Here is a 115,343-nt window from a genome sequence, read left to right as displayed (position 1 = left end):
GCAGTTTACAGCGTAAAAGAAATCTATATCTACCCAATAAAAAGTTTAGCAGGCATAAGTCTAAAAAGTGCGAAAGCCGAAGAAATGGGCTTTGAAAATGACCGAAGATGGATGCTGATTAATGCTGAAAATATTCACGTTACGCAAAGAGAATATCCCATCATGAGCCAGTTTTATCCTCAAATTTTAGGAGATAAAATTCAAATAACTTTTGAAGGAGAAACGCATGAATTTTCTACTAACGAACATTTGGAGAACCCAATAAATTCACAAGTTTGGGATGATAAAAGTGAAGTCTTTGAAGTAAATAAAAATTCTTCAAAATGGTTTAGCGATAAATTAGGAGTTGATTGCAGATTGGTAAAAATTATAAAAAATGGAGACCGTAAGCATGAAAGCTCGAGAACAAATGAAACCTATAATGTTAGTCTTGCCGATGGTTATCCGTACTTGTTAATTGGAACTGAAAGTCTTGATTTCTTAAATGAGAAATTAGAGGAAAAAATTACGATTAAAAGATTCCGTCCTAATATTGTGGTAAGCACACAAAGCGCTCATGAAGAAGATGATTTTAAAAATTTTGCAATTGGTGAAGTTCAATTTAAAAACATAAAACCGTGTGGAAGATGTATTATGGTAAACAACGATCCACAGAAAGGAATTGTAAAAAAGGAGCCTTTAAAAACCTTAAGCAAATACAGAAATGTAGATAATTCTGTCTTATTCGGAACTAATATCGTGAGCTTGAATTCAGGAATTATCAGTGTAGGAGATGAGGTTGTTTTTTAGAAATTCAGCTTTGTAAAATTCCAGTTTAGAGTATTAAAAAGTATCAGTTCGTTATTTAAAGTGGGTAATTCAAGAATCAATTTCAAAGTTTCGTGCGCCATCATATTGCCTACAATTCCAGGTAATGTGCCTAAAACGCCATTTAAATTGCAATTTGGAACATCTTTTGGATCGGGCATTTCGGGAAATAAATCGCGAAGATTTTTGCTCCCGTTATGATTAAAAACAGCAATTTGTCCTTCAAACCCTAAAATGCTGCCATAAACCAAAGGCTTTTTCAAGTTAACACAAGTATCATTCACCAAGTAACGAGTCGAAAAATTATCAGAACCATCCACGACAATATCATATTGCTGAATGATTTTAGATGCATTTTCAGCAGTTAATTTTTCATTAATCGCAATAGCTTCAATCAACGGATTTAGTTTTGAAACCACATCTTTAGCCACAATTGCTTTGTGCTGACCAATCTCATTTTCAGTATATAAAATCTGTCTGTGCAGATTATGAATTTCAATCGTATCAAAATCCATAATCCCAATAAAACCAACTCCGGCAGTTGCAATATATTGTAAAATCGGACAGCCTAATCCGCCAGCGCCAATGACTAAAACTCTAGCTTTTTTTAATTTTTCCTGACCTTCATCGCCAATCTCAGGAAGAATAGTTTGTCTGTTGTAACGGAGGAATTCTTTTATGATGCTCATTTTTAAATTTTAGATTTCTGATTTTAGATTTTAGATTGATGTTGGAATTTAGAGTTTACATTTTAGTTTGGAATTTGGAATTTAGAGTTTGGAATTTAAACAAAAGCTTTTGTCCAATCTTTCCAAACAGGCTCATAACCTGCATTTTTTATGATTTTTGAAATTTCTTCTGCAGAGCGTTCATCGCTGATTTCGAATTGTTCCAAAGATTGCGGATCAACCACATAACCGCCTGGATTGGTTTTAGAACCGGCACTCATACTCGTAACTCCAATCGGAATTATGTTGTTTCTGAATTTTTCATTTTCTCGAGTTGAAATTGAAATTTCCAGATCTTCATTCCATAATCGATAAGCACAAATCAATTGGGTCAAATCTTTATCATCCATAATAAAATTCGGTTCGATAATGCCTTCAGCAGGACGAAGACGCGGAAAAGAAACCGAATATTTTGTCTGCCAATATTTCTTCTGCAAATAATCTAAATGAAGCGCATTGAAAAAACTATCTGTTCGCCAATCTTCCAAACCTAATAAAACACCCAAACCAATTTTATGAATTCCAGCAGTTCCAATTCGGTCGGGAGTTTCCAGTCGATAATCGAAATTTGATTTTTTGCCTTTGGTATGGTACTTTTTGTAAACTTCCTGATGATACGTTTCCTGATAAACCAAAACCGAATAGACTCCAGCATCATGTAAACGCTCGTAATCTTCTGTCGAAAGTGGCTGCACTTCAACAGAAATAATTGAAAAGTCTTCTTTGATTAAATGAATCGCATTTAGAAAATAATTGATGTTTACGGTATAATTTGCTTCGCCGGTAACCAACAAAACATGATCGAAACCAGTGTTTTTTAAAGCTTGTACTTCTCGTTTTATTTCAGTGTCAGTCAGCGTTTTTCTTTTTATTTTATTGTCTAAGCTAAATCCGCAATACGTGCAAATATTTTGGCATTCGTTGCTTAAGTAAAGCGGCGCATACATTTGAATGGTTTTTCCAAAACGTTTCTTAGTGATTTCATGGCATTTCTGTGCCATTTGCTCTAAATAATTTTGGGCAATAGGAGAAATCAGAATCAAAAAATCATCGAGATTGTACTTGGTTTTTGCCAAAGTACGTTCGACATCTTTTGATGTGGTATTGTATATTCTAGATTGGATTTCATCCCAATTGTATTGCTCAAAAATAGATTTGAATGTTTTCATGCTAATGTGTTTTTTTACCGCAAAGAGCGCTAAGAATTACGCAAAGTTCGCTAAGCTTTGAGTTCTTAATTATTAATAATAAGCTCGCAAAGCTTAGCGAACTTTGCGAAAAAACCTTGCGGACTTTGCGGTTAAATTACTCGTAAAGAAAAGAAGTCAACGGACTAGAAGCCGAAGCATAATTTTGCTGATTGGCAACTTTTGCTTCAAAAGCCTTTCTTCCTGCAATAACCGCTTCCTTAAAAGCTTCTGCCATTAAACTCGGATTTCCAGCGACGGCAATCGCGGTATTCACCAATACAGCATCTGCGCCAATTTCCATTGCTTTTGCAGCGTCAGAGGGAGCTCCAATTCCAGCATCGACAATAACAGGAACCGTACTTTGTTCGATAATGATTTCTAAGAAATCTATTGTTTTTAAACCTTTGTTGCTTCCAATTGGCGAACCCAAAGGCATTACAGCCGAAGTTCCAGCGCTTTCCAAATGTTTGCATAAAACAGGATCGGCGTGAATGTAAGGAAGTACAATAAAACCCAATTTTGCCAATTCTTCTGTTGCTTTTAAGGTTTCAATGGGATCGGGCATTAAATATTTCGGATCTGGGTGAATTTCCAGTTTCACCCAATTGGTTTCTAATGCTTCACGTGCCAATTGTGCAGCAAAAACTGCTTCTTTAGCGTTTCTTGCTCCCGAAGTATTGGGCAATAAATTGATATTGGGATGTTTTAAATGCGATAAAATAGCATCAGTATCAGTTTCCAAATCAATGCGTTTTAAGGCAACGGTAACCAATTCGCTTTCAGAAGCTAAAATCGCTTGCTCCATTTCCTCATTCGAGCCAAATTTTCCCGTTCCCAAAAACAGGCGGGATTTAAAGCTTTTATCCCCTACATTAAAGAACGATGTTTGCATATAATTTTTCGTTTAATTGTTGAATTAATTTTTCTTTCTCATCACTTTCGGTAATAATTCCAGAAACGGCAATTCCGTGAATTCCTGTTTCCATTAGCGGACTCACATCGCGCAATGTGATGCCACCAATAGCGTAAACCGGAATTTCGATTTTATTTTTTTTCAGTTTTTGAAGAATATCAAAATAGCCTGACAATCCTAATATTGGACTTAATTTTTCTTTTGTAGCAGTAAAGCGAAAAGGACCTAATCCGATATAATTACATCCATTTTTAACATGATTTTCGATGTCTTCAAAAGTATTGGCAGTTCCTCCAATTACTTTTGAAGTGCCTAAAAAAGCTCTTGCTTCGTCAATTTTGGTATCGGTTAAACCTAAATGAATGCCGTCTGCATCAATTTCTTTGGTAAGATGCAAATCGTCGTTTATAATAAAATTAGCGGTGTATTTTTCGCATAAAGGTTTTACCGCTTCCGCTAAGGTGAAAGCGTCTTTTTGTGTTTGGTTTTTAAAACGCATTTGCACCCAATTACAGCCTGCATCTAGTGCCTGATGAATATTGTACAATTGCTTCTCGATGGTTTCGCCTTGCGAGATATATTGAAGTTTGCTATGCATAGTGATATCCAATTAAAGTTGATGTTGAACTCAGGTAGTTTTCTATATAGATTTTAGCGTTTTTACAAGCTTCTTTTAGTGTTTGATTCAAAGCTAAATTGGAAGCAATAGCAGAAGAAAGCACACAGCCCGAACCGTGTTTTTCGAAGCAGTTTTTCTCTGATGGAAGTAATTCTAAAACTTCATCTTTCAGAAATAAACGATCTGTTCCTAAAGCTTTTTCGTTATGTCCGCCTTTCAATAAAATGTTCGTTGAAAATTCCTTTTTTTTCGAAATAAAATCAGGAAACAGAATTTCGGCTTCAAGATAATTTGGCGTTATCAAATCGATTTTTGACAATATTTTAGTTAAGTCAGAACGATTTTCAATATTCATAAATTCAAATTTTGTACTCGATTTCAAAACAGGATCCCAAACCATTTTGGTTGAAGGAGAAAGCAGTTTTATGGTCGAAACAATTCGGTTTAAATCGTGTAAAGAAGATACAATTCCAATTTTTACCGCACTGATTTTATAATTCAAAAACAGTGTTTCAATAGAGCGAATTACAAAACTCAAATCAGTCCACTGAATTTCATAAAATTGATTTTCAGTTTGAATGGTATTCGCCGTCGAAATCGTAAAACCAGTCACTTTATGCTGTTCAAAGGTTTTGATATCGGCCAAAATTCCAGCGCCTCCAGACGGGTCTAAACCTGCGATTGTGAGTACGAAAGGGCGATCTGTTGACATAATTTAAATTGTTTTAATGGATTTTCATTTTTCCAAATACTTCCTAAAAGCGCGACATCATCAAAACCTTTTTCTAAGACTTCATGAATATTTTCTGAATCAATTCCACCCAAACCAGTCATTTTTGTTTGATGATTTGTTCTTGATTTTATTGCTTCAAAAAGATCTTTTTCAGGAAAATAATTCTGTTTAGAAATACTTTTATAAACCGGACTCAGAAAAGCATAATCAAAATTTTCAAGCGAATTAAAGTCTTCAATTGAATGTGTTGATGTTGATTTAGGCCTGCAAGGTTTTGAAAACTTTGCAGGAAGGTCATTAAGACTTTTTCTGTCTTTTTCAGAAAAATGAAACCGTTCAATACCAAAATCTTCTGCTAATTGATGATGATGATGCAAAACCAAATTAGCTCGGAATTCCAATTTTATATGATGAATAAACTGCGCCATTTTCAGTTCAGAAAAATTAGGTTTCCGAATATGAAGCAAAGACAATCCTTCCTCCAATAAAGAATGAAGAATATGTATTTCATCTTCAACAAAAAAAGGATTCGTAATTACTATCATGTCTTTTCTCTTTCTTCTATACTCTATTTTCTAGATATAAATCTCTTTCCCTTGTTCAATAAATTCCTCTGATTTCTCCTGCATTCCTTTTTCTGCGGCAGCAACATCCCTGATTTCCTGAGATATTTTCATAGAGCAGAATTTTGGTCCGCACATCGAGCAGAAATGTGCCACTTTTGCGCCATCGGCAGGAAGTGTTTCATCATGGAATTCTCTTGCGGTATCGGGATCTAAAGCCAAATTAAACTGATCTTCCCAACGGAATTCAAAACGGGCTTTACTCAACGCATTATCACGATATTGCGCGCCCGGATGACCTTTTGCCAAGTCGGCAGCATGAGCCGCAATTTTATACGTGATTACGCCGTCTTTAACGTCTTTTTTATTTGGCAAGCCTAAATGTTCTTTTGGCGTAACATAACATAGCATCGCACAGCCATACCAGCCAATCATAGCAGCGCCAATTGCTGATGTAATATGATCGTAACCCGGCGCAATATCAGTCGTTAAAGGGCCTAAAGTATAAAACGGAGCTTCATGACAATGTTCTAATTGTTTGTCCATGTTTTCTTTAATCATGTGCATCGGAACGTGTCCTGGTCCTTCAATAAAAACTTGAACATCATGTTTCCAAGCAATTTTTGTCAATTCGCCTAAAGTTTCCAATTCGGCAAATTGTGCAGCATCATTTGCATCTGCAATCGAGCCTGGACGCAAACCATCGCCAAGAGAAAATGCCACATCGTATTGCTTCATGATTTCGCAGATTTCCTCAAAATGCGTGTATAAGAAGTTTTCTTTATGATGGAACAAACACCATTTTGCCATAATTGATCCGCCTCGAGAAACGATTCCGGTGACACGATTGGCAGTTAAATGAATGTAACGAAGTAAAACTCCTGCATGAATTGTAAAATACGAAACACCTTGCTCTGCTTGCTCAATCAATGTGTCGCGGAAAATTTCCCAAGTTAAATCTTCAGCAATTCCTTTTACTTTCTCTAATGCTTGATAAATAGGAACAGTCCCAATTGGAACAGGAGAATTTCTGATAATCCATTCTCTGGTTTCGTGAATGTTTTTTCCAGTAGATAAATCCATAATCGTGTCGGCTCCCCAACGACAAGCCCAAACGGCTTTTTCAACTTCTTCTTCAATGCTCGAAGTTACCGCGCTGTTTCCGATATTGGCATTTATTTTTACCAAGAAATTACGCCCCACAATCATTGGTTCGCTTTCTGGATGGTTGATATTGTTTGGAATAATGGCTCTTCCGCAAGCGACTTCAGAACGAACAAATTCTGGAGTAATTTTGTTTTTTGGAGTGTTTGCACCAAAACTATTTCCGCCGTGCTGGCATTGCATGGCTTTGGTTTGTTCATTTAAAAGTTCGATACGCTGGTTTTCACGAATCGCAATATATTCCATCTCTGGAGTAATGATTCCTTGTTTGGCGTAATACAATTGTGTAACGTTCGCGCCTTTTTTAGCACGTTTTGGCTGATGCAAATATTCGAAACGAAGGTGATTTAAGCTTTCATCTTTTAATCGGCTTTGTCCATAATCTGAGGTAATTTCGTTTAGGATTTCAACGTCATTTCGGTCTAAAATCCATTTTTCTCTTAAACGAGGTAGCCCTTTTCTAATGTCAATTTCAATATTCGGATCTGTATAAGCGCCCGAAGTGTCGTAAACGGTTACGGGCGGATTTTTCTCAATGCCGCCATTTGAAAGTTTAGTATCACTCAAAGTAATTTCTCGCATCGCTACTTTTATCGGATGAATTTCTCCGTCGATATATACTTTTTTAGAATTCGGAAAAGGGGTTCTGGATATTTGTTCTTCGTTTGTCATAAGAAAAGAAGTTATGAGTTATAAGTTATGAGTTGTTGTAGAGGAGCACTGAAGTGCGTCTACGCAAAGTGAAATTTTGGAATTTGGATTTTTTATATTGGAATTTTAAATTGAAATTTAACCCCCTTGCGTAGCAGAAATAATCAAAATATCGTCAGTTTCGCGTACGAAGAATTCGTTCCATTTGGTTTTTGGAACAACGGTATTGTTGACAGCAATAGCTATTCCGTTTTGTTTTTGCGGAATTTCGAGATCGAGCAATGATTGAACGCTTAGCGATTCAGCATTGAATTTTTTGGTTTGTTGATTGATTTTTAGTTCCATTCCTTTTCAGTTTAGTGTATAGATACACCTTAGGAATGGCTACAAGAACGCATAAAAATGCGCGCAGAAGTCATCTTACTTTTCCCTACGCTAGTATGAACTAGATCAGGTTCAGAGGGTAAAATCTCAGCCTACAAGTTTGTAGACACCCCTAAAGTGTGAAGCAAATATAGATAATTTTTGTTTAAAGTTTCAAGTTTTAGGTTTCAAGTTGTTTTTTTGAGTGCAGTTATAACGTGAAACCTGAAACTTGAAACCAACTTTTACTTTGTTCTTGTCCAGCAATCTTCCACATGATCATTGACCATTCCGGTGGCTTGCATGTGTGCGTAAATGACGGTTGAACCGACAAATTTGAAACCTCTTTTCTTTAAATCTTTGCTGATTTCATCTGAAAGCGGCGTAGTGGCTGGAGCATCTTTTGAATTTTTCAGATGGTTTACAATTGGTTTTCCATCAGTATATTTCCAAATATAATCGGAGAAAGTTCCAAATTCTTCCTGAACTTTCATAAAAGCCTGAGCATTGGAAACTGTGGCTTTGATTTTTAATTTGTTCCGAATAATACCTGTATTCTGCATTAATTCTTCGATTTTCTCTTCAGAATAATTAGCCATTTTTTTATAATCGAAATGATCAAAAGCGGCTCTAAAATTTTCTCTTTTATTTAAAATAGTAATCCAGCTTAAGCCAGCTTGAAAAGTTTCCAGAATTAAAAATTCGAATAAAGTTGGGTCGTCATAAACTGGAACGCCCCATTCTTCATCATGGTATTTTTTGTATAAATCGCTGGAAGTACACCAGCCGCATCTTATTTTATCCTCCATCATTTTCCAATTTTCCAGTGATAACCTTTTACGCTCGGTATGTAAGCTTTTGTGCCAATTATGATGAGATCGGTATAGATTTTCTTTTTGTATTTGATCCCGATGGCTTTTCCGGAAGTATACATTTTATTGGCTTCGAACTTGAATTTTATTTTGGCATCGGTAAATTTTGCGTCCGAAATTCTTTCAATAAACCAAGTTGATTTCCATTTGATTTCAATTTCGTCTTCGGCAGTTTTAGTAATGCTTTTTATGAGTTTTATTCCGTCAGCCGGAATATTATGGTTTTCAATAAGTTCTTTTTGTGTTATGGTTTCGCCTGTTTTACACTCAGCTATGAATTTTTTAAAATGAGTAATTCCGATAAACTTTTCATTTTCAATTTTTTCTTCTGCGATAGTATCGTTTACGGTTTCGTTATTTTCAGCAGAAACCTCGGTTGTAGTGATTTTGTCTACAATCGAATTTTTATATTCTTTTACGGTTTCGACAGTACTTTCTGAAATACTTTCTATTTTGTTTGAAATCTTATCGGTGACTTCCAATATTTGCTTTTTGGTGTCTTTAGAACAACTTGCAAAGCTTAAAACGATCGCTAAAAGAAATGTTTTGTAAGTTTTCATTCTTGTAAACCTTCCTGTTTTTTGTCGAGATCGTCTTTTTCCAAATATTTTTTAATTAAATGATGTCCTAAATAAATCGCCGGAGTCAATAAAATGGCAATTGATAGTTTAAAAACATATCCAATTAAACCAGATGAGATAAAAGTATCAAAATCAATTTTTCCTGGAAGCCAAAATGCAATTCCAAGCACAATAAACGAATCAAATAATTGGGAAATGACTGTAGAGCCGGTGGTTCTTAACCATATTTTTTTATGTCCAGTACGATTTCTGAAAAACCAAAAAACACTCACATCTATTAATTGCGAAACCATAAAGGCGATTATACTCCCTACAATAATCCACATACTTTGTCCAAAAACGGCTTCAAACTGTTCGTCATTAACAGGACTTATTCCTTTGGCAGCCGGAATTGTAATGGCCATAAAAAGGATTAGAAATGCGTATGCAATAAGACAGGCAGTTATAAAAGAAAGTTTTTTAACGCCTTTCTCCCCGAAATATTCATTGATTAAATCGGTTGTTAAAAAAACAATTGGCCAAGGCAGAATTCCTATACTCATTACAAAAGGACCAATCTGAATTAATTTTCCACCTATAAGTTCGGCAACAACGGCATTGGTTATAAAAATTCCTGCCAAGATTACAAAGACGATTTCTTTTCGGGTTTTAAACATATGTTTTTAAAGGTTTATTTTAAGTCTCGAAATAGTTTTACAAATTTAATATTCCTCATCATAAAAAGATTCTTCTTCGTCTTTTTGTTTCGAAAAACTAGCTCTTAAATGTTCTGCATTCAAAAATTCGCTTACGATAAGATCGTACTTTTTCTCCAAAATTTCCTCGTCATCATTCACTTGTTTAGAGTTGATAATCGTATACGCAAGAGGATCTATTTTTCCATTTTTATTTATAAAACCAATTGTGTAAAGCGGACTTTTCAGCGAACCAGCTTCTGCATTTTTCTTTTTGATTTTACAGAAGAAAAGGGAGATTTGCTGACCATTTTTTTCAATGATTTTTTTGTTTAATAAATTAATTGAATCCTTGCTTACCAAGTTTTGAAAGTTGATTACGGCTGCTTTCGAAATTTCTTCGTCGGAAAAATTTACTAAATCTTTTTTATTGTTGTTCAGTAACAAGTTAATTGTTGCAAACTGAGTTTTAGGATCTTTTAAATAATCATTGATTTCTGAATCTGTTAGATTGTTGTGTGTAATTCCAAGTCTAACCAATTCAGTGTTTACGGCTAGATTGTCCAGCTTTTTTATTTTTTTAAGGAGATCTTTTACAGCACTATCATCCGCATAATTGTACACCAGCGTGGTATAATTAACCAAGTCAGAAAACGATTCTGAATAATTGTTTAGATATACAGATTTTACTTCTTCGCTGTCGGTTTCATCTTCAGCGGGTTTGTTTTTTTGGTTCCAGCTCAAAGCTCTTTTGTATTCGAGTTTTGTATTGGTAACGATTATTTTTTTGAAGGTTTTTAATTTTTTGATTGAAATTAATTTCTTCTCTAATAATAAATTACTGAAACTTATAACTGGATTTTGATATTCTTTGATGCTGTAATACTGAAAAATTTCAGGAAAGAGTTCTTTGCTATTTTCAGCATCGCTTTCAAAGGCAGAAAACAGCATTCGTATATCAAATTGATTGTCTGGAATTGGCAGATCATAATCCAATAACTCATTGATTTTTTTATAAGCCGCTTTTGATTTTTGTTTTGAAAGTGCTCTTAAAATACTAACCTGAACTTCAGTCTTGGTGTTTTCTTTTTTATAATAATTCTCTAAAAACGGAATAACTCTTTCATCTTTTAATTCGCCGATTTTTTCAATTAGAGCGGTTTTAACATAGGTTTCGCTTTCTTTAAAATTGAATGTATTGATGAAGTTAGTAACTTTTTCAAAATCATTTGGCGTAATATCAAGATTGTGTACCGCATGTAAAGCCGAAGATCGAATGGTATCGCTTTTACTTCCAGCGTCTTCCATAAAAAGTGTGATTTTGTCTTCGGACTCTGTTTTGTTGTCTTGGAGTAACACCAAGGAATTGAAGGTCTTTTCTATAAATGGATTTTCGTTTTTGTAGTTTTTATCTACAAGCGCACTTAAAGTGCAGTATGCGTTATTTTTATACAATACTCTATATTTTACGGCTTGCGTACTGCTTTGTTTAGATACTAAAGCATCAATAACATAACATTCGTTTGTCTTGTCGTATTTCGTAGTGTAAGATAAAAAATCGTAATTATTTTTTTTATCGGCCAACAGATTGTTCCAGTTTGATTTTGAGAATCCTATTTTCGAATATACCGCACTATTTAATAAAGAAGTAGGTGTAAAATAGTAGTTGTCGTCAAAATCGTTGTTTACATAATCTTGAGCGGATTGTTTTAGAAAATCCTTTTTGAGATTTTTCTGGATAGAATCGATTGAAAGAGTGTGTTCGTATTTAGGATATTTATAATAAACCAAACCAATTTTATCTCCAGTTTCAGAATTGAACGATTGAAATTTATAAGTTTCTGTAAAAGTGTTTTTCGAATCAGTATCGGTCTTTTTTAAATTCCAAAACAGACTTTCATTTTCTTTTTCGGGAATTTCTACTTTATAGTTTGCAGTCGAATCGGTATAAACTCTTGTTTTTGCTTTATAAGTAAATGGAGCGATGGTAAATGAATTAAAGAAACGATTTGTATTTGTTTCAGATGCATTTACAGTGCCCAGTAAGTAGTATTTACTTCCAGAAATAACACTTTTAAGTTTCATGTTTCGATTTCCAATTTTTGAAGAAGAAACAAGTGTATTTTCGGCTTTATTGTATCGAACGTTTGTCGAATCTTGATCTTGTTGTAAATAGAATTGAAAATGAATTTGTTTCTGTTCGTATTCAGAATCTTCTAAAACATCCGTATTGCTTAATGTTTTTTCTTTCAGAAAATAATATCCTTTTTCCTGATTATCATACGCTTGAATTTCAATGTCATTTCCTTTTTCTGGAATGTTTCCAAAAACAAGATTAAAGGAAGGAATTTCGGTTTCAAAACCGCCTTTTAAAGGTTTTATTTTCTCCCATTCGTTTTTAAAAGATTTTACTTTGATGTTTTCAAAAACGTCATTTTCATACTGGCGAACATAATTTGCAGGACCTGTCATTAAAATCGAAATAATTTCAAGTGGTGTAACGATAAATTTTGAGTGCTGTGCGTTTCCTGTTTTTGTAACGTTTTTTATATCGTATCCAGAATAACTGGCTTGTTCAAAGTATTTCTTTTCGAGAATATCTCCTGCAATTTTTTCAAAAAACAAACTGTCTAACGATTTGGCATTATAAGCCGTCTCATTATTCTTTAAAAAATAATTTAAAGGCATTCTTTTGATGGTGATTGCTGCTCCGTTTGTAAAATCAGGCGATCCTAGATTTTGTTTTTCCTCAATAACAGCTTTGTAAAGCGGTAATTGTATCATTTTGTCTCTAGTAGATGCAGCACTGAAGGTAGGATTTGGAAAATAAGCCTCTATGGTTTTCTTTTTATTTTTTCCAGCTTCGGTAAAAACATCGATAATTGGATTTACCGTGTATCCTTTTTTTCTTAAAAGTTCAATTATTCCTTCGCTTCCAGCAAGATGCGCCGCTCCAACTGCCGAAAATAAACTTCCGGTTTTGGCAATAGAGTCAATACTTCTTGTCATTACTTTATTACGGTTGATAATAAGGGCATCGTGGGCTTTTTTGGAAAATATCAGTTTATAGATTGAATCCAGCATAACGATGTCTTTCTCGCGGTAATATTCTTTTAAGACTTCATCTAAATTTCTGTTTTTCAATATTTTCATCAAAGGAATTTTATTTTCATCCTTTGGCATGGCATCTTTGTCCATGATATTTAAAATAGAAATCATAGATTGTTTGGCATCTTCAAGACCTGCAATTTTTTTCTTGTATTTTTTTCCCGTTTGAAAAATAAACATATCAAGAACAGTGTTTTCTTGAAAATCAGCCTGATTTCCTTCTACACCCGAAAGCATATTTCTGAAGTATTTTTCATTGTCATTTTCGAAAATACTTTTAATGTTTTCTTTGCTCACAGGGAATAAATAAAACTCCGAATACAGTTTATTGTATCGATTATAATTGGTTTCGTTATTTTTTATAATATCATTCAAGTCGCTCCAAGTTTCTGGATTGCTTTCATTTGCCACAATATCAGATGCCAGCAGATTGTTGAAAAAAGAATCCGACAAATGAAAAGAAACCCTCTCATTTACGTGCATAGTGCCATATAAATAGGATTTTTTTGCCAGACCGTTTCCCGATATTTCCCAGAATAAACTTTTATTTTGTGAATATACAAATGAGGTAATGAAGATGGTTATTAAAAGGAACTTTTTCAAGGATGTAAGTTTAATGTTTTTGATAAACAAATATAGAATTTTTAGGTATTTTTGAGTGTAGAACTGATTCAGTTATTTAAAAAAATTAGTACAAATAGAAAGACAATGTTATTTTGGCCATGAATAAAGAAAAATTAGCAGCAGTTGGAGATAGTAATGCTGAAAATCCACTGTTAAAAGAATGGTCTGGGCCTTACGGAGGTGTTCCGGATTTTACAAAATATAAAATTTCTGATTTTAAACCCGCAATTGAATTTGCGATTCAGGAAAAACTGACTGAATTGGATACAATTGCCAATAATCCTGAAGAACCAACATTTGAAAATACAATTACGGCTTTGGAGCTTTCAGGAGAAAAACTGGATCGAATTCATGCGGTTTATGGGATTTATCGTTCTAATTTAAGCACTCCTGAATTCAATGCTGTCGATACAGAAATGTCTCCCAAACTGGCGGAAATAAGCGATAAATTATATCAGAATGAAAAACTTTTTTCTAGAATTGAAACGTTATATAAATCAGATGAAAGTAAAAAACTGACGAAGGAACAACAGCGTCTTCTTTGGGTATATTATTCTGATTTTGTGAGGGAAGGAGCAGAGCTAAATGCAGATGATAAAAAGAAAGTTGCAAGAATTAATCAAGAACTTGCAGGACTTTTTACGCTTTTCAGCCAAAAATTATTAGCAGAAGAAAACGGCCAATTTTTAGAATTAAAAACAGAAGCCGATTTTGATGGTTTGCCCGATGAATTTAAAAATGCTGCAATTGCCGAAGCTAAAGAAAGAAACTTAGATGTTTTAGGTTGTATTGGAAATACAAGATCTTCAATTGAACCCTTTTTGACGTTTTCTGATCAAAGAAATTTAAGAGAAAAAGCATTTGATATTTTTGTAAAAAGAGGTGATAATAAGAACGAAAATGATACAAATGAAACATTGGTGTCTATTTTGAAATTAAGGGCAGAAAAGGCAAAAATTTTAGGCTTTACTAATTTTGCTGAGTGGAGTTTGTCTAATAAAATGGCAAAAGATCCACAGAAAACATTGGATTTGATGCATTCAGTATGGAAACCTGCTGTTGATAAAGTCAAAAATGATGTTTTGGCTATGCAGGAAATGGTAGATGCAGCGGGAGGAAATTTTAAAATTCAGCCCTGGGATTATCGTTATTATGCCGAAAAAGTGCGAAAAGCGAAATACGATTTAGACCAAAACGAAATCAAACAATATCTGCAATTAGAAAATTTAAGAGAAGGAATGTTCTGGACAGCAGGCGAGTTGTTCGATTTAGGATTTAAACAATTATTTGATGTTCCGGTCTATCATCCAGATGTTCGTGTTTGGGAAGTAAATAATAAATTGACTGGAGAACCAATTGGGTTGTGGTATTTTGATCCATATGCGCGTGTTGGAAAGCGTTCTGGAGCTTGGATGAATTCGCATCGCGATCAGCAGAAAATTAAAGGAAAAGTGCTTCCAATTGTATCGAACAACTGCAATTTTATAAAAGGAAACAGCGATGAACCGGTTTTAATTTCATGGGAGGATGCCACAACTTTATTTCATGAATTTGGTCACGCACTTCACGGATTATGTTCAAATGTAACGTATCCTAGTCTTTCAGGAACTTCAGTGGCTAGAGATTATGTAGAGTTTCCTTCGCAATTATTAGAACATTGGCTAGCTACGCCAGAGGTTTTAAATAAGTTTGCACTTCATTATAAAACAAATGAACCATTGTCTCAGTCTTTGGTAGAGAGAATAGCTCTGGCGGCCAATTTTAATGAAGGTTTTGCAACTGTAGAAACGATTTCAAGTTCATTTGTTGATATGAAACTGCATTTAACAACAGAAACTATCGATCCGCATGAATTTGAAAAGAAAGTTTTAAGTGAAATTAATATGCCTTCAGAAATTGTAATGCGCCACAGAATTACTCAGTTTGCACATATATTTTCAAGTGACGGATATGCAGCTGGATATTACAGTTATTTATGGGCAGATGTCATTAATGCAGATGCTTATGAAGCTTTTCTGGAAGCTAGCGGACCATTTGATAAAAATATCTCTGAACGTCTTTATAAAACAGTTTTAAGTGTTGGTAACACGATTGATAACGAAGAAATGTATGAGAATTTTAGAGGACACGCTCCCAATTCTGACGCGTTGATGCGAGCAAGAAATTTTCCAGTGGAAAGTTAATAGAAATAAAAAAAGCCCGAATAACTGAATATTCGGGCTTTTTAATATTGAAAAAATAATATATTAACCTAAAGTAACTCTTTTGAAACCTGTGATTTCAACATTGAATCCTTTTACGTAATCACCAACTTTTTTACTGTCATCTTTGATGAAGTTTTGATCAAGTAAAGCTTTTTCTTGATCTAAAGTAGTGTTATCAGAGATAAAACGTTGAACTTTTCCTGGAAGGATTTTGTCCCAGATTTGCTCTGGTTTTCCTTCAGCTTTTAATTCAGCTTTAGCATCTTCTTCAGCTTGTTTGATAACTTCAGGAGTTAATTGAGAGAAAGAGATGTATTTAGGAACATTTTTTAAAGTTTTTCCTAAACGTTTTGCTTCTTCATTGTCTTTTTCGATTACAGCAATACGAGCAGCAAGTTCAGATTCAACGAAAGCAGGATCAAAATCTTTGTAAGATAATGTATCAGCTCCCATAGAAGCAACTTGCATAGAGATATCTTTTGTTAAAGCTTCAGCATTAGCAACTGGAGCAGAAATTGCAGTTAAAGCAGCAATTTTATTAACGTGAACATAAGATCCAACGTAAGCGCCTTCTAAAATTTCGAAACCACCGATTTCGATTTTCTCACCGATAACTCCAGTTTGCTCGATTAATTTTTCAGCAACTGTAATTCCGTTGAAATCAGAAGCTAATAATTCTTCTTTAGAAGAGAAGTTGATAGCTCTTTCAACTAAATCTTTAGCTAAAGTTACGAAAGCTTCATTTTTACCTACGAAGTCAGTTTCGCAGTTTAAAGTGATGATAGCTCCTTTAGTGTGGTCAGCATTGATAAAAGAAACAGCAGCTCCTTCAGAAGACTCACGGTCAGAACGGTTAGCAGCAACTTTTTGTCCTTTTTCTCTAAGGATTTGGATCGCTTTATCGAAATCTCCTTCAGCTTCAACTAAAGCTTTTTTACAGTCCATCATTCCGGCACCTGTAGATTGTCTTAATTTATTTACGTCTGCAGCAGTAATTGTTGCCATAATATTTTAAGTTTTAATGTGTTTAAAAGTAAAAAATTCCATCTTTTAAATCCCAAACTCCAATTTTAATAAATTATCAACATAACGTTTTTAATTTTGTTTTGGACTTTGGAATTTAAAATTTGGAATTTAAGATTTGATTTATTCTTCAGTTTCAGTTGCAGGAGCAGCTTCAGCTTCAACAGCGGGAGCTTCTTCAGCAGCTTCAACTTCTTTTTCAGCACCTCTGTCAGAAAGACCTTCGATTACTGCAGTAGTCACTAAAGATAAAATTTTGTCAATTGATTTAGAAGCGTCATCATTTGCAGGAATTACGTAATCAACCTCTCTTGGGTCAGAATTCGTATCAACCATTGCGAAAACTGGAATGTTTAATTTTTGAGCTTCTTTTATTGCGATGTGTTCAGCTTTGATATCTACTACGAACAATGCTGCAGGTAGTCTAGACATATCAGCAATTGAACCTAAGTTTTTCTCTAATTTAGCACGTAGACGATCCACTTGTAAACGCTCTTTTTTAGATAAAGTGTTGAAAGTACCATCTTTCTTCATTTTATCAATAGAAGACATTTTTTTAACTGCCTTTCTGATAGTTACGAAGTTAGTCAACATTCCACCTGGCCATCTTTCAGTGATGTAAGGCATGTTTGCAGCTTTTGCTTTATCAGCAACGATGTCTTTTGCTTGTTTTTTGGTAGCTACGAATAAAATTTTTCTACCTGATGCAGCGATTTTTTTCAAAGCTTCGTTAGCTTCTTCAATTTTAGCTGCAGTTTTATATAGATTGATAATGTGAATACCATTACGCTCCATATAAATGTAAGGAGCCATGTTTGGATCCCATTTTCTAGTCATGTGTCCGAAGTGAACACCTGCTTCTAGTAATTCTTTTACTTCTATTTTGTTTGCCATTTTTGTACTAGTTTACGTTCTGTTGATTAGCAATGTATGAATGGCGATTTCTCTGGCTTCATGCATTTAGATGCTAAACTATATCCTACCTCGATAGGAGAGCAACAATAACTGTGTTTTTTAATTTCAATAAATAATTGATAATGTCTTGTCCCATTTGAACAAGACAGGTAATATTAACGTTTAGAGAACTGGAATCTCTTACGAGCTTTCTTCTGACCGAATTTCTTACGTTCAACCATTCTAGGGTCTCTTGTTAATAAACCTTCTGGTTTAAGGATTCCTCTGTTTTCAGCGTTAACTTCACACATTACGCGTGCTAATGCCATTCTTACAGCTTCTGCCTGACCAGTTGTACCACCTCCGTAAACGTTTACTTTTACGTCAAAGTTGTTTACGTTTTCTGTCATAGACAATGGTTGTAAAACTTTGTATTGTAAAGTTGCAGTTGGAAAGTAAGTTGCGAATTCTTTTTTGTTTACAGTGATGTTTCCAGTTCCTTCAGAAACGTAAACACGTGCAACAGCGGTTTTTCTTCTACCGATTTTGTGAATAACTCCCATTACTTAAGATCATTTAGGTTAACAGTTCTAGGTTTTTGAGCTCCGTGTTTGTGCTCAGCTCCTACAACAACATTTAGATTTCTAAAAAGTTCAGCACCTAATTTGTTTTTAGGTAACATACCTTTTACAGCTTTTTCTACTAATGCAGCTGGATTTTTAGCTTGCAATACTTTAGCAGTTAAAGTTCTTTGTCCTCCTGGGTAACCTGTATGACGCATGTAAATTTTGTCATTCAATTTTGTACCTGTAAGGTTAATTTTTTCTGAGTTGATAACAATTACGTTATCTCCACAGTCAACGTGCGGTGTGTAACTTGGCTTGTACTTACCTCTTAAGATCATAGCAACCTTTGAAGCAAGACGTCCTAAGTTATGACCTTCAGCGTCAACAACAATCCACTCTTTAGTTATAGTGGCTTTATTTGCTGAAACTGTTTTGTAGCTTAATGCGTCCATAATATTATTTTAATTAAACATTCCATCCCCAATAAAGGGGATGCAAAAGTACAATTAATTATTTTAAAACCAAATACCTGAAAAGAATATTTTAAATACTGAAAATCAGGCTCTCAGTTTTTTATTTAAAAGCATAAAAAAAGCACCTTTGCATTTTGGTGCAAAGGTGCGCTGCTTTTTTGAATTATTTCGTGTAATTATACTATAAATATATTAGCGATATCTACCACTTGCTGTGTGGTAAGCGGCTCATCGTAAGCTTCTGACCCTGCGGCAGCTCCAAATGCGGCTGCAGTATTGAAACCTGCCTGTATTGTAATTCCTTCTCCGTCGTAGACTGCCTGTGTTGCCGAAGGCATTCCGGCACCTCTTTCGGCATTAGAGATCCATCCTTTTAAGCCGCGCAGACGTCGTACTTCAGAAGCATGACGGGCTTCAACAGAGTGGATTTGTAAAGCCGCTGTAAGTAAATCAGGTGTAGACATTAGGTTTGCTGCCTGACCTTTATAAGCTCTAACGCCTGTATCTTCAAAAGCTTGGGCCAATGCTAAAAAGGTAGGATAGTCATTAAAAGGATCAAATGCACCGCCAACAGTAAAGTCGAAAGTTGGTTTTGGAACAAAGTTTGCACTCATGGTTCCGCCTAAACCGGCTATTAAAAATGAAACGTGATCGGCTTCGTGTGCTGCAATTTGCTGAAAAACTTTTAAATCACGTCCTCCGTTTTCAGATGCTGGAATAACACCTGAATCTAATGCCATTGCGTAAAATTCATTTTCCAAATATTCTAAGGTCAATGCAAATTGAAGTGCTCCAATTGGAGTTGCGGGAGTTGCGGTGATATCTTTTGCTAATGCTTTATTGGCCAAAGCCGAAAGACCAAAAGGGATTGATGCTAGTACTAAATTTTTTCCAATGTTTCCAAATTGTGTAAAACTGTCTCGTCGGGAACCAGTACTTTTCATTAAACTGTCATCCGTAAAAGTCTCTATAAATTTTAAAATGTTCATAATTTCTAAGTTTTAGCAGTTAATATTAAGGAAGATAATTGGCAGTAAATTTTGTTGTAATAAATCCAGCAGCAACTGGTAGGATTTTAGAAGGATCTTTTGCAACATCTAATCCTGTTGAAGCGCTTACGATATCATCTCCTGCAAAATCTTTAGAATTAGGATTGATTAAGCTTCTTATGGCAGAAGCGTGACGCGCTTCTACAGAAACAATTTTTCCGGCAAGTACTAAATAATCTGGCGTTTTAATTAATCTTCCAGCTCCATTATAAGCAGCCACTCCTGTGTCTTCGAGGGCTTTTGCAGTTGCTAAAACTTCTGTTCGGCTATTGAAATTCAAAGAACCGTAAGTAAAGGCTAAAGAAGGAAGCAGTTGTGAACTTGGATCTGGAAGTGCTCCGCTTAATGCCGCCTTAAAGAAATCTCTATGGATTACTTCATGATGGTATAAGTCGGTTAAAACCTGACGTTCAGTATCATTAAATGTGGCATTAAAATTTGAGGCATTTACAACTTTCGTATAAAAGTCTGCTTCTAATTGCTCTAAAGCATAAGCGTAAGTAAGTACGCCAAAATCACCAGAGCCAAGGTCGAAAATACCATTTTTTATTCCGGGTAAGGAGTTGTCCTTCATATCATCATCATTATCATTATCGCTGCAGCCAGCCAGAACCAAACCTGCAGTAACTAATGTTAGTCCACTGAGCTTCAAAAAGCTCCTTCTGCTATCCAGTGAAGGGTTAACTTCATGAATCTTAACTTCGTTTTTCATAATCAAGTTTTTTAGGTTAAATAACATGTATTCAGGTATTAACGAGATTTTAATAAGGACGGTTTTAAAAAATCATAAGTATTTTATTATTTTTTCGAATGACGTAGATATTTTTAAATACTAGTAGGTTGTTTTTGTTTTATTTTAGGTAATTCTACTATATTTGTATTAATTACATAAAATTCAATTGGATGAAAGCTAAAGCAACTCTAAAACAAATTGCGAAGGAACTTGGTGTTTCGGTTTCGACTGTATCTAAAGCATTGAATGACAGTCCGGAAATTAGTGAGCAAACGAAGGTGAAGATTAAGGAGTATGCCAAACTCAAAAATTATAAGCCGAATGTTATTGGTCTGAATTTAAAAAATCGTAAAACCAAAACGATAGGTGTAATTATACCTAATATCTTAAACTCATTTTTTGCTAAAGTTTTTAGCGGAATCGAGAAAGTGGCCGATAAAAAAGGTTATAATGTAATTACTTGTATCTCGAATGAATCTCTGGAAAAAGAAGTTCATACACTGGAAATGCTGAGTAACGGAACCATTGATGGTTTTATTCTTTCTGTTTCTCAGGAAGCACAAAAACTTCAGGATTACAATCATTTTTCGGAAATTATAAATGATGGAACTCCAATTGTAATGTTCGATCGTATTGCTGACGAAGTAGACTGTGATAAGGTAGTGGTTGATGATTTCGATTCAGCTTTAAATTCAACACAGCATTTAATAAATTTAGGATGTAAAAATATTGCGCTGATTTCTTCTGTAGATAATCTAAGCGTTGGAAAATTAAGAGCCGATGGATATTTGAAGGCTTTAAAAGACAATAATATTCCGGTTAACGAAAAAATTATTCTTCGTACGGATTCTGAGGACGATATGAAAGCTAAAATTGACAGTCTTTTTGATCATAAAATCGATGGAATTTTTGCTTTAGATGAAAATGATTCAGTTGCGGCTTTAAGAGTGAGTTTGAAAAAAGGATTCAGAGTTCCTGAGGATATTTCGATTATTGGATTTGCAGATGGTATTTTAGCTTCAAGACGTTTGTCGCCAAGTTTAACAACGGTAAGCCAGCATGGAGTTGAAATTGGAGAAGTCGCAGCAAAAAGATTAATCGAAAGATTAGAAGAGCCAGAAGGAACGATTTCTGAATACGAAACCATCGTAATCAAAACAAAATTAAAAGAAAGAGAATCTACTAGAAAAGTATAAATACTAAAAAACCATCAGCTGAAACTGATGGTTTTTTTTTATTATAAGCTTTCTTGAATGTATTTGATTAGGTAAACAAATATAATTACGGAAATAAGAGTAATTCTAAAAGTCCTTTGTTGTTTCGCTTTTAAGGTATATCCATCCTTTTTTAATTCCCAAGTAAATAATAATTCAAGTATGGTTCTTTTAGGTGTAAATAGGAAATCTGTAATTTGATAGCTTTTGTTTGCTTTTTGTAATCTTTCTTCTTCCTCTTTAAGTTCCGACAATTTTATAGCTTTATCTATTTCTGAAGTATCCACATTTCTATTGGATAATTCATATTTAGCAAGATAAACTGCGTCGCGATTCCATTTTTTAGGAGAGCCTACAATATCTAATAACTCTTGAGTTGTTCTTGTTTTTATGGGAGGTTTAAAATTATCAGTCATCTTTTTTATTTAAGGTTATATAAGAATTTTGGATTTTTGTATTTCGTCAATTTCTCAAAAGGAACTAAAAAAGGTTCTTCGCAAGCTCGATTGTATCTCAGGAAATAAGGTGTAAATGTGATTCCTTTTTCAGTAAAACTCCAAGATACAAAATTCCAAAATTCGACATTTGTGTAATCGCAGTCGTCATCGGTAGCTGGCTTTTTAAAATGTTCTATTGAAGTGATAAGTTCTAATAGTTTTGGGGCAAAAAAATCATTTCTGTATTTTGAGAATGCAGTAAAATTATCCTTTTTGTCTCCGGTTACACTTTTGTCAAATGCCAGAATATCATCAATTTCATATTCTTTCCCGTTATTTAAATCAACAAGAAAACCGCTACTGCCGAAATCAGGATGTGCACCTCCGCAATCCCATGAATCCATAGTTTCAAAGCCAAGTAAATTATTATTTAAGAAATTGATGGTTGCCGTCGTTTCTATTCCTTTGCCTTCACTATATTGAAAACGCGAAGAACAGTTTAATTGGATTAACGTTTTTTGAATGTGAATTTCGTCTAAAACAGGATTCACTACATTTTTATTTTTCTCTGAAAAATTACCTCCCAATCTAAAAAACTCCGAATCGCAATGTTTTTCAGCATACCAAACAAACTCTTTATTATTGTAAGTAGTTGTTTTTGTTTTCTTGAATTCTAAAAATTTAAATTTTACAAAATTGAGTTTGTCTTCTTGAGATTGAAGTTTAAGATTAGATTTGTAATTAGCAAAGTTTATAGGTGTTAAATGAACAGGCAATTGTTTTTCTTTAGCATCATACCAAAAACCGTCAAAGTTGTTGTTAGCCGATTTTTTTAGATAAAATTTTTCTGTGACAACATCATTTGGTTTAAAATACAAAGTAAAGTTGTTGCTGTCTAATTTTCCTTCTAATTGAATGTCTTTTAATGAGTTTTGGTAAAAATAAACAGTGTTTACATTTGTTCGGTCATCATACTTGAATATTTGAATTTTCATAAAAATTTTACTTTTCCCTAAAGTTCCTTCCAAGTAGTACGTTTGATCTTGGCAAAATGCAAATGTTGAATACAGCAGAAATAGAATAATTAAAAACTTATTTTTTGTTGTTTTCATTGTTGATTTTAAGTTTTGGATTTGAATTTAAAGATAAATAAAAATCCTACGGTTTTATTTTCGAAATTGATTAGTATGAAATAAAAAAAATCCATTCAATTTGAATGGATTTTAATTCTTTATAGTTTGTTTTTTTAATGCGCTTCTAACCAATCTTTTCCTAAACCAATTTCAACTTCTAAAGGAACCGACATTTTAAAGGCATTTTCCATTTCGTGTTTAATCATAGGCTGGATTTTTTCGAGTTCGTCTTTGTGAACATCGAACACAAGCTCATCATGAACCTGAAGAAGCATTTTAGATTTCCAGTTTTCGTCACGAAGTTTTTTATGAATGTTAATCATGGCAATTTTAATGACATCGGCAGCACTTCCTTGAATTGGTGCGTTTACAGCATTTCGTTCAGCAGCACTTCTTACAACGGCATTTGCCGAATTAATATCTTTTAAATAACGACGGCGTCCTAAAATAGTTTGTACATACCCTTTTTCTCTTGCAAAATCAACTTGTTCAGAAATAAAAGATTTAAGACGAGGATATGTTTTGTAATAAGCATCAATCAAAGCTGCACTTTCGCTTCTTGAAAGTGAAGTCTGGTTGCTCAATCCAAAAGCAGAAACACCATAGATAATTCCGAAGTTTACCGTTTTGGCGTTGCTTCTTTGTTCGCGGGAAACTTCTTCTAAGGCCACATTAAAAACTTTTGCTGCAGTTGCTCTGTGAATATCTTCTCCATCTTGGAACGCTTTAATCATGTTTTCTTCACCGCTTAAAGCCGCAATAATTCGTAATTCAATTTGCGAGTAATCGGCAGAGATTAAAGTATAATCTTCATCGCGCGCCACAAAAGCTTTACGAATCTGACGACCTCTTTGGGTACGAATTGGAATATTCTGTAAGTTCGGATTATTAGAACTCAAACGTCCTGTTGCAGCAACCGTCTGCATATAATCAGTATGAACGCGTAAAGTCTTTTTGTCTACTTGTTCTGGTAAAGCCAAAATGTAAGTACTTTGAAGTTTTACCATCTGACGCCAGTCTAAAATATCTTTTACAATTGGGTTGTCGTTTGCCAAATAAGTCAAAACTTCCTCGCCAGTTGCATATTGTCCGGTTTTGGTTTTCTTTTGTTTTGCGCCGCCAATTTTAAGTTTATCAAATAAAATATCTCCTAATTGTTTCGGAGAAGCAAGATTGAATCTCTCTCCAGCAATTTCATAGATTTTTTCTTCTAAAGATTTGATTTCAACATCCATTTCAGAAGACATTGCTTTTAAGAACTCAACATCTAGACGAATTCCTTCGGTTTCCATGTCGGCTAAAACGCTTACTAACGGAATTTCGATTTCATCAAATAACTTTTTAGTTTCCGTTTTATCTAATTCAGTTGTAAAGATTTCTTTTAACTGCAAAGTAATATCGGCATCTTCAGCAGCGTATTCTTTAATATCTTCCAAAGGAACATCACGCATATTAAGCTGATTTTTTCCTTTTTTACCAATTAAAGTTTCAATTGATTTTGGCGAATATTTCAAATACGTTTCGGCTAAAATATCCATATTATGACGCATATCTGGATTAATCAGATAATGTGCAATCATCGTATCAAAAAGTTTTCCTTTTACAGTAACGCCGTAATTAGAAAGGATTTTTAAATCGTATTTTAAATTCTGCCCGATTTTTTCAATGTTTTCATTTTCAAAAAACGGAACAAATTTATTAACCAAAGCTTGGGCTTCTTCCTGATTTTCTGGAAACGGAACGTAGAATGCTTTTCCTTTTTCGTAAGCAAAAGACATTCCGACTAATTCTGCATGAAGTGCGTCAATTCCTGTAGTTTCGGTATCGAAACAAACAGCTGTTTGCTTTTCTAAATTCTGCAAAAGCAATTTGATTCCTAAATCACCTTGAACGGTTTGATAAGAATGTTCAGTGTTTTCTAAAGTACTGTAAAATGAATTTCTTGCCGCTTCGGCGCTTTCGTCAAGAGTTGTTCCGCCGCCTCCAAAAAGATCAAATTGGTCTTCGTTTTTCGGCTGTGGTTTTTTGTATAATTTGGCATCAGATGCAGCAGTGTTAGAAGATTCGCTTCCGGCTCCAACTTTAAATAAATTATCAAATTGTTCTGCCATTCTTCTAAACTCTAATTCTTGAAAAATAGCATCGGTTTTTTCGATGTCTGGACGCGAAAGTTCGTAATCTTCTTCGTTAAAAGTAACGTCACAATCACACATAATTGCCGCCAGTTTTTTAGATAAAATACCTTTGTCTTTATTGGCTTCAATATTTTCTTTCATTTTACCTTTCAGCTTATCTGTATTAGCCAAAAGATTTTCCATTGAGCCAAATTCTTTAAGGAATTTTTTCGCAGTAACTTCTCCAACACCTGGTAATCCTGGGATATTATCAACAGCATCACCCATCATTCCCAGAAAATCGATTACCTGCTCGGGTCTTTCAACTTCAAATTTTGCCAAAACTTCAGGAATACCCCAAATTTCGATTCCGTTACCCATACGGGCTGGTTTGTACATAAATATGTTTTCAGAAACCAATTGTGCAAAATCTTTATCGGGCGTAACCATATAGACTTTGTAGTTCTGTTTTTCGGCTTGTTTGGCAATAGTTCCAATTAAATCATCGGCTTCACAACCTGCAAGTTCAATAATTGGTATATGCATGGCTCTTAATAATTCCTGAATATAAGGAATGGCAATTTTAATGGCCTCGGGAGTTTCATCGCGGTTGGCTTTGTAATCAGAATACATTTCTGTTCTGGCATGACTTCCTTCTTTGTCGAAAGCAACAGCCAAATGATCTGGTTTTTCTCTTTTAATAACATCCAAAAGCGAGTTCATAAAACCCATAATTGCAGATGTATCCATCCCTTTTGAGTTGATTCTCGGGTTTTTTATAAAGGCATAATAACCACGAAAAATTAATGCATAAGCATCTAGAAGAAAAAGGCGTTTTTGAGTCGACATATAAAAAATATTAGTCTGTAAAAATAAACAATTGGGTTTTAAAAAACGATTTGCTTTCCGAAAAATAAATTTTTGAACCATATAAGTTATATAAGTTCATTTTAGAAGAAACGCATTTCATTGCGTCTAAACAGGCGCCATTCTATTTCTTCAACTTATATAACTTATATGTTGAAAATGGCGAAATAGTTAATATCAAGTTAAAATTTTTTATTCAGGGATTTCTTCATTTTTTCTTCATGTTACGAGGGTAATTTTGAACTGTAAAATAAAAGGTATTTAATTTAAATCTTAGAAATCATGAGAAATTTATTGATGGTATTAGTGGCGGTTTTAGGAACAGGTGCAATGGTTCATGCATTTCCTGCAAAAGATGGAAAAGCAGCTCCAGCAAAAGAAGTAAAAGCGACAAAGCACCCAAAAAACAAATCTGATAAAAAAGCAAAATCAGTAAAAAATGAAGCTCCAAAAGCAGAAACAACAAAAGAAAAAAAATAAACAAACAAGAAATTTAGAATAAAGATTAATTTAAAAATTTAAAATCATGAAAAATTTATTTATTGTATTAGCAGCAGTTTTAGGAACAAGTGTAATGGTAAGTGCTCAAACAACTCCAGCTCAGACAGCGCCAGCAAAAGAGGTGAAAGCTACTAAACACCATAATCATAAAGGACATAAAAAAGCAAAAGCTGAAGCTCCAAAAGAAGAATCAGCAACAAAAAAATAAGAATTGTTCTCGTTTTGTTTTTGGAGCATTCTAACGAAAACAAAACAGGAATAATGATTATGAGAATGCGATTGAAGAAGGCTGATGAAGAAATTTGTCAGCTTTTTTTATTCGTTAATTTTTTAATAACGCGCAATTGGTTTTTTTAGAATTGCTTAATTTTAGTTGCGTTTAAACACTGTGTTTATGAATGTTTTAATTGTTGAAGATAATAGAGAACTTGCCATAGAAGTGTATGACTTTTTGTGCAATGCAGGTTACATTTGTAAAATTGCCAATAACTGCGCTGATGCTCTCGAAGAATTTGGAAGTAATGATTATGATGCCATGCTTCTGGATTTAGGGCTTCCAGATGGTGATGGTTTTGAAGTTTTGAAAGAAGTCCGAAAAACCAAATCAAAAATGGCCGTAATTGTGCTTACAGCAAGAGGAGAGTTAGACGATCGTATTAACGGACTTCATCTGGGAGCCGATGATTATTTGACCAAACCTTTTGCATTGACGGAACTTGCTGCAAGATTGTTTGCTGTAATCCGCAGGATTCATGGTTTTACTCTTAACAATTTAAGTATTCATGGTTTTTTGCTGCAGCTTCAGGATTATAAAGTCAGTTTTGATGAAACTCCAATCAACTTAACGAAAAAAGAGTTTGATATTTTTCAATATCTAGTTTTGAACAAAAACAGAGTTATTACAAGATTACAGTTAACCGAACATATTTGGGGGGATATTCTGGAAGTGAATTCAGATTCTAATTTTATAGATGTTCATGTTCGAAATCTTCGTAAAAAACTTGACAAACATACTTCCATCGACTGGTTTGAAACTGTCCGAAATGTTGGATATCGTATTAATGAATAAATAGATTTCTGTGAAAATAAAACATCAATTAGCCATTTTTAATGCCCTTACTAGATTACTGGTCATTTTAGTTTTGTGGCTGATGCTTCCTATTTTGGTTGAAAATGTCGTTTACAGGCATATTAATAATGGGTTGATTGAGAAAAAGAAGAAATTCATTGAAAATCTGAATCAGCATGAAATCGATGATTTTATAGAAAATGCTGATGATTCTACCGAAATGTATTCACAGTTTACCACGCTTCACAGTGAATTTCTAGTTCTTTCTAAAAAATCATTTAAACCCAGTCAAAAGCGTACAATTTTTACGAATGAATATCGAATTATTGAAGGTGAAGAAAATGAATACCGAATTCTGTATCATTATTTCAGTTATGGAAATGAAAAATATCTGCTTGAAATAGGAAGCAGTTTAGGGGAAGTAAATGATCTTACGTTTATTATAAGACTGTTTATTATTATCGTTTTGATGATAATTCTTCTGGTTACCTTTTTGGCCGATACGGTTTATATCGAATATCTGCTGAAACCTTTTTACAAAATTATCGATACGAAAATTAGGCGGGTAAATGAACCTGAAGTGTTTGACCATACACCAATAAAAGCAAAATCGAGAGATTTTAGAGAACTTGATTTGGTTTTAAATCAAATGATGGACAGAATTGCGGAGCTGTTTAAAAAAGAAAGACAATTTATTTCTAATGTTTCGCACGAGCTTTTAACTCCGATTGCTTTGTTAAAAAACAAACTCGAAAACTTACTGCAGAACGATTCTTTGGACGATAATGCAGTAGACAAAATCGCCGGCTCCCTGAAAACATTAGACATGCTCAAAAAAATCATCAATAACTTATTATTGATTTCAAGAATTGAAAACAATCAATATGAATTGAATGAATCAGTCAACTTTCATGAACTTGTAACAGATTTGCAAGAAGATTTGCAAGACAGAATTGAGGATAAAGGAATTCAGTTTGTAAATAATATGAAACATGATTTTGTTTTTAAAGGAAATAAAACCTTGATTCATATTTTGATTTACAATCTGGTTACAAATGCGATAAAATATAATAAGCAAAATGGTGAAATTATTATAGAAGATGGCTATCAGGAAAAACGATATTTTATTTCCATCACTGATTCTGGTATTGGTTTAAACGAATCACAATTAGAAAATATATTTAACCGATTCACTAGAATAAGTTCTGATCAAGAAGGGCAGGGGCTTGGACTTGCAATTGCCAAAAGTATTGCGGTTTTTCATCATATTGATATTAAAGTGAAATCAGAACTGGAGCAAAGTACAAGCTTTACATTATGGTTTACGGAAACAGAAAATCATAATTAAAAGTTAATTTTTTTGGTAAGGATTAATCTTCATTTTGTCTTCATTTAGCGATTCTATCTTTGAGGTATAATAAATGAAATAATAATCATAAAACTTATAACCATGAAAAAATTAGTTATGCTAGCAGTAGCTGTTTTAGGAACAGCAGCAATGGTAAATGCACAAACAACTCCAGCAAAAGAAGCGCCAGCAAAAGAAACTAAGGCGGCTAAAAAAGAGAAAAAAACAGATAAAAAAGCTAAAAAAGCAGAGGTTGCTAAGCCAGAAGCTGCTAAAGCTCAAAAATAAGACGATATAAGTTTACTTAAGTAAACTTGTTTTGGGATAAAAGGTTTTAAAAAATTTGGTAGAAGTAGAGCTGATGGAGAGATTCATCAGCTTTATTTTTGAGTTAAATTTTTGATAATAAAAAGCGATAGAATTGTCATTCTTTGTTACTTTGCTTAAAACTATAAATAATGATCTTTCGCTTTGCAATTCTGTGTGCTCTTTTTTTAATTATAGAGTTCTATTCATATCAGGCTTTCCGTACTCTAATCAAATTAAGATGGGTGTTGATTTCCTACCAAGTTATAAGCTTATTGCTTTTAATTTTTATCATTTATTCTTTTACGCAATTTGACCGTTCTGTAGGGCAGACCAAACAGTTTATGTTTACTACAGGTTTAATGCTCTTGGTTTATGTGCCTAAAATTGTCATGACACTGGTTATGTTTGGCGAAGATATTTTTAGAGTTGGAGCCAGCATTGTAAATTATTTTATTTACCAAGCTCCTCGAAAAGAAATGATGCCAGACCGAAGAAAATTCGTGAGTCAGTTGGCATTGGGTTTGGCGGCAGTCCCGTTTTTATCTTTAATTTACGGGATCTTCGAAGGAAAATACAACTTTAAAGTCATTAAACAGACTATTTTTTTTCCAGATCTTCCAGATGAATTTGATGGATTTAAAATCACTCAGATTTCAGATGTTCACAGCGGTAGTTTTGATAATCCTGATAAAATAAACTATGCCATTGATTTAATTAATCAGCAGGAAGCAGATATGATTTTATTTACTGGGGATATTGTGAATACGCATGCCAAAGAAATGCATCCGTGGCTGGAAACTTTTAATAGGATAAAGCAATACAAATACGGAAAATTTGCTGTTTTAGGAAACCATGATTATGGCGAATATGTAACTTGGCCTTCTGAAAAAGAAAAAGAAAAGAACTTCGAAGATATTAAAAAGCTGTATGGACAGATAGGTTTTGATTTAATGCTGAATGAAAACAGATATATTCAGAAGGGAGATAATAAAATAGCGTTAGTAGGCGTTGAAAACTGGGGAGTGAATTTTAAGAAAGCAGGAGATTTAAATAAAGCATCAGAAAATCTTGCTGAAGATGAATTTAAAGTTTTAATGAGTCACGACCCAAGCCATTGGGATGCTGAAATAAAAAAACATCCTAAAAAGTTTCATTTAACTTTATCTGGACATACGCACGGTATGCAGTTTGGAATCGAAATTCCAGGATATTTTAAATGGAGTTTAGCACAATACATTTACAAACAATGGGCAGGATTATATGAAGAAGCTGGAAGATATGTATATGTGAATCGCGGATTTGGTTTTCATGCCTATCCGGGAAGAGTTGGAATTATGCCCGAAATAACAGTCATTGAACTAAAAAAGGGCAATAATGTGGCGTAATTCGTTAAAAATGCTACATTTGTATTAATTATGTCTTTTTAATCGATTAAAAAGAATTAAATTTTTTGGTTTTATGTCAAAATTTGGAGAACTTATAAATGCTCAGGTTCCAGTGTTAATTGACTTCTACACAGACTGGAACGAATCATCTGTATTGATGCATCCGGTAATTAAGGATGTAGCAGCTGCGTTAGGCGATAAAGCGAAGGTTATTAAAATTGATGTGGATAAAAATCAAGAACTAGCAGAAGCACTTCGTATAAAAGGCCTTCCTACTTTAATGATCTATAAAGATGGACAAATGATCTGGAGACAATCTGGTGAACTTGACGCAAATACTCTTATCGGGATTGTTCAGGAACAATTTAATGTATAAAATCCTGAACGATATTATTTAGTGAATAATATCAAACTTATATCCGTTTTCTTTTAAAAAATGTAATGTTTTAGGTAATGCAAATTTTAAATTTGGAGATGCCTTTATACTGTCATGAAATACAATCACGCTTCCTGATTTTACGTTTTTAGTAACGTTTTCAAGACATTTTTCGGGAGTAATACTTTGATCGAAATCAGCGCTTAAAACATCCCACATAATTATTTTGTACCCTAATTTACGTAAAATCTTAGATTGTGCTTTTTTGATTTTTCCGTAAGGCGGACGAAACAATAAACGGGTTGGATTGATTTCTTCTTCCAGAATTTTGGCGCAGTTTTTTACGTTTTCGATATAATCATTGGTGTGGATTTTCCAGCCATTGACATGATTCATAGTGTGATTTCCTATGGAATGTCCTTCTTTGATTAATCTTTCAAATAAAGATAAATTGGCTTTGATATTTTTGCCAATGCAGAAGAAAGTAGCTTTGGCATCAAATTTTTTCAGTTCAGTTAAAACCCAGTCGGTGATTTCTGGGGTTGGGCCATCATCAAAAGTCAAGTATATTTTCTTTTCATTGTTCGGAATATCCCAGCAATATTTAGAAAATACCTTTTTAATAAATGAATTAGTTTTTACCCAATAAAAGCTCATTTTAACTGATTTAGTGATACGTAAAATTAAAAAATGCCGTACTGTTTATCAAGTAGTACGGCATTTTTTTAATCAATATATTTTTCGTATATTATTCTTTCTCACGTCCAAAACGCTCAAAAATATTTACATAAGTATTGAATACTTTTTTATGGTTTTCATAATAAGCATTGTCTTTGTTATTTCGCATTACATGCAATAAACTTCTGTAACGCTCAATATCAGTTATAATGTCGATCGCTAAATCAGTCTGGTCAGCACCACTCAATGTTTTGTAGTAGTTTAGGTTTTCTTTGTATTTGTTAACCAGCTTGTCTAGTAAATCATGAGCTTTAGCAGTTTCGCCAACTTGGTAATATCCATCACCAAAAGATTCTACTAAAGAATAGTATCCAAATTTATCCAAAGGCATTTTGGTCATTGCTAAATTGATCACGTTTTTAGCTTTGTCAATTTTGCCTTCAGCAATCAATTCATACATTAAACGCGATAAGTTAGTACGGTAAGTAATGCTGTTTCTTCTGGTTTCCGGGTCATGATAAATTTTAGGGCTTTCGCTGTTACCCCAATCCCATTTCATTACGATATCATACATTTTATCAGCGTCAATTTGCCCCATATCCATAGGCCCTCCATCTTTAGAAGGCGTATTTTTAATAGGAACTAATTTGTAAACCATTCCGTCTAACTGCAGATAATCTTTTAACCATAAATAATCTTCATCGTCAAAAGCACCTCCGCTGAAGTAAATTGGACGTTTCCAATTGTTATTAGCCAGAATGTCAAGCATCATTAAACGGTTTTTGTAAAGAGCACTTCCTTTAATGTTGATGTCCATATAAGGAACAATCGAATCATTGTATTTAGGATTTACTACTTTATTTTTGATAATCATATCTTTATCAACGTTTACTCTGATTTTATTCGTTGGATAAAAATGAATAGTCTGGCCGTTTTGTAAGCCTACCGTTGATTTTGGATTTTTAATAAAATCAAGGAAATCTTTAATGTTCCAGCGTGTGTCAATTTTTTGAATATAAGCTACATAATCCAAGTTATCTCCCACGTACTGTTCATGCTTGAAAGAAATAGGTAAAGGATCTGATTCGTATGATTTAGCCTTCATTTGATCGATATACCAGTCTGTCATAAAAAGACTCGTGTTTACGATTTTAACGTCGGTTCTAAAATGCTCAATTTCCTGTGCATACCATAATGGGAAAGTGTCGTTGTCTCCAATGGTAAACAAAATCGCATCTTTATCACAAGAACTCAAATATGCTTTTGCCATTGCAACAGCTGTATATCTGCCAGATCTGTCGTGATCATCCCAGTTTTGAGAAGCCATTAAAACAGGAGCGGCCAATAAACTTCCGGCAATAATAATTGGCCCCGCAATTTTTGGTGCAATGTATTTTTGAAAGCTTTCGTATAGAGAATACACGCCAAACCCAATCCAGATGGCAAAGACATAAAACGATCCTACAAGAGCATAATCTCTTTCGCGAGGTTCGAAAGGTCTTTCATTCAAATAAATTTTTAAAGCAATTCCGGTAAACAAGAACAATGCTAATAGTACATAAAAACTCTTAAGGTCTTTATTGGCATGGTACATTATTCCGATTAAACCTAAAATGAAAGGAAGGAAATAATAAACATTTCGCCCTTTGTTGTTTAAAACATCAGAAGGTAAATTGTCTTGAGATCCTAAATGCAAAGAATCAAGAGCTTTGATACCGCTGATCCAGTTTCCGTCAAGATTGTCATATTTTCCTTGAACATCACTTTGGCGTCCAACGAAATTCCACATTAAATATCTCCAGTACATGTACCCAAATTGATATTCAAACATGAAGCTGAAATTATCTCCAGCCGATGGTTTTTCTACGATTAAATAATCGCCGTAACTTTTTAAGAACTTAACATACCCTTCGTTGTCAATTTGTTTTTGAGCATAAGCATTTCTAAATTCAGAAACTGTTTTTTCAACCTCATTACGAAGTTGTGAAATTGCTTTATTGTACTCTTCTTCGGTTAACTGACTAGCGTCAATTCCGTATTTTCCTAAATCTTCTTCATAATCATAATTTGGGTTGATTCTGAATTTAGGAGGATTTGTAAAGCTGATATAATTTTGAATGTGTCCAGTTTCGGTACTCCACATTCTTGGCAGAATTGTTTTCTGATTGTCATCAGTATTTTGTTCTGCGTTTTTATAATTATTAGTAATGATGTATTTACCTGTTTTGTAATCTCTCTCGTAGTTAGGTTTTTTATCTAAGTATGGAGTAGTAGCATCAAGACCAGCGAAAACTTCTGTGTATTGTGGTCCGTAAAACAATGGATTAACACCATATTGTTCACGATTGTAATATGCTAAAACCTCGGCAGCATCAGATGGTTTGTTTTCGTTGATAACTGTATTAGCATTGGCACGAACAGGAAGCATAATCCAAGTAGAAAAACCAATTAATATAAATAAGATACAAAGGATGATGGTATTGTAAAAAATCAGTCCTTTTTGTTTGGTGAATCTAAGTCCGAAATAGAAAAACGCGATTAAAACCAAAACCACAAATATAGTTCCTGAGTTAAAAGGAAGACCTAAACTGTTAACCATGAAAATTTCGGTTTTACCAAAAGATGCCATGGTTAGAGGAAGAAGTAATTTAAAGATGAATAATAAGATTCCAATTACTACTATATTGGCAATGATAAAGTTTTTAATAGTAACTTTTTCGTAATGTTTGAAATAGTATAAAAATCCAATTGACGGAATAGTTAATAACGCCATAAAGTGTACCCCAAACGAAAGTCCAATAACTAAAGAAATAATTAAAAGCCATTTGTTTCCTTTTGGTTTGTCCATGTCTTGTTCCCAGCGTAATCCAAGCCAGAAAAGCAAAGCAATTAATAAAGAAGCCATTGCATAAACTTCGGCTTCAACGGCATTGAACCAGAAACTATCAGAAAAAGTATAAGCTAAGGCACCAACAAAAGAACTTCCTAAAATAACAACAGAATTGTTTTGGTTGATTTCTGAAAAACGAGCTACAATCTTTTTCAAAATCATAGATGAAGACCAAAACATAAATAAAATTGTAAATGCGCTAGAGAAAACAGACATCATGTTAACCATCACAGCTACATGTTGGGCATCGATTGCAAACATGGCAAAAAACGCGCCCATCATTTGGAATAAAGGTGCTCCTGGTGGGTGGCCAACTTCAAGTTTAGCTGCTGTGGCAATATATTCACCACAATCCCAAAAGCTCATTGTAGGTTCAACAGTTAGTGTGTAAGTAATTAAAGCGATTGCAAATGCAAACCAACCAATAATTGTATTCCATTTATTGAAATTGAATTGTGCCATATTTAGGTGTTAAAATTTTGTATGTTTTTCTATCCTACAAAGAAAATGTTTTTTTATGGAAAGAAACGAGCATTAACAAAAAATTCTATAAAACTACGTGTGAATAGTAATATATTGGTTATAAGGATCTTTTGTTGTTTGGGAGAATTGTAAACTGAAAAAAAGCTAAAAAAATGATTTTTTTTGGCGAAAAAGTTTGTAAAAACTAAATAAAGACTTAAATTTGCACTCGCTTAACAGCATTGCTGGTCTATGGTGTAATGGTAACACTACGGTTTTTGGTGCCGTCTTTCTAGGTTCGAGTCCTAGTAGACCAACATAAAGCCTCTCAGAAATGAGAGGCTTTTTTTATGCAGAAAAAAGTTTTAAATAAAATTTGCATAAAACAAATAAAGTTCTAATTTTGCACCCGCTTAACAGCACTGCTGGTCTATGGTGTAATGGTAACACTACGGTTTTTGGTGCCGTCTTTCTAGGTTCGAGTCCTAGTAGACCAACAGAAAAGCCTCTCAGAAATGAGAGGCTTTTTTTATAGGGTTATTTTTGCTTGAGTTATTTGCGATTTAAGGAAGATGGGACAATTCCGAATTTCTTTTTGAATGAAAATGAAAAATGAGATAGATCTTCAAAGCCTACGCCAATATAAACTTCTGACGGCGGATTTCCTTGGCTGATTAAATAATAAGCTTCTTGAAGGCGTTTGTTTAAGAGCCATTTTCCCGGCGCTTGCTGGAATATTTTTTGAAAATCTCTTTTAAAAGTTGCCAGACTTCGTCCTGTTAAATATGCAAATCGATGCATTTGAACATTGAAGTGGAAATTTTTATTCATGAAGGCCTCCAAATCAATTTTGCCAGGTTCTGTAAAATCAAATAAAATGTCTTTTAATTCGGGATTTACTTTTAATAATAAATGGATGGCTTCCTTGATTTTTAAATTAAACAAGGCTTCGTTGTTTTCTTGTTCAACTTCAAGATAGGTGATAAGTGATTCCATGAAAGATTTGTAGAGCGGATGTGGAGCCAATGTAATCATCGCTTCTGAATCGACTTTTTTGTTTGCTTTGTAATTGTATTCTTTGTTTACTTCGCGAAGAATCTCTTGATCTAAAAAAAGTGATATGGTTTTGAATTCACCATTCTCTGGCGGAATTTTAGTGAATTTTGCTAAATGATTTCTTTTGCTGAAGCGAAAATCGCCTGCTTTTGAATGAAAAGTATTTTTGCTGTCCCAAGCTGTCATTTCTCCAGAAATTTGATAGCTGAAAACATGTTCAGGGATAAAATGTTCTCCTTCCCGGCTGCGTGCATAGTAGCAGGAGTATAGTATTTTTGGTTTTGGGTTTGATTTTGTTGTCATAATCGTAAAATTACGAAAGATCTGGAAAATCTTTTTATGAAAATTTTCCAGATCCTACAATGATTATTTAGGCTGAATAAGAGCTTTTGGTTCTAAATAAGCTTCAAGTCCAATTGTTCCAAATTCACGACCAATTCCTGACTGCTTAAATCCGCCAAATGGCGCCATTGGGTCGTGTCCAATTCCGTTAATCTGTACGCGACCAGCGTTAATTTGTGAAGCAACTCGGTGTGCTCTTTTTTTGTCTGAAGAACTAACATAAGCTTGAAGACCGTAAGTGGTATCATTTGCAATTTCAATTGCTTCTTCTTCGGTTTTGTATGTAATGACCGTTAATACCGGGCCGAATATTTCTTCTTTTGCAATACGCATTTGGTTATTTGCATTCACAAAAATAGTCGGTTTGACAAAATTTCCTTTTTCAAGACCTTCAGGTTTTCCTAATCCTCCAGCGAGAATTTCGGCGCCTTCATTAATTCCCGCCTGAATGTAGTCTTGAACACGCTGGTATTGTTTTGTGCTTACCATTGGTCCTACGGCTGTACTGCTGTTTTTGGGATCGCCTACAATTATGTTTTCTAAAACATTTTTAAGGATGAGTTTGGTTTCTTCAAGTTTGTTTTCTGGAACCAAAAGTCGAGTTCCTGCTATACAAGCTTGTCCGCTGTTCATGAATGCAGCGCTTAAAGCTAGCGGAATTGCTATCGAGAAATCGGCATCGTCTAGAATAATGTTTGGCGATTTTCCTCCAAGTTCTAATGTGACTCTTTTCATGGTGTTGACAGCTTCTTTGGCGATAATTTTCCCAACATTAGTTGAGCCTGTAAAAGAAATTTTTGAAATATCAGGATTTCGACTGATTTCTGCGCCAACAATTTCTCCTAATCCGTTCACAATGTTTACTATTCCTTTTGGAAGTTTGGCGTCGTGCAGGCATTCTATTATTAATTGCGTTTGCTGTGCGCTCATCTCGCTGGGTTTTATAACAGTTGTACATCCTGCTGCAATTACTGTTGATAATTTGCTGCATATAAAACCATTGCTTGAATTCCATGGAATTATAATTCCGACAACTCCAATCGGTGTCATTTGAACTTCGGATTCTCCCATTACCTTAGTAAATTCATAGCTTTTTAATAAGCTGATTGCTGAATCGAAGCTTTTTAGCATGTATTCGTAACTTACAGATGCAAATTGAAATGTTCCTCCATATTCTTCGACCATTATATTTATAAAATCGGTTTTTCTTTTTTCAACAGCAGTTTTTATATTTTTCAAATATTGAATTCTCTCTGAAGCCGAAGTTTTAGAGAAAGTCTTAAAAGCATTTTTAGCAGCTTCTATTGCATTTTGAGTGTCTTTGGTGTTTCCTAAAAGAACTTTTCCAAGTATTTCGTTTGTGGTTGGACTTATAAGGTTAAAATATTCAGTTCCTTGAGGTGTTACGAATTCTCCATTAATGTAAATTTTGTCTATTGTTTTCATGTGATATGATTTAATGAATTTTTATTTGACAAATTTCTATATTAAAGAAGTGTTCTGCTTTGTTGTGAAGCTCAAATAAACTTTGTTGTAGGGCTCATTTTTTATTTGAAGGAATGTTTTGTGAATATATGTTTTTGATTTATAGTATTTTGTGTAAATTTGATGTCCTTGAAAAAAATACTAACTGTGTTTTTGGGATTAACTGAATAATAATTTTAAAAGAGTGTTATTATGAATGATCTGGAAAAATTTAATCTTGAAAAATTAAGTCCTTCTGAAATGAAAGAAGTGCATGGAGGCGGATTGCTTGATACGATATTAGATACGGTTAAGAGTGTTGAAGATGTGGTGACTCCTATTATAAGTGCGCTAGCAGGTTCTGGAACAAATCCTTAAAAAAATGAGAAGGCAGGATTGCTGTGCAACTAGAAAATCTAATATTTAGTTAAACGAAAAAAAAAGAGGTTATCTGTGAAAACTAGACAGCCTCTTTGTTGTTTTTATAGATTTGATTTTTTTAAATCTTTAAGGTGATAACAGGTCTAATGGCGTGATTTACTAGTCCTTCGCTTATGCTTCCATTGAAGAAGTGTGCAAATCCAGTTCTGCCGTGTGTGCACATTCCAATTGCATCTGCATTTATGCTGTTTGAGAAATTAAGAATGCCTTTTTCGATGTTAGTATCATTATAAATATGGGTTTCGAAATTGGTAAGGTTAAAATCATCTGTAAACTCTTTCACGGCTTTGTTAATAATATGTGTCGGTTTAAAGCTATTTGGGGTGCAGATGGTAACTAAATGTAATTTTGCATCAAATGATTTTGTGAATTTTAAAAGTTTTTGAAATGGTTTTTTGGTTTCTTCGCTGAAATCAGAAGCGAAAACAATGTTTTTTATCTCAAAATTTGGAATCTCTTTTTTGATTATCAATACTGGAATGTCTGAATTTCTAACAACTTTTTCGGTGTTAGAGCCAATTAGCAATTCATCAATACCTGTAGATCCGTGAGAGCCCATAACAATTAAGTCTACGTCTTGCTCTTTGCTTACTTGAGTGATTCCGTGTATGGGTTTGTCCATTTTTACAATTTCTGTTACTGGAATTCCATCTAAAAAATCACTATTGGAAACTTTGTCCAGCGTTTCGTTTGCTTTTTGCATAAAAAGCATTGTTTCGGGAATGCTGACTCCTCCAAATATGGCATCATTAGATTGATGCGGCAATTCCAGCATATGTAAAATGATGATTTCGGAATTGTTTTTTCTAGCAATTTGAGCGGCTACTTTTAACGCGTGTTCAGCATGTTCTGAAAAATCGGTAGGAACTAAAATTCGTTTCATGATGTTGGGGTTAAATTATTTAAATAATGTTTTTTATTTGGTATTATAAAGATAAGAATTATTTTTAGAGCAATCTAGTTATTTGATTTATAAAAAAATCACTATATTTGCAACGTTATTTAATGAAATCTAAATAATGAGGGGACTAAATGTCCCCTCTTTTTATAAAATTATGACATTTAAAGAAAAAGTAAACGGATTAATTGAAGAGGCTCTTCTTGAAAAACCATCTATCTTTTTGATTGACGTTCATGTGTCAGATTCATACAAGATTAGTGTTGGTTTAGATGGAGATAATGGAGTTGCATTACAGGATTGTATCGATATAAGTCGTGCAATTGAGAATAATCTGGATCGTGAAGAGCAGGATTTTTCGCTTGAAGTTGCATCTGTTGGAGTTGGTTCACCTTTAAAATTGATAAGACAATACAAGAAAAATATTGGTAGAACGCTGATTGTTACTACAAATAATGAAAAAATTGAAGCAGAATTGGTTGAAGCTAATGATGTTTTTATAATTTTGTCTTGGAAGGCAAGAGAACCGAAAAAAGTAGGAAAAGGAAAAGAAACAGTTCAAAAACAACAACAAATACCTTATACGGATATTAAGGAAGCAGTTGTTACAGTAACATTTTAATTAAAGAATTCGCATGGAAAATTTAGCATTGATCGATTCATTCTCAGAGTTTAAAGATAATAAACTTATTGATCGTGTAACGCTTATGGCAATTTTAGAGGACGTGTTTAGAAATGCATTAAAGAAAAAATACGGTTCAGATGATAATTTCGATATCATTATCAACCCTGATAAAGGTGATATGGAAATTTGGAGAAGAAGAGTTATTGTTGCTGATGAAGATTTAGATTTTGAGAACGAGGAAATTACGCTGACTGAAGCAAGAAAAATCGAAGCGGATTTTGAAATTGGAGAAGAGGTTTCTGAAGAGGTTAAATTAATTGATTTAGGTAGAAGAGCAATTTTGGCTTTACGTCAAAACTTAATATCTAAAATCCATGAACATGATAATACCAATCTTTATAAACAATTTAAAGATATTATTGGCGATATTTACACCGCAGAAGTTCATCACGTTCGTCCTAGAGTAGTTATCTTAGTAGATGATGAAGGAAACGAGATTGTGCTTCCAAAGGAAAAACAAATTCCGTCTGACTTTTTCCGTAAAGGAGATAACGTTCGTGGAATTATTGAAAGCGTTGAATTAAAAGGAAATAAACCGCAGATTATTATGTCAAGAACTTCAGAGAAGTTTTTGGAAAAATTATTCGAGCAGGAAATTCCAGAGGTTTTTGACGGTTTAATTACAGTAAAAAATGTAGTTCGTATTCCAGGTGAAAAAGCAAAAGTAGCCGTAGATTCTTACGATGACAGAATTGATCCAGTTGGAGCTTGTGTTGGTATGAAAGGATCGCGTATTCATGGAATTGTTCGTGAATTAGGAAATGAAAATATTGATGTTATCAATTATACAAACAACATTCAGTTGTTTATTACAAGAGCATTAAGTCCTGCTAAAGTTTCTACTATCAAAATTGATGAAGAAAACAAGAGAGCTGAAGTATTCTTAAAATTAGAAGAAGTTTCTAAAGCAATTGGTAGAGGAGGGCATAATATTAAATTGGCTGGTCTATTAACGGGTTATGAATTAGACGTAATCAGAGAAGGTGATACTGAAAGCGGTGAAGATGATGATGATGTTGAATTAACAGAGTTTTCAGATGAAATCGAAGACTGGGTTATCGAAGAATTTGCAAAAATTGGTTTGGATACAGCTAAAAGTATTTTAAAACAAGAAGTAGAAGATTTAGTAAGAAGAACAGATTTAGAAGAGGAAACAATTCTGGATGTTATTAGAATACTAAAAGAAGAGTTTGATAACTAGTTTGTTATCTGCTCTAACAACACAACGAAAAAGGTAATAATAAAAAGGTTATATGTCTGAAGAGAGAGTAATAAGAATAAACAAGGTTTTAAGGGAATTAAATATTTCGTTAGAAAGAGCGGTAGACTATCTAAAAGATAAAGGAATTGCTATTGATGCAAATCCAAATGCCAAAATTTCTGAGGGAGAATTTAATATTCTACAAAGCCAATTTGCGGGCGATAAGGGGAATAAGGAAGCTTCTAAAGAAGTAGGAGAAGAAAAAAGAAAAGAAAAAGAAGCTTTACGTGTTGAGCGTGAGAAAGAATTAGAGGATAAACGCAGACAAGAAGAGGAGCGTCAGAAACAGCAAGAAATCATTAAAGCGAGAGCTGTTGTTACTGGGCCTGTTCAGGTTGGTAAAATTGATTTGAATCCAAAGAAACCTGCTGTTTCTCCTTCAGAAGAAGTTAAAACCGAAGAGCCTAAAACTGTTGCTCCTTCTCAGCCAGAAAAACCTGCTCAAAAAGAAAATGTACAGCCAGAGTCTGTTGCTCCTGTAGTTTCTGAGGAGAAAAAGGTAGAAAAACCTATTATTACTGAGAAAAAAGAAGTAAAACCTGAAGCTAAAACTGCTGAACCTATTGTGTCAACAGATCCTGCAACTTCAGAAGATACTATTACTACGCAATATCAAAAGCTTTCAGGGACAACTCTTACGGGGCAGACAATTGACTTGTCTCAATTTAATAAGCCTAAGAAAAAGAAAGAAGATCCAAAAGCAGCTCAAAATAATAAACCTGGAGTTCCAGGAGCAGGGAATAACGCTAATAAAAATAAGCGTAAAAGAATTGCTCCTAAACCGGGTACACCGGGAGCTCAAAAACCTGCTGTAGGAAATAATAATAATCCTCAAGGGCAAGGAGCTCAACAAGGACAAAATAAAACAGGTTCAAATAACGGAGGTGGTTTTAATGCTAACAGAAGTGCAAGACCAGGTTTTGTAAAAGGAAACCGTCCAGCAATTGTGGCAAAAGTTGAGCCTACTGAAGAAGAAGTAAAAAACCAAATTAGAGAAACTCTTGAAAAGCTTCAAGGAAAAGGCGGTAAATCAAAAGCGGCTAAATACAGAAGAGATAAAAGAGAAACTCACCGTCAAAAATCAGACGACGAGCAAAGAGCACTTGATGAAGGAAGTAAAACTATTAAAGTTACAGAATTCGTTACTGTTGGTGAAATTGCAATTATGATGGACGTGCCGATTACTAAAGTAATTGGAACGTGTATGTCTCTTGGAATCATGGTAACTATGAACCAACGTTTAGATGCTGAGACTTTAACAATCGTTGCTGATGAATTTGGTTATGATGTAGAATTCATCACAGTTGACATTGAAGAAGCAATTGAAGTTGTTGAAGATAAAGAAGAAGATTTAGTAACAAGAGCGCCAATTGTTACGGTAATGGGTCACGTTGACCACGGTAAAACATCTTTACTGGATTATATCCGTAAAGAAAATGTTATCGCTGGTGAGTCTGGAGGTATTACACAGCACATTGGAGCGTATGGAGTTACTTTAGATAACGGACAAAAAATAGCATTCTTGGATACTCCGGGTCACGAGGCGTTTACCGCAATGCGTGCACGTGGAGCTCAAGTTACAGATATCGCAATTATTGTGGTTGCGGCGGATGACGATATCATGCCACAAACAAAAGAGGCAATTTCTCACGCACAAGCTGCGGGAGTGCCAATTATATTTGCAATCAATAAAATTGATAAACCAAATGCAAATGTTGATAAAATTAAAGAACGTTTGGCTGGTATGAATTTACTTGTTGAAGATTGGGGTGGAAAAATTCAGTCACATGATATTTCTGCGAAAGTTGGAACAGGTGTGAAGGAATTATTGGAGAAAGTTTTATTAGAAGCTGAAATCTTAGACTTAAAATCAAATCCAAACAAAGCGGCTCAGGGAACAGTAGTTGAGGCTTATTTAGATAAAGGAAAAGGATATGTGTCTACAATTTTAGTACAGCAAGGTACTTTGAAAATTGGAGATTATATGCTGGCAGGAAAACATCATGGAAAAGTGAAAGCAATGCATGATGAAAGAGGACATACAGTTTTAACGGCTGGTCCTTCAACTCCGGTATCTGTTTTAGGTCTAGATGGAGCTCCAACGGCAGGTGATAAGTTTAACGTGTTTGAAGACGAAAAAGAAGCAAAACAAATTGCATCAAAACGTTCTCAATTGATGCGTGAACAATCAGTACGTACACAAAGACATATTACGCTTGATGAAATTGGACGTCGTATCGCTCTTGGTCAGTTTAAAGAATTAAACGTAATCCTTAAAGGAGACGTAGATGGTTCTGTTGAAGCATTGTCTGACTCATTCTCTAAACTTTCTACAGAAGAAGTTCAAATTAATATTATTCACAAAGGAGTTGGTGCGATTACAGAAACTGACGTTAACTTAGCTTCTGCATCAGATGCGATTATTATCGGATTTAACGTTCGTCCAGCAGGAAATGCAAGACAGCTTGCTGAGAAAGAAGAAATCGATATCCGTTACTACTCTATTATCTATGCAGCTATTGATGACTTGAAAGATGCGATGGAAGGAATGCTTGCTCCTGAAATGAAAGAGGAAATTCTGGGAACAGCAGAAATCCGTGAAATATTCAAGATTTCTAAAGTTGGTTCGATTGCAGGATGTATGGTGACTGATGGTAAGATTCTAAGAGCTTCTAAGATTAGAGTTATTAGAGATGGTGTAGTAGTTCATACTGGTGAACTAGTTGCTTTAAAACGTTTCAAAGACGATGTTAAAGAAGTTACTAAAGGTTATGATTGCGGTATTCAGATAAAAGGATTTAATGATATCGAAATCAATGATGCTATTGAAGCATACCATGAAGTAGCAATTAAAAAGAAATTGAAATAAGATTCAGTTAATATATTTAAAAGCTCCAATGAAAATTGGGGCTTTTTTTATGAACGTGTTGTAAGTTTATTTTGTAATTAAATACGTATTTTTGGTTGTTGTAATTTGCTATTTTTTAATAAAACTATTTAGATATGAAATTAAGAGTATTATTGACGGTTCTGTTTACATGTTCTTCTTGTTTTCTATTTTCTCAAGAAGATGTAGAGAAACCAGCGCCGCCGGCAGGTAATGCAGTCGTTGGAGATTTTTATGGACAAGATGTTTCTGGTGATGCAATCGACAGGGCTGTTTCTGTAAACCAATTAGAAGATGCGTTAAAAAAATCATCAAAAATAGAAAGCGTTGCCGTAAAAGGCGAGGTGACAGATGTATGTGAAAAAAGAGGTTGCTGGATTACAGTAAAATCGGATGATAACTCTTCGTTTTTTGTAAAGATGAAAGATTATGCTTTTTTTGTACCCACTGCATTAAAAGGAAAAAATGTTGTTTTGGAAGGGAAGGCAGAGCGAAAAATAACATCTGTAGAAGAATTAAAGCATTATGCGAAAGATGCTAAAAAAACAAAATCAGAAATAGATGCGATTACCAAACCAAAAGAAGAAATTCGATTTATGGCTACTGGTATTAAAGTAATAAATTAACTTTTTTATTGTGTTGAAAAAGAAAAAAGCTCCATGAAGATGGAGCTTTTTTTTGTAATAGGATGATAATGCAAATTATCTTGAAGTTATAAAAAAGCGAGGGTTTTGTGTTGCTTCTTATATGTGTTTTTAATGTTTATTATTTTCCTGGTTTAAGAAGGAAAACATTTCTGTATTTTTTTCTAATGTCAATTAAATTGCGTTCTGCTTCAATTCTCGATTTGAAATTACCCACAATAACTTTGTAATTTGGAGTATTAAAGATGATAGTTCCGTCGATGTTGGTATATTCTCTTTTGAAGTCACTTAAAGTCTTTTTTGCTTCATCGCTCTTTCCGCTGAAAATTTGAATTCTATAAGAATCGTTTGTACTTATTGCTGTGTTAAATTTACGTTTATCATTCAATAACTGCTCAAATTTAGGGTCTTGATTTAGTGTTAAATTTTGATCTTGAGCATGAATATTATGTGTTAATGCAGTCAATGTTAATGTTAAGAAAACGTTTTTTGTATGGCTTAAAATTCTCATAATGTGATGGTTTTTATGCAAAAATACTATTTAAAGTTTGTGTGCGAAATTTTAATATTATTTAGAATTGATATAAATTGATATTTAAGACTATTTTAAGGTTTTGAGAATAGTTCATAAGTCGTATTTTTGTGCAAGTTTTAAAAGAGGGTGTGTATTTTGTCTGGTTTAATACAGAAAAAATCATACCAAAAATTAGTAGATAATTATTATACTATATGAAAAAGGTGGGTAACCATAATTCGATCTCAAGAAAATTATTACTTAGTTTGTCGCTAACGTTAATTTTCTCCCTAACTTCATTTGCTCAAGATCCTGCTGCAGCTCCTGCGGCACCTGAAGCTGCTGCTCCGGCTGCGACATCTGGTGGTGATCCGGTAAAAGGGAAAGAACTTTTTAATGCAAATTGCGCTGCATGTCACAAATTAGATGCTAAATCAACAGGTCCAGCTTTAAGAGGCGTTGCTTCTAAGCATGATATGGCTTGGATTTACAAGTGGGTGCACAATAGCTCTGATATGATTAAATCAGGCGATCCAGTTGCTGTTAAACTTTTCGAGGAAAATAATAAGGCAGTAATGACTTCTTTTCCTCAATTATCTGAAGGTGATATTGATAATATCATTGCTTATACTTCTGAAGAGAAAAAGGATCCAACGCCAGCTCCTGGTACTGCTGCAACGCCTCCGGGTACTCAAGTTGACGGTGGTGGAATCTCAAATAATGTTATTTTAGGCGCTCTTGCTGTTGTAATGGCTATTTTGGTTGTTATGTTGTTCATGGTGAACAAAGTATTGACTAAAGTTGCTGCAAATAACGGAATTGTAGTTGCTCCAAAAGAAGGTAGAACTCCAATTTGGAAAGCTTTTGCAAGAAATCAGTTCTTAGTATTGGTTACTGCTATATTTTTACTTTTGGCTAGTGGTTATTTTGTCTACGGATATTTAATGCAGGTTGGTGTAGATCAAAACTATGAGCCAATTCAGCCAATTCACTACTCACACAAAATTCACGCTGGAGATAATGAAATCAATTGTAAATATTGTCACTCTGCTGCACGTGTAAGTAAAACTGCTGGTATTCCTTCTTTAAATGTTTGTATGAACTGTCATAAAAATATTTCTGAAGTTGCTGAAACTACTGCTACGGCAGAATACAGTAAAGCATTCTACGATGCTCAAATCCAAAAATTGTATGATGCTGTTGGATGGGATAAAACGAAACAAGCATATACTGGAAAGCAAAAACCTGTAAAATGGGTTCGTATTCATAATCTTCCTGATTTCGTTTATTTCAATCACTCTCAACACGTTTCTGTTGCAGGAGTTGAGTGCCAGACTTGTCACGGTCCTGTTCAAGAGTTTGAAATTATGAAACAATATTCTAAATTAACAATGGGATGGTGTGTGGATTGCCACAGAAAGACTGATGTTAAGATGGAAGGAAATGCATATTACGAGAAGATTCATGCTGAACTTTCTAAAAAATACGGTGTAGAAAAATTAACTGCAGCGCAAATGGGAGGTTTAGAATGCGGTAAATGCCACTATTAATCGAATTATTAAGATTTTAATATTATATACAATGTCATCAAACAAAAAATACTGGAAAAGTGTTGAAGAACTAGAAAATAGTTCTATTGTTGAGGCGCTTAGAAATAACGAATTTGTTGAAGAGATTCCTACAGAAGAATTCTTAGGAAATGCTGAAGCATTAGCTTCATCAGGAACTTCACGTCGTGACTTTTTAAAGTACGTAGGGTTTAGTACTGCAGCTGTTACACTTGCTGCTTGCGAAGGTCCTGTGCACAAGTCTATCCCTTATGTTTTACAACCAGAGCAGATCATTCCTGGTGTTGCGGATTACTATGCAACTACTGTTTTTGATGGTTTTGATTTTGCAAACTTATTGGTGAAAACTCGTGAGGGTCGTCCAATTAAAATTGAGAACAATACTATCCCTGGAGCTAAGTTTTCAGCGAATGCTAGAATTCATGCGTCTATATTAGGATTATACGATAGCATGCGTTTAAAAGAGCCAAAAATAGATCATAAAAAATCTAATTGGTCTGCTGTTGAGTTGAAAATTAAATCTGGTTTAGCTGGAGCGAAAGCAAAAGGTGGACAAGTGGTATTGTTAACTAATACATTAGCAAGTCCTTCTACTGAAAAGTTGATAGGTGAATTTATTGCTAAAAATCCAAATGCAAAACACGTTGTTTATGACGCTGTTTCTTCTTCAGAAGCTTTAGATGCTTTTGAAACAGTATTTGGAGAAAGAGCTTTAGTTGATTACGATTTTTCTAAAGCCTCTTTAATTGTATCTGTTGGTGCTGATTTCTTAGGGGATTGGCAAGGTGGTGGATATGATACAGGATATGTGAAAGGACGTATTCCGCAAAATGGAAAAATGTCTCGTCACTTCCAGTTTGAATCAAATATGACATTATCAGGAGCAGCAGCTGACAAGCGTGTTCCTATGACTACAGCTAATCAAAAACAAGCTTTAGTTCAAATTTATAATATTATTGCAGGATCTTCTGTTCCAGTTTCTTTGGATGAAAAATTCAAAGCTGAAGTTGTGAAAGCGGCTCAACAATTAAAAGCTGCAGGATCAAAAGGAGTATTGGTTTCTGGAATTGAAGATAAAAATGCTCAGCTGCTAGTTTTGGCTATTAACCAAATTTTAGCTAGCGAGGCTTTCAATACTGTGGGAACAAGACAAATTAGAAAAGGTTCTAATGCTGCTGTTGCTCAGTTGATAAAAGATATGAATGCAGGAACTGTTCATACCTTAATTATGAGTGGTGTTAACCCTGTTTATACTTTAGCAGATTCAGCTGCATTCGTTTCTGGATTGAAAAAAGTTGATACATCAGTTGCTTTTTCATTGAAAGAAGATGAAACAGCTTCTATTTCTAAAGTTGCTGCACCAGCCCCTCATTACTTAGAATCTTGGGGAGATTTAGTTCTTACTAAAGGAACTTATAGCTTAACACAGCCAACTATCCGTCCAATATTTGATACGAAACAATTTCAAGATGTTTTATTATCTCTAAACGGAACTCCGGGAACTTTTTATGATTATGTAAAAGCTAATTCTGCCGGATTTATTGCTGGTTCTTCTTGGAATAAAGTGTTACATGATGGTCTTTTAGTTGCTGAAACTGGTGCATTATCTGGAGGTTCTTATGATTTCGCAGGAGCGGCGTCTGCTCTTTCAAAATCAAAAGCTGATTCAGGACTTGAATTAGTATTGTATACTAAAACAGGTATGGGAGATGGACAACATGCAAACAACCCATGGTTACAAGAGTTTCCAGATCCAATTACAAGAGTTTCTTGGGATAACTATGTGACTGTTTCAAACGCTGATGCAAAAAAATACAATTTATCAAATGAAATTGTAGCAAATGGTGGTTTAAACGGAAGTTATGCTACTATTACTACTGCTGATGGTCTTAAATTAGAGAATGTACCAGTAATTGTTCAGCCTGGACAAGCTGTTGGTACAATTGGTTTGGCTGTTGGTTATGGTCGTAAAGAGGGCTTAAAAGAAGAAATGCAAGTAGGTATTAATGCTTACGCTTTATATAAAAATTTCAACAATGTTCAGTCTGTTACCATTGCTCAAGCAAGTGGAGAACACGAGTTTGCTTGTGTTCAAGGACAAAAAACGTTGATGGGTAGAGGAGATATTATTAAAGAAACTACTCTTGAAATTTTCAACACTAAAGATGCTAAACATTGGAATGAACAGCCAATGGTATCTTTAGACCACCAAGAGGTTGAAGCTACAACTGTTGACTTATGGGAATCATTTGATCGTTCTACAGGTCACCATTTCAACTTATCAATTGACTTAAATGCTTGTACAGGATGTGGAGCTTGCGTTATTGCTTGCCACGCTGAAAACAACGTTCCTGTTGTAGGTAAAGCAGAGGTTAGAAGAAGCCGTGATATGCACTGGTTACGTATCGATAGATACTACTCTTCTGAAAGTACTTTTGAAGGTGATAACGAAAGAAAAGAAGGAATTGCTGGTTTATCTAGTTCATTATCTACATTTAATGAAATGGAAAAACCTGGAGATAATCCACAAGTAGCATTCCAGCCAGTAATGTGTCAACACTGTAACCACGCACCTTGTGAAACAGTTTGTCCTGTTGCTGCAACTTCTCACGGTCGTCAAGGTCAAAACCACATGGCATATAACAGATGCGTTGGTACTCGTTACTGCGCTAACAACTGTCCATATAAAGTACGTCGTTTCAACTGGTTCTTATACAACAAAAACAGTGAATTCGATTATCACATGAATGATGATTTAGGTCGTATGGTATTAAACCCAGACGTAAACGTTCGTTCTCGTGGAGTTATGGAAAAATGTTCATTCTGTATCCAAAGTACACAAGCAGTTATTCTTGAGGCGAAACGTCAAGGAAGAGTTGTGGGGAAAGATGAGTTCAACAATGCTTGTGCTTGTTCTGCAGCTTGTTCTTCTGGTGCTATGGTATTCGGAGATGTAAATGATAAAGAAAGCGAAGTTGCTAAATTAGCAGAAAGCGAAAGAATGTATCATTTATTAGAGCATGTTGGTACAAAACCAAATGTTTTCTATCACGTAAAAGTTAGAAACACTTAGTAAAATTATTAATTAAGAAACAATATAAAGGATTATGTCGTCTCATTACGAAGCACCCATTAGAAAACCTTTAGTTATAGGTGATAAATCATATCACGATGTAACTGTAGATGTGGCAGCACCTGTTGAAGGACCTGCAAATAAACAATGGTGGATTGTATTTACAATCGCATTAGTAGCCTTCCTTTGGGGGTTAGGTTGTATAATTTACACCGTATCTACCGGTATCGGAACATGGGGATTAAACAAAACAGTTGGTTGGGCTTGGGATATTACTAACTTCGTTTGGTGGGTTGGTATTGGTCACGCGGGAACTTTGATTTCTGCAGTACTTTTACTTTTCCGTCAGCGTTGGAGAATGGCTATTAACCGTTCTGCGGAAGCAATGACCATTTTCTCAGTAGTTCAGGCAGGTTTATTTCCAATTATTCACATGGGTCGTCCATGGTTAGCATACTGGGTTTTACCTATTCCAAATCAATTTGGATCTTTATGGGTAAACTTTAACTCACCATTGCTTTGGGACGTATTCGCGATTTCAACTTACCTTTCAGTATCATTAGTATTCTGGTGGACTGGTTTATTACCTGATTTCGCTATGCTTCGTGATAGAGCTATTACTCCATTTAACAAAAGAGTTTATTCAATCTTAAGTTTTGGATGGAGCGGAAGAGCTAAAGACTGGCAGCGTTTTGAAGAAGTATCTTTAGTATTAGCTGGTTTAGCTACTCCACTTGTACTTTCTGTACACACAATTGTATCTATGGACTTTGCTACTTCTGTAATTCCTGGATGGCATACAACAATTTTCCCTCCATACTTCGTTGCTGGAGCGGTTTTCTCTGGATTTGCGATGGTAAATACATTGTTGATCGTTATGAGAAAAGTTTCTAACCTTGAAGCATACATTACATTACAGCATATCGAGTTAATGAATATTATTATCATGATTACTGGATCTATTGTAGGTGTAGCTTACATCACTGAGTTATTCGTAGCTTGGTATTCAGGTGTAGAATATGAACAATATGCATTCTTAAACAGAGCTACTGGACCTTACTGGTGGGCATATTGGTCAATGATGACGTGTAACGTGTTCTCTCCTCAGTTCATGTGGTTCAAAAAATTAAGAACAAGTATCATGTTCTCATTCATTATTTCGATTGTGGTAAACATCGGGATGTGGTTTGAAAGATTTGTAATTATTGTTACTTCTTTACATAGAGATTACCTTCCATCTTCTTGGACAATGTTCTCACCAACATTTGTTGATATTGGAATTTTCATTGGAACAATTGGTTTCTTCTTTGTATTGTTTTTATTATACTCTAGAACATTCCCTGTAATTGCTCAGGCAGAGGTAAAAACAATTTTGAAAGGAACAGGAGATAATTACATTAGAGAAAGAGCAAATAAAGATTCACATCATGAGTAATAAAGTTATATACGCCATTTATAATGACGATGACGTTTTGATGGATGCAGTAAAGAAAACCAGAGCTGCTCATCATCATATTGAAGAGGTTTTTACTCCTTTTCCGGTTCACGGATTGGATAAAGCTATGGGACTAGCACCAACAAGATTAGCAATATGTGCTTTTTTATATGGATGTGTTGGTATTTCTGTTGCAACGACTATGATGGGTTACATCATGATTCATGACTGGCCACAAGATATTGGAGGTAAACCAAGTTTTAGTTTCATCCAAAACATGCCTTCTTTTGTGCCAATTATGTTTGAGATGACTGTATTCTTTGCAGCCCACTTAATGGTAATTACTTTTTATATGAGAAGTAGATTATGGCCGTTTAAACAAGCTGAGAATCCTGATGTTAGAACAACAGATGACCACTTCTTAATGGAAGTTGCTGTAAACGATAACGAAGCAGAACTTGTTTCTTTTTTCGAAGGCACTGGAGCTGTTGAAGTTAAAGTAATTGAAAAGAATTAATTGTAGCTATGAAAAGGATATATAAAATAACACTTTTAGTTGGTATAACTATTTTAGTTTCATCATGCCACAATAATTCGGCACCAAACTATCAGTATTTCCCAAATATGTATGAGTCTGTTGCTTACGAGCCGTATACAGAAGCAAAAGTATTTAAAGGAGGAAAAGAAGGACAGCTTCCTGTTGCAGGAACTATCAATAGAGGTTTTGAACCTTATGAATATGAAAATTCAACTGCTGGTTACGAATTAGCAAAAGCTAATTTGAAATCACCTTTGACTGAAGAAGAAAGAAATTCAGGAAAAGGTAAAGAGCTTTTCGAAATTTACTGTATCAGCTGCCATGGTGCTGCTGGTAACGGTAAAGGTAAATTGGTTGAAAGAGAAAAATTTCTTGGAGTACCTAGCTATAAAGACAGAGAAATCACTGAAGGAAGTATCTTTCATGTTGAGACTTATGGTTTAAACGCAATGGGTTCACATGCAAATCAATTAAGTGCTCACGAACGTTGGTTAGTTGCTGACTATGTTCTGAAACTAAAAAGCCAATTATAATTGTTGAACAAACTGATCGTAATAGATATGTATACATTTTCAAGTAAATTAAAAACTTTTTCTATCATCCTAATGGTTCTTGGCTTATTAGGAATTGGGTATGGTTTTTTAAGTGCACCTAAAGATATTCAAGAAGTTGAAAAATTACTAGCTGCAGATGCTCATGGTTCTCATGGTGCTGCACATGGAGAAGCTTCAGAAGCTTCTCACAAAGAAGCTGGACATCATGAAGCCGCAGAAGCTTCACATGAAGAGCACAAAGGAGGCGAGCACGCAAAAGTTAATGCTGCTGATGAACATACTGAACATTTGACTCATGTATTGCACCAATTGCAAAACAAACCATGGTCAGCTGTATATGTGGCTTGTATTTTCTTCTTATTGCTTTCTATGGGAGTTTTAGCATTTTACGCTATTCAACAAGTGGCTCAAGCTGGATGGTCTCCAGTTTTATTCAGAGTTATGCAAGGTATAACAGCTTATTTACCTGCGGGTTCTGTTATTTTCTTTATAATCTTAGTTTTATGTGGACTACACTTTAATCATATTTTTGTTTGGTTGGGTGAAGGAGTAACTGATCCAAAGAGCGCAAACTATGACGCTATTATTGCTGGTAAATCGGGTTATTTGAACTTCCCTTTCTGGATTGTAAGAGCTTTTATCTTTTTATTAGGATGGAACATTTACCGTCACTTTTCAAGAAAAAACTGTTTAGCACAAGATGAAACAAATGATGATCTTTACTACAAAAAGAATTTTAAAGCATCTGCTGGATTCTTAGTATTCTTTATTGTTTCTGAGTCTATTATGGCTTGGGATTGGATTATGTCATTTGATCCACACTGGTTCAGTACTTTATTTGCATGGTATGTATTTGCTTCTTTTTTTGTAAGTGGTATTACAACAATTGCATTGGTAACAATTTACCTAAAATCTAAAGGATATTTAGAGTACGTAAATACAAGCCATATTCATGATTTAGCTAAATTCATGTTTGGTATCAGCGTTTTCTGGACTTACTTATGGTTCTCTCAGTTCATGTTGATTTGGTACGCAAACATTCCTGAAGAGGTAACTTATTTTGTAACAAGAATTCAATTATATAACCTTCCTTTCTTTGGAGCGGTTGTTATGAACTTTGTTTTCCCATTATTAATATTAATCAATACAGATTTCAAACGTCTTAACTGGGTTGTTGTTATGGCTGGTATTGTAATATTATTAGGTCATTATGTTGATTTCTTTAATATGATTATGCCTGGTACAGTTGGAGACAAATGGTTTATCGGAGTTCCTGAAATTGCATCTATTCTTTTCTTCTTAGGTTTATTTATTTTCGTTGTATTTACTGCATTGACTAAATCTCCTCTGCTTGCAAAAAGAAACCCTTTCATTGAAGAAAGTAAACATTTTCATTATTAATATTTAAAGAAGTAAACAGATGACAAGTTTGTTGGTAATTATAGTTTTAGTTTTATTAGCAGTTGCATTATGGCAATTGACGAAGATATTTGATCTTACTCAGGTAGGTGCTTCTTCGGACGATTCTCAAGTTGCATCAGATAATGATAATAACATTCAAGGATATATTTTGTTTGGCTTTTTAGCTTTCATTTATATATTTACGATTTATGGTTTACTAAAATGGGGTAATTTGGCACTTCATACTCCTGCTTCTGAGCACGGTACTTTAGTAGATAGTTTAATGAATATTACTTGGATTTTAATTTTTACAGTTCAAGTTATTACTCAAGGTTTATTATATTGGTTTTCTTTTAAAAATAGAGGGCACAAAGACAGAAAAGCATTGTTTTTTGCTGATAGTAATAAATTAGAGGCAATCTGGAGTATCATTCCGTCTGTAGTTTTGGCTTGTTTAATTCTTTACGGATTATACGCTTGGAACAACATTATGTTTGTTGACAAAGACGAAGATGTAATTGAAATCGAATTATATGCTCAACAGTTTAAATGGACTGCAAGATATGCTGGTGCTGATAATACTTTAGGAAAAGCGAATGTAAGATTAATCGAAGGAGTTAACACTTTAGGTGTTGATATGTCAGATCCTAATTCTCAAGATGATATCGTAGTTTCTGAATTACATATCCCTAAAGGTAAAAAAGTACACTTTAAAATGCGTTCTCAAGACGTTTTGCACTCAGCTTACATGCCTCATTTTAGAGCGCAGATGAACTGTGTTCCTGGAATGGTTACTGAGTTTGCATTTATTCCTACTTATACGACTGCTGAATACAGAGAGTTGGATTTTATGAAAGAAAAAGTTGCTCACATCAACAAACTTAGAGCTGAAAAAAGCGTTGAGCTAGTTGCAAAAGGAGGTACAGCTTTAGATCCTTATACATTTGATTACTTATTGTTATGTAATAAAATTTGTGGAGCTTCTCACTACAACATGCAAATGAAAGTGGTGGTTGATACTCCAGAAGATTATAAAAAATGGTTAAGTGAGAAAACTACTTTAGCTCAAGATATTGCTGCAGCAAAAGCGGCTGAAAAACCAGCTGAAGGAGCTGCTCCAACTACAGATACTACTGCAAAAGTAAAAGATACCGTAAAAGCGGTAGTTGATACTGTTAAAGCAGTTGTAGCTAAAGTTGCGATGAAATAATATTATTAAGAAAATTTAAAGTACACATATATGTCAGCAGAAGCGCACGGTCACGATCACGGACACGATCACGAGCACGAACATCATCATAAAGACACGTTCATTACTAAATATATTTTTAGTATTGATCACAAAATGATTGCTAAACAATACTTAATTACTGGTATTGTTATGGGAGTAATTGGGATTGCAATGTCCTTGCTTTTCAGAATGCAATTAGCCTGGCCAGAAGAATCTTTCAAAATATTCAATGTTTTATTAGGAGATAAATTTGCACCAGATGGTGTTATGGCTAATGATATTTATCTAGCTTTAGTTACAATTCACGGTACCATCATGGTATTCTTTGTACTAACGGCTGGTTTGAGTGGAACTTTTAGTAACTTACTTATTCCGCTTCAAATTGGTGCACGAGATATGGCTTCCGGATTTATGAATATGATTTCATACTGGTTGTTTTTCTTATCAGCTGTAGTAATGTTATGTTCATTATTTGTTGAAGCTGGACCAGCTTCTGCAGGTTGGACAATTTATCCTCCATTAAGTGCATTACCACAGGCTATTCCTGGTTCTGGAACTGGTATGACTTTATGGTTAGTTTCAATGGCTATTTTCATTGCATCTTCTTTGATGGGATCTTTAAATTACATTGTTACTGTAATTAACTTAAGAACAAAAGGGATGTCTATGACTAGACTTCCTCTTACTATCTGGACATTCTTCGTAACAGCTATTATTGGTGTTATTTCGTTCCCGGTATTATTATCTGCAGCATTACTATTGATCTTTGATAGAAGTTTTGGTACTTCATTCTTCTTATCTGATATTTATATTGCAGGTGAAGTTTTACACTACCAAGGTGGATCTCCTGTATTGTTTGAGCACTTATTTTGGTTCTTAGGACACCCTGAAGTTTATATTGTAATCTTGCCTGCAATGGGACTTGTTTCTGAAATTATGGCTACGAATGCTCGTAAACCAATTTTCGGATACAGAGCGATGATTATGTCAGTTCTTGCAATTGCATTCTTATCTACTATTGTTTGGGGTCACCACATGTTTATTTCAGGTATGAATCCTTTCTTAGGATCTGTATTTACTTTTACAACTTTATTGATTGCAATTCCATCAGCTGTTAAAGCTTTCAACTGGATTACAACTTTATGGAAAGGTAATTTACAATTTAACCCTGCAATGTTATTCTCTATTGGAATGGTTTCTACTTTCATCACTGGAGGTTTAACTGGAATCATTTTAGGAGATAGTACTCTGGATATTAACGTTCATGATACTTACTTCGTAATTGCTCACTTTCACTTAGTAATGGGTATCTCTGCACTTTACGGAATGTTCGCTGGTATTTACCACTGGTTCCCTAAAATGTATGGAAGAATGTTAAACAAAAACTTAGGTTATATCCACTTCTGGGTTACAGCTGTTTGTGCTTATGGAGTATTCTTCCCAATGCACTTTATTGGATTAGCTGGTCTTCCAAGACGTTATTATACAAACACAAACTTCCCATTATTTGATGATTTACAAAATGTGAATGTTTTAATTACAACATTTGCTCTTGTAGGAGGTGCGTTCCAATTAGTATTCTTATACAATTTCTTTAGTAGTATTTTCTACGGTAAGAAAGCGGTTCAGAATCCATGGAAATCTACAACTTTAGAGTGGACAACTCCAGTAGAACATATTCACGGAAACTGGCCGGGAGAAATTCCTCACGTATACCGTTGGCCGTATGACTATAGTAACCCTAATCACGATGTAGATTTTGTTCCTCAAAATGTACCAATGAAAGAAGGTGAAGAAGTTTTACACCACTAAAAATAAATTAAAAGGCTGTCAGAAATGACAGCCTTTTTGTTTAGTTAAAGTTTTAAACGTTCAGTTTTACTATTTTACAAACTGATTACTTTCTATATCTTTGCAGGATGAATGAAAATCTAGATCCTACTACTAAAGGATATAACTCAGAAGAATTAGATCTTGAAAAAAGATTACGTCCGCTCTCATTTGATGACTTCGCTGGGCAAGATCAGGTTTTGGAAAATTTGAAAGTCTTTGTTGCCGCTGCTAACCAGCGTGGTGAAGCACTTGATCATGCTCTTTTTCATGGTCCTCCGGGGTTGGGTAAAACTACTTTAGCCAATATATTGGCTAATGAACTTCAGGTTGGGATTAAGATCACTTCAGGACCTGTATTGGATAAGCCAGGAGACTTAGCAGGTCTATTGACTAATTTAGATGAGAGAGATGTTCTATTTATAGATGAGATTCACCGATTAAGTCCCGTTGTGGAAGAATATTTATATTCGGCAATGGAAGACTTCAAAATCGATATTATGATTGAATCAGGACCTAATGCAAGAACAGTTCAGATTAATTTGAATCCGTTTACACTTATTGGGGCTACTACACGTTCAGGATTGTTAACTGCTCCGATGAGAGCACGTTTTGGAATTTCTTCACGTTTACAATATTATACCACAGAACTTTTAACTACAATTGTAGAAAGAAGTGCTTCGATATTAAAAATGCCTATTGATTTAGAAGCAGCTATTGAAATTGCAGGAAGAAGCCGAGGTACGCCTCGTATTGCAAATGCATTATTGCGACGTGTTCGTGATTTTGCCCAAATAAAAGGAAATGGAAGAATCGATCTGGAAATCTCAAAATATGCTTTAAAAGCATTAAATGTGGATGCACACGGATTAGATGAAATGGACAACAAAATTCTGTTGACAATTATTAATAAATTTAAAGGCGGACCTGTAGGTCTTTCTACTTTGGCAACCGCAGTTTCAGAAAGCAGTGAAACCATTGAAGAAGTTTATGAACCTTTTTTGATTCAGGAAGGATTTATTATGCGTACACCACGTGGTCGTGAAGTAACAGAAAAAGCATACAAACATCTAGGAAAAGTTAATACAAATATTCAAGGAGGATTATTCTAAAAAATATTTTATGAAACGTTACTTTTTATTTTTATGGCTTGTTTGTTATAGTTCGTTTAGTCAGACAAATTATTTTCCTCATCTTGTCTATAGTAAATCATCTCAACAAATTTTGGATCTGTATGTTCCAAAAGGGAGTTCGAAAGATGTACCTGTGGTGATTCTTATTCATGGAGGATCTTGGTCAATGGGAGGACTTGAATATACTCAAAAGCATGCTCAGGATATTGCGAATAAGGGATTTGTTGTTGCAAATGTTGATTACCGTTATATAAATGATACGATTTCTGCTAAAGATTTATTAGCAGATATTGATGCCGCTATTACTTATGTTTCTAAAAATTCTAGTAAATATGGATATGTTAAAAAAGGATATCATATCGTTGGAATTAGTGCAGGTGCTCATTTATCATTACTATATGGTTACACTTACAAGAATATAAAATCTATAACGGCTTTGTGTGCACCGTCAAGGTTAGATTCTCCTGAAGTCTTAGAGTTTATGAAAAAAATTGGCCGTCTTGATATTATTGAAAAATTAGCTGGAACTAGAATAGATTCAAGTGGAGACAATAGTGCATTAACTACGATAAGTCCGTTTAGTAATATTTCAAATATACCAACATTGTTAATTCATGGTGATGCAGATAATATAGTTAACGTTAGTCAATCTCAAAATCTTTATAATGAATTAAAAAGAAAAGGTGTAGAAACAAAATTAATTATTAGAGAGGGTAAAGGACATGATGTTGGAATGAATACACCTGACACAGAAATTCAGAATATAAAAGATATTACAGAATGGATTACGCAGTACAATAAGTAAATTGATTAATAAGCAAAACAAACGCTGTTGTTTATAGTCTTGTTTTAATTCTATACAAAATGTCTGAAAATACAAATTATAGTTATCCCACAAGACTTTCAATACTAAGATTCTTTAAAGATGCTGAAGGCGTTCGAAGGAATCCAATTCCTTTTCATAAAAGATATTTTGAGAAATTTGGGGATTCTTTTTCTATTAGAATCGGTTTAACCCGATATATAATTTTATCAAGAGACAATGAGATAGCCCAATACATTTTAGTTAAAAATCAAAGAAATTACAACAAGTCCAAATTTCAATCCGTATATCTTTCAAAATATCTGGGAAAAGGACTTTTAACGAGTGATGGTGATTTTTGGTTAAAGCAAAGACGTCTTATTCAGCCTGCTTTTCATAAACAAAAGATGAATCAGCTGGTTGATAATATGAATAAAACAATTACCGCTGAAATTGATAATTTAGAGGAAGATAAATTTTTCGATGTTTTCCCTGCAATGAGCCAGCTTGCGTTTAATGTCGTAGCGAAGTCATTATTTGAATTTTCAATTTCGGAAGAAAAACTACATAGAATAAAATTCATAATAGAAGAAGTTCAGAAATTTTTAGTTAAAGAAATCAGACTTCCGCATAAGGCATTTTGGTTTTCATTAAGCGGACAGGTGAGAAAATATTTAAATTTAGCAGCAGAAAACAATAAGATTATTCAAGAAATAATTGAAAGTAGAAATGCTTCAAATGAAGAATTTAATGACCTTCTTAATATGCTTATGGAAACCCGTTATGAAGATACGGGAGAGGGAATGTCGATGCAGCAATTAATTGACGAAATAAAGGTTTTATTTATTGCAGGTCATGAAACAACTGCCAATGCTCTGACTTTTACACTTCATTTTCTAGGAAGATATCCAGAAATCCAACAAAAGATTTTTGATGAAATCACAGAGATACAATCTCACACGGATAATGTTATTGAACAGCTTCAGAAAATGACCTATACAAATGCTGTTTTAAATGAATCGATGCGTATGTATCCTCCAGCTTGGATTACAGACAGAGAAAATGTTGAAGATGATTCTTTGGCAGCATTTAAAATCAAAAAGAATACATTAATTGGAATATCTTTTTATGAATTACACCGCAATCCAAAATATTGGGATAATCCAGATCAATTCATTCCAGAAAGATTTTTAGGCGAACAAAAGAAAAAGTCAATGCAATACTTTTATCCTTTTGGTGCTGGTCCAAGAATGTGTATTGGGACAGGTTTTGCTATTTATGAAATGTGTTTGGCAATCTCGCAGATTGTAAAAAAATATGAGATTAAGACTAAAAACGAAACAGTCAAATTTAATCCTTTAGTGACTTTAAAACCAGTTAATATTGAAGTTTCATTTTCAAAAAGATGAGTATTAATTCGAAAGAGACATATTCAAAGTTTATAAAAGAAGAGGCCAAAAGACTAGGTTTTATTTCTTGTGGAATATCTAAAGCTGGTTTTTTGGAAGAAGAAGCACCTCGTTTGGAAAAATGGCTGAATAATAACCATAATGGCCAAATGGCATATATGGAAAACCATTTTGATAAACGTTTGGATCCGACTTTGTTGGTCGATGATGCCAAGAGTGTAGTTTCTTTGTTATTAAATTATTTTCCATCTGAAACTCAAAATAGCGAAAGTTTTAAGATATCGAAGTATGCCTACGGACAGGATTATCATTTTGTCATTAAAGAAAAATTAAAAGAATTACTTCATTCCATTGAGGAAAATATAGGAGAAGTTTCAGGTCGTGCTTTTGTAGATTCGGCGCCTGTTTTAGACAAAGCCTGGGCGGCTAAAAGTGGTTTAGGATGGATTGGAAAAAATAGTAATTTGATAACACAAAAAGTGGGGTCGTTTTATTTTATTGCCGAATTAATTCTAGATTTAGATTTAGAATATGATCATTCTGTAACCGATCATTGCGGTTCGTGTACAGCCTGTATAGATGCTTGTCCTACTCAGGCTATACTAGCCCCTTACATTGTTGATGGAAGCAAATGCATTTCCTATTATACTATAGAACTCAAAGAAAATATTCCAGTTGAAATGAAGGGTAAATTCGATGAATGGATGTTTGGCTGCGATACTTGTCAGGACGTATGTCCATGGAATAGATTTTCTAAGCCGCATTCAGAACCTTTATTTGATCCAAATCCTGATTTACTTTCTTTTTCTAAGAAGGATTGGACAGAAATTACGGAGGAAACTTTTCGAAAAGTTTTTAAAAATTCTCCTATTAAAAGAACAAAATTTGAGGGACTTACCCGCAATATTTCTTTTCTAAAGTGATTCTCTTTTTCTTACTTTTTTGGCATTTGATATATTTTTATTAATATGTTGATTATCAGATATTTTATGATTTTATCATTGTTTTTATTGTAGGATAATATTGCTATTTTGTTTGATTTTTTTAAATAAAATGAATTTTTTCTAAAAAATTAAGAAAATTCTACTGTTTTGTTGTCAAATCTGCACTATTCATTGCTTTTCAAAGTTATTTTATTGTTATGAAAAGTGTATTTCAACGTTTTTCCGAGTAGTTTATCGAAGAAAGTGGTTAGTATTGAGGTGTTTGTATATTTTCGCCGCTCCTAAAAGCTACGAATCTAACCTAAGACAAAAATAAGTGTCTTTGAACCTACATAAACACTATGGTCCAAACTATACATTTCTTTTTTTATGATTTTGAAAAAACTTTTTTCAATTATCTAAAACCCAATCTTTTAATTATTTCGTATCTCACCAATATGCTGAAAACTTTTGTATGTTTTTTAGCAAATAAAATTTCTGTTCCACAAACTCAAGTTGTCTATGCGTAACTTTACTTTTAGTTGGTTTAAATCGTCTAAACCTAATTTTCTTGTTTTATTTTTCTTGCTATTAGGCTTTACCGCCTCAGCGCAATTTTATACTAAGCATTATATTGCTCCAGCACCGTGGCAATATTTTAGTAAAGCAAATGAAATTGTAATAGCAACTAATTCAACTTCAACAGTAAACATTGTTCTGGCTAAAAGTGATGGAACAGTAGTTGCAAATTTAACGGCAGTAAAAGGTACTCCTGCTGTTTACAGATTTACCGGACTTCCAAGTGCAGCGAAACCATTTGCACTAAACACCGTTTTAAATGCGGCTGGTTTAATTGTAACGGGAACTGCTCCAGTATCTATAAACTTAAGAAACGTTGCATCTGATGCCTTGGGCGGAGACGGTAGTGATCAAGATATTAAAGGTAATGCAGCCTTAACAAGTTTTGGTGATGCAGGACTTGGGATACGATTTAGAGTAGGATATTATAGAGATGGTTCGCTTGGAAATTTTGGTGGTCTTGGTGATCAAAGACCTATTTACAGCATTATGGCTACTGTTAATAATACAGTAGTTAAGATAAATAATGTGGTTACAGCTACCTTAAATGCGGGACAAAGTTATTTGTTTAAAGCCGCAATTGGAACATTGGTCGAATCATCAAATCCAGCCGTAATGAATACATCGGCAGCGATTGATACTCCTGGTGGTTGTGGAGATAGTGCTTATAATCAGCTTCCTCCAGAAGCAGTTTTAGGAACAGAATATTTTTTAGAAAGAGGAACTGGAAATAATACAGCGGAGCAGACTACAGTCGTAGCTACAAAAGATAATACAACTGTAACGATAGAAAGTTACACTACAACTGGAACTTTATCGTCTACAAACACGATTACTCTTGCGCAAGCAGGAAATTTTTACACTTTCGTGAATGGTGTTTCTAATACCAATTTTACAGCATCTCATATCATTGCTGATAAAAGAGTAGCGGTATACTCAGGAACGGCACAAAATTGTGAAGTTGATATATCAACAATTGCACCCGTTTCTGAATGTGGAGGATCTAATTTTATTGAAACAGCAAAATTTAGAGATTACAATTCAGGAACATTAGATTATTTTGGATACATACTCTTAAGAAGTGCTACAGATGTTGTTACTGTAAATGGAACGAACATTGCTACTATATCTGGCGTTGGAGCTCGTTATCAAGTAGGTTCAACAGGTTGGTATTTAATAAATTTTAATAGTGTACAAATCGGAAGTCCAAATGTACTTTCAATTGCAAGTAATTCTAAGCTTACTGTTTCGATAGTACAGCAGTCTGGGGGATTCTCAATGGCGGGTTTTTTCTCAAATTTTGCCGTACAGCCTGAAGATCCAACCGTAACTTATATTTCTGGCGGAGGATGTACTAATAGTTCAGCAACTTTAACTACTCCTTCTGGATTTGCTCCATATCAATGGTATTATAACGGAACAGCCATCACTGGTGCTAATTCCGATACTTATACAGCTACTAAAACAGGATCTTATTCAGTATCTTCGACATTAGCATGTGGATCATTGACACAGTCTAAACCAGTTTCGGTAACATTATGTACTGACTTAGGTGTGACTAATACAGTAGATAATGCTACGCCATGTGTAAATTCTAACGTTGAATTTACTGTTAAAGTCAGTAATTTAGGTTTGAATAATGCTACTGGGGTTTCTTTAAATGATCTACTGCCTTCAGGTTATACTTATTCAAGTTCAACAGTTTCAGTAGGAGCCTATAATTCGACTACAGGAGTATGGAGTATTGGGGATTTAGATCCTTCTGCTGTTGCTACATTAAAAATTATTGCGACAGTAAATGCAACGGGATCGTATAATACTACTGCTTCTTTACCAGCTTCTACTCCAGATAGTAATACAGCAAATAACTCAGCAAGTGTATCTACAACTCCTAAAGCGATAACAGTTGCTCTTGTCTTGACAGGAAGTACCATTTGTGTATCACCAGGAGGTAACGGAACAATTACATCATCAACTTCTGCTAGTGGTGTAAATTATCAATTATATAATTCAAGTAATACAGCTGTACAAACTGCAAAAGCAGGAACTGGATCAGCTTTAACGTGGTCAGGTCTTGCAGCAGGAACAGGTTACTATGTTATTGGAACTAACACTTCAACTAGCTGTTCTTCTACAAGTAATACAGTAAATGTTGCTACAACTGCAAATCCAACTGCATTGGTATTAACAGGAAGTACTATTTGTGTTTCTCCTGGAGGAGATGGAACAATTACCTCTTCAACTTCTGTTAGTGGTGTAAATTACCAATTATTTAATGCATCAAATACAGCAGTTCAAGCGTCTAAACCTGGTACTGGAGCAGCACTAACATGGTCTGGTCTTACAGCTGCAAATGGTTATTATGTAATTGCAACTAATGCTGCAAATTGTACAGCTACTAGTAATACTGTTAATGTTAGCACTAAAGCAAATCCAGTTACTCCAACATTAAGTTCAGTAACCCAGCCTACCTGCTCGACAGCAACAGGAAGTTTTACTATTACCAACTACGACTCAAATAATACTTATGCGGTTACTCCGTCAGCAGGAGTGACGCGCACAGGAAATACAGTTACAGCACCTGCAGGAAGCTACACACTTACAGCATCAGCAAACGGCTGTACTTCGTCATCTTCTTCAGCAGCTGTAGTTAATGCACAGCCTGCTACACCGGCAGTGCCGACGCTGAGTTCAGTTACACAGCCTACCTGTTCGACAGCAACAGGAAGTTTTACTATTACAAACTACGATTCAAATAATACTTACACGGTTACTCCGTCAGCAGGCGTAACACGCACAGGAAATACAGTTACAGCACCTGCAGGAAGCTATACACTTACAGCATCGGCAAACGGCTGTACTTCGTCATCTTCTTCAGCAGCTGTAGTTAATGCACAGCCTGCTACACCAGCTGTTCCGACGCTGAGTTCAGTTACACAGCCTACCTGTTCGACAGCAACAGGAAGTTTTACTATTACCAACTACGATTCAAACAATACTTATGCGGTTACTCCGTCAGCAGGAGTGACGCGCACCGGAAATACAGTTACAGCACCTGCAGGAAGCTATACACTTACAGCATCAGCAAACGGCTGTACTTCGTCATCTTCTTCGGCAGCTGTAGTTAATGCACAGCCTGCTACACCGGCAGTGCCGACGCTGAGTTCAGTTACACAGCCTACCTGCTCGACAGCAACAGGAAGTTTTACTATTACGAATTACGATTCAAATAATACTTATGCGGTTACTCCGTCAGCAGGCGTAACGCGCACTGGAAATACAGTTACAGCACCGGCAGGAAGCTACACACTTACAGCATCAGCAAACGGCTGTACTTCGTCATCTTCTTCGGCAGCTGTAGTTAATGCACAGCCTGCTACACCTGCAGTGCCGACGCTGAGTTCAGTAACCCAGCCTACCTGCTCGACAGCAACAGGAAGTTTTACTATTACGAACTACGATTCAAATAATACTTATGCGGTTACTCCGTCAGCAGGCGTGACGCGCACCGGAAATACAGTTACAGCACCGGCAGGAAGCTATACACTTACAGCGTCAGCAAACGGCTGTACTTCGTCATCTTCTTCGGCAGCTGTAGTTAATGCACAGCCTGCTACACCGGCAGTGCCGACGCTGAGTTCAGTTACACAGCCTACCTGCTCAACAGCAACAGGAAGTTTTACTATTACGAACTACGATTCAAATAATACTTATGCGGTTACTCCGTCAGCAGGAGTGACGCGCACCGGAAATACAGTTACAGCACCGGCAGGAAGTTATACAATTACAGCATCAGCAAACGGCTGTACTTCGTCATCTTCTTCGGCAGCTGTAGTTAATGCACAGCCTGCTACACCTGCAGTGCCGACGCTGAGTTCAGTTACACAGCCTACCTGCTCAACAGCAACAGGAAGTTTTACTATTACGAATTACGATTCAAATAATACTTATACAGTTACTCCGTCAGCAGGCGTAACACGCACTGGGAATACAGTTACAGCACCAGCAGGAAGCTACACACTTACAGCATCAGCAAACGGCTGTACTTCGTCATCTTCTTCGGCAGCTGTAGTTAATGCACAGCCTGCTACACCGGCAGTGCCGACGCTGAGTTCAGTTACACAGCCTACCTGCTCGACAGCAACGGGAAGTTTTACTATTACCAACTATGATTCAAATAATACTTATGCGGTTACTCCGTCAGCAGGAGTGACGCGCACCGGAAATACATTAACAGCACCTGCAGGAAGCTATACACTTACAGCATCAGCAAACGGCTGTACTTCTGGAAGTACTACTATTGTTGTTAACTCTATTTTATGTGCTAATACAGATAACAGTTACGCACAACAAGCATCTGGTTCAACAATTATTACTGTTGGAAATGTAACAACAAATGATACTTTAAATGGCGCAGCAGTTACTTCTACGAATACTGATGTAACACCAAAAATAACTGGTCCATTAAGTGTTGATGCAGATGGAGTATTGACTCTTGCGGCAAATACTGTATCTAGCACCTATACAATTACGTATGAAATTTGCGAAACAGGAGCAAATCCTGCAAATTGCAAAACAGCTGATGCTACAGTTGAAGTAAAAAATAATTTAATTGCAAATATTGATACAGTAAGTTCAATTTTGGCATCAAACACATCTCAAACATTAGCCATTAATGTATTTACAAATGATACAAAAAATGGAACTGCTTTAAATCCGTCAGATGTAAATCTAACTACATCTGTTGCAGATCCAAAAGGATATTTAACATTAAATGCAGACGGAACAGTAACTCTTGGAGCAAATGCACCAGCAGATACTTACGAACTTACTTATACGATTTGTGAAAAATTCGCAACATCAAACTGCAGTTCAAATGTTGTGAGAGTGACTGTGGATACACCAGTGATTGATGCGGTAACTGAAACTACAGCATCAGTAAACGGAAATACAGGAGGAACTACAGCTCCGCTTACAGCAAATGACACCTTAAACGGAAACCCTGCTGTGATTGGAACAGCAGCCGGGAATGTAAAATTAACCGGAATTTCAGTTCCATCAGGATTAACACTAAACGCAGACGGAACGGTAACAGTTGCAGCGAACACGCCTGCGGGAACATACGACGTGGAATACAGCATCTGTGAAATTACGAATCCTTCAAACTGTGATGCCGTGGTCTCAAAAGTGGTTGTGGACGCAGCAGTGATTGATGCGGTAACCGAAACTACAGCAGCGGTAAACGGAAATGCAGGAGGCACGACAGCTTCATTAACAGCAAATGACACCTTAAACGGAAATCCTGTTGTAATCGGAACAGCAGCCGGAAATGTTAAATTAACCGGAATTTCAATTCCATCAGGATTAACACTAAACGCAGACGGAACGGTAACAGTGGCACCAAACACGCCTGCGGGAATATACGATGTGGAATACCAGATCTGCGAAATTACGAATCCTTCAAACTGTGATGCCGTGGTCTCAAAAGTGGTTGTGGATGCCGCAGTTATTGATGCGGTAACCGAAACTACAGCAGCGGTAAACGGAAATACAGGAGGAACGACAGCTTCATTAACAGCAAATGACACCTTAAACGGAAATCCTGTTGTAATCGGAACAGCAGCCGGAAATGTTAAATTAACCGGAATTTCAATTCCATCAGGATTAACACTAAACGCAGACGGAACGGTAACAGTGGCACCAAACACGCCTGCGGGAACATACGACGTGGAATACAGCATCTGTGAAATTACGAATCCTTCAAACTGTGATGCCGTAATCTCAAAAGTGGTTGTGGACGCAGCAGTGATTGATGCAGTAACTGAAACTACAGCAGCGGTAAACGGAAATACAGGAGGAACGACAGCTTCATTAACAGTAAATGACACCTTAAACGGAAATCCTGTTGTAATCGGAACAGCAGCCGGGAATGTAAAATTAACAGCGGTAAATGTACCTTCAGGATTAACTCTAAACGCAGACGGAACGGTAACAGTGGCACCAAACACGCCTGCGGGAACATATGATGTGGAATACAGCATCTGTGAAATTACGAATCCTTCAAACTGTGATGCCGTGATTTCAACAGTACCGGTTTCGGCAGGAACATTGATTGCGAATGCCGATATTATTCCATCAGTTACAGGATCAAATACACCGCAGACATTAGGAACAAATGTATTTACAAATGATACTAAAAACGGAACGGCTTTAAATCCGTCAGATGTAACTCTGGCAGTTTCAACTCCGGATCCAAAAGGATACTTAACATTGAACCCGGACGGAACATTAACTCTTGGAGCTAACCCGCCGGCAGGCACATATGAACTGGCGTATACCATCTGCGAGAAGTTAAACCCTTCAAACTGCAGTTCAAATACTGTAACAGTAACCGTTGGTGCGCCTGTAATTGATGCCGTGGCTGAAACACTTACACCGTCAATCAACGGAAGTATAGGAGGAACTACGACAACATCAGTGATTTCCGGGGACACTCTAAACGGAGTTCAGGCAGTTATTGGAACAAACAACGGACAGGTGAAATTAACAGGAATAAATATTCCGGCAGGTTTCACATTAAATGCAGACGGAACGGTAACAGTTGCAGCGAATACGCCTGCGGGAACATACGATGTGGAATACAGCATCTGCGAAATTACGAATCCTTCAAACTGTGATGCCGTAATCTCAAAAGTGGTTGTGGACGCCGCATTGATCGATGCAGTTACCGAAACTACAGCAGCGGTAAACGGAAATACAGGAGGCACAACAGCTTCATTAACAGCAAATGACACTTTAAACGGAAACCCTGTTGTAATCGGAACAGCAGCCGGGAATGTAAAATTAACAGCGGTAAATGTACCTTCAGGATTAACCTTAAATGCAGACGGAACGGTAACAGTTGCAGCGAATACGCCTGCGGGAACATACGATGTGGAATACAGCATCTGCGAAATTACGAATCCTTCAAACTGTGATGCCGTAATCTCAAAAGTGGTTGTGGACGCAGCAGTGATCGATGCAGTAACCGAAACTACAGCATCAGTAAACGGAAATACAGGAGGAACGACAGCTTCATTAACAGCAAATGACACCTTAAACGGAAATCCTGTTGTAATCGGAACAGCAGCCGGAAATGTAAAATTAACTGCGGTAAATGTACCTTCAGGATTAACACTAAACGCAGACGGAACAGTAACAGTTGCAGCGAATACGCCTGCGGGAACATACGATGTGGAATACCAGATCTGCGAAATTACGAATCCTTCAAACTGTGATGCCGTAATCTCAAAAGTGGTTGTGGACGCAGCAGTGATCGATGCAGTAACCGAAACTACAGCATCAGTAAACGGAAATACAGGAGGAACGACAGCTTCATTAACAGCAAATGACACCTTAAACGGAAATCCTGTTGTAATCGGAACAGCAGCCGGAAATGTAAAATTAACCGGAATTTCAGTTCCATCAGGATTAACACTAAACGCAGACGGAACGGTAACAGTTGCAGCGAACACGCCTGCGGGAACATACGATGTTGAATACCAGATCTGTGAAATTACGAATCCTTCAAACTGTGATGCCGTGGTCTCAAAAGTGGTTGTGGACGCAGCAGTTATTGATGCAGTAACCGAAACTACGGCATCAGTAAACGGAAACACTGGAGGTACAACGGCTTCATTAACAGCAAATGACACCTTAAACGGAAACCCTGTTGTGATCGGGACAGCAGCCGGGAATGTAAAATTAACAGCGGTAAATGTACCTTCAGGATTAACTCTAAACGCAGACGGAACGGTAACAGTTGCAGCGAATACGCCTGCGGGAACATACGATGTGGAATATCAGATCTGCGAAATTACGAATCCTTCAAACTGTGATGCCGTGGTCTCAAAAGTGGTTGTGGACGCAGCAGTGATTGATGCGGTAACCGAAACTACAGCAGCAGTAAACGGAAACACTGGAGGCACGACAGCTTCATTAACATCAAATGACACCTTAAACGGAAATCCTGTTGTAATCGGAACAGCAGCCGGGAATGTTAAATTAACCGGAATTTCAGTTCCATCAGGATTAACACTAAACGCAGACGGAACGGTAACAGTGGCACCAAACACGCCTGCGGGAACATACGATGTGGAATACAGCATCTGCGAAATTACGAATCCTTCAAACTGTGATGCCGTGGTCTCAAAAGTGGTTGTGGACGCAGCAGTGATTGATGCGGTAACCGAAACTACAGCAGCGGTAAACGGAAACACAGGAGGCACGACAGCTCCGCTTACAGCAAATGACACTTTAAACGGAAATCCTGTTGTGATCGGAACAGCAGCCGGGAATGTAAAATTAACTGTGGTAAATGTACCTTCAGGATTAACACTAAACGCAGACGGAACGGTAACAGTAGCACCAAACACGCCGGCAGGAAATTACAGTGTGGAATACAGCATCTGCGAAATTACAAATCCTTCAAACTGTGATGCCGTGATTTCGACAGTACCGGTTTCGGCAGGAACATTGATTGCGAATGCAGATATTATTCCATCAGTTACAGGATCAAATACACCGCAGACATTAGGAACAAATGTATTTACGAATGATACTAAAAATGGAACGGCTTTAAATCCGTCAGATGTAACGCTGGCAGTTTCAACTCCGGATCCAAAAGGATATTTAACATTGAACCCAGACGGAACACTGACTATTGGAGCAAATCCTCCGGCTGGAACTTATGAATTAACATACACGATCTGTGAAAAACTGAACCAAGGAAACTGCAGTTCAAATACTGTAACAGTAACCGTTGGTGCGCCTGTAATTGATGCAGTAACCGAAACGACAGCATCAGTAAACGGAAATACAGGAGGAACGACAGCTTCATTAACAGCAAATGACACCTTAAACGAAAATCCTGCTGTGATCGGAACAGCAGCCGGGAATGTAAAATTAACTGGAATTTCAGTTCCTTCAGGATTAACTCTAAACGCAGACGGAACGGTAACAGTGGCACCAAACACGCCGGCAGGAAATTACAGTATTGAATACAGCATCTGCGAAATTACAAATCCTTCAAACTGTGATGCCGTGATTTCGACAGTACCGGTTTTGGCAGGAACATTGATTGCGAATGCCGATATTATTCCATCGGTTACAGGATCAAATACACCGCAGACATTAGGAACAAATGTATTTACAAATGATACTAAAAACGGAACGGCTTTAAATCCGTCAGATATAACGCTGGCAGTTTCAACTCCGGATCCAAAAGGATATTTAACATTGAACCCTGACGGAACATTAACTCTTGGAGCAAATCCTCCGGCTGGAACTTATGAATTAACATACACGATCTGTGAAAAACTGAACCCAGGAAACTGCAGTTCAAATACTGTAACGGTAACTGTTGGTGCGCCTGTAATTGATGCAGTAACCGAAACTACGGCATCAGTAAACGGAAACACTGGAGGTACAACGGCTTCATTAACAGCAAATGACACCTTAAACGGAAATCCTGTTGTAATCGGAACAGCAGCCGGGAATGTAAAATTAACTGTGGTAAATGTACCTTCAGGATTAACACTAAACGCAGACGGAACGGTAACAGTGGCACCAAACACGCCTGCAGGAAATTACAGTGTTGAATACAGCATCTGTGAAATTACAAATCCTTCAAACTGTGATGCCGTGATTTCTACAGTACCGGTTTCGGCAGGAACATTGATTGCGAATGCAGATATTATTCCATCAGTTACAGGATCAAATACACCGCAGACATTAGGAACAAATGTATTTACGAATGATACTAAAAATGGAACGGCTTTAAATCCGTCAGATGTAACGCTGGCAGTTTCAACTCCGGATCCAAAAGGATACTTAACATTGAACCCAGACGGAACACTGAGTATTGGAGCAAATCCTCCGGCTGGAACTTATGAATTAACATACACGATCTGTGAAAAACTGAACCCAGGAAATTGCAGTTCAAATACTGTAACGGTAAGTGTTGGTGCGCCTGTAATTGATGCAGTAACCGAAACTACGGCATCAGTAAACGGAAATACAGGAGGAACGACAGCTTCATTAACAGCAAATGACACTTTAAACGGAAACCCTGTTGTAATCGGAACAGCAGCTGGAAATGTGAAATTAACTGGAATTTCAGTTCCTTCAGGATTAACTCTAAATGCAGACGGAACTGTAACAGTGGCACCAAACACGCCGGCAGGAAATTACAGTGTTGAATACAGCATCTGTGAAATTACAAATCCTTCAAACTGTGATGCCGTGATTTCAACAGTGCCGGTTTCGGCAGGAACATTGATTGCGAATGCCGATATTATTCCATCGGTTACAGGATCAAATACACCGCAGACATTAGGAACAAATGTATTTACGAATGATACTAAAAACGGAACGGCTTTAAATCCTTCAGATGTAACGCTGGCAGTTTCAACTCCGGATCCAAAAGGATATTTAACATTGAACCCCGACGGAACATTAACTCTTGGAGCTAATGCACCAGCAGGAACTTACGAACTTACATATACAATCTGTGAAAAACTGAACCCAGGAAATTGCAGTTCAAACACAGTAACGGTAACAGTTGCACCGCCGGTAATTGACGCTGTAGCCGAAACACTTGCGCCATCAATTAGTGGAAGTACAGGAGGTACAACAACAAGTTCTGTAATTGCAGGCGATACCTTAAACGGAGTTCAGGCAGTTATTGGAACAAACAACGGACAGGTGAAATTAACAGGAATAAATATTCCGGCAGGTTTCACATTAAACGCAGACGGAACTGTAACAGTAGGACCAAACACACCAGCTGGAATTTATGATATTCAATACAGCATTTGTGAAATTACAAATCCAACAAATTGCGATACTGCGATTTCAAAAGTTGTAGTAAATGCTCCAGCAGGAGGAACTTTACAAGCAGTTCCAGATGTAGTAGCATCAGTTGTTGGAATCAATCAGCCGCAGACTGTTATCAACATTTTTAATAACGACTTAAATAATGGATTACCATTAGTACCAGCTGATGTGAATCTTACTATAGTAACACCAGATCCAACGGGCTATTTAACATTAAACCCTGATGGAACAGTTACATTAGCGCCAAACACGCCAAGAGGAACGTACGAATTGGTATATCAGATTTGTGAAAAAGCAAATCCATCAAATTGTAGTTCAGCTTCAGTAAAAGTAACAGTTGAAGAACCAACTATGACAATAACAGCAAATAGTTATTGTTCAAACAACGTTCCTTATGTTAATTACAGTGTTGTGCCGGATAACTTTACAGCAGCAAATCTATTAACCATTAAATGGATTGATAGTGCAAATAATGTAGTAGCAACTCAGGTAAACCAACCGTTAAGTGGTACTATTTTATGGCCGGGAGCAACAGTAGATGCAAACGGAAATGGAACAGACTGGCCAGGATGGGTATTAACAAACGGTCAATGGGCAGAAGGTGCAGATGGATTCGAAAATACAAGACCAGCAGTTAGAATGGAGTTTTCATTAAACCCAACAGAAACTGTTTCTGTAACCTATCCATTACCATCGGGACAATGTAATGCGAAACCAACTTTTACCATTCAGGCTAATAATGATTCTGCAGCAGCAGTAGACGCTACAAAAGGACTAAGCACAGGAATAAATGTATTTAATAATGATACCTTAAACGGAGTTAAAGTTAACCCAGCAGACGTCATTTTAAGTACAGTCCTTCCAAATGCAAATCTGATCTTAAATGCAGATGGTACTGTAGATGTAAAAGCAGGAACACCTTCTGGACCGTATCAGTTAACATACCAAATTTGCGAAGTTGCTAATACATCAAACTGTAGTCAGGCAACTGTAAATGTGGTAGTGCAAAACTCAGGCACTCCGGTTAACCCGACATTGCCACTTGTCTTAACAGATGACGTTCTGGTATCAGTAGATGGTATAAACGGATCACTTGAATTTGTAAATGTTCTGGATAATGACTTATTAAACGGACAACCGATTAATCCAATCGATGTAATTATCACAAACCTATCAGGCGATTCAAATTTCGAGTTTAATGCAGATGGAACAGTAAATGTTAAACCAAATACACCAGGCAAAACATACGATCTAGTGTATCAAGTTTGCGAAAAAGCAAATCCAACGAACTGTAGTACAGCAGTTGTGCATGTATTTGTAGAAGTTCCAGCAATTGCAATCATTAAGACGGCAGTATTTAATGACGAGAACAATAATAATAATGCAGATCCAGGAGAAACGATTACTTACAAATTTGAAGTAACCAATACAGGAAATGTACCATTAAAAGGAGTAACAATCAGCGATCCTCTTCCAGGAGTAAAAGTTTCTGGAGATGCAATTGATTTAGCAGTAGGAGAATCAAACAATACAAACTTTAGTGCAGTTTATAAAATAACACAAACGGATATTAACAATGAAAAAGTTACTAACCAAGCTAGTGTTAAAGGAAACAGTGCAAGAGGAGTTGTTGTAGAAGATATCTCAGATGATGAAGGTTTAAATGGAGACAAACCAACAGTAACTTCATTGAAAGGATGTGAGATTAGAGTTCTAAATGCTTTCTCTCCAAATGGTGATCAGAAAAACGAACGATTCTACATTCAGGGAATTGGATGTTACCCTGATAACACGGTAGAAATTTACAACCGTTGGGGAGTTCTGGTTTTCGAAAAAGACGGTTATAACAATGAAGATAGAGTATTTAAAGGATATTCTGAAGGACGTACCACTATGAAACAATCGGAAGGATTGCCGGTAGGAACTTATTTCTATATCCTAAAATATAAAGACAGCGGTTCTAACGCTCACGAAAAATCAGGTTATTTATATATCAATAAATAAAAAAAATACAAACGGCTTAGTAAAAAGCTAGGCCGTTTTTAAAACTCTTATAAATGAAAAAATTAGGTTTAATTTTCATGTTTTTTACAGTAGTGTGTTCAGCGCAGCAAGATGCCCAATTCACACAATACATGTATAACACAATCGAAATCAATCCCGCTTACGCAGGTTCACGCGGGGTATTAAGTGCTTTCGGATTGTATCGTACCCAATGGATTGGACTTGACGGAGCTCCAAAAACAAGCACCTTTTCGATAAATACTCCTTTAAACAACAGTAATTTAGGATTAGGAGTTTCGCTGGTAAACGATAAAATCGGACCAACAAATGAAAACACTTTGTCGGCAGATTTATCGTATAGCGTTCCAACTTCAGAATCATTTAAACTTTCGTTTGGTATTAAGGCAACGGCAAACATGTTTAACCTTGATGCTAATAAATTAAGTTATGAAGATCAAGACGATCCGCAGTTTCAAGATTTAAAAAACAAGTTTACACCAAATATTGGTGCCGGTATTTACTGGCATTCAGACCGTGCGTATCTAGGATTATCAGTTCCTAATTTTATCGAAACAAGCCGTTACGATGATAATGATACAGCTATTTTCAAAGAAAAAATAAACTACTATTTCATGGCAGGTTATGTGTTCAATTTAGATCATTTAGAATACATAAAATTCAAACCAGCTTTATTAACCAAAATGGTAGAAGGAGCGCCGCTTCAAGTAGACGTTTCAGGAAACTTCATGTTCAACGACAAATTTGTTGTAGGTGTGGCCTATCGTTGGAGTGCATCGGTTAGTGCAATGGCAGGATTTCAAGTTTCAAGAGGAATGTATATAGGATATGGTTATGATCACGAAACGACACAGTTAAGAAGATACAATTCAGGATCGCATGAAGTTTTCCTGCGTTTTGATTTCTTCAATAACTATAACAAACTTACTTCACCAAGATTCTTTTAATCGATTAAAATATGAAGATGAAAAAATTACTTTATTTCTTTTTGTTCTTTTGCTTTTTCTTCAATGCAAATGCCCAAACAGCAAGTATAGAAAGTGCAGACAAAAAATACGATAGTTACGCTTACGCAGATGCTATAAACGCATATGAAAAGCTAGTAAAAAAAGGAGTTAAGGAAGAAAGAATATTTCAAAGACTTGGAAATTCTTACTACTTCATTGGCGAATTAAAACAAGCTCTTGTATACTATAAAGAGTTATTCAATATAAATGAAAACCAAGAAGCCGAGTATTTATACAAATATGCACAGTGTTTAAAAGCAGACGGAAATTACACTAGAGCAGACGAAGCTTTAGATAAATTCAGCCAAAAAGCACCGCAGGATTCAAGAGCCATTTTATTCTTAAAAAACAAAAGCTACCTCGAAGATATCAAAGGAAACTCAGGTCGTTTTGATATTGCAGATGCCGGAGTTAACTCAGCCGATTCTGATTACGGAAGCACTATTTTAGACAATAAATTAGTTTTTACATCAGCCAGAGATACAGGTTCGATTGTTAAGAAAAATTTCAAATGGACTAATAAAGCCATTTCGACTTTGTATACCGTTAAGCTTAATAACGACGGAAGTATTGATGAACCCGTATTTTTTCATAAAAGAAACCTAGAAGTAAACCTTAACCAGTCGACTCCAGTTTTTACAAAAGATGGAAAAACAATGTACTTTACCCGAAACAATTCTGTAAACGGTAAAAGAAGACAAAATGAAAATAAAATTACATTTTTAAAACTCTACAAAGCGACATTTATTGATGGTGAATGGAAAGATATTCAAGAACTTCCTTTCAATAGCGACGAATATAGTGTAGCACATCCAGCATTAAGTACAGATGAAAAAATATTGTACTTCGCATCAGATATGCCGGGAACGTTAGGACTTTCAGATTTATTTAAAGTAAATATTCTAGCCGACGGAACGTACAGCACACCAGAAAATTTAGGATCGGAAATTAATACAGAAGGAAGAGAAACTTTCCCATTTATTTCAGAAGAAAACGAACTGTATTTCGCAACCGACGGAAGACCTGGACTTGGCGGACTTGATATTTACGTTTCGAAAATTTCTAAGGAAGGAACTTTTGAAGAAGTACAAAATGTTGGAGAACCAATAAACAGCAAACAAGATGATTTTGCTTTTATGATTAACAGCAAAAACAGAAATGGATTTTTCTCTTCAAACAGAGACGGCGGACACGGATTAGACGATGTTTACCGTTTTACAGAAAACAGAAGATTAATCTGCGAGCAGCAAGTTTCAGGAACCGTTACAGATCAAGAAACGGGTGAAACACTTGCAAATGTAACTTTGGTTTTATTTGATGAAGCAGGAAAAGTAACTCCAGTAGAAGCAAAAACAGATGCAAACGGAAATTATATTTTCTTGAATGTAAAATGTGGTAAAAAATATTTCATCAGAAGTTCGAAAGATGAATATCTGCCAAAAGAAGTTTCATTTGCCGTTAAAAAATCTACCGGTTCAGTGGTAATGCCAATTGCTTTAGAAAAGAAACCAAAACCAATCGTAAAAGCAATGCCGGTAGTAATAAAAGCAAATTCAATCAAACCAGTTAAAGTAAATATCACAATTGGAACCGATTTAGCAAAACTGTTAAACATACCAATGAACTTTTTCGATTTAGGAAAAGCAACAATCAGAAAAGATTCAGAACCTAAATTGCAAAAAATGGTAGATATGCTAAAACAATATCCAACCATAAAAGTAGACATTCGTTCACATACCGACAGCCGTTCATCAACTGAAAGCAATCAGATTTTATCAGATAAAAGAGCACAATCTACAAAAGACTGGCTGATAAGCAAAGGAATCGATGCAGGACGTTTAACAGCAAAAGGATACGGAGAAACACAATTGGTAAATAAATGTGCCGATGGTGTAAAATGTACCGAAAAAGAACATCAGCAAAACAGACGAAGCGAATTCATAATCGTTAGTATGTAATAATAAAGGACTGTATTTCGATACAGTCCTTTTTGTTTAAGATATATTTGGTTTATACACATTTCGCTCCGCTGGAGCTTTTTGGTTTTTGTCACTATTATTTTTCTATAGATATTTTGCTCCGCTGGAGCTTTCAAATAATTGATAAATTATCCCAGAGGGATAAAATATTTATAGAAAAATTAATCTATTAGAAAAAATGAGCTCCATTGGGGTGAAATATGTATAGAAATAGATTAATAAGTAAAACAAAAGCCCCATCGGGGCGACATATTTATTCAATACCATTAGAATCCGAAATGTACATTTCACTTATTTCGCTCAAAAACTCAAATTCATCTAACGGAAACATTTCTAAAACCGTTTCTAAAATTAAAGACACATTAATAGATTGTTTTTTAGCAGGTTCATGATCCAATGCCAAAATGCACATTTTTAGCAAATTGGTTATAACACAACCCAATTCATAATAATTGACAAATTTAATTTCAGCAATATTATTTCCTGATTGGTCATGAGATGATTTTAGTTTACGAAAATAGATGTTAATCAATTTTTTAAGGTCTTCTAAATTTTGAATTTCATTGGTTTTCATGATATTTTTTTGGCAAATGTATGATTATATTTTAAACACGACATATATGTCGTGCTGTTTTTTTTCGCTGTTTAATAGATTTGATTTGTGGAAAATAACAAATACGAGTTAGAGATTATCAGATTAGGTTTATTGATAAAACAACTCAGAGGAAAAGAAAATATTACGCAAGAACAATTGTCAACATTATGCAATGTTGATGTAAGAACTATTCAACGAATTGAAAAAGGAGAACAAAATATTACCATTAGTTTACTTTTTTCAATAGCTGATTCATTGAAAATAGAAGCTGGTACTTTAATAGGTCAAATATTTTCAGAAAATCAATAATTTATTTTCAGATTAAAAAAATAAAATCCAAATATCTATATAATCCCTACGGGATATTTTAAATGGGGGAATATTATTTTTTCTACCAATATTAAACTCCTACCGGAGTGTATCTGCCAATATCAAATTTACATTGAAATATCTTTTAGAAATTTATATTTATGTAATTCTATCAGTATTAAATTCCTATCGAAATATCTCGAAGAGATTATATATCGGTAGAAAAAAAATGAATCCCCTCGCATTTGTCCCATAGGGACTACACAAATGCCAAATTATTTTACAAACAGAATTCAAAAGTTAAAAAATCTAATTTTTCATAAAAAAACCTTGTAAATGTTTTCTTCTTTTAGAAGATGTTTTTTGAAATTTTAAATATTTGTTATAATGTTTAAAATGAATTGTTTATGTTTTAAAAAATCGATTTCGTTGCGAATCGTATTTCTTTTTGTTTTAACTTTATGAAAATAAAATTTTTCAGATATGACTGTAGATCAAATACTAAAAGCAAAAGGGAAAAATGTTTATTCGGTACGTACAACTACAACCGTTTATGAAGCTTTAAAAGTAATGGGCGAAAAAAACATTGGAGCCATTCTCATTATCGACGGAACCGATTTAAAAGGGATTTTGTCTGAAAGAGATTATGCGCGAAAAATTGTTTTAAAAGACAAATCTTCAAAAGAAACTTATGTAAGCGAAATCATGGAAAGCAATGTTTTTTCTGTAGGATTGTCAAATAATATTGATGACTGCATGGAACTCATGAGTTCTAAACGAATCCGACATTTACCTGTTTTAGAAGATGGAATTGTAGTAGGTATAATTTCGATTAGCGACGTTGTTAAGGCAATCATTGAAATTCAAAAAGATACCATCCAACATTTAAATTCTTACATTTCTCAATAGAGATATTGAATACTAACATTAAAAATGGTCCCGTATTTAGCGGGACTATTTTTTTTGAATAGACTTCTATAATATATTTTAACAAAAGAAAGCATCAATAAAAAGTCCCTTTTTAAAGTAAGACTTATATCTTTGTAAGCTAGAATAAAAGCTAAAATAATGAACAAAGAGAGTAAAAAAAGAGAGGCATTACTGTATCATGCAGAGCCAACTCCAGGAAAAATTCAGGTAGTTCCAACAAAAAAATACGCAACCCAGAGAGACTTATCGTTGGCTTATTCGCCGGGAGTTGCAGAGCCTTGTTTAGCAATTGCAGAAAACATTGAAGATGTTTACAAATATACAGCAAAAGGAAATTTAGTTGCCGTAATTTCAAATGGTACCGCTGTTTTAGGTCTGGGAGACATAGGTCCTGAAGCAGGAAAACCTGTAATGGAGGGAAAAGGTTTATTGTTTAAAATATTCTCTGACATTGACGTTTTTGATATCGAAATCGATACTAAAAATGTCGAAGAATTCATTCAGACTGTAAAAAATATTGCTCCAACTTTTGGAGGAATCAACTTAGAAGATATCAAAGCACCAGAATCTTTCGAAATTGAAAGAAGACTTATTGAAGAATTAAACATTCCGGTAATGCACGACGATCAGCACGGAACTGCAATTATTTCTTCTGCAGCTTTAATCAATGCTTTAGAATTAGCAGGAAAAAAAGCCGAAGATGTAAAAATGGTAGTTTCAGGGGCAGGATCTGCAGCGATCGCTTGTACTGATTTATACGTTTCATTAGGTGTAAAAGTAGAAAACATCTTAATGTACAACAGTAAAGGACTTTTAACAAAAGACAATCCTTCACTTTCTGATTTACAATTAAAATACGCTGTTGAAGGCGGACAAATTGCTCTAGCAGACGCTGTAAAAGGATCAGATGTTTTCATCGGATTATCTTCAGGAAATATTTTATCTCCAGAAATGTTACTAACGATGAACGATAATCCTATCGTTTTCGCAATGGCAAATCCAAATCCTGAAATCGATTATAATCTGGCTGTAGAAACTCGTAAAGACGTTATTATGGCTACGGGACGTTCAGATTTTCCTAATCAGGTAAACAACGTTCTTGGTTTCCCATATATTTTTAGAGGAGCTTTAGACGTTCGTGCCAGCAAAATTAACGAAGAAATGAAAATGGCTGCTGTAAAAGCTTTGGCCATTTTAGCAAAAGAACCAGTGCCAGAACAAGTTAACGTAGCTTATGGAGCCACAAAACTTGGTTTCGGACAAGAATATATCATCCCAAAACCATTCGACCCTAGATTGATTACCGTTGTAGCGCCTGCAGTTGCAAAAGCAGCAATGGAATCTGGCGTGGCCAAAAATCCTATTACAGACTGGGCCGCTTACGAAGATACGCTTCGCGAGCGCATGGGTAACGACAACAAAATGGTGCGTTTAATTACGAACCGTGCTAAGTTAGATCCTAAACGAGTTGTTTTTGCTGAAGCAGATCAGTTAAATGTATTAAAAGCAGCCCAAATCGTTTACGAAGACGGAATTGGTTTCCCTATTTTATTAGGAAACAGAGATACCATTTTAGAATTAAAAGCTGAATTAGGTTTTGATGCTGAACTGGAAATCATCGATCCAAAAACAGATAGCGAAGAAGAAAGACGTAATAGATTTGCACAATCATTCTGGGAATCAAGAGGACGCAGAGGTGTTTCTAAACTTGACGCAGAGAAATTTATGCGCGAAAGAAACTATTACGCAGCTATGATGGTAAACGAAGGAGAGGCTGATGCTGTAGTTACAGGTTATTCAAGAAGTTATCCAAGTGTGGTAAAACCAATGCTTCAGTTAATTGAAAAAGCACACGGAGCTTCACTTGTAGCAACTGCCAATATGATGCTTACAACTCGTGGGCCAATGTTCTTGTCAGACACTGCAATCAACATCAATCCTTCATCTGAAGATTTGGTAAACATTGCGCTTATGACCGCTAAAACAGCAAAAATGTTCGGAATTGAGCCTGTAATTGCAATGGTTTCGTACTCAAACTTTGGATCATCTACCCATCAGAATGCAGCAAAAGTGAGAGATGCAGTTGCTTATTTACACAAAAATCACCCAGAGATGGTCGTAGATGGTGAAATTCAAGCAGACTTTGCATTAAATTCTGAAATGCTTCAAGAAAAATTCCCATTCTCTAAGTTAGCAGGTAAAAAAGTAAATACACTGATATTCCCTAATTTAGAGTCGGCTAACATCACCTATAAGTTGATGAAAGAATTGAACAAATCAGCTTCTATTGGGCCAATTATGATGGGAATGGGTAAACCAGTCCACATTTTCCAATTAGGAGCAAGCGTTGAAGAAATGGTAAACATGGCAGCTATTGCTGTTATTGACGCTCAGGAAAAAGAGAATAAAAAGAACAAATTAGCGCAATAGTACAAATAAAATAAGGATCAATTAATATTGTCTTAATTTTATTGCATTTTTATTATATTTGATCTTTATAATTTATACTATGATAGCACATTTGCAGGGGAAATTAGTTGAAAAAAATCCCACAGAAGTTGTAATTGATTGCGGCGGGGTGGGATACCACGTAAATATTTCTTTACACACTTTTTCATTAATTCCGAATGCTGATTATATAAAACTGTATACGCATCTTCAAATAAAAGAAGATGCGCATACTTTATATGGTTTTGTAGAAAAGTCTGAACGAGAGATATTTAGAATGCTTATTTCAGTTTCAGGAATCGGAGCAGGTATTGCACGAACAATGCTTTCTTCAATAGAACCCAAACAAATAATTAATGCAATCGCATCAGGCGATGTTGGTATAATCCAGTCTATAAAAGGAATTGGAAACAAAACCGCACAAAGAGTAATACTTGATCTGAAAGAAAAAGTGTTAAAATTGTATGATTTAGACGAAGTTTCTATAGTTCAAAACAATACAAATCGAGATGAAGCGTTATCTGCTTTGGAAGTTTTAGGATTTGTTAGAAAAACTTCTGAAAAAGTAGTAGAGAGAATCGTAAAAGAAGATCCGGAAGCTACTGTCGAAACGATCATTAAAAAGGCTTTGAAAAGCTTATAAACTCACTTTTGATAACCAATTGTATGCGTAAAATTTGTATTTTTTTACTGGTTTTATTTTGTGGTAATGTTATACGATCACAAGTAAATCCAGCGGTTCAAGATACAACCAAGACTCAGTTTTCTGTTGGGAAATTGGAATTGGAAAATCCTCCAAGCGTACTTTCAGGTTATAAATATGATCCCGCTACAGATCGATACATTTACACAAAATCAGTTGATGGCTTTTCAATTGATTATCCGCTTGTATTAACAAGACAGGAATATGAAAATTTAGTTCTGAAAGAAGCAAGAAGAGATTATTTCAGAAAAAAATCTGATGCAATCGACGGAAAGAAAAACAATACCGCAGCAGCCAAAAAAGACTTATTACCAAGATATTATATCAACTCAAGTCTTTTTGAAAGCATCTTCGGAAGCAATACAATCGATGTAAAACCTACTGGTTCCGTAGAAATGGACTTAGGTTTGCGTTATACCAAACAAGATAATCCCGCATTCTCACCACGTAACCGTTCAAGTCTTACTTTCGACTTTGATCAGCGTATCAGTATGAGTTTAATGGGGAAAATTGGTACACGTTTAGAAGTGAATGCCAATTACGATACCCAATCAACATTTGCCTTCCAAAACCTATTCAAACTGGCTTATACACCTTCAGAAGACGATATTATTCAAAAAGTTGAGGTTGGTAACGTAAGCATGCCGCTTAACAGTACCTTAATTCGTGGAGCGCAGAGTTTATTTGGGGTAAAAACACAATTGCAATTTGGAAGAACAACCATTACAGGGGTTTTCTCAGAACAAAAATCACAAACTAAAAGTGTTGTGGCAGAAAATGGAGGTACAGTTCAGAACTTTGACCTCTATGCCTTAGACTATGACAACGACCGACACTTTTTCCTTTCGCAGTATTTTAGAAACAAATACGACAACTCATTAAGAAACTATCCGTTTATTGATAGCCGTGTACAGATAACGAGACTTGAAGTCTGGGTAACCAATAAACAAAACCGTGTAACTACAACAAGCAACAACTTACGAAACATTATAGCACTTCAGGATTTAGGAGAAGCCCAGATTACAGGAATTCCAGATAATGAAGTCGTTGTTATTGGTACAACAGCGGGATTTTTCAATAACCCAATTGATTCGCCAACGAATAATAACAACAACAAATACGATCCCACAACAATTGGTCAGTCAGGATCGTATTTAAATTCAAATATTAGAGAAATTGCAACAGCAAAATCTGGTTTTAATATTGCCAATATCAGCGAAGCAACCGATTACTCTATTTTAGAAAATGCCCGTAAATTAACCACAAACGAATATACTTTTAATGCACAGTTAGGATATATCTCTTTGCAGCAACGTTTGGCAAATGATGAAATTCTAGCAGTTGCCTTTGAATATACAGTTGGAGGAAAAGTATACCAAGTTGGAGAATTTGCCAGCAATGGTGCCGATGCAACGGTGGTAACAGGAAACGGTAACGGAAATCAGGCGGTTATTTCTCAAAGTTTAGTATTAAAAATGCTGAAAAGTAACTTGACAAACGTAACCAATCCGGTTTGGAACCTGATGATGAAAAACGTTTACCAAATTCCGCAGGCATATCAATTAAAACAAGACGATTTCAGGCTGAACATTTTATATACAGATCCTTCGCCTATAAATTATATTACGCCGGTTCAGGGATCTACTTTTCCAACAAATCCTGCACCAGACATGAAATTGACAGATACCCCTTTGTTGAATGTCTTTAATCTGGATCGCTTAAATTACAATAATGATCCACAGACGGGCGGAGACGGTTTCTTCGATTATGTTCCGGGAATTACAGTCGATGTACAAAACGGACGTATTATCTTTACCACAAAAGAGCCTTTTGGAGAGCTTATCTTTAATAAATTACAAGATGGTGCAGGACAATCCTATAACGATCCAGGTACCTACAATGCAAACCAGAGAAAATATGTGTTTAGAAACATGTATCGTAACACCCAGTCGGGAGCTTTACAGGACAGTGATAAAAACAAGTACTTACTGAGAGGAAAATACAAATCATCAGGAAGTAACGGTATTCCAATTGGAGCATTCAATGTACCGCAGGGATCTGTTGTTGTAACAGCGGCAGGAAGAGTGCTGGTAGAAGGAATTGATTATAGTGTCGATTATCAATTAGGAAGAGTTCAGATTTTGGATCCTTCTTTACAAGCATCAAATACACCAATTGAAGTTTCGTTGGAAAACAATTCAATTTTTGGACAACAAACCCGAAGATTTATGGGATTCAATGTTGAGCACAAAATTTCGGATAAATTTGTAGTTGGTGGGACTTATTTAAAAATGACCGAAAGACCGTTTACTCAAAAATCGACTTACGGTCAGGAATCAGTAAACAATACAATTTTTGGATTTAACGGAAATTATTCAACAGAAGTTCCTTTCTTAACCAGATTAGCAAATAAACTTCCAAATATAGATACCGATGTTCCTTCTAACCTTTCAATTAGAGGAGAAGTTGCTTTTTTAAAACCAGATGCTCCAAAGGCAAGTGACTTTCAAGGAGAAGCTACTATTTATGTAGATGATTTTGAAGGATCACAGTCTACTATCGATATGCGTTCGGCGTATGCTTGGAGTTTGTCATCTACGCCATTAGTAGGTAATATAAATGATAATACCTTTAATGGAAATTTCAGCACTTTAGATTATGGTTTTAAGAGAGCGAAACTATCATGGTATACCATTGACCCTGTTTTTTATTCTTCAAAACCTTCTGGAATTTCAAACGATGATTTGTCTCTAAATACTACAAGACGAATTTATAGTCGTGAGTTATATCCAAATACCGATATTGCACAAGGGCAAATTCAAGTGGTCAATACACTTGATTTAACGTATTATCCATCTGAAAGAGGACCATATAATAATAATCCAAGTTTTGGATCGAGTGATCCTTCAACTAATTTTGGAGGTATTATGCGTGCTTTAAATTCAACCAATTTTGAGCAGGGAAATGTGGAGTATATCCAGTTTTGGGTACTTGATCCATATGTGGGAAATTCGCAGGCGGCGGGTAATAATACAGGTAAAATATACTTCAACTTAGGTGAAATCTCTGAAGATATTTTGAAAGATGGAAGAAAACAATACGAAAATGGATTAGGACCTGATCAGGTAATGGTAAATCCACAGCCTATTTGGGGAGATGTTCCAGCATCTCAATCTTTAATTTATGCATTTGATACCAATGCTGATAATAGAAAAAATCAGGACGTTGGTTTAGATGGACTTCCAAGCTCAAGAGAAGGTTCTGTATATACAAACTATGCAGGAGAATCTGATCCAGCGGCAGATGATTATACGTATTATTTAAATACTGATGGCGGGGTTTTAGAACGTTATAAAAACTATAATGGGACAGAAGGAAACTCAGCCGTAAGTATAAGTGATCCTAATCGTGGTTCGACTACACTTCCAGATGTTGAGGACATCAACCGTGATAATACGATGAGTACTATTAATGCATATTATGAATACAGTATTGATGTAAAACCGGGAATGCAGGTTGGGGAAAACTATATTACAGATATTCGTGAAGTAAGTAATGTTGAACTTCCTAACGGAGGAACTACAAATGCAAGATGGATTCAGTTTAAAATACCAGTTTCGCAGCCTAAAAATACAGTTGGAAATATTACCGATTTTAGATCTATTCGTTTCATGCGTATGTTCATGACTGGATTTAACGGGCAAATGACAATGCGTTTTGGAGCTTTAGATTTAGTAAGAGGAGAATGGAGAAAATATACAGGAGTATTAGATGCTAATTATCAAAATCCAACTACTGATGGAGTTGAGTTTGATGTTGCAGCTGTAAATATTCAGGAAAACGGAACCAAATGTCCGGTTAATTATGTAATGCCTCCGGGAGTTCGAAGAGAACAATTGTATAATAACAATACCGTTATCAATCAGAATGAACAGGCGTTGGCAGTTAGAGTAGGAGGTAGTGGTTTACAGTATCAAAATGCAAAAGGGGTTTTCAAAAATGTAAGTGTGGATATGCGTCAGTATAAAAAACTGAAAATGTTCCTTCACGCAGAATCCTTACCAAACGAAAATACATTATTAGATGACGAGATGGTGGGATTCATTCGTATTGGAAATGACTTTACGCAAAACTTCTATCAAATTGAGATTCCATTAAAAGTTACCACAACAGGAGGTTCATGTACAATAAGTGCAGATCAGGTTTGGAGAGAAGATAATGATATTGATTTAGCTCTTGAATTGCTTACTAAAATGAAAATCAAAGCCATGAGCATCGATATCAATTCTAGTAAAAGAGATGCGAATGGTATTTACTATCCAGATAATGATCCAGATGTAAGCGGTGGTGATGGTGATAGTAAATTAACTTTAGGTATTAAGGGTAATCCAAACTTTGGTTTAGTTCGAAACTTAATGGTGGGTGTAAAAAGCCGTGCAGATCATAAAGATATTAAAGGAGAAGTTTGGTTCAACGAACTTCGTTTAGCCGATCTTGAGAACAAAGGCGGTATGGCGGCAATATTAAATGTCGATACCAATATGGCAGATTTTGCTACCGTTTCGGCAACAGGAAGAAAAAGTACTATAGGTTTCGGATCTTTAGAGCAAGGAGCTAACGAACGCGATCGAGAAGATGTTCAGCAATATAATATTGTTACTAATTTGAATTTAGGAAAATTACTGCCTAAAAAATGGGGAATCAACCTGCCATTTAATTATGCAATTGGTGAAGAAGTAATTACTCCAGAATACGACCCTTTCAATCAGGATATTAAATTAGATCAGTTGATAAGAGAAACAACAGATCAGGCAGAGAAAGACAACATTAGAACTCGTGCTGTAGATTATACAAAACGCAGAAGTATCAACTTTATTGGAGTTAGAAAAGACCGCGCGCCGGAGCAAAAACCGCATGTATACGATGTAGAGAATTTTACATTTTCACAATCGTACAATCAAGTAGAAAGACATGATTATGAAGTTGAAAATTACAATGACGAACAGTCTAATACTGCTGTCAATTATGCATATACTTTTCAGCCAAAAGAAATAACTCCTTTGAAGAATACGAAATTTATGAAGAAAAGTGATTACTGGAAATTGCTAAGCGATTTCAACTTTAATTACCTGCCTTCAAATATTTCTTTCAATACAAATATTTTAAGACAAAGCAATCGTCAGCAATACAGGCAAGTTGATGTAGAAGGAATCGGACTTGATCCGCTTTACAGACGTAACTTTGCATTCAACTATCAATATGGTTTTGGTTTTAATTTAACCAAATCATTAAAGTTGAATTATACAGCAGCTTCAAACAATATTGTTAGAAACTTCTTAAACAACGATAATACGCCAAAAGAAGATTTTAATATTTGGGATGATTATTGGGATATTGGAACACCAAACCAGCACGTACAACAATTAGTGCTGAACTATGAAATTCCAATTAACAAAATTCCAATTTTTAGTTTCGTAAAAGCAAGTTATTCGTATACGGCAGATTACAGCTGGCAGCGTTCTTCAACAGCATTTTCAGAATATGTTGATGATAGCGGTAATGTGTATGATTTAGGAAATACAATTCAAAATGCAAATTCTAATACACTTACCACAACGTTAAATATGGGTACGCTGTATAAGTATTTAGGATTAACGCCGGGAGCAAAAGCACAGGCCAAACCAAAACAAGCAGCACCGCCAAAACCGGGAGAAAAAATTGTAAATACAGCAAAACCAGTTACAGCCAACAGTCCGTTCTACGATGGATTGATGGGTGTATTAACAAGTATTAAAAATGTTCAAATTAACTATACTAAAAACAGCGGAACCGTTTTGCCAGGTTATACGCCGGGTGTTGGTTTCTTTGGAACTTCAAAACCAAGTTTAGGATTTGTATTCGGAAGTCAGGATGATGTTCGTTACGAAGCCGCTAAGAATGGATGGCTGACTACGTATCAGGATTTCAACCAGAATTTTACACAGGTGACCAATAAACTTTTAAAAGTTACAGCAAATGTTGATTTGTTCCCTGATTTAAAAATCGATTTGACAATGGATCGTTCGTATTCTGAAAATACTTCAGAACAATATAGCGTTGATCCCACAACACGTGAGTATCTGCCATTGTCTCCGTATACCTACGGAATGTTCTCAATTTCGACTGTGTTGATTAAAACAGCATTTTCAACTAGTAACGAAAATGAATCTGCAGCATTTGATGAATTCAGAAATAATCGTTTAATAATTGCAAACCGTCTGGCAGAACAACATTACGGATCTGGAGTTGTGATTCCAAGATATGGAGATGCAAATAACCCCATTCCAGCTGAAACAGATCCTAATTACAACATCTACGTTTCCAATCAAGGATATCCTATTGGTTACAGCAAAAGCAATCAGGCAGTATTATTGCCTGCTTTCGTAGCAGCCTATACAGGTGCAGATGCGTCAAATTCGTCAACAGGTGTGTTTAGAAGTTTCCCAATACCAAACTGGAGTATTAAATACAACGGATTAATGCGTTATAAATATTTCAAAGATAAATTTAAACGTTTCTCATTACAGCATAATTACAGAGCCTCTTATACTATAAATCAGTTTAGATCGAATTTCGATTACAACGACTCGCCAAAAGTACAAGACGTAAATACCAATTTCTATAATTCGATCATCATGTCGAATGTCAATTTAGTAGAACAATTCAGTCCATTAATTAGAATGGATTTTGAATTGAAAAGTTCTCTTCGTGTTCTTTCGGAAATTAAAAAAGATAGAGCATTGTCGATGAGTTTTGATAATAACTTATTGACAGAAGTAAAAGGAATGGAATACATAGTTGGATTAGGATATCGTTTCAAAGATGTAATTTTTTCATCAAGACTGGCAGACAATCCAACAGGAATTATTAAAAGTGATATTAATATAAAAGCCGATTTCTCATTTAGAAATAATCAAACTCTAGTGCGTTATTTAGATTATGACAATAATCAGCTGGCAGCAGGTCAGAATATTTGGGCGTTAAAATTAACTGCTGATTATTCATTCAGTAAAAACCTAACGGCTATTTTCTATTACGATCATTCGTTCTCAAAAGCAGTTATTTCGACATCGTTCCCAATAACAAACATTAGATCGGGCTTTACGCTTCGTTATAATTTCGGAAATTAAATTTAGGTTTTCAAACGAAATTTTATTAGAGATTGTTACATTTGTCACTAAATTATCAAAATATCAATTTTTCAAACACACAATTATGAGCATACCAGCAAATTTAAAGTACACAAAAGATCACGAATGGGTTAGCATTGAAGGAGATGTTGCAACAGTAGGAATCACTCATTTTGCACAAAAAGAGTTAGGAGATATCGTGTATGTTGAAGTAGAAACTTTAGATCAGACACTTGATAAAGATGAGGTTTTTGGAACAGTTGAAGCAGTAAAAACAGTTTCAGATTTGTTCTTGCCTTTAACTGGAGAAATTATTGCTTTTAATGAAGATTTAGAAAGTGCTCCTGAAACGGTAAACTCTGATCCTTATGGAGAGGGATGGATGATTAAAGTTAAAATCTCAAATCCAGAAGAAATCGATACTTTATTGTCTGACGAAGCTTACAAAGAACTTATCGGTGCCTAAACAACTATTGTTAATCTGGGCAGTAATCTGTTCTGGAATTATCGCTTACCTTTGTTTGACGGATTCAAGTAATATTCCAAAAGTTAATTTTCCGAGCGTAGACAAAATAGTACATTTTTGTTTTCATTTCGGGTTTACAATTTCTTGGATATTATTCTTTAAAAAAGAACTTAAAGGAGTAGAATCTGAAGATTATAAAGCGTATTTGGTTTCGTTTATTTTTTCTGTTTTTTTCGGAATAACAATCGAAATTCTACAGGGAGTTTTAACCGTTACTAGAGCATCAGATGTAAGTGATGTTTTGGCAAATGCATTAGGAGCAGTTGCAGCAGTTTTTCTGGCGATAGCCTTTAAAAAGCAGATTAATAAAATATAAGAATACAATAACCCACTTCGGTGGGTTTTTTATTGCCTAAAAATCAGGAAATACAATAGGTTTTTTTCTGAATTTAAACGTATTTTTGCCCCATTCGATTCAATTTCAAAATCATGAATATCAAGCAATACTTAGATTCCACTTATTTAAAAACGGCTTCTCAGGCTGGAATTTCTGAAGAAGAAAATACCGTTGTGGTTAAAAATGCAATTGCTGAAGCGATCAAAGAACAATTTAAACTTATCATGATTCGCCCAGAATATGTGGCTTTAGCCAAAGAAATGATTTTGAAAGCAGATTCAACTGTGCTGGTTGGTACCGTTATCGATTTTCCGCAGGGGACTTCAAGTTTGGAAACTAAAATAAAAGAAGCCAACGAAGCTATTGAAAACGGAGCAGACGATCTTGATTTCGTATGTAATTATGAAGCTTTTAAAAACGGAGATATTTCGTTGGTAAAAGAAGAAGTTTTAATAGGAACCCAGATTGGACTGGCAAAAAATAAAACCGTTAAATGGATAATCGAAGTTGCCGCTTTGACCGATAAAGAAATTATTCAACTGTCGGCTTTGATTAAAAATGTGATTATTTCTCATTTTAAAGAAGATGATTATGCTTCTGTTTTTGTGAAATCTTCTACCGGTTTCTACAAAACAGAAAACAATCTGCCAAACGGAGCCACCATTCCATCTATAATTATGATGTTAGAAAATGCTTCGCCGCTGCCTGTAAAAGCAGCCGGAGGAGTTCGTTCATATGAAGACGCCATAGAAATGATTCGTTTAGGCGTCAAAAGAATTGGAACATCTGCAGCAAAAACCATTGCAGACGGAAAGAATACCTCAAATCAATATTAAATAAAAGCCCAAAATTACGTGAATAAGTTTTTTTTATCATTTGTTATCATTTTTTTACCATTACTTGTTTTTAGCCAGGAAACAAGTGTAAAACCTGGTTTTATTTCAGAACAATTTCCGGTTTTTCCAAAATGCGAAAATCTTCAGGCAAAAGAATTGGAAAAATGTTTCTACAGAGAAGTTCAGGATTTTGTGTATAATAATTTTGAAGTTCCAGCAAATGTTAAACAAAACAATTACAAAGGAGAGGTAAGAGTGCTTTTTGAAGTTGATGCCAATGGTGAATTCAAAGTGATTTATGTAAATGCAGTAAATGATGAATTGGTAGAAGAAGCAAAACGTACTTTTGGCAAATTCCCAAAAATAAAACCATCGACTTATAACGGAAGGCCAACGTATTCAAAATATACTATTACAATTGATATACCTTTAAAAACTGCCGATCAAATTGAAGCAGAAGCTTTGGCTGCAGCCGAAATTTTAAAACCGATAGAAAAACCAATGACAGAATTAGACAGTATTGTGTATAAAAAATACAATATGCCGGAATTTGATAGTCATTTAAATATTCCATTTTCACACAGTTACTACGCACAGTTTGATGGAGCTATGAACCAGATTGGAAGTAATAACCATACGGCTTCTAAGCCTTATACATATGCTGAGGTTTCAAAATATTACAATTTAAAAGCCGTAAACCAATCGTTGCAGAAAAATGTTTCGAGCTGGTTGGGAAGAAAATGGTGGAATGAAAATATGGTGCAGATTCAAGGTGAAGATTATTGGCTGGCATTAAACCCAATTGTCGATCTTCAGTTAGGAAAAGCTTCTGATCTTGATGCATCTTATTCCTATGTAAATACACGTGCCCTTAATTTTAGAGGAGGATTAGGAAAACAAATCAACTTTACAACGACTGTTTTTGAAAGTCAGGGACGATTTGCGGGATATTATAATACATATGCAGAAACCTTAAAGCCTTCAGGAGGGAATCCAGCGATTATTCCAGGAATGGGAATTGCAAAACGATTTAATACTGATGCGTACGATTTCCCTTTAGCAGAAGCTAATATCACATTTGCTCCAAGTAAAATATTTGATTTTCAGTTAGGATACGGCAGAAATTTTATTGGTGATGGATATCGTTCGTTATTAGAAAGCGACGGGGCAAGTCCATATCCTTACTTTAAAATCAATACGAATTTTTGGAAAATAAAGTATACCAATACTTATATGTGGCTGAAAGATGTCCGTCCTGATGTAACAGTTGACAGAACGTACGCTACTAAATTTATGGCGAATCACTATTTAAGTTGGAACGTATCGAACCGATTGAATTTAGGATTTTTTGAATCTGTAGTTTGGACGGATAGCAATAATAGAGGATTTGATATCAACTTTGTAAACCCGATTATATTTTACCGTTCTGTAGAGTTTTCATCATCTTCAAGAAGTGGAAACGCACTTTTGGGAGCTACAGCAAAATACAAATGGAATAACAGTATTAATATCTATGGACAGTTTTTATTGGATGAATTTTCAGTAAGCGACATGGGCGCAGGAGAGAAAAGCTGGAGAAATAAATTTGGATATCAGTTAGGAGCGAAATACTATAATGCATTTGAAGTTAAGGATCTTCTTTTGCAGTTAGAGTACAATCGAGTTCGTCCTTATGTGTATTCTCACAGCGCTGTAATTACTAATTATGGGCACAATAACCAAAGTATTGGGCATCAGTGGGGAGGAAACTTTAATGAATTAATTCTTATTGGCCGTTACCATAAAGGGCGTCTTTTTGCCGATGCTAAATTTACTGCAGGAACACGCGGTCTTGATTTTGATACTGCAGAAGACAGTTATAATTATGGCGGGAATATTTATAAAAGCTACGACGATAATCGTCCGTATGATAAAGGCGTAAAAGTAGGGCAGGGAAATAAAACAAGTGTTTTTATTGCGGATATTCAAGGAGGATATTTGATAAATCCAATTACAAATTTGAAGCTTTTTGGAAGCTTTATCTATAGAAATTTTGATCCAACTCAGGAAACAGCCACTACTTTTAAACAAAGTACAACATGGTTTACTATCGGATTGCGTTCTGATATCTTCAATTGGTATTTTGATTACTAGGATTTTTAATAAGATTTTTCAAAATAATAGTGTTAAAGATTGGCAAGTTCTTATTCTATAAAGGGTTTATTGAAAAAAATCTAATTTTATAGGCTTAAATTCTACAATCTAATTTGTACATTTGCAGCACTCAAAAAAAATCACAAAGACTACGGTATTGAACGCTGCTAAAAATACATTTTCAATAAAATCAATATTTCTGGATTTCAAAGAGATTACTAAGGCTGGTTTAGCTATTAGTGTTTTGTTCTCTTCAATAGCTGGATATTTATTAGGTGTTAATGACGAAAATCCATTTAAATGGAATGTTCTGATTGTTTTAGCAATTGGCGGTTACTGTATGGTTGGTGCTTCAAATGCCTTTAATCAGGTAATTGAAAAAGATATCGATTCTTTAATGGATCGCACTAAAAATCGTCCTGTTGCTTCTGGACGTATGTCTAAAATAACAGCACTTATTGTTGCCAGTCTTCTTACTGTAATAGGTATAGTATTGCTGTATACAATCAATGCAAAGTCAGCAATGTTTGCTGCAATTTCGATTTTTCTTTACACCAGTATCTATACACCGCTAAAAACAGTTACTTCCTTATCTGTTTTTGTGGGAGCTTTTCCAGGTGCAATCCCATTTATGTTAGGATGGGTTGCGGCTACAGGAGAATTTGGTATCGAAGCTGGAACCTTATTTTTAATTCAGTTTTTCTGGCAGTTTCCTCATTTCTGGTCAATTGGCTGGTTTTTATATGAAGATTATGAGAAAGCAGGAATCTTTATGCTGCCAACAGGTAAAAAAGATAACGGAACCGCATTACAGGTAATTTTGTACACCATCTGGCTGATTATAGCATCATTGCTTCCGGTTTTAGGGTATACAGGACAATTGTTTATATCGCCAATCGCTGCAGTTTTGGTATTTTTGTTAGGATTATGGATGTTGTTTTACGCCGTTCGTTTGTATCAATTGCGAACTGCAAAAGCAGCTAGAACATTAATGTTAGTTAGTGTTTCGTATATTTCTTTACTGCAGATTGTATTTATAGTAGATAAATTTTTAAGATAGTTATGGAAATGACAATAACAACAAGCGAAGAGCAAGTAAGAAAATCAAAGTCGGCCAAGCTGATTCTGTTATTCGCAATGGTAAGTATGACCATGATGTTTGCTGGACTTACCAGCGCATTTGTAGTAAGTAAATCAAGAGCTGACTGGTTGAAGGATTTTCAAATACCAAGTGCTTTTTTCTTTAGTACGGCGGTAATTATTGGTTGCAGTGTTACTTTTTATCTTGCTAAAAAAGCAATTTCAAACGGAAACAGAAGCGCTACAACATCTTTTCTTTTAGCAACATTAGTGTTAGGTGTTCTGTTTGTGTTTTTACAATTCAGAGGATTTGGTCAAATCATCGAAAGCGGTTATTACATGACAGGACAAGGTAGTTCAATTACTACAACTTTTCTGTATGTAATCGCAGTTATGCACTTACTGCACCTTGTGGGGGGCTTAATTTCACTTTTATTTATAATTTATAATCATTTTAAACAAAAATACAATTCGACTCAAACTCTTGGAATAGAACTAGGTGCAATGTATTGGCACTTTTTAGACCTTTTGTGGGTGTTATTATTTTTGTTTTTATATTTCTTTAAATAAGAAAAAAACGTAAATTTGGGAACTTTTTAACGAATATCTTTTATGGAAGCGACAGTTACTACTGCAAACAACGACGAAAAAACTTGGGGAGGCGGTCATGAAATCCAGCCGTTAGGATCAAGTTATGGTAAAATGATGATGTGGTTTTTTATCGTATCAGATGCCTTAACATTCTCTGGATTCTTAGGAGCTTATGGTTTTTCTAGATTTAAATTTATTGAAACTTGGCCATTGGCTGATGAAGTGTTTACTCACTTTCCTTTTATGCATGGTGTTGCGGCTCCAATGTATTATGTAGCCTTAATGACTTTTATCTTGATTTTCTCATCTGTAACAATGGTTTTAGCTGTTGATGCAGGTCACCAATTAAAGAAAACAAAAGTGGCTGTTTACATGTTCTTAACTATTATTGGAGGTTTAATTTTCGTTGGTTCTCAAGCTTGGGAATGGAAAAACTTCATTAAAGGAGAATATGGTGCAGTAGAAACAGCAGGAGGAAGTTTATTGCAGTTTGTTGATAAAGATGGTAAAAGAGTAGCTCTTGAAGAATTTGCAGTAAAATTGCCAGAACAAAGAGAAGCTTTAACAAGAAGCAAAACAACATGGTTCATGGAAGATGCACAATCATTACCAACTTATTCTGTAGCAGAAGTACAAGCTGGTTTTAAAGCACACCCTGAATTATTAATCAGAACAGAAAAACTTACTGCTGAAAAGAAAAAAACAGTTCTTTCAAGACAAGAATCTGAAGCTCGTTTAGCAGACGCAAAATATGTAGTAGAAGGTGCGAACCTAATCAGAAATGAATATGGTAGTAAATTATTCGCTGATTTCTTCTTCTTCATTACAGGATTCCACGGATTCCACGTATTCTCTGGAGTTATCATTAACATCATTATTTTCTTTAATGTATTATTAGGAACTTACGAGAAAAGAAGAAGCTACGAAATGGTAGAGAAAGTTGGTTTATACTGGCACTTCGTAGATTTAGTTTGGGTATTTGTATTTACAGTTTTCTACCTAGTTTAATTTTTAGAATTTAATTATTATGTCACACGAGCACGCATCAAATACAAAAAGAATCTGGTTTGTTTTTGGATTACTATCGGTAGTAACTACAGTAGAAGTTATTTTAGGTATCTATAAACCGGGAGTGTTAGAGTTTAATCATTTTGTTGGTTTAAACTTATTAAACTGGATATTTTATATTTTAACAATATTCAAAGCTTATTATATTGTATGGGCATTTATGCACATGGAAGGTGAAAAAAGCAGCCTTAGATGGTCTGTTGTATCACCAGTTATTTTCCTAGTATTATATTTATTGTTCATCCTGTTAACAGAAGGACACTATATTTATGGGGTTTTTAAAGATTCTACTATTAAATGGAATTTTTAACATGATATTAATTCGAAAAAAAGCTCCGGTTAACGGAGCTTTTTTTATTTTTGTACCTCCAAACTTCCGTTAAAACAATGAAAAAAAATATAGTTCTTTTTGCACTTTTTGTTTTGCCAATTGTTGCCTATTTATTTTTTGCCTCGGGTGTAAACAGTTTTACAAAACTTCCCGTAATTACTCCTAAAATTGCCGACTTTGGCGATTGGAAATCCTTAGATGGTAAAAAAAATTCTCTCAATAATAAAATAACAGTTTTAGGTTTTTCCGGTTCAGATATTTTGGCCAACAGAGGAAATTACTTTAATCTTAATGAAAAAATATACAAACGTTACCACGGATTTGAAGATCTTCAGTTTGTTGTTGTTTGTCCGTTAGGAACAGAAGCTGACGCACAGAAATTAGTAGACGCCTTGAAACCTTTTACAGATGTTTCTGGATGGAATTTTATTTTTGCATCACCAGATCAAATTCAGGCATTTTACAATCAAATGCATTTAAAAGGTAAACTGAACGATAAATTAGGAACTTCAAATGTTTTTATTGTTGACAAAGAACGAAATCTGAGAGGCAGAAACGAAGATAAAGATTATAAGGAAGGATATGATACTTTCCATCCATCTGAATTGAGCAATGAAATGCTGGATGATTTCAAAATCGTTTTATATGAATACCGCGCCGCTTTAAAGAAGAACCACAACGCTACAAAACAACTTTAAAATTACTTCACATGTTTAAAAATAAATCTTACATAGGGATTTCGTTTATTATTTTGATTTTCGGAATTTATGCAGTGCCAAAAATTGTTGATAGAATCAAAAATGATGATGTAGTAAAAGGAAATCGTTTAGATAACGTAGGTTCTAAAAACTCAAAATCGGACACTAAATTAATTACGATTGGGAAAGCTCCAAAATTTGAATTAACCAATCAAGACAACGTTAAAATTTCAAATGAAACGTATAAAGGAAAAGTATATGTTTTGGAATTTTTCTTTACAACCTGTCCCTCAATCTGTCCAAAGATGAATTTGAGTATGCTGGAAATTGAAAAAACATTCTTCGGAAATCCTAATTTCGGAATTGTTTCTATCACAATCGATCCAGTTCATGATACTCCACAGGTTTTAAAAGATCACGCTAAATTGTTAGGTGTAAAATCATCAAACTGGAATTTCTTAACTGGAGACCGACAAACTATTATGGATTTGTCAAACAAAGGATTTAACTTGTATGCTGGAGAAAATTCAAAAGTAAGCGGAGGTTTTGAACATTCGGGATTATTTGCTTTAATTGATAAAGACGGAAATATACGCTGTCGAAAAGATGAATTTGGAAACCCAAATATTTATTACGACGGTTTAGATAAAAAAGGCGTTAGAGAGATTCAGGAAGATATTAAAATACTATTAGAAGAATAAAAATGGAAGATCAATCATTAGAAAAAAAATACAATAAATATATTATAGCCGTTTCGATTATAGTACCGTTACTTGTGGGGATTTTGTTTGCGGTAAAATTAAAAGACTTTGGAATACACGTAGAGCCGCTTTCATTTTTACCTCCAATTTATTCTGCTACAAATGGTATTACTGCGATCGTTTTGATCGCAGCAGTAATAGCTGTTAAAAATGGAAAATTAAAATTGCACGAACGTTTAATGACTTTTGCAATAGCTTTGTCATTAGCATTTTTGGGTATGTATGTTGCTTATCATATGACAGCTGACTCAACTAAATTTGGTGATGTTAATCATGACGGAATTTTAGATGCAGTTGAAAAAGCAAAAGTAGGAGCTATTAGATATGTTTATGCTTTCATTTTAATTACGCATATTATCTTATCAATTGTTATTATACCATTTGTATTGGTTACATATGTTAGAGCGCTCGCTCAACGTTTTGACAAACATAGAAAAATTGCTAAAATAACTTTTCCGCTTTGGTTGTATGTAGCGGTTACAGGAGTTATAGTTTATTTAATGATTTCGCCTTATTATGTTTACTAAAAATAAAATCAAAGACTCAAATTCGAAATTTCAAAATATATTTTTTGGGATTTGTCTTTTCCTAATAGGGATTTCTTCCAATGCACAATGTGCTATGTGCCGTGCTGCACTTGCAGGAGATTCAAACGTAAAAAAAGCTGAAGCTGTAAACGACGGAATTGTTTTTCTAATGGTGATTCCGTATTTACTAGTAGCCATAATAGGTTTTCTTATTTATAAGATGTACCGTTCTAAAACAAAAAAGGCAGAATAATTATTCTGCCTTTTTTTGTACTGCATATAGTATTCCATCTCTTTCTTCACACTTTACAATGTCTAAATGCTTGAATTCATCCAAAGAATCGTTGTCGTACAATTCAAATATTTTATAATTTTCATTATCTAATATTTCGGCTTGGACTGGTTGCCATTGTTTGTTCTTATTGGATATCATGATTGTAGTCATTGTAGAAAAACCTTCTGTCCAAGAATCTTGATTTAATTGCTGTTTAGAAATGACAAAATTTTCTGGTCTACTGCAAAAACCAGGCTTCGATTTTAATCTTTCAATGGCTTCTTTTGCAAGAATTTCTGAGGTATAAACTCCAATAAATTTAGTTTCTTCTATATCGTCAAGTTCATAAGTATGTTCTAAAATAAATACATTTTCCATTTTTGTTTTTTATTTTAAACGAATCATTTAAATACTTATTTTAACCCATTTACAGAAACATTTACAGTCCCGTTGATTTTTATAAATGCAATAATAGCCTGATTGGTTAATTGTATTTTGTCGAACTGAATATCCTCCATTTTCCCGTTTACAAAAACACCTGGCATTGGTGAATAATTTTTTAAATACGTGGCCATGCTTTTTTTGCCTTCTTCCAGATTAGGCTGTATAGAATAACGGCAGCTTTCTTCCATCTTTCTTAAAACATATCCTTGCGCCAGCCAGTTTGCGGTACGCATCAACTTACTTTTGGTATCTAATACGTAATCCAGTTTGTCAAAATAAATTTCTTTTGTTTGTGGATTGTATTGCGGAAATCCATTTAAATAAAGCGTTCCGTTTATTGAGCCTAACACATCAAGCGCGATAACCATTTTGCCGTCTTTATGCCAGATTGAAACATTCTTTACGGTTACTTTTTTACTTCCTGATCCAAATTCTTGGCCGGCAAAATTCTTCGTCATAATTTTAGAAGCATCCACATAACTTGATATCGCTGCAATATTGGCAGAAATCTGATTCGGAATTTTGGTCACTGGTTTTAAAGTAATTTTACTGGCATTAAATTTCGATTCAGGCTGTTTTCCAACTATGGTTTCCATGTTGCACTTCATACCCATTTCCATTAAAAAAGAATCATTTTTCAATTTGGCATTTGTCGAATAAATTTCAACTGGAACAATTCTTAACCAGCTTTCATACGTGTCGCTCATTTGAAAAGGAGTGCAGATTTTTTCCAAAGCACTTAAAACATTCGGCTTAAAATCCATTGATTTTTCAATTGCTTCGTCAATTTTGTGCTCTAGTTTAGATTTGAAAATTGAAATCGCAGGATTAATCAAATACGTAATCGGCATATTTTTTCCAAAAATGGTCATCGTTGGACTTTCGTTCCAGTCTAAAGATTTGAATTCCGTTTTTGTGCTTAATTTCCAATTTGTCAGTGCCGTTTCACTCGATAAAGTAATCACACCATTAAGGTTGAATTCTCTCGTATCGTAAAGTTCAACTCCTAATTTTTTAGTACCAATTCTATATTTAATAGTAGCCTTTAAAGGAAGAATGGTCTTAATTCTCTTATCAGGATTTGCCGGATCGTTCTGAATCTTTATGGGAGCCTGTTTCCAGATTTTCATCTCAATATCATCATCTTCGATATTGTTGTCTTCATAAATCAATCCATTTAGCAAAGTATTTGTCTGCGATTCAATATCGCTCAGTTTTACAGTTATTGGAAGATTTATAAAAGAAGGATTTGCATCATAAACCAACGGACTTGCATCATCTGGTTCAGGTTTAAGTGTGTCTATTTTTTGAGTAGAAGAACAGCTTAAAAATGTTGCGATTACCGCAAACAAAGAGATTGTTGAAGAGAACTTCATAATTGATGATTTTTTAAGTGAAGCAAAATTAAGAAAACTATTAATTTATTCTGAAAAAGTGTAACATTTGATAACAAACTCCGTCTTATTTAAATAGTAAAGCAAAACTATTAACGTTTTATTATCATAAATTACTTATAAAAAGCATTATTATTGTCCAAATAATTTAATAATACCATGATCGAAATCAAAGATTTACACAAATCCTATAAAATGGGAAGTTCACAGCTGCATGTGTTAAAAGGAATAAATTTTAATATAGCTGAAGGAGAATTAGTAGCGATCATGGGATCATCTGGATCTGGAAAATCAACTCTTCTTAATATTTTAGGAATTCTGGATGAAGCCGATTCTGGCAGTTATATTTTAGACAAAACTCCAATTAAAAAATTAAACGAAACGCTGGCTTCAAAATACCGAAATAAATTTTTAGGTTTCGTTTTTCAGTCGTTCAATCTTATCAATTATAAAAGCGCGCTCGACAATGTGGCAATGCCTTTGTACTATCAAGGTGTGAAACGAAAAGAGCGATATGAAATTGCCAAAAAATATCTGGAGAAAGTAGGTTTAGGTTCGCATTCGCATCATTTACCAAATGAACTTTCGGGAGGACAAAAACAACGTGTGGCCATTGCAAGAGCTCTGGCTTCTAATCCAAAAGTTTTATTGGCCGATGAACCAACAGGAGCTTTAGATACTAAAACTTCATATGAGGTTATGGAACTTATTCAGGGAATTAACGATGAAGGCAAAACCATTTTAATTGTAACACACGAACCTGATATTGCTGCAATGTGCAAGAGAAATGTAGTCCTGAAAGACGGATTAATTATTGACGATAAAATGGTTGAACAAGTTAGAGCTTCATCTTATGTTTAATATAGAACGCTGGCAGGAAATCTTTGAAGCAATTTCAAAGAATCGGCTTAGAACTTTTCTAACAGGAGTTTCTGTGGCATCCGGAATTTTTATTCTTGTGATTTTGTTAGGAGCTGGAAAAGGACTTCAGAACGGAATTGAAAAACAATTTGAACGTGACGCAGCCGGAATCATCGAAGTGTGGTCAGGTACCACCACCAAACAGTACAAAGGATTGAATCCGGGAAGACAAATCCAGTTTCGAAACAGTGATTATTCACAGTCGGTTCAAAAATTTGAAGACAAATTAGATTTAAGAGCTTCTACTCAAAACTATTGGGGACAACCTTTTTCGTATGGAAAAGAATCAGGAAGTTACCAATATAGAGGAGTTGATCCTGATTATGGAGGAATAGAAAACTTAACTATAGTTCAGGGACGTTTCGTGAATGCCAAAGATTTGGAAAGCAATGCTAAAGTGGCTGTTATCGGAATGAAATTAAAAACCGACTTACTGAAAGATAAAGAAGCGATAGGAGAAGAAATCTTAATTAACAATATTAGTTTCAAAGTAATTGGAGTTTTTACTGATCCAGGTGGAGAAAGAGAAGAAACACGTGCTTATTTACCTTTAACAACTGTACAGAAAACTTTTGGAGGCGGAGACAAAATCAGCAATTTGTTTTTCACACTAAAAAAGACCGATAATTACGATGAAGCGCTGGCTCAGTCGGAAAAATTTACACAAGATTTAAAAGACTTATTAAAAAGTAAAAATGTTGTGGCGCCTGACGATGACAGTGGCATAGGAGTTTATAATTCGGTTAAGGACGCTAAGCAGTTTTATGATTTGAACTTATATATCCGATTGTTTTTCTGGTGGGTGGGCATTTGTACCATCATTGCCGGAGTGGTTGGAGTGAGTAACATTATGTTGATTATTGTAAAAGAAAGAACAAAAGAAATCGGAATTAGAAAAGCATTGGGAGCTTCTCCGTTTTCGATTATTTCAATGATACTTCACGAATCTATTTTTATCACGACAATTGCTGGATTTACAGGTCTTTTAGCTAGTTTAATGCTTTTGGAATTTGTGGGACCGATGGTTCAGAGTGAATATTTTAGAAATCCAGAAGTTGATTTCAGTGTGGCTTTAACAACACTCTTTTTGTTAGTGTTTGCTGGAGCCGCAGCCGGATTTTTCCCTGCCTACAGAGCAGCCAAAATTAAACCTATTGTAGCACTTAGAGACGAATAAATTATGTTTAGTAAAGATAATTGGGACGAGATTTTACAGGCATTGACGGCCAATGTATTCAGAACCATTCTGACTGCATTTGGAGTGTTCTGGGGCATATTTATTTTGGTAATATTGCTGGCAGCTGGAAAAGGATTGGAAAATGGTGTAAAAAAAGGATTTGACGGAATTGCCACAAATACCATGTTTATGTGGAGCCAGACAACTTCTAAAGCCTATAAAGGTTTGCCAAAAACACGACGTTATGATTTTAGAAACAGCGATGTGGCAGCGTTAAAAGCCGCACTTCCAGATTTATTATACGTTTCACCAAGAAATCAATTGGGGGATTTTAATGGAACTAATAACGTTGTTCGTGGTACTAAAACTTCTTCATTTACCATTTATGGCGATTATCCAGAGCTAATCAAACAGCAGCCGATGGATATCGAAAAAGGAAGGTTTATGAACCAGCAGGATATTCAGGAAAAACGAAAAGTAGCGGTGATTGGTAAAGGAGTTATCAGTGAATTATACGGAAAAGAGGAAGAAGTAATAGGAACTTACATCAAAATAAACGGCATCAATTTTATGGTGGTCGGTGTTTATAAATCCAAACAACAGGGAGGAAATGCAGAACAGGAGCAAAAAAATATCTTTATTCCGTTTACTACATTTCAGCAGGCTTTTAATTATGGAGATAAAGTAGGATGGATGGCGATTACAGCAAAAGATGAAACTTCTATTACTGATTTAAAACCAAAAATCCTCGAAATTATAAAGTCATTGCACTCTATACATCCAAGTGATGACAGAGCCGTTGGAAATTTTGATTTGTATGAACAATTCAACAAAGTACAAAGTTTGTTTAATATTTTAAATGTAATTGCTTACTTCGTAGGATCATTAGTTTTGATTTCGGGAGTAATCGGGATTTCAAATATTATGCTGATTGTGGTGAAAGAACGAACCAAAGAAATCGGAATCAGAAGAGCTTTAGGAGCGACACCAGCAGCAATCCGCGGACAAATTTTAACAGAATCTATCTTTTTAACGATCGTTTCGGGGATGTTAGGAATTGCTTTCGCAACAGGAGTAATTGCACTTTTAAATATGGCTTTAGAATCGATGCCGCCGGGAAGTGACACGATGTTTGCTAATCCAAGTGTCGATCTGCGAGTGGTATTTGTTGCCTTAATAATATTAGTTGGATCTGGTTTGCTGGCAGGATTTATCCCAGCACAAACCGCAATAAGCGTGAAGCCTGTAGATGCTTTACGATCAGAATAAGTTATCAATCAAAAAAATAATCGATTAAACCAAAAACAAATGAAAAAAGGAATAACCGTAACCATTTTAATTTTTATTGCCATCATTTTTTTTGGCGCACTTTACTATTTGTACGCAAAGAATCAAGAGTCGCCAGTTGTTTTTAAAACAGAAAAATCGGAAATTAAAACAATCGTAAAAAATACGATCGCTACTGGAAATATTCAGCCTGATGAAGAGGTCTTAATCAAACCAAACATTTCAGGAATTATTGAGCAAGTTTATATTAAAGCTGGAGAAAAAATCAAAGCCGGAGATATGATTGCTAAAATTAGAGTAGTAGCAAATGTATCAAATGTAAGTAGTACACAAAATCAAGTACAGACTGCAAAAATTGCTTTAGACAATCAGGAAAAAATCTATCAGAGACAAAAAACGCTTTTTGATAAAGATGTAATTTCTGCTAATGATTTTGATGCGGCACAATTAGCTTACAAACAAGCAAAACAAAATTACCAAGCGGCACTGCAAAGTTTGGATATCGTAAAAACAGGAACAACTTCTTCATTAGGAAGCTATGCAAATACTTTAATCCGTTCAACAGTTAACGGAATGGTTCTGGCTGTTCCTGTAAAAGTTGGAAATCAGGTTATTGAAAGTAACAACTTTAATGAAGGAACTACAATTGCAAGCGTTGCCGATGTAGGAAGAATGATTTTTATTGGAAAAATAGACGAGTCTGAAGTTGGGAAAATTAAAGAAAAAATGCCTATTGAAATCACAGTAGGAGCTATTGAAAATAAAAAATTCGATGCTGTTTTAACCGATATCGCACCAAAAGGAGTTACAGAAAATGGCGCAATCCAGTTTGAAATAAAAGCTTCACTTCAAAATCGAGATGAAACATTTATTAGAGCAGGTTTAAGTGCGAACGCTTCTATCATTCTTGAAAAAGCCGAAAAAGTTATGGCTATTAAAGAATCATTAGTTCAATTTGATAAGAAAACACAAAAACCTTACGTTGAAGTAGAAACAACTCCTCAAAAATTCCAAAGAAGAGATTTAGTTTTAGGGGTAAGCGACGGAATTTACGTTCAGGTAAAAAGCGGTCTTAAAAACACAGATAAAATTAAAATCTGGAATCAAGGTTTAATTGACGAGAAGGATAAAAAAGAAAATTAAAATTGTAAGAGTTTTTTGGTTTTTAAAAAATGTTAAATTTGCGTAATTCACAAACCGCACTTTATTAAAAATATATGAAAATAAATAAATATAATACCCTTGTTTTTGCCATGTTATTCGGTTTTGGATTAACCAGTCAGGCACAAACAAAACAATGGACTTTAGAAGAATGTGTGAGATATGCATTAGATAATAACATCACCATAAAACTGTCAGAGTTAGATGTAAAAACGGCTACTATTGACAAAAGAGGTGCTTTAGGAAGCTTTCTTCCAACAGTAAATGGAAATGCATCGCATTCATGGAATATCGGTTTGAACGTTAACCCTGTTACCAACATTGCGACTACTCAAACTACACAATATTCTTCTGTAGCCGTAAATGCAAATGTTGATATTTACAAAGGTCTTCAAAATCAAAATGCATATCGTAGATCACAGCTTTCTATTGTGGCATCAAAATACCAATTGTTAAAAATGCAGGAAGATATTTCTTTGAACGTGGCCAATGCTTTCCTTCAAATTTTATCTAATAAAGAAGATTTAAAAGTGAAGAAAGAACAACTTGCTATTGATGAAAAACGTTACGCACGTTCTGAAGAAATGGTAAGTGCAGGAACAATTCCGCGTGGTGATTTATTTGATTTAAAAGCAACTGTTGCGACTGACAAACAAAATATTGCAGTTTCTGAAAACAACTTATTAATTTCTAAATTAAGTTTGGCACAGCTTCTTCAATTAAAAGAATTTGCAGATTTTGATGTTGTTGACGACACAAATGCAAAAGACGAAAATAATATCATGGCTCAAAGTCCAGTTGATATTTACAATAAAGCAAAAGAAACCAGAACAGAATTAAAATTAGCACAGACCAATCTGGAAATAGCGGAAAAAAACGTTACCATTGCAAAAGGTGCGTATCAGCCAACACTTAGAGGATTTTATCAATTTAGTACAAGTGCGAGTTATAGCGACAGATTAATTGGAACTGATGCTGGAGGAAATCCAATTTATGCAGGGCCAAATCCGGTTTTTGATCAGTTTAGTGATAACAAAGGGCATAATTTTGGATTTCAGTTAAGTGTTCCTATCTTTAATGGTTTCTCGGCAAAAAATAACGTTGAAAGAAATAAAGTAACTTTAGAGAAATCTAAAATAGATTTAGAGCAAAAAAGTTTAGATTTGCAGCGTAATGTTTACACAGCATTTACAGATGCAAAAGCATCTTTAAATACATATGAATCAGCGACTGTTACGTTAGAAGCGAGACAACAGGCTTACAATTATGCTAAAGAAAAGTATGATGTAGGCTTGATGAATTCATTTGATTTTACACAGGCGCAAACATTGCTTACAAACGCACAATCAGACGTTATTAGAACAAAGTACGATTACATGTTCAAAATAAAAATACTTGAATTCTATTTTGGAATTCCAATTGTACCAATTATTGCAAAATAATTTATTATGTCAAAAAAATTAGTTTACTTCTTATCTGCCGCAGTATTTCTTATTATTGTTTTATTAATTCTTTCCAAAACTGGAGCATTAGGAAATAAAGATAAAGGGAAAGAAGTAGAAATCTCAAAAGTAACGGCTTCGACTATTATCGAAACTGTTTCGGCAACAGGTAAAATTCAGCCTGAGATAGAAGTAAAACTTTCATCTATGGTTTCCGGCGAAATTATCGCGCTAAACGTAAAAGAAGGTCAAGTTGTAAAAAAAGGGGATTTATTAGTAAAGATAAATCCTGATTTATATACTTCCGGATTAGAACGTTCTGTAGCTAATTTGGCCGGAACCAAAGCTAGTTTGACACAATCAGATGCCAGTTTTAAAGAAGCAAAAGCAAATTATGAACGTAATAAAACGTTATACGATAAAGGCGTAATTTCAAGATCTGACTGGGATAAAGCCATTTCTACGTATGAAGTCGCAAAAGCAACCAAACAAAGCGCTTATTATAATGTTGAAAGCGCTTCGGCATCTGTTACAGAAGCCAGAGACAATTTAGGACGAACTACAATTTATTCTCCTGCAGATGGTACAATTTCAGTATTAAATGTAGAATTAGGAGAACGTGTTTTGGGAACGCAGCAAATGGCGGGAACAGAACTTTTGCGAGTAGCCAATCTTAATAACATGGAAGTTGAAGTTGATGTAAACGAAAACGACATTGTAAAAATTAAAATTGGAGACGAAGCCAATGTTGAAGTTGATGCTTACCTTAAAAAGAAATTTAGAGGTGTAGTAACCAGTATTTCAAATTCGGCAAGTACAACATTAACCTCAGATCAGGTAACGAATTTTAAAGTTAAAGTGAGAATCCTGAAAGAATCGTATCAAGATTTATTAGAAGGAAAACCAGAAGCGTATTCACCATTCCGACCTGGAATGACGGCTACAGTTGATATCATTACACAAACTAAATCAAATGTTTTGGCAGTGCCGATTAGTTCGGTTGTCGTGAAATCAGACACAACTGCTGTAAAAGATTTTAAAGTTGACGATCCAAATGAGAAAAAAGCAGCTCCGAAAAGCGATAAGAAATTCGAATGCGTTTTTGTAAAAGTTGGTGATAAAGCTAAAATCAGAATCATTAAAACTGGAATTCAAGACGATACTAATATTGAAGTAATGTCAGGATTAAAACCAGGCGATGTGGTAATTACTGGGCCTTATACCACTGTTTCTAAAGACCTGAATTCAGGAGATAAAGTAAAACTTAAAACAGCTGAGACTTCTAAAAAATAAATTAGTATGATTTCATTATGCGGAAGTCCTCCAGCAGGTTTTTTTGTGGCATTTAGTTTTGGTTTAATTATAGTTGTCGCTCTTCTTTTTATCAGTCATTACAAAGCTTATAATAGTCAGTTTTATAAGGAGGAATACGTTTATTTCTCAGTTACGAAGAAGGTGATTCTTTATATAAGTTTCCTTATGATTAACTTATGTATCTTGCCACTGTTACTTTTATTATGTGTCTTTCTTTTTTCATAATTTTTTATAATAATTAAAATAAATATTTTGTCTTTCATTCTTAACATCGAAACAGCAACCAAAAATTGTTCAGTATCCATTGCAAAAAACGGAGAAACTATTTTGTGTAAAGAAATCGCTGAAGAAGGATATTCGCATGCCGAAAAACTTCACGTTTTTATTGAAGAAGTAATTGCAGAATCAGGAATATCAGTACAGGATTTAAATGCTGTTGCTGTAAGTCAGGGACCAGGTTCTTATACGGGTTTACGAATTGGTGTTTCGGCAGCAAAAGGATTGTGTTATGCTTTAAATATTCCGTTAATTGCCGTTGATACTTTACAAACATTAGCTTCAAAAGCAGCTGTTTCTGAAGGCAAAATTATTCCAATGCTTGATGCTCGAAGAATGGAAGTTTACAGCGAAGTTTTTAATGCCAATTTAGAAGTGGAAAGAGCTATTGAAGCAGAAATTATTACAGAAGATTCATTTTCTGAATACACTGAAAAAATCTATTTTGTGGGAGATTGTGCAGAGAAATGCAAATCAGTTTTAACCAAAGATAATTTCGTGTTTTTAGAAGATATCAAATTTCCTTCGGCAAATGAAATGAGTAAAATCAGTTATGATAAATATCAAAAAAGCGACACTGTAGATGTCGCTTATTTTGAGCCTTATTATTTAAAAGATTTTATGATGACAACGCCATCAAAAAAACAATAAGTTTATTTTTGAAGTGTAAACGGCTGAACCGAAATTCCTGCTTCGTCTAAAGCGGCTTTACAATTTTCAAGTGTTTCCGAGAAAACAGCGCCATAATTTGCATTTTTAGCCCACGGACGTACTGCAAAATCTACAGAACTTGCCGACAAGTTTTTTACAAAAACTTCAGGTGCGGGATTTTCAAGTACTTTTGGGTTTTTATGTAAAACCTCTAAAAGAATATCTTTTGCTTTTTTAATATCGGAATCATACGAAATTGAAAAAGTCAAATCGGCTCTTCTTTCTCCCTGCATCGAGTAATTAATAATAGTTCCGTTTGATAAAGCACCATTTGGTACAAAAACAGTCTGATTGTTTCCTGTTAGCATTTTGGTTACAAAAATCTGAATTTCTAAAACCGTAGCAACAACTCCCTGAGCCTCGATAGTGTCGCCAACTTTAAAAGGTTTAAAAACAATAATCAGCATTCCTCCTGCAAAGTTAGAAAGTGATCCTTGTAATGATAATCCAACAGCAAGACCCATTGCTCCCAAAATGGCAACGAATGAAGAAGTTTCGATTCCGAGTTTTGAAATGAAGGTTACAAACAATAAAATTCGTAATGCCCAAAGCAAAATATCGGCAAGGAAATTCCTTAAAGTTGGGTCAAGATTTCTCTTAACCATTATTTTTCTAATAATTCGATTTATTAATCGAATAGCGTACAATCCAATAAATAATATTAGGAATGCAGAGATTAATTTAGGCGAATAATCAATTAAAACATTGATAAATGTTGTAGCGTAATTACCCAGCTGATCCGGATTCATGTCCATGTTATTTCGAATAAAAAAACCTTCTCAAAAGAGAAGGTATATTAGTGCTGCAAATATAAAAATAATTTGTTTTTCGAAGTATACGAATCGTCTTTACTTGTCAGATTCTTCACTAAGTTCTGTTACAGATTCCTCGCTTACATCAAATACGGTTTCTGCAGCTGTTTTGTGAGTATCTGCATCATCGATTATTGAATCAATGATGTCTTCTATTACGTCAGAAGCTTTGTCTGCATAGTCGATAATCGCATCTTTTGTTTCATTTGCAAAGTCGGCTGCGGTTTCCAAGATAGGTTCTGCAACTTCTTTAATTTTAGTAATTGTTTCTTCGGCAGTAGTTTCTGTTTTATCCGCTAAATCTTCCGCTGTTTCTTTGGCAGGACCAAATAAATTCTTAAAAAATGACGTTAATCCCATGTTTTTGGTGTATTAGTTGAGATTACAATATTAACAGTTTTTCCTCAAAAACAATTTTAATTTTAGAATAAATAATTGATAACTAATAAAATAAGGAAATAAAAAAAGCACCTCGTTTAGAGATGCTTTTTCAATATAATACAAAATGTTTTTTATGCATTTAAAGCTTCTACTTTGATAGCTTCATCGTTTAACATGCTTTTCAGCATATTTTCGATACCACTTTTTAAAGTAAATGTAGAAGATGGACATCCGCTGCAAGCTCCCTGAAGAATTACTTTTACTGTTTTATCATCTTCATTATAAGAATCAAAAGCAATATTTCCACCATCAGCAGCTACGGCTGGTTTTACGTATTCTTCTAGAATATTAATAATCTGCTGAGAAGTTACATCAAGCTTGTCAAAAGCTTCATCTTTTGCAGTGTCATTTTTGGCTGTAGTCTGGATCAAACTTTCATCAAGAACAGTTCCGCCGTTTTCAATAAACTGCTTAATAAACGTTCTTAATTCCAATGTGATTTCCTGCCAGTCGTTGATTTCGTATTTCGTTACCGAAATATAATTTTCATCGATAAAGATTTCTTTTACATACGGGAATTTAAATAATTCCTGTGCCAGTGGAGAAGAAGCTGTCTGATCGATATTTTTGTATTCAACAGCTGTTCTGGTAAGCATTCTGCTCACTACAAATTTTAAAGCCGCTGGATTTGGAGTAGTTTCTCCATAAACCGTAATAGGCTGCTTTTTAGGTTTGTTTTCATCAACTTTAACAATAACACCTCCTTTGTCTACAAATGCAGTAATTTGTTCCGCAACTGCATCTTTTACATCATCCCAATCAACAATACTGTATCGTTCAATTGCGATAAAATTTCCTGAAATGTAAACTGTTTTTACAAATGGCAGATAAAACAATTGCTGCGCCAGCGGAGAAGCCTGTGCTTCGTCGATATTTTTGAATTCAAAACTTTGATTCTGAGTAATAAAGTCCTCAAATTCGAACTTTAAGATAGTTGGATTTTGAGTCTCTTTTATAGTGATTTTTGTCATGGTAGTAATTTTTTGCAAATTTACTAAAGTTATTTTCTACTAATACCTATATTTGATTTTTTAATGAAATAATTAAGACTCTTCTCAAATAATTCGTATTAAATTGCAAGAGTGAAAATTATACAAATACAAAATTGCCTTTATGAAATTTAAAACTAGGGTTTTATTCATTTTTTTAATTTGTTCTTTTTATTCTTATTCACAGGAAGGAATTCCAGTTTATTCGGATTATTTATCGGATAATTACTATTTGATTCACCCGTCAATGGCAGGTGCTGCCAATTGCGCTAAAATACGATTAACTGCCAGAAAACAATGGTTTGGTCAGGAAGAAGCACCAACATTGCAGACTTTAAGTTTTAACGGAAGAGTATCAGATCGTTCTGGTGCCGGAATTATTGTTTTTAATGACAAAAACGGTTATCATTCGCAAAAAGGTGTAAAACTGACCTACGCCCATCATATTATGTTTTCGAGAGATGAACTGGATTTGAATCAGTTGTCTTTTGGTATTAGCGGAGGATTAATTCAGAGCCAGTTAGACGAAACTAATTTTGGCGGTACTTTTGATCCTATTGTTTTTGGTGCGATTCAGAAGGATTCTTATTTCAATTTAGATATTGGAGCATCGTATAATTATCTTGATTTTTATGCTCATGCAACGGTTCAAGGTGTTCTGGAAACTAGAAGAGATTTGTATACAGATTATGAAAGCGATAATTTAAGAAAATACCTTTTGAGCGTAGGTTACGTATTTGGTAAACGAAATAGTATAACTTGGGAACCGTCTGTTTTATTTCAGTTATTTGATAAGACAAAAGAAAAATCTATTGACTTGAATTTAAAAGCCTATAAGAACATGGATTTTGGAAGTCTTTGGGCAGCATTATCGTATAGAAGAAGTTTTGATGGTGCAAGATATCTTGCAGGAAACAATACAGTTTCAGATCAAAAACTACAATATTTTACGCCAATTGTGGGATTGAATTTCAATAGATTTATGTTTGCTTACACCTATACTCAAGTTACAGGAAATGTAAAATTTGATACTGGCGGATATCACCAGATCACACTGGGAATTGATTTATTTTGTAGAAAGGAACGTTACGATTGTAATTGTCCTGCGATTAATTAAAATTTTATTATGCTGATTAAATCTGTAAACGGAAAATCACCTTCTATACCAGAAGATTGTTATGTAGCTGAAAATGCAACTATTGTGGGAGATGTTTCTTTTGGAGAATCCTGCAGTGTTTGGTTTAATGCCGTTGTGAGAGGCGATGTGCATTTTATTAAAATAGGAAACAAAGTAAATATTCAGGATGGTGCTATTATTCATTGTACCTACCAAAAACACCCTACGATTATAGGAAACAATGTCTCAATTGGCCATAATGCAATTGTTCATGGCTGTACAATTCATGATAATGTTTTAATTGGAATGGGAGCTATTGTAATGGATAATTGTGTGGTAGAAAGCAATTCGATAATCGCAGCCGGAGCGGTTGTAACTCAAAATACAGTAATTCCTTCTGGAAGTATTTTTGCGGGCGTTCCTGCCAAAAAAGTAAAAGATATTGACCAATCTGATTTTGCTGGCGAAATTGGGCGTATTTCAAATAATTACGTTATGTATTCGAGCTGGTTTAAAGAAGAATAGATTTAAAAAATTCCAATAAAAAAGAAATTCCAAATTCCAATCTTTGACAATGATTGGAGTTTGGAATTTTTATTTTAGGATTTACTATATTAAAGATTGATCTTCTCGAAAAAAGCGTTTTTGTAGCTTTCGCTTATTGGGATTCGTTTGTCGCTAATCAAAACCTTATTTTTCTGGATTGATTTTACATGTTTTATATTGATAATATACGACCTGTGAATTCTTGAAAAACCTTTGTTTGACAGCAGATTTTCCAGTTTTATTAAGCTGATTAAAGTTAAAGTGAATTTGTTGTCTGTAGTGTAGATTTTCACATAATCCTTTAGACCTTCAATAAACAAAATATCAGAGAAATTAAGTTTTACGTTTTCGTACTCGGCTCTTACAAACATGAAATCTTGTTCGACTTCAGTAACTGAACTGGTTTCTGAAACAGGCTGAACTGCCGCCACCGGAGCATTGATCTGTTGCGCTCTTACTACTGATTTTAGAAAACGATGAAACGGAATTGGTTTTACCAAATAATCTACTGCTCCAAGATTAAAACCTTCAACAGCATAATCAGAATAAGCAGTCGTAAAGATTACTAAAGGTTTTTTTTCAATAGTATTTAAAAAATCTATTCCTGAAAAATGAGGCATTTGAATGTCTAGAAATATCAAATCAATATTATTTTGATTGATAAACGAAACGGCGTCGATAGCATTGTTAAAAGTATTGACTAATTCGAGTGAATCTACTTTTTTGACAAAATCTTCCAGTAATTCAACTGCTAACGGTTCATCATCTATAATTACACATTTCATTTGCTGGGGATTTAGTTTAAAGTTGTTTTCACCGCTCAAAAGTAGTTTTAAACCAGTATATTAAGTTTTAAAATTATCATAAAATACTGGTTTGAGTTTAAAGTTAGGCATTTACCGTAATGGTTTTGCTTAAAGTATATCCATCTGTCAGATTTCCTGTAAGGGTAGCTAATTCTTGAGAAAGACTGTCTGAGAACACATTATCGTTTGCATTTTTAGTATCGGCCTGTCCATGAGCAGCATAATTGGTACTCGAATATACGGTACTCGATATGGTTTCAGGAAATGCAATTTGAGTTACTAATAAAGATGAGCCGCTGCTGGTTAATACTTCAACATGTACATGCGGCGCACGCCCTTGATACCAGCCTGGATAAATGGAGATAAACGAAACTTCTCCGCTTGAATTTGTAGTTTGTCTTCCTCTTAAAAAATGAACAGAAGTATAATCGGTTTGCTGCATTTGTGTTCCTCCATATTCGGAATAATTTCCATCTTTATCGCAATGCCATATGTCTACTAAAACATTTGCAAGAGGTGCACAGTCATTGTTTTTGTTTTCAATTTTTAAATTAATCAAAAGCGCAATTCCAACACGGTCTGATGTGATATTTTCCAACACAAGCTGACTTGGCGTTTTTATTGGAAATGGACCTTTGGTTTCTGAAGGAGAAACAACACAACTGCCATCTGACGAATTGGTTTCTGAGTCATCGTTGTCGCTTTTCGAACATGATTCTAAAAGTTTAGTAGCTCCTGCTAATGCTGTAATGCCTAAAAGACCGTTTCGAATGAATTTTTTTCTGTCCATAATCACAAGATTTAATTTACAGTGGTTTTAATTTCGTCTAATTTTAGATTTAAATGAACTCGGTAATATTGATCATCTTGATTAATTGTTAGTTCGTGTGCATTTGGATAAAGCAGATCCAATCGGTTTTGAATGTTTACAAGTCCAATGCCTGAATTATCAGGGTCTTTTTCATAGTTTTCGATAGTGTTTTCGATCCAGAAATCCAGATTGTTTTCTGAGATGAAAATTTTAATTTTTACATGTGCAGCACCCTTGTAATCAGTTCCGTACTTAAAAGCATTTTCAACAAAAGAGATCAGCAGTAACGGTTCAATAAATTTGTTTTTGGTATCGCCATGCACATTTATTACAATATCTTCAATATTGTTGAGTCTTAGTTTTTGCAATTCAATGTAATTCTGAATGTAATTGATCTCTTTTTCTAAAGCCACCGTTTTATTATCGGTCTCATACAACATATAGCGCATGAGTTCAGACAAGGTGACGATGGCATCAGGAACCAAATCAGATTTCTTATGTGCCAAAGAATA

At 34.9% G+C, this 115,343-nt stretch carries 92 protein-coding genes, 2 tRNA genes and 1 riboswitch (2 of these 95 running past the window's edge); of the genes, 58 read left to right on the top strand and 36 right to left on the bottom strand.

Features of this window, described 5'->3' with window-relative positions; translation table 11 throughout:
- Positions 1–789: the 3' portion of an MOSC domain-containing protein gene (locus P2W75_RS02025; RefSeq protein ID WP_276378705.1), read on the top strand. The gene continues 6 nt to the left of window position 1, outside the view; the window shows 789 of its 795 coding nt (coding positions 7–795); its start codon lies off the left edge, out of view; it ends in the stop codon at positions 787–789.
- On the opposite strand, the gene P2W75_RS02020 is transcribed toward P2W75_RS02025, so the two are convergent.
- The 12 genes from P2W75_RS02020 to P2W75_RS01965 all read right to left on the bottom strand — a co-directional run bounded on the left by P2W75_RS02020 (position 786) and on the right by P2W75_RS01965 (position 13,569).
- Complete coding sequence (locus tag P2W75_RS02020) at positions 786–1,496, bottom strand: HesA/MoeB/ThiF family protein (RefSeq protein ID WP_276378703.1); 711 nt, start codon at positions 1,494–1,496, stop codon at positions 786–788. The genes P2W75_RS02025 and P2W75_RS02020 overlap by 4 nt on opposite strands.
- Before the next feature lie 95 nt (positions 1,497–1,591).
- A complete protein-coding gene (gene thiH / locus P2W75_RS02015) occupies positions 1,592–2,704 on the bottom strand; it encodes a 2-iminoacetate synthase ThiH (RefSeq protein WP_276378702.1) in 1,113 nt (370 codons plus the stop codon).
- Positions 2,705–2,840: 136 nt separating this feature from the next.
- Positions 2,841–3,617, bottom strand: a complete 777-nt coding sequence (locus tag P2W75_RS02010) for a thiazole synthase (RefSeq protein ID WP_276378701.1) — start codon at positions 3,615–3,617, stop codon at positions 2,841–2,843.
- Positions 3,598–4,236, bottom strand: coding sequence for a thiamine phosphate synthase (locus P2W75_RS02005; protein WP_276378700.1), 639 nt, complete (start codon positions 4,234–4,236; stop codon positions 3,598–3,600). Before P2W75_RS02005 ends, P2W75_RS02010 begins: the two co-directional genes overlap by 20 nt.
- Positions 4,229–4,969 (bottom strand): hydroxymethylpyrimidine/phosphomethylpyrimidine kinase, encoded by a 741-nt coding sequence (locus tag P2W75_RS02000; RefSeq protein ID WP_276378699.1) that lies wholly within the window; start codon positions 4,967–4,969, stop codon positions 4,229–4,231. The genes P2W75_RS02005 and P2W75_RS02000 overlap by 8 nt, the downstream gene beginning before the upstream one ends.
- Positions 4,927–5,535, bottom strand: coding sequence for a thiamine phosphate synthase (locus P2W75_RS01995; protein ID WP_276378697.1), 609 nt, complete (start codon positions 5,533–5,535; stop codon positions 4,927–4,929). Before P2W75_RS01995 ends, P2W75_RS02000 begins: the two co-directional genes overlap by 43 nt.
- Before the next feature lie 30 nt (positions 5,536–5,565).
- Entirely contained in the window at positions 5,566–7,389 is a 1,824-nt protein-coding gene (gene thiC, locus P2W75_RS01990) for a phosphomethylpyrimidine synthase ThiC (protein ID WP_276378696.1), read from the bottom strand.
- Positions 7,390–7,506: 117 nt separating this feature from the next.
- Complete coding sequence (gene thiS / locus P2W75_RS01985; protein WP_276378695.1) at positions 7,507–7,713, bottom strand: sulfur carrier protein ThiS; 207 nt, start codon at positions 7,711–7,713, stop codon at positions 7,507–7,509.
- A 65-nt stretch (positions 7,714–7,778) separates the two neighbouring features.
- Positions 7,779–7,876: riboswitch (TPP riboswitch) on the bottom strand.
- 100 nt (positions 7,877–7,976) lie between these two features.
- On the bottom strand, positions 7,977–8,540 hold the full coding sequence (locus P2W75_RS01980; protein WP_276379903.1) for a DNA-3-methyladenine glycosylase I: 564 nt from the start codon (positions 8,538–8,540) through the stop codon (positions 7,977–7,979).
- Positions 8,540–9,163, bottom strand: a complete 624-nt coding sequence (locus P2W75_RS01975; RefSeq protein WP_276378694.1) for a hypothetical protein — start codon at positions 9,161–9,163, stop codon at positions 8,540–8,542. The genes P2W75_RS01980 and P2W75_RS01975 overlap by 1 nt, the downstream gene beginning before the upstream one ends.
- The gene (locus P2W75_RS01970) at positions 9,160–9,840 is read right to left on the bottom strand and encodes a queuosine precursor transporter (protein ID WP_276378693.1); all 681 of its coding nucleotides are present in this window, start codon (positions 9,838–9,840) and stop codon (positions 9,160–9,162) included. Before P2W75_RS01970 ends, P2W75_RS01975 begins: the two co-directional genes overlap by 4 nt.
- Positions 9,841–9,885: 45 nt before the next feature.
- Positions 9,886–13,569: a TraB/GumN family protein gene (locus P2W75_RS01965; RefSeq protein WP_276378692.1), complete on the bottom strand. Its 3,684-nt coding sequence runs from the start codon at positions 13,567–13,569 to the stop codon at positions 9,886–9,888.
- 119 nt (positions 13,570–13,688) lie between these two features.
- On the opposite strand from P2W75_RS01965, the gene P2W75_RS01960 reads away from it, so the two are divergent.
- Positions 13,689–15,773, top strand: a complete 2,085-nt coding sequence (locus P2W75_RS01960) for a M3 family metallopeptidase (protein WP_276378691.1) — start codon at positions 13,689–13,691, stop codon at positions 15,771–15,773.
- A 63-nt stretch (positions 15,774–15,836) separates the two neighbouring features.
- Here the strand turns inward: P2W75_RS01960 and tsf are convergent, their stop codons facing one another.
- From tsf to P2W75_RS01930, 6 genes are all read right to left on the bottom strand, one after another.
- Positions 15,837–16,799, bottom strand: coding sequence for a translation elongation factor Ts (gene tsf / locus P2W75_RS01955; protein WP_207297807.1), 963 nt, complete (start codon positions 16,797–16,799; stop codon positions 15,837–15,839).
- A gap of 141 nt (positions 16,800–16,940) precedes the next feature.
- Entirely contained in the window at positions 16,941–17,711 is a 771-nt protein-coding gene (rpsB, locus tag P2W75_RS01950) for a 30S ribosomal protein S2 (RefSeq protein ID WP_008466790.1), read from the bottom strand.
- A gap of 176 nt (positions 17,712–17,887) precedes the next feature.
- Positions 17,888–18,274, bottom strand: coding sequence for a 30S ribosomal protein S9 (rpsI, locus tag P2W75_RS01945; protein ID WP_012023687.1), 387 nt, complete (start codon positions 18,272–18,274; stop codon positions 17,888–17,890).
- Positions 18,274–18,729 carry a 50S ribosomal protein L13 gene (gene rplM / locus P2W75_RS01940; protein ID WP_207297806.1) on the bottom strand — a complete coding sequence of 152 codons (456 nt, stop codon included), beginning with the start codon at positions 18,727–18,729 and terminating at the stop codon, positions 18,274–18,276. The genes rpsI and rplM overlap by 1 nt, the downstream gene beginning before the upstream one ends.
- Before the next feature lie 197 nt (positions 18,730–18,926).
- On the bottom strand, positions 18,927–19,739 hold the full coding sequence (locus P2W75_RS01935; RefSeq protein WP_276378690.1) for a ferritin-like domain-containing protein: 813 nt from the start codon (positions 19,737–19,739) through the stop codon (positions 18,927–18,929).
- Between the two features lie 25 nt (positions 19,740–19,764).
- Positions 19,765–20,511: a ferritin-like domain-containing protein gene (locus P2W75_RS01930; RefSeq protein ID WP_207297804.1), complete on the bottom strand. Its 747-nt coding sequence runs from the start codon at positions 20,509–20,511 to the stop codon at positions 19,765–19,767.
- Between the two features lie 191 nt (positions 20,512–20,702).
- On the opposite strand from P2W75_RS01930, the gene P2W75_RS01925 reads away from it, so the two are divergent.
- Entirely contained in the window at positions 20,703–21,728 is a 1,026-nt protein-coding gene (locus tag P2W75_RS01925) for a LacI family DNA-binding transcriptional regulator (RefSeq protein ID WP_276378689.1), read from the top strand.
- 41 nt (positions 21,729–21,769) lie between these two features.
- Here P2W75_RS01925 and P2W75_RS01920 read toward each other — a convergent pair whose 3' ends face one another.
- From P2W75_RS01920 to polA, 3 genes are all read right to left on the bottom strand, one after another.
- Complete coding sequence (locus tag P2W75_RS01920) at positions 21,770–22,162, bottom strand: hypothetical protein (protein ID WP_223707165.1); 393 nt, start codon at positions 22,160–22,162, stop codon at positions 21,770–21,772.
- A gap of 5 nt (positions 22,163–22,167) precedes the next feature.
- Positions 22,168–23,295 carry a hypothetical protein gene (locus tag P2W75_RS01915; RefSeq protein ID WP_276378688.1) on the bottom strand — a complete coding sequence of 376 codons (1,128 nt, stop codon included), beginning with the start codon at positions 23,293–23,295 and terminating at the stop codon, positions 22,168–22,170.
- A 134-nt stretch (positions 23,296–23,429) separates the two neighbouring features.
- Positions 23,430–26,279, bottom strand: a complete 2,850-nt coding sequence (gene polA, locus P2W75_RS01910) for a DNA polymerase I (protein ID WP_276378687.1) — start codon at positions 26,277–26,279, stop codon at positions 23,430–23,432.
- Positions 26,280–26,579: 300 nt separating this feature from the next.
- On the opposite strand from polA, the gene P2W75_RS01905 reads away from it, so the two are divergent.
- The 7 genes from P2W75_RS01905 to P2W75_RS01875 all read left to right on the top strand — a co-directional run bounded on the left by P2W75_RS01905 (position 26,580) and on the right by P2W75_RS01875 (position 31,285).
- The gene (locus P2W75_RS01905) at positions 26,580–26,777 is read left to right on the top strand and encodes a hypothetical protein (protein ID WP_276378686.1); all 198 of its coding nucleotides are present in this window, start codon (positions 26,580–26,582) and stop codon (positions 26,775–26,777) included.
- A gap of 46 nt (positions 26,778–26,823) precedes the next feature.
- Positions 26,824–27,006 (top strand): hypothetical protein, encoded by a 183-nt coding sequence (locus P2W75_RS01900; protein WP_207297800.1) that lies wholly within the window; start codon positions 26,824–26,826, stop codon positions 27,004–27,006.
- A gap of 186 nt (positions 27,007–27,192) precedes the next feature.
- Complete coding sequence (locus P2W75_RS01895) at positions 27,193–27,867, top strand: response regulator transcription factor (protein ID WP_207297799.1); 675 nt, start codon at positions 27,193–27,195, stop codon at positions 27,865–27,867.
- A gap of 10 nt (positions 27,868–27,877) precedes the next feature.
- On the top strand, positions 27,878–29,215 hold the full coding sequence (locus P2W75_RS01890) for a HAMP domain-containing sensor histidine kinase (protein ID WP_276378685.1): 1,338 nt from the start codon (positions 27,878–27,880) through the stop codon (positions 29,213–29,215).
- Between the two features lie 102 nt (positions 29,216–29,317).
- On the top strand, positions 29,318–29,503 hold the full coding sequence (locus tag P2W75_RS01885; protein WP_276378684.1) for a hypothetical protein: 186 nt from the start codon (positions 29,318–29,320) through the stop codon (positions 29,501–29,503).
- Positions 29,504–29,673: 170 nt separating this feature from the next.
- Positions 29,674–30,909 carry a metallophosphoesterase gene (locus tag P2W75_RS01880; RefSeq protein WP_207297797.1) on the top strand — a complete coding sequence of 412 codons (1,236 nt, stop codon included), beginning with the start codon at positions 29,674–29,676 and terminating at the stop codon, positions 30,907–30,909.
- 73 nt (positions 30,910–30,982) lie between these two features.
- Positions 30,983–31,285 (top strand): co-chaperone YbbN, encoded by a 303-nt coding sequence (locus P2W75_RS01875; RefSeq protein ID WP_207297796.1) that lies wholly within the window; start codon positions 30,983–30,985, stop codon positions 31,283–31,285.
- Between the two features lie 18 nt (positions 31,286–31,303).
- Here P2W75_RS01875 and P2W75_RS01870 read toward each other — a convergent pair whose 3' ends face one another.
- Both P2W75_RS01870 and P2W75_RS01865 read right to left on the bottom strand, forming a co-directional pair.
- Entirely contained in the window at positions 31,304–31,942 is a 639-nt protein-coding gene (locus P2W75_RS01870) for a polysaccharide deacetylase family protein (protein ID WP_207297795.1), read from the bottom strand.
- A gap of 91 nt (positions 31,943–32,033) precedes the next feature.
- Positions 32,034–35,315 (bottom strand): DUF2723 domain-containing protein, encoded by a 3,282-nt coding sequence (locus tag P2W75_RS01865; RefSeq protein ID WP_276378683.1) that lies wholly within the window; start codon positions 35,313–35,315, stop codon positions 32,034–32,036.
- A gap of 246 nt (positions 35,316–35,561) precedes the next feature.
- Here P2W75_RS01865 and P2W75_RS01860 point away from each other — a divergent pair.
- Together P2W75_RS01860 and P2W75_RS01855 are read left to right on the top strand one after the other, a co-directional pair.
- Positions 35,562–35,632, top strand: a tRNA-Gln gene (locus P2W75_RS01860).
- A 109-nt stretch (positions 35,633–35,741) separates the two neighbouring features.
- Positions 35,742–35,812: transfer RNA gene (locus P2W75_RS01855), tRNA-Gln, on the top strand.
- Between the two features lie 55 nt (positions 35,813–35,867).
- Here the strand turns inward: P2W75_RS01855 and P2W75_RS01850 are convergent.
- Complete coding sequence (locus P2W75_RS01850) at positions 35,868–36,674, bottom strand: AraC family transcriptional regulator (protein WP_207297793.1); 807 nt, start codon at positions 36,672–36,674, stop codon at positions 35,868–35,870.
- Between the two features lie 63 nt (positions 36,675–36,737).
- Entirely contained in the window at positions 36,738–38,159 is a 1,422-nt protein-coding gene (locus P2W75_RS01845) for an aldehyde dehydrogenase family protein (protein WP_276378682.1), read from the bottom strand.
- Positions 38,160–38,390: 231 nt separating this feature from the next.
- On the opposite strand from P2W75_RS01845, the gene P2W75_RS01840 reads away from it, so the two are divergent.
- Positions 38,391–38,555 carry a hypothetical protein gene (locus tag P2W75_RS01840; RefSeq protein ID WP_276378681.1) on the top strand — a complete coding sequence of 55 codons (165 nt, stop codon included), beginning with the start codon at positions 38,391–38,393 and terminating at the stop codon, positions 38,553–38,555.
- A 121-nt stretch (positions 38,556–38,676) separates the two neighbouring features.
- Here the strand turns inward: P2W75_RS01840 and P2W75_RS01835 are convergent, their stop codons facing one another.
- Positions 38,677–39,501, bottom strand: a complete 825-nt coding sequence (locus P2W75_RS01835) for a universal stress protein (protein ID WP_276378680.1) — start codon at positions 39,499–39,501, stop codon at positions 38,677–38,679.
- A gap of 172 nt (positions 39,502–39,673) precedes the next feature.
- Here P2W75_RS01835 and rimP point away from each other — a divergent pair, with 172 nt between their 5' ends.
- The 4 genes from rimP (at position 39,674) to P2W75_RS01815 (ending at position 44,975) form a co-directional block, all read left to right on the top strand.
- A complete protein-coding gene (gene rimP / locus P2W75_RS01830; protein WP_276379902.1) occupies positions 39,674–40,138 on the top strand; it encodes a ribosome assembly cofactor RimP in 465 nt (154 codons plus the stop codon).
- 13 nt (positions 40,139–40,151) lie between these two features.
- Positions 40,152–41,402, top strand: coding sequence for a transcription termination factor NusA (nusA, locus tag P2W75_RS01825; protein WP_207297788.1), 1,251 nt, complete (start codon positions 40,152–40,154; stop codon positions 41,400–41,402).
- A gap of 52 nt (positions 41,403–41,454) precedes the next feature.
- Positions 41,455–44,331, top strand: coding sequence for a translation initiation factor IF-2 (gene infB, locus P2W75_RS01820; protein WP_239023269.1), 2,877 nt, complete (start codon positions 41,455–41,457; stop codon positions 44,329–44,331).
- A 134-nt stretch (positions 44,332–44,465) separates the two neighbouring features.
- Positions 44,466–44,975: a DUF4920 domain-containing protein gene (locus tag P2W75_RS01815; RefSeq protein ID WP_276378678.1), complete on the top strand. Its 510-nt coding sequence runs from the start codon at positions 44,466–44,468 to the stop codon at positions 44,973–44,975.
- A gap of 139 nt (positions 44,976–45,114) precedes the next feature.
- Here the strand turns inward: P2W75_RS01815 and P2W75_RS01810 are convergent, their stop codons facing one another.
- Complete coding sequence (locus P2W75_RS01810) at positions 45,115–45,504, bottom strand: SPOR domain-containing protein (protein WP_276378677.1); 390 nt, start codon at positions 45,502–45,504, stop codon at positions 45,115–45,117.
- A gap of 218 nt (positions 45,505–45,722) precedes the next feature.
- Here P2W75_RS01810 and P2W75_RS01805 point away from each other — a divergent pair, with 218 nt between their 5' ends.
- The 15 genes from P2W75_RS01805 to P2W75_RS01735 all read left to right on the top strand — a co-directional run bounded on the left by P2W75_RS01805 (position 45,723) and on the right by P2W75_RS01735 (position 77,845).
- Positions 45,723–47,057, top strand: coding sequence for a cytochrome c3 family protein (locus P2W75_RS01805; RefSeq protein WP_207297785.1), 1,335 nt, complete (start codon positions 45,723–45,725; stop codon positions 47,055–47,057).
- A gap of 31 nt (positions 47,058–47,088) precedes the next feature.
- Positions 47,089–50,148 (top strand): TAT-variant-translocated molybdopterin oxidoreductase, encoded by a 3,060-nt coding sequence (locus tag P2W75_RS01800; RefSeq protein ID WP_276378675.1) that lies wholly within the window; start codon positions 47,089–47,091, stop codon positions 50,146–50,148.
- Positions 50,149–50,182: 34 nt separating this feature from the next.
- Positions 50,183–51,583, top strand: a complete 1,401-nt coding sequence (gene nrfD, locus P2W75_RS01795) for an NrfD/PsrC family molybdoenzyme membrane anchor subunit (RefSeq protein ID WP_012023712.1) — start codon at positions 50,183–50,185, stop codon at positions 51,581–51,583.
- The gene (locus P2W75_RS01790) at positions 51,576–52,100 is read left to right on the top strand and encodes a DUF3341 domain-containing protein (RefSeq protein ID WP_207297783.1); all 525 of its coding nucleotides are present in this window, start codon (positions 51,576–51,578) and stop codon (positions 52,098–52,100) included. Before nrfD ends, P2W75_RS01790 begins: the two co-directional genes overlap by 8 nt.
- Positions 52,101–52,108: 8 nt before the next feature.
- Complete coding sequence (locus P2W75_RS01785) at positions 52,109–52,654, top strand: cytochrome c (RefSeq protein ID WP_207297782.1); 546 nt, start codon at positions 52,109–52,111, stop codon at positions 52,652–52,654.
- A gap of 27 nt (positions 52,655–52,681) precedes the next feature.
- On the top strand, positions 52,682–54,076 hold the full coding sequence (locus tag P2W75_RS01780; RefSeq protein ID WP_276378674.1) for a quinol:cytochrome C oxidoreductase: 1,395 nt from the start codon (positions 52,682–52,684) through the stop codon (positions 54,074–54,076).
- 19 nt (positions 54,077–54,095) lie between these two features.
- Complete coding sequence (locus P2W75_RS01775) at positions 54,096–55,286, top strand: cytochrome c oxidase subunit II (protein WP_276378673.1); 1,191 nt, start codon at positions 54,096–54,098, stop codon at positions 55,284–55,286.
- Between the two features lie 30 nt (positions 55,287–55,316).
- The gene (locus tag P2W75_RS01770) at positions 55,317–57,119 is read left to right on the top strand and encodes a cbb3-type cytochrome c oxidase subunit I (protein WP_207297779.1); all 1,803 of its coding nucleotides are present in this window, start codon (positions 55,317–55,319) and stop codon (positions 57,117–57,119) included.
- A 107-nt stretch (positions 57,120–57,226) separates the two neighbouring features.
- Complete coding sequence (gene ruvB / locus P2W75_RS01765) at positions 57,227–58,249, top strand: Holliday junction branch migration DNA helicase RuvB (RefSeq protein ID WP_207297778.1); 1,023 nt, start codon at positions 57,227–57,229, stop codon at positions 58,247–58,249.
- Positions 58,250–58,259: 10 nt separating this feature from the next.
- Positions 58,260–59,075 carry a prolyl oligopeptidase family serine peptidase gene (locus tag P2W75_RS01760; protein WP_276378672.1) on the top strand — a complete coding sequence of 272 codons (816 nt, stop codon included), beginning with the start codon at positions 58,260–58,262 and terminating at the stop codon, positions 59,073–59,075.
- A gap of 59 nt (positions 59,076–59,134) precedes the next feature.
- On the top strand, positions 59,135–60,481 hold the full coding sequence (locus P2W75_RS01755; RefSeq protein WP_276378671.1) for a cytochrome P450: 1,347 nt from the start codon (positions 59,135–59,137) through the stop codon (positions 60,479–60,481).
- Positions 60,478–61,404 carry a tRNA epoxyqueuosine(34) reductase QueG gene (gene queG, locus P2W75_RS01750; RefSeq protein WP_207297775.1) on the top strand — a complete coding sequence of 309 codons (927 nt, stop codon included), beginning with the start codon at positions 60,478–60,480 and terminating at the stop codon, positions 61,402–61,404. The genes P2W75_RS01755 and queG overlap by 4 nt, the downstream gene beginning before the upstream one ends.
- A gap of 522 nt (positions 61,405–61,926) precedes the next feature.
- Positions 61,927–74,862 (top strand): gliding motility-associated C-terminal domain-containing protein, encoded by a 12,936-nt coding sequence (locus tag P2W75_RS01745; RefSeq protein WP_276378670.1) that lies wholly within the window; start codon positions 61,927–61,929, stop codon positions 74,860–74,862.
- Between the two features lie 53 nt (positions 74,863–74,915).
- The gene (locus P2W75_RS01740; RefSeq protein WP_276378669.1) at positions 74,916–75,827 is read left to right on the top strand and encodes a type IX secretion system membrane protein PorP/SprF; all 912 of its coding nucleotides are present in this window, start codon (positions 74,916–74,918) and stop codon (positions 75,825–75,827) included.
- A gap of 11 nt (positions 75,828–75,838) precedes the next feature.
- Positions 75,839–77,845 carry an OmpA family protein gene (locus tag P2W75_RS01735; protein ID WP_276378668.1) on the top strand — a complete coding sequence of 669 codons (2,007 nt, stop codon included), beginning with the start codon at positions 75,839–75,841 and terminating at the stop codon, positions 77,843–77,845.
- Between the two features lie 274 nt (positions 77,846–78,119).
- On the opposite strand, the gene P2W75_RS01730 is transcribed toward P2W75_RS01735, so the two are convergent.
- Complete coding sequence (locus tag P2W75_RS01730) at positions 78,120–78,440, bottom strand: hypothetical protein (RefSeq protein WP_276378667.1); 321 nt, start codon at positions 78,438–78,440, stop codon at positions 78,120–78,122.
- 87 nt (positions 78,441–78,527) lie between these two features.
- On the opposite strand from P2W75_RS01730, the gene P2W75_RS01725 reads away from it, so the two are divergent.
- The 17 genes from P2W75_RS01725 (at position 78,528) to P2W75_RS01645 (ending at position 99,161) form a co-directional block, all read left to right on the top strand.
- Positions 78,528–78,770 (top strand): helix-turn-helix domain-containing protein, encoded by a 243-nt coding sequence (locus P2W75_RS01725; RefSeq protein ID WP_207297770.1) that lies wholly within the window; start codon positions 78,528–78,530, stop codon positions 78,768–78,770.
- A 483-nt stretch (positions 78,771–79,253) separates the two neighbouring features.
- Positions 79,254–79,679, top strand: a complete 426-nt coding sequence (locus tag P2W75_RS01720; RefSeq protein ID WP_207297769.1) for a CBS domain-containing protein — start codon at positions 79,254–79,256, stop codon at positions 79,677–79,679.
- 159 nt (positions 79,680–79,838) lie between these two features.
- Positions 79,839–82,130: an NADP-dependent malic enzyme gene (locus P2W75_RS01715; protein ID WP_207297768.1), complete on the top strand. Its 2,292-nt coding sequence runs from the start codon at positions 79,839–79,841 to the stop codon at positions 82,128–82,130.
- A gap of 79 nt (positions 82,131–82,209) precedes the next feature.
- Positions 82,210–82,791, top strand: coding sequence for a Holliday junction branch migration protein RuvA (gene ruvA / locus P2W75_RS01710; RefSeq protein ID WP_207297767.1), 582 nt, complete (start codon positions 82,210–82,212; stop codon positions 82,789–82,791).
- Positions 82,792–82,814: 23 nt separating this feature from the next.
- On the top strand, positions 82,815–90,020 hold the full coding sequence (gene sprA, locus P2W75_RS01705; RefSeq protein ID WP_276378666.1) for a cell surface protein SprA: 7,206 nt from the start codon (positions 82,815–82,817) through the stop codon (positions 90,018–90,020).
- 85 nt (positions 90,021–90,105) lie between these two features.
- Complete coding sequence (gcvH, locus tag P2W75_RS01700; RefSeq protein ID WP_207297765.1) at positions 90,106–90,486, top strand: glycine cleavage system protein GcvH; 381 nt, start codon at positions 90,106–90,108, stop codon at positions 90,484–90,486.
- Positions 90,479–90,862 carry a VanZ family protein gene (locus P2W75_RS01695; RefSeq protein ID WP_276378665.1) on the top strand — a complete coding sequence of 128 codons (384 nt, stop codon included), beginning with the start codon at positions 90,479–90,481 and terminating at the stop codon, positions 90,860–90,862. The genes gcvH and P2W75_RS01695 overlap by 8 nt, the downstream gene beginning before the upstream one ends.
- Positions 90,863–90,975: 113 nt before the next feature.
- Entirely contained in the window at positions 90,976–91,719 is a 744-nt protein-coding gene (gene deoC / locus P2W75_RS01690) for a deoxyribose-phosphate aldolase (protein WP_276378664.1), read from the top strand.
- A gap of 18 nt (positions 91,720–91,737) precedes the next feature.
- Entirely contained in the window at positions 91,738–93,852 is a 2,115-nt protein-coding gene (locus P2W75_RS01685; RefSeq protein ID WP_276378663.1) for an energy transducer TonB, read from the top strand.
- Positions 93,853–94,009: 157 nt separating this feature from the next.
- Positions 94,010–94,912: a heme o synthase gene (gene cyoE / locus P2W75_RS01680; protein WP_207297761.1), complete on the top strand. Its 903-nt coding sequence runs from the start codon at positions 94,010–94,012 to the stop codon at positions 94,910–94,912.
- 2 nt (positions 94,913–94,914) lie between these two features.
- Positions 94,915–95,502, top strand: coding sequence for a cytochrome c oxidase subunit 3 (locus P2W75_RS01675; RefSeq protein WP_276378662.1), 588 nt, complete (start codon positions 94,915–94,917; stop codon positions 95,500–95,502).
- A 42-nt stretch (positions 95,503–95,544) separates the two neighbouring features.
- Positions 95,545–96,531 carry a cytochrome c oxidase subunit 3 gene (locus P2W75_RS01670; protein WP_207297759.1) on the top strand — a complete coding sequence of 329 codons (987 nt, stop codon included), beginning with the start codon at positions 95,545–95,547 and terminating at the stop codon, positions 96,529–96,531.
- 19 nt (positions 96,532–96,550) lie between these two features.
- Entirely contained in the window at positions 96,551–96,901 is a 351-nt protein-coding gene (locus P2W75_RS01665; RefSeq protein ID WP_207297758.1) for a cytochrome C oxidase subunit IV family protein, read from the top strand.
- Between the two features lie 77 nt (positions 96,902–96,978).
- A complete protein-coding gene (locus P2W75_RS01660; RefSeq protein ID WP_276378661.1) occupies positions 96,979–97,620 on the top strand; it encodes a hypothetical protein in 642 nt (213 codons plus the stop codon).
- Positions 97,621–97,631: 11 nt separating this feature from the next.
- Positions 97,632–98,321 carry an SCO family protein gene (locus P2W75_RS01655; protein WP_207297756.1) on the top strand — a complete coding sequence of 230 codons (690 nt, stop codon included), beginning with the start codon at positions 97,632–97,634 and terminating at the stop codon, positions 98,319–98,321.
- 2 nt (positions 98,322–98,323) lie between these two features.
- A complete protein-coding gene (locus tag P2W75_RS01650; RefSeq protein WP_207297755.1) occupies positions 98,324–98,908 on the top strand; it encodes a DUF420 domain-containing protein in 585 nt (194 codons plus the stop codon).
- Positions 98,898–99,161, top strand: coding sequence for a hypothetical protein (locus P2W75_RS01645; RefSeq protein ID WP_207297754.1), 264 nt, complete (start codon positions 98,898–98,900; stop codon positions 99,159–99,161). The genes P2W75_RS01650 and P2W75_RS01645 overlap by 11 nt, the downstream gene beginning before the upstream one ends.
- Here the strand turns inward: P2W75_RS01645 and P2W75_RS01640 are convergent, their stop codons facing one another.
- Together P2W75_RS01640 and P2W75_RS01635 are read right to left on the bottom strand one after the other, a co-directional pair.
- Complete coding sequence (locus P2W75_RS01640; RefSeq protein ID WP_276378659.1) at positions 99,162–99,560, bottom strand: hypothetical protein; 399 nt, start codon at positions 99,558–99,560, stop codon at positions 99,162–99,164. It abuts the gene before it with no gap.
- A 35-nt stretch (positions 99,561–99,595) separates the two neighbouring features.
- Entirely contained in the window at positions 99,596–101,002 is a 1,407-nt protein-coding gene (locus tag P2W75_RS01635) for a DUF4403 family protein (protein ID WP_207297752.1), read from the bottom strand.
- A 177-nt stretch (positions 101,003–101,179) separates the two neighbouring features.
- On the opposite strand from P2W75_RS01635, the gene P2W75_RS01630 reads away from it, so the two are divergent.
- The 7 genes from P2W75_RS01630 (at position 101,180) to tsaB (ending at position 109,249) form a co-directional block, all read left to right on the top strand.
- Positions 101,180–101,881, top strand: coding sequence for an ABC transporter ATP-binding protein (locus P2W75_RS01630; RefSeq protein WP_207297751.1), 702 nt, complete (start codon positions 101,180–101,182; stop codon positions 101,879–101,881).
- On the top strand, positions 101,874–103,118 hold the full coding sequence (locus P2W75_RS01625) for an ABC transporter permease (protein ID WP_276378657.1): 1,245 nt from the start codon (positions 101,874–101,876) through the stop codon (positions 103,116–103,118). Before P2W75_RS01630 ends, P2W75_RS01625 begins: the two co-directional genes overlap by 8 nt.
- A gap of 3 nt (positions 103,119–103,121) precedes the next feature.
- Entirely contained in the window at positions 103,122–104,387 is a 1,266-nt protein-coding gene (locus P2W75_RS01620; RefSeq protein ID WP_207297749.1) for an ABC transporter permease, read from the top strand.
- Between the two features lie 39 nt (positions 104,388–104,426).
- Positions 104,427–105,548: an efflux RND transporter periplasmic adaptor subunit gene (locus tag P2W75_RS01615; protein WP_276378656.1), complete on the top strand. Its 1,122-nt coding sequence runs from the start codon at positions 104,427–104,429 to the stop codon at positions 105,546–105,548.
- Between the two features lie 74 nt (positions 105,549–105,622).
- Positions 105,623–107,008, top strand: a complete 1,386-nt coding sequence (locus tag P2W75_RS01610) for a TolC family protein (RefSeq protein ID WP_207297747.1) — start codon at positions 105,623–105,625, stop codon at positions 107,006–107,008.
- Positions 107,009–107,014: 6 nt separating this feature from the next.
- Positions 107,015–108,301, top strand: coding sequence for an efflux RND transporter periplasmic adaptor subunit (locus tag P2W75_RS01605; RefSeq protein ID WP_276378655.1), 1,287 nt, complete (start codon positions 107,015–107,017; stop codon positions 108,299–108,301).
- A 273-nt stretch (positions 108,302–108,574) separates the two neighbouring features.
- Positions 108,575–109,249 carry a tRNA (adenosine(37)-N6)-threonylcarbamoyltransferase complex dimerization subunit type 1 TsaB gene (tsaB, locus tag P2W75_RS01600; protein WP_207297745.1) on the top strand — a complete coding sequence of 225 codons (675 nt, stop codon included), beginning with the start codon at positions 108,575–108,577 and terminating at the stop codon, positions 109,247–109,249.
- A 2-nt stretch (positions 109,250–109,251) separates the two neighbouring features.
- On the opposite strand, the gene P2W75_RS01595 is transcribed toward tsaB, so the two are convergent.
- The 3 genes from P2W75_RS01595 to P2W75_RS01585 form a co-directional block, all read right to left on the bottom strand.
- On the bottom strand, positions 109,252–110,064 hold the full coding sequence (locus tag P2W75_RS01595) for a mechanosensitive ion channel family protein (protein ID WP_276378654.1): 813 nt from the start codon (positions 110,062–110,064) through the stop codon (positions 109,252–109,254).
- Positions 110,065–110,157: 93 nt separating this feature from the next.
- The gene (locus P2W75_RS01590) at positions 110,158–110,481 is read right to left on the bottom strand and encodes a YtxH domain-containing protein (protein WP_276378653.1); all 324 of its coding nucleotides are present in this window, start codon (positions 110,479–110,481) and stop codon (positions 110,158–110,160) included.
- A gap of 152 nt (positions 110,482–110,633) precedes the next feature.
- The gene (locus P2W75_RS01585) at positions 110,634–111,533 is read right to left on the bottom strand and encodes a NifU family protein (protein ID WP_207297742.1); all 900 of its coding nucleotides are present in this window, start codon (positions 111,531–111,533) and stop codon (positions 110,634–110,636) included.
- A 142-nt stretch (positions 111,534–111,675) separates the two neighbouring features.
- Between P2W75_RS01585 and P2W75_RS01580 the strand changes: the two genes are divergently transcribed.
- The gene (locus tag P2W75_RS01580) at positions 111,676–112,668 is read left to right on the top strand and encodes a type IX secretion system membrane protein PorP/SprF (protein WP_276378651.1); all 993 of its coding nucleotides are present in this window, start codon (positions 111,676–111,678) and stop codon (positions 112,666–112,668) included.
- 9 nt (positions 112,669–112,677) lie between these two features.
- A complete protein-coding gene (locus tag P2W75_RS01575; RefSeq protein WP_207297740.1) occupies positions 112,678–113,193 on the top strand; it encodes a gamma carbonic anhydrase family protein in 516 nt (171 codons plus the stop codon).
- 89 nt (positions 113,194–113,282) lie between these two features.
- Here the strand turns inward: P2W75_RS01575 and P2W75_RS01570 are convergent, their stop codons facing one another.
- From P2W75_RS01570 to P2W75_RS01560, 3 genes are all read right to left on the bottom strand, one after another.
- Positions 113,283–113,999: a LytTR family DNA-binding domain-containing protein gene (locus P2W75_RS01570; protein WP_276378650.1), complete on the bottom strand. Its 717-nt coding sequence runs from the start codon at positions 113,997–113,999 to the stop codon at positions 113,283–113,285.
- Between the two features lie 103 nt (positions 114,000–114,102).
- Entirely contained in the window at positions 114,103–114,810 is a 708-nt protein-coding gene (locus P2W75_RS01565; protein WP_276378649.1) for an intradiol ring-cleavage dioxygenase, read from the bottom strand.
- A gap of 11 nt (positions 114,811–114,821) precedes the next feature.
- Positions 114,822–115,343 carry the 3' portion of a sensor histidine kinase gene (locus tag P2W75_RS01560; RefSeq protein WP_207297737.1) on the bottom strand. Its footprint extends 588 nt past the window's final position, so 522 of the gene's 1,110 nt are visible here — the last part of the coding sequence; its start codon lies off the right edge, out of view; its stop codon occupies positions 114,822–114,824.

Origin of the sequence: Flavobacterium sp. H4147 (assembly GCF_029360735.1) — a bacterium.
Lineage (GTDB): Bacteria > Bacteroidota > Bacteroidia > Flavobacteriales > Flavobacteriaceae > Flavobacterium > Flavobacterium endoglycinae.
The sequence above is the reverse complement of the archived record's forward strand: the minus strand, read 5'-3'. Positions and strand labels throughout refer to the sequence as shown.

Coding starts and splice junctions, on each gene's coding strand:
- P2W75_RS02005 (WP_276378700.1), bottom strand. CDS start 4,236: ATGCATAGCAAACTTCAATATATCTCGCAAGGCGAAACCATCGAGAAG.
- P2W75_RS01840 (WP_276378681.1), top strand. CDS start 38,391: ATGAATGATCTGGAAAAATTTAATCTTGAAAAATTAAGTCCTTCTGAA.
- deoC (WP_276378664.1), top strand. CDS start 90,976: ATGAATATCAAGCAATACTTAGATTCCACTTATTTAAAAACGGCTTCT.
- P2W75_RS01835 (WP_276378680.1), bottom strand. CDS start 39,501: ATGAAACGAATTTTAGTTCCTACCGATTTTTCAGAACATGCTGAACAC.
- P2W75_RS01745 (WP_276378670.1), top strand. CDS start 61,927: ATGCGTAACTTTACTTTTAGTTGGTTTAAATCGTCTAAACCTAATTTT.
- P2W75_RS01995 (WP_276378697.1), bottom strand. CDS start 5,535: ATGATAGTAATTACGAATCCTTTTTTTGTTGAAGATGAAATACATATT.
- P2W75_RS01810 (WP_276378677.1), bottom strand. CDS start 45,504: ATGAGAATTTTAAGCCATACAAAAAACGTTTTCTTAACATTAACATTG.
- nusA (WP_207297788.1), top strand. CDS start 40,152: ATGGAAAATTTAGCATTGATCGATTCATTCTCAGAGTTTAAAGATAAT.
- P2W75_RS01715 (WP_207297768.1), top strand. CDS start 79,839: ATGAACAAAGAGAGTAAAAAAAGAGAGGCATTACTGTATCATGCAGAG.
- P2W75_RS01585 (WP_207297742.1), bottom strand. CDS start 111,533: ATGACAAAAATCACTATAAAAGAGACTCAAAATCCAACTATCTTAAAG.
- P2W75_RS01870 (WP_207297795.1), bottom strand. CDS start 31,942: ATGAGCTTTTATTGGGTAAAAACTAATTCATTTATTAAAAAGGTATTT.
- P2W75_RS01780 (WP_276378674.1), top strand. CDS start 52,682: ATGTATACATTTTCAAGTAAATTAAAAACTTTTTCTATCATCCTAATG.
- P2W75_RS01980 (WP_276379903.1), bottom strand. CDS start 8,540: ATGGAGGATAAAATAAGATGCGGCTGGTGTACTTCCAGCGATTTATAC.
- P2W75_RS01930 (WP_207297804.1), bottom strand. CDS start 20,511: ATGAAAAACGAAGTTAAGATTCATGAAGTTAACCCTTCACTGGATAGC.
- P2W75_RS01775 (WP_276378673.1), top strand. CDS start 54,096: ATGACAAGTTTGTTGGTAATTATAGTTTTAGTTTTATTAGCAGTTGCA.
- P2W75_RS01655 (WP_207297756.1), top strand. CDS start 97,632: ATGTTTAAAAATAAATCTTACATAGGGATTTCGTTTATTATTTTGATT.
- P2W75_RS01730 (WP_276378667.1), bottom strand. CDS start 78,440: ATGAAAACCAATGAAATTCAAAATTTAGAAGACCTTAAAAAATTGATT.
- P2W75_RS01755 (WP_276378671.1), top strand. CDS start 59,135: ATGTCTGAAAATACAAATTATAGTTATCCCACAAGACTTTCAATACTA.
- P2W75_RS01915 (WP_276378688.1), bottom strand. CDS start 23,295: ATGAAAACAACAAAAAATAAGTTTTTAATTATTCTATTTCTGCTGTAT.
- infB (WP_239023269.1), top strand. CDS start 41,455: ATGTCTGAAGAGAGAGTAATAAGAATAAACAAGGTTTTAAGGGAATTA.
- rpsI (WP_012023687.1), bottom strand. CDS start 18,274: ATGGGAGTTATTCACAAAATCGGTAGAAGAAAAACCGCTGTTGCACGT.
- P2W75_RS01640 (WP_276378659.1), bottom strand. CDS start 99,560: ATGGAAAATGTATTTATTTTAGAACATACTTATGAACTTGACGATATA.
- P2W75_RS01660 (WP_276378661.1), top strand. CDS start 96,979: ATGAAAAAAAATATAGTTCTTTTTGCACTTTTTGTTTTGCCAATTGTT.
- P2W75_RS01785 (WP_207297782.1), top strand. CDS start 52,109: ATGAAAAGGATATATAAAATAACACTTTTAGTTGGTATAACTATTTTA.
- P2W75_RS01610 (WP_207297747.1), top strand. CDS start 105,623: ATGAAAATAAATAAATATAATACCCTTGTTTTTGCCATGTTATTCGGT.
- P2W75_RS01565 (WP_276378649.1), bottom strand. CDS start 114,810: ATGGACAGAAAAAAATTCATTCGAAACGGTCTTTTAGGCATTACAGCA.
- P2W75_RS02010 (WP_276378701.1), bottom strand. CDS start 3,617: ATGCAAACATCGTTCTTTAATGTAGGGGATAAAAGCTTTAAATCCCGC.
- P2W75_RS01625 (WP_276378657.1), top strand. CDS start 101,874: ATGTTTAATATAGAACGCTGGCAGGAAATCTTTGAAGCAATTTCAAAG.
- P2W75_RS01570 (WP_276378650.1), bottom strand. CDS start 113,999: ATGAAATGTGTAATTATAGATGATGAACCGTTAGCAGTTGAATTACTG.
- P2W75_RS01790 (WP_207297783.1), top strand. CDS start 51,576: ATGAGTAATAAAGTTATATACGCCATTTATAATGACGATGACGTTTTG.
- P2W75_RS01615 (WP_276378656.1), top strand. CDS start 104,427: ATGAAAAAAGGAATAACCGTAACCATTTTAATTTTTATTGCCATCATT.
- thiC (WP_276378696.1), bottom strand. CDS start 7,389: ATGACAAACGAAGAACAAATATCCAGAACCCCTTTTCCGAATTCTAAA.
- P2W75_RS01895 (WP_207297799.1), top strand. CDS start 27,193: ATGAATGTTTTAATTGTTGAAGATAATAGAGAACTTGCCATAGAAGTG.
- P2W75_RS01920 (WP_223707165.1), bottom strand. CDS start 22,162: ATGACTGATAATTTTAAACCTCCCATAAAAACAAGAACAACTCAAGAG.
- nrfD (WP_012023712.1), top strand. CDS start 50,183: ATGTCGTCTCATTACGAAGCACCCATTAGAAAACCTTTAGTTATAGGT.
- ruvA (WP_207297767.1), top strand. CDS start 82,210: ATGATAGCACATTTGCAGGGGAAATTAGTTGAAAAAAATCCCACAGAA.
- queG (WP_207297775.1), top strand. CDS start 60,478: ATGAGTATTAATTCGAAAGAGACATATTCAAAGTTTATAAAAGAAGAG.
- rplM (WP_207297806.1), bottom strand. CDS start 18,729: ATGGACGCATTAAGCTACAAAACAGTTTCAGCAAATAAAGCCACTATA.
- P2W75_RS01805 (WP_207297785.1), top strand. CDS start 45,723: ATGAAAAAGGTGGGTAACCATAATTCGATCTCAAGAAAATTATTACTT.
- P2W75_RS01900 (WP_207297800.1), top strand. CDS start 26,824: ATGAAAAATTTATTTATTGTATTAGCAGCAGTTTTAGGAACAAGTGTA.
- P2W75_RS01970 (WP_276378693.1), bottom strand. CDS start 9,840: ATGTTTAAAACCCGAAAAGAAATCGTCTTTGTAATCTTGGCAGGAATT.
- thiH (WP_276378702.1), bottom strand. CDS start 2,704: ATGAAAACATTCAAATCTATTTTTGAGCAATACAATTGGGATGAAATC.
- thiS (WP_276378695.1), bottom strand. CDS start 7,713: ATGGAACTAAAAATCAATCAACAAACCAAAAAATTCAATGCTGAATCG.
- P2W75_RS01880 (WP_207297797.1), top strand. CDS start 29,674: ATGATCTTTCGCTTTGCAATTCTGTGTGCTCTTTTTTTAATTATAGAG.
- P2W75_RS01885 (WP_276378684.1), top strand. CDS start 29,318: ATGAAAAAATTAGTTATGCTAGCAGTAGCTGTTTTAGGAACAGCAGCA.
- P2W75_RS01865 (WP_276378683.1), bottom strand. CDS start 35,315: ATGGCACAATTCAATTTCAATAAATGGAATACAATTATTGGTTGGTTT.
- P2W75_RS01845 (WP_276378682.1), bottom strand. CDS start 38,159: ATGAAAACAATAGACAAAATTTACATTAATGGAGAATTCGTAACACCT.
- P2W75_RS01905 (WP_276378686.1), top strand. CDS start 26,580: ATGAGAAATTTATTGATGGTATTAGTGGCGGTTTTAGGAACAGGTGCA.
- P2W75_RS02000 (WP_276378699.1), bottom strand. CDS start 4,969: ATGTCAACAGATCGCCCTTTCGTACTCACAATCGCAGGTTTAGACCCG.
- P2W75_RS01800 (WP_276378675.1), top strand. CDS start 47,089: ATGTCATCAAACAAAAAATACTGGAAAAGTGTTGAAGAACTAGAAAAT.
- P2W75_RS01630 (WP_207297751.1), top strand. CDS start 101,180: ATGATCGAAATCAAAGATTTACACAAATCCTATAAAATGGGAAGTTCA.
- P2W75_RS01645 (WP_207297754.1), top strand. CDS start 98,898: ATGTTTACTAAAAATAAAATCAAAGACTCAAATTCGAAATTTCAAAAT.
- P2W75_RS02020 (WP_276378703.1), bottom strand. CDS start 1,496: ATGAGCATCATAAAAGAATTCCTCCGTTACAACAGACAAACTATTCTT.
- P2W75_RS01650 (WP_207297755.1), top strand. CDS start 98,324: ATGGAAGATCAATCATTAGAAAAAAAATACAATAAATATATTATAGCC.
- P2W75_RS01670 (WP_207297759.1), top strand. CDS start 95,545: ATGGAAGCGACAGTTACTACTGCAAACAACGACGAAAAAACTTGGGGA.
- gcvH (WP_207297765.1), top strand. CDS start 90,106: ATGAGCATACCAGCAAATTTAAAGTACACAAAAGATCACGAATGGGTT.
- P2W75_RS01635 (WP_207297752.1), bottom strand. CDS start 101,002: ATGAAGTTCTCTTCAACAATCTCTTTGTTTGCGGTAATCGCAACATTT.
- polA (WP_276378687.1), bottom strand. CDS start 26,279: ATGTCGACTCAAAAACGCCTTTTTCTTCTAGATGCTTATGCATTAATT.
- rimP (WP_276379902.1), top strand. CDS start 39,674: ATGACATTTAAAGAAAAAGTAAACGGATTAATTGAAGAGGCTCTTCTT.
- P2W75_RS01770 (WP_207297779.1), top strand. CDS start 55,317: ATGTCAGCAGAAGCGCACGGTCACGATCACGGACACGATCACGAGCAC.
- P2W75_RS01590 (WP_276378653.1), bottom strand. CDS start 110,481: ATGGGATTAACGTCATTTTTTAAGAATTTATTTGGTCCTGCCAAAGAA.
- P2W75_RS01665 (WP_207297758.1), top strand. CDS start 96,551: ATGTCACACGAGCACGCATCAAATACAAAAAGAATCTGGTTTGTTTTT.
- P2W75_RS01595 (WP_276378654.1), bottom strand. CDS start 110,064: ATGGACATGAATCCGGATCAGCTGGGTAATTACGCTACAACATTTATC.
- sprA (WP_276378666.1), top strand. CDS start 82,815: ATGCGTAAAATTTGTATTTTTTTACTGGTTTTATTTTGTGGTAATGTT.
- P2W75_RS01875 (WP_207297796.1), top strand. CDS start 30,983: ATGTCAAAATTTGGAGAACTTATAAATGCTCAGGTTCCAGTGTTAATT.
- P2W75_RS01620 (WP_207297749.1), top strand. CDS start 103,122: ATGTTTAGTAAAGATAATTGGGACGAGATTTTACAGGCATTGACGGCC.
- P2W75_RS01975 (WP_276378694.1), bottom strand. CDS start 9,163: ATGAAAACTTACAAAACATTTCTTTTAGCGATCGTTTTAAGCTTTGCA.
- P2W75_RS01935 (WP_276378690.1), bottom strand. CDS start 19,739: ATGAACATTTTAAAATTTATAGAGACTTTTACGGATGACAGTTTAATG.
- ruvB (WP_207297778.1), top strand. CDS start 57,227: ATGAATGAAAATCTAGATCCTACTACTAAAGGATATAACTCAGAAGAA.
- P2W75_RS01740 (WP_276378669.1), top strand. CDS start 74,916: ATGAAAAAATTAGGTTTAATTTTCATGTTTTTTACAGTAGTGTGTTCA.
- P2W75_RS01960 (WP_276378691.1), top strand. CDS start 13,689: ATGAATAAAGAAAAATTAGCAGCAGTTGGAGATAGTAATGCTGAAAAT.
- P2W75_RS01580 (WP_276378651.1), top strand. CDS start 111,676: ATGAAATTTAAAACTAGGGTTTTATTCATTTTTTTAATTTGTTCTTTT.
- P2W75_RS01735 (WP_276378668.1), top strand. CDS start 75,839: ATGAAGATGAAAAAATTACTTTATTTCTTTTTGTTCTTTTGCTTTTTC.
- P2W75_RS01575 (WP_207297740.1), top strand. CDS start 112,678: ATGCTGATTAAATCTGTAAACGGAAAATCACCTTCTATACCAGAAGAT.
- P2W75_RS01760 (WP_276378672.1), top strand. CDS start 58,260: ATGAAACGTTACTTTTTATTTTTATGGCTTGTTTGTTATAGTTCGTTT.
- rpsB (WP_008466790.1), bottom strand. CDS start 17,711: ATGGCAAACAAAATAGAAGTAAAAGAATTACTAGAAGCAGGTGTTCAC.
- P2W75_RS01605 (WP_276378655.1), top strand. CDS start 107,015: ATGTCAAAAAAATTAGTTTACTTCTTATCTGCCGCAGTATTTCTTATT.
- tsf (WP_207297807.1), bottom strand. CDS start 16,799: ATGGCAACAATTACTGCTGCAGACGTAAATAAATTAAGACAATCTACA.
- P2W75_RS01720 (WP_207297769.1), top strand. CDS start 79,254: ATGACTGTAGATCAAATACTAAAAGCAAAAGGGAAAAATGTTTATTCG.
- P2W75_RS01675 (WP_276378662.1), top strand. CDS start 94,915: ATGGAAATGACAATAACAACAAGCGAAGAGCAAGTAAGAAAATCAAAG.
- P2W75_RS01815 (WP_276378678.1), top strand. CDS start 44,466: ATGAAATTAAGAGTATTATTGACGGTTCTGTTTACATGTTCTTCTTGT.
- P2W75_RS01925 (WP_276378689.1), top strand. CDS start 20,703: ATGAAAGCTAAAGCAACTCTAAAACAAATTGCGAAGGAACTTGGTGTT.
- P2W75_RS01850 (WP_207297793.1), bottom strand. CDS start 36,674: ATGACAACAAAATCAAACCCAAAACCAAAAATACTATACTCCTGCTAC.